Origin of the sequence: Nocardiopsis sp. NPDC006938 (assembly GCF_042869555.1) — a bacterium.
GTDB lineage: Bacteria > Actinomycetota > Actinomycetes > Streptosporangiales > Streptosporangiaceae > Nocardiopsis.
In genome coordinates this window covers 1-115073 of sequence record NZ_JBIAGA010000018.1, presented here as the reverse complement: position 1 = coordinate 115073, position 115073 = coordinate 1, and the positions used below count along the sequence as shown (strand labels likewise).

Sequence of the window (115073 nt, the reverse complement as noted above, 5' to 3'; positions counted from 1 at the left end):
GCGGCTCCCATCAGGGCCGCCCCGGCGAGGGCGCCGATACGGGGTGTTCTCATGTGCGCTCCTTGGGGGGAGGTGCCGCGGGGCCACGCTGCCCCGCCGCATTCTCTTGCAGTTTCCGCAAGAGTTTGCATTGAGGTGACGAAGGTAACAGAACGCCCTTCGCCTGTGAACACCCCATGAACAGCCCGTCACCCCGCAAGGAAGCGGAAACGCGCCTCTGATCTGGACGTCAGCGCCTGCAAGATTTTTCTCGAACATGAAAGCCGGGGACGGCCCGGAACGTGTTCCGGACCGCCCCCGGCGGACCCGCGCGGGCGGGTCGGGCGGAAGGCTCGGGCGGCGCCTACCAGAAGACCGCCAGACCGATGTTGACGATGGCGAGCACACCGGCGATGATCGCCAGGTTCTTCGCGGGCTTGCGCAGATTGAGCACACCGACGACCACGACGGACAGGGCGATGACGAGCTTCACGCCGATCTTGACGTGGTTGAGTTCGGTGATGTCGCCCATCTCGGCCACGCCGACCAGCAACAGGCCCGTGACGAACTGGAGCAGGGCGCTGTGCAGCAGCACCTTGGTCGCCTTGACGTTGTCGGTCATCAGCTGCATGAGGAAACCGGCGATGATCCCGGCCAGGCCGATCATGTGGAGGAACACGAGCGCGGAGTAAAGGAAGTCCATACCCCCAGACTACTACGCGTTGTAGTTCTTCCCTCCGTCTTACTGACGCCCTGACGTAACAAATCGGACACCGGGTGCGGCGTCAGGTTCTGCGGGCGGCTCCCCACTGACGCCACAGCAGCCAGACCAGCAGCATCAGCACTCCCACACCCGCCGCGCGGACCAGGCCATCCCGGTCGACCAGCGCCCCCACCCGGGAGGCCACCGTGTGGTCGCCGACCACCAGGGTGTCACTCGCGCAGGCGACCGGTTCGGCGTCCCGGTCCACCAGCAGGCAGGCCGTGCTCACCACCCGCTCCCCCGGTTCGGCGTCCTCGGGAACCAGGACGCGCACGGTGTACAGGCCCTCTCCGCCCTCGGGCAGGTCCACCAGCCAGTTGGCCACGCCCTCCTCCACGATCCCGCCCTGGCCGACCTCCCCGACCACCAGGGGTTCGGGGACGTGCTGGGCGAGCAGGCCCCTCTCGACCGGGTCCCCTCCCCCGTTGACCACGGTGGCCCGGTAGACCACCTCGTCCCCGGGCAGCGGTGCCGGGTCCGCCCCGGACAACGACAGGCCCACCGTGCCCGTGTCACCGGCCCCGCCGCCGTCCGCGACGGCCGGAGCGGCGCACAGCACGGCGACGACCAACCCCGCCGCGACCCCTGCGACCCTTCGCCCGCACGCGTCCCGCCGATCGGTCCCGCAAGCGACCCGTGTCATCCCACGACCTCCTGAGATCCGCCATCAGTGCTGGCCGGAGCACCTCCGAGAGGAGAGGCCCAGCCTCCACACACTTGCCCGGCCCGAGCCACCGGAGTCAAGGAAGCGCCGGGGCGTTTGGCGAATCGGCGACACCCGGGAGGGCTCTTAGGGCGGTTCTCGCCCCTCTTAGGGCGTCGTCCGACGCTTTGGCGTCCGATCCACTGATTCCTCCCGATGCGCCGACCGGGTTCTCAGCCGGATCGTGGAAGCCGTCGGGCGGGACACGGGTCCCGCCGCAGAGCCCAAGGACAACACCGTGTTCCACCCCGACCCGCTCCTCACGAACGACCGCGCCCGCTCCGAGGCCGCCGCACGCCGCAGTGAACAGCTCACGGCGGCGCGCCAGGCCAGGGCCGAGGCCCGCGCCCGGGCCCGCGAGAAGGCCGCCGAGCGCCGCCGCCGAACCTCCTGACCCCGCCCCGCACCCCCACCATCGACCACCACGGAACGGACACCGACATGCCACTCGACGACCTGCGTACCGCCACCGCCCACGCGCTCAGCCGGGAGCGGCTCCGCCAGGCCGAGCTCCGCCGCCGGGCCCGCCGCCAGCGTGAGGACCGAAGGGCCGGAAGCGACCGGGAACGCCCGCGGCCGGGGCGAGCATAATGGGCGGTATGCCCCTGTTCAGCGACACCAGCCCCGTCTTCGTCGGGCGCCGCAGGCACCTCCGCCTCCTGGCCGACCAGGCCCAGCGCGTACGCACCGGACCGCCGGAGATCCTGTTGGTCGGCGGTGACGCGGGGGTGGGCAAGAGCAGGCTGGTCACCGAGTTCGCCGCCACCCGTCCCGCCGGGACGGTGTTCGTCGGAGCCTGCCTGCAACTCGGTGTGGACGGCCTGTCCTACGCGCCCTTCACCGCCGTGCTCCGCCAGATCCTGCGCGAACGCGGTCCGGCCCCCTTCGCCACGGCCGCGCCGGGAGGGGTGGGCGAGTTCGCCCGGCTCCTCCCCGAACTGGGTGAGCCGTCGTCGGACCGCCAGGAGAACCGGGGCATCCTCTTCGAGCAGCTCCTGCGGCTGCTGGACCAGGTCACCGGGGACGACGGGATCACCGTGGTCCTGGAGGACCTCCACTGGGCCGACGGCGCCACCCGGGACCTCCTCGTGTTCCTGGCCCGCAACCTCAGCCGCCCCGGCACCCAGGTCGTCGCCACCTACCGCAGTGACGACCTGCACCGGTCCCATCCGCTACGACGCCTGCTACCCGAGCTGGAGCGCCTGCCCGGTGTGGGCCGGATCGTACTGGAGCCGTTCACCCGTGAGGAGGTGCGCCTCCAGGCCACCGCCATCCGTGGTGAGGAACTGGGGCGCGACGCCCTGGACACGCTCTTCCGGCGCAGCGAGGGCGTTCCGTTGTTCGTGGAGGCACTGGCCTCCGCCGAGTCCTGTCCCGATGACGACGACCCCGACCTGCCCGACCACTTCCGCGACCTGCTCCTGGAACCGGTCCACCGCTTCGACGAGACCACCCTGAACGTCCTGCGGGTGGCGGCGGTGGGAGCCGTGGCCGACGGCATCGAGCACGAGGTGCTCCACCGCGCGGCCGGGCTGCCCGAGAAGGAGTTGGAGGCCGCGCTGAACGTCCTGGTGGACGCCAACGTGCTGCGCCCCCAGCGCACCGGGTACCGCTTCCGGCACGCGCTGTTGCGCGACGCCGTGCACGAGGAGATCCTGCCCGGACCGCACTCCCGGCTGCACCTGCGGTTCGCCCAGCTCATCGACGAGCGCCCCGACGCCGTACCCGTCGACCGCCGCGCCTCCGAACAGGCGCACCACTACCAGGCGGCGCAGGACCTGCCGCGGGCGATGCAGGCGGCCTGGTGGGCGGCGATCCAGGCGAGGAAGACGCTCGCCTTCGCGGAGCGGCTGACCATGCTGGAGCGCGTTCTGTCCCTGTGGGACCGGGTTCCCGACCCCAGCGACAGGGTGCAGGGGCTCAGCTGGGCCGAGGTGGTGAGCCGGGCCGCGAACGCGGCGCTCTCGGCCCACCGCAACCGGCGCGCGCTGGAGCTGGTCGACGAGGCGCTGGCGACCCTGCCCGAGGAGCCCGAGGACGCCGCGACCCGTGCCACCCGGGCGGTACTTCTGCGCCAGCGCGGTGAGGCCCGCGCCTACGACGTGCGGGGAAGCGGAATCCCCGACCTGGTCCGTGCCCTGGAGCTCCATCCGGCGGACATGCCGGGGTACGGCGAGCTTCTGGCGATCCTGGCCCGGGAGTGCGCCCTGGCCCGCGAGGACCGGACCGACACCCCCAACCGGAGAATCCTGCACGAGCTCGCCGCGTCCGGAAGGAGCCCCCTCGCCCTGGCGGAGATGGCGATCGCGGCCGCCGGAAGCGACTCCCCCACCGATCGGATCGCCACCGCGGACGCTCTGATCACCCTGGGCGGCGCCTTCATGCAGGAGGGCGACGCCGAGCGCGGGCGCCCCCTGCTGGAACGGGGGATCGAAGCCGCCAAGGAGCTGGCCGAGCCCTACCTGGAGGCGCGCGGGGCGGGCAATCTCAGCCATTTCCTCCGCGAGATCGGTCAGCACGAGGACGGGCTACGGGTGCTGGAGGAGTCCCTGGCCCGGCACGAGGCCCTGGGCTGGACCCCGGTACGCAAGGCGTTCAACTACCAGAACCGGGCCGAGATCCTCCTGGAGATGGGTGACCTGCCCGGGACCCGCGCGTTGTTCCGGAACAACCGCGTCCGTGACCAGTGGGACCACAAGAACGTCTACTTCATCCAGGCGGTGGAGGCCAGGGCCGCCGCCGCGATGGGCGACGTCGCGGCGGCGCGGGCCGGGGCGGGCCCCCGGGGCGACCGTTCCATGCTGGAGGCGCACCGTATGAACGTCGTGCAGCTGGGGTGCATGGCGATGTTGGACGCCGCACTGGCCGAGGGGGACCTGGCCGAAGCCCTGTCGCTGTCCCTGGAGGTGGCCGAACGCGTGGCCCTGGAGCGCTCCCCCGGGTATTCGTGGCCGCTGATGGAACAGATGGCCGTGGCCGTGCTCCTGGGCCGGGAACAGGGGCGCGTGGCACCCGACGGAGCGCCGGAGATCGTCGAGCGGGCCCGGACCGTGGCCGGACTGGTCCGGGCAACGGCGGAGAGGCTCCAGGTCAGTGGCGCCGTACGTCCCGCGTACGCGGCGTCGGTACGGGCGCTGCTCGCCGAGGCGGAAGGGGCCGTGCCCGAGGAACTCGCCGCGCTGTGGGCCGAGGCGGTGGCCCGGTGGGAGGCCACGCCCCTGCGGCTGTACCTGGCCCGGGCGCGACTGCGCGAGGCGGAGGCGCTGGTCGGTGTAGGGGACCGCGCCCGCGCCGTGGACCTCGTCCGCCTGGCCCACGCGGTCGCCGCCGAGTGCGGTGCGTCACCCTTGGCCCGCGCCGCCGAGGACCTCGCCCGCAGGCTCGGCGCGGGGCTGGCGGGCGACACGGTGCCGCCTCCGGCGCCCGCCGGGCTGACCGCGCGCGAGACGGAGGTGCTGCGCCTGCTGGCCACGGGCGCGACCAACGCGGCGATCGCGGAGGCGCTGTTCATCAGCCCGAAGACGGCGAGCGTGCACGTGTCCAACATCCTCGGCAAGCTCGGTGCGCCCAACCGCGCCACCGCCGGGGCGCGCGCCCGGGAACTCGGCCTGTCGGGGACCGTCCCGAACCCCCTCTCCCAACGGTCATAATGCCTGTGCGGGGAGGACCGGGCAGGCGTCTTGGCGTGTGCGGAAATACCCCGGAAATATCCGCACGGCAGACTGGCCCCGGGACACCGTCCCGGGTGCCCGCGCGCGTGCGCGGACCGGGCCGGGACCGACCGGCATCGAGGAGGGTTGATCGTGAATCGACAGCAGGAATTCGTGCTCCGCACGTTGGAGGAGCGTGACATCCGGTTCGTGAGGCTGTGGTTCACCGACGTGCTCGGGTACCTCAAGTCCGTGGCGGTGGCGCCCGCCGAACTGGAGGCGGCCTTCTCCGAGGGCATCGGGTTCGACGGCTCGGCGATCGAGGGCTTCGCCCGCGTGTACGAGGCCGACATGCTCGCCCAGCCCGACCCCTCCACCTTCCAGGTCCTGCCCTGGCGCAACGAACCGCACGGCACCGCGCGCATGTACTGCGACATCCTCATGCCCGACGGGTCGCCGTCCCCGGCGGACCCCCGGCACGTGCTCAAGCGCCAGCTGGGCAAGGCCTCCGACCTCGGGTTCACGTTCTACACGCACCCCGAGATCGAGTTCTACCTGTTGAAGAAGTTCCCCGAGCACGGGGAGTTCCCCGAGCCCAACGACTCGGGCGGTTACTTCGACCACACCCCGCACAACAGCGCCCACGACTTCCGCCGCAACGCGATCAACATGCTGGAGGCCATGGGGATCTCGGTGGAGTTCAGCCACCACGAGGGCGGGCCGGGCCAGCAGGAGATCGACCTGCGGTACGCGGACGCGCTGACCACCGCCGACAACATCATGACCTTCCGTCTGGTGATGAAGGAGGTGGCCATGGAGCAGGGCGTGTACGCCACCTTCATGCCCAAGCCCTTCACCCAGTACCCGGGGTCGGGCATGCACACGCACCTGTCGCTGTTCGAGGGCGACCGCAACGCCTTCTACGAGCCCGGTGCCGAGTACCAGCTCTCGAAGGTGGGGCGCGGGTTCATAGCGGGTCTGCTGCGGCACGCCGACGAGATCGCGGCCGTCACCAACCAGTGGGTGAACTCGTACAAGCGGATCTGGGACGACCCGGCCGCCTCGGCGGGGATGGGCGGGGAGGCTCCGGCCTACATCTGCTGGGGGCACAACAACCGTTCGGCGCTGGTCCGCGTACCGATGTACAAGCCGGGCAAGTCGAACTCCAGCCGGATCGAGATCCGTTCACTGGACAGTTCCGCCAACCCGTACCTGGCGTACGCGGTCATCCTGGCGGCCGGGCTGAAGGGGATCGAGGAGGGCTACGAGCTGCCGCCGGGCGCCGAGGACGACGTGTGGGCGCTGACCGACGCGGAGCGCCGCGCCCTGGGGATCAGGCCGCTCCCGCAGAGCCTGGACGAGGCGCTGCGTCTGATGGAGAACAGTGAGCTGGTCGCCGAGACGCTGGGCGAGCACGTCTTCGACTTCTTCCTGCGCAACAAGAAGGCGGAGTGGAACTCCTACCGCCGCCAGGTGACTCCGTACGAGCTCCAGAGGTACCTGCCGACGCTCTGACCCGGATCGGCTCGCACCCGAGCTTCACAGAAGGGGATATTCCCGGAATCGGTGACAAGCGCGTCACGTACCCCGGGGGGTATAATTCCTACCATACCTGTCGACATCCCTTCTCCCCTTCTGGAGTCAGACACCCATGAGCGTTTCCGTCGACGCAGCCACCGTCAGAGCCCGGCTCGACAGCGGGTCCGCCCCGCTCCTGGTGGATGTGCGCACCCCGGCCGAGTTCGAGGGCGCGCACATCCCCGGGGCGGTCAACCTCCCGCTGGGCGAGCTGGACCACCACGCCGGGCGCGTGGCCCGGGACGCCTCGGAGCCGATCGTCCTGGTGTGCCAGTCCGGCCCCCGGGCGGAACGGGCCCGGCTGAGGCTGGCTGCCGCCGGGCTGGACGACGCCGTGGTGCTCACCGGCGGGATGAACGCCTGGGCGGCCGCCGACGGGCCCTCGGTGCACGGGCCCGAGCGCTGGGCCCTGGACCGCCAGGTGCGCCTGGTCGCCGGGACGGTCGTCCTGGTGGCGGCGCTGTTGAGCCTGGTGTGGACCCCCGCCGTGTTCGTGGCGGCGTTCGTGGGCGCCGGGCTGGCCTTCGCCGGGATCACCAACACCTGCGCGATGGTCCACCTGCTCTCGAAGCTCCCCTACAACCGGCCGACCGAGCGGGTCGACGTCGAGGCCTCCCTGGCGCGGATCAGCCGGGCGGGTTCGCGGGCCTGACCCGTCCGTCGTCCCGGAGCGCCACCCTCCCGAGGACTCCGCTGGCCAGACCGGCCGCCGCGAGCGCCGTGAGTGCGACCGGCAGACTCGTGGCGGCCGCGATCGCGCCGACGGCGAGCGGCCCTCCGGCGTCCCCGACCTCCCTGCCGAGTTCGGCGTTGCCCATCGTGCGGCCCAGCCGCTCCTCCGGCGTGTTCTCGGCCAGGTGCGCGAAGGCGAGCGGGGTGACGCTCCCGACCATGAGTCCGATGGCCACGGCCGCCACGGTCAGCGTCACCGGGTTCGGGGCCAGTGCCAGCACGACCAGGGCGGCCGCGGCCGCGCCGAGTCCGGCCGCGCCCCCGTCGCGCGCGGTGATCCGGCCCCGGTCGTGCCCGCGTCCGACGACGGGCTGCGCGACCGTCGACACCAGCGCCAGCAGGGTGACCGCCGCCGCACCGGCCAGGGGGTGCAGGTCGAGCCGCACGGCCAGGAGTGGCAGGAAGCCGACCGCGACGCCGAGGATCGCCGTGGTGGAGGCGAGCAGGAGGGTGGGGACCAGGAACCCCCGCTCCGTGGTCTGCCGGACGAGGTCGGCGACGGTGTAGCGGGGCCGTGGCACCACCGGCAGCACGGGGAGGGCGACCAGCGTCCACACGGCAGCCGCCGCGGCCAGCACGGCCAGGGCCAGGTAGAGGGCCTGGATGCCCCACACGTGGGCCAGCGCCACGCCGCAGAGCGGGCCGAGCACGTAGCCGAGGCTCTTCCAGGCCCCGTAGCGGCCGAAGGAACGCCCCAGCCGCTCCCTGCCCGCCAACCGGGCGACCGCCGCCGACGACGCGGGGGAGAACGCGGAGGCCGCCGCCCCTGCCCGAGCCGGGCCAGGCCGAGGACGAGCGGCGTGGGCGCCGCCAGGGCCAGCAGTGACGCCGCCGAGAAGGCGACCAGGCCGCCGAAGATGACCGGGCGGACCCCGACCCGGTCGCTGAGGGCGCCGAAGAGCGGTTTGAGGATCACCTCCGACACGTCGTACAGGGCCAGCATGAGCCCGAGGCCCAGCAGGGACAGGCCGATGTCGTCGCTCTGGGTTCCCAGGACCCCGGCGACGCCGTGGGCGCCGAAGGCCGTGGTGAACCCGGCGAGGTAGAGCGGTGCGACCGACCACACCGAGGGAGAACGTGTCACGACGCTGACTGTAACACCTGTTACTCGACTCTGGTCGCACGCGGCCCCTGCCAGCACGGGCCGGTGTTACCGTCGGGGCTGTGACAGACGAAGCGGTGCGATGGATACTCGCGGTGGTCCAGGTCCCGGCCAAGCCCTCCCGGCACCGGGTCGCGGTGTGGCGCGAGCTGCGGCGCGCGGGAGCGGTGCCCGTCTCCCAGGGCACCTGGGCGCTGCCCTCGGCGGAGGCCTTCCGCCCCGCCGTGGACCGCGCGGCCGAGCTGGCGGAGGAGGGCGGCGGCCGGGTGGCCGTCTACGACGTCGAACCCCGTGACGCCGACGCCCGCGCCCTCGTCGAGGACGCCTTCCGCGCCGCCCGGGTCGAGGAGTGGGGCGAGTTCGCCACCGACTGCGTCCGGTTCGAGGCCGAGATCGCGAAGGAGATCGCCAAGGAGAAGTTCACCTTCGCCGAACTGGAGGAGGAGGAACAGAGCCTGGAACGCCTGCGCCGCTGGTTCCGCGACCTCCGACGGCGCGACGTCCTCGCCCTGCCCGAGGCCCGGGAGGCAGCCGATCGGCTGCGCGCGTGCGCCGACGCCCTGGAGGGGTACGCCGAGCTCGTGTACGCGGCCATGCACGGCGACACCCAGGGCGCGGTCGAGCCGCCGACCCCCTGACCGGTGCGTCGGGCGGCCGGGCTTCGGGACGACCGGTCGGGCTCGGTCCGGGGTCAGACCAGGCCGAGTTCGCGGCCCCGGGCCACCGCCGCCGTACGGTTGGCCGCTCCCAGCTTGCCCATCGCGTTGCTCAGGTGCACGCTCACCGTCTTCGCGGAGATGAACAGCGCCTCCCCCACCTCGCGGTTGCTCGCGCCCTTGGCCACCTCCACCAGCACCTCCACCTCACGCGGTGTCAGACCCGCGGGCGGGACCGCTGAGGGCCCCGAACCGAGGGCGGCGCGCATCTCCTCCACCAGGACGCGGACGGTGTACACGTCGAACTCGGCCAGCCCGGCCTCCGCCCGGCGCAGCAGGTCACGGGCGCGCGCGCTGTCGCCGCCGTCGTGCGCGGCCCAGAAGGCCCCGAACAGGCAGTGCCCCCGGTTCAGCCCCAGGGCCCGTTCCGCCAGCGGCAGGGCCCGTTCCCAGTGCTCCAGCGCCCGCGCGGAATCCTCCTCCAGGAAGCCCAGGCTGGCGTGGCGGTTCAGGGCGCCCTCCGGCGAGGTCGGCCAGTCGTCCCGTTCCAGTGCGGAGCGGAGCGCCGCCGCCAGCTCCTCGGCCACCTCCCGGTCCCCTTCTCCGGCCCGGCGGCGCAGCCGCCACACCGCCATCGCCATCATGGACAGCCCGCCGGCGCTGAACCGGACCCGCGAGAGCATGCCGATCTCGCGCTCCCCCTCCAGGACCGTCCGGGCCGCCTCCACCCAGTGCTCCCCCGGCCCGAAGAGCAGGAGCAGGACGCGCGTGTAGTAGGGCGGCATGTACTCCACCCAGGTGGCGGTCTCCCGGGGCAGCAGCCTGGCGAACTCCTCCAGGGCGCGTCGGCTGGTCTCCCAGTCGCCCTCCAGGGCGGCGAGTTGGGCGACCACGCTCTGACGCCGCGCACCGGCCAGATCGCGGCCCACCGCGGACGCGTGCAGTCTCTCCCTCGCCTCGTCCAGCCGCCCCAGGTTCATGAGCGCGCTGACCAGACCGTTGACCAGCCAGCTCCCCTGGCTGCGGGCCAACCCCAGCTCGGCACTGCGGGCCAGGGCCTCCTCCGAGCTGGCCCGCCACTCCTCGTACTCGAACCGGCTGCTGTGGTTGCTGCCGAGGTTGTTCAGTCCGCGCATCTCCACCTGCACGTAGCCGCGTTCCCGCGCGATCCGGACCCCCTCGCGCAGGAGCTCCAGGGCCTCCTCCGACCCCGTGTGGTGGAGCAGGCTGCCCAGGGTGACGAGCGCGTCGGCCTCGCTGGCCCGGTCCCCGCTGGCCCGTGCCTGGTCGATGGCGGCGCGGGCGAACCGCTCCGCTCCGGCGTCGCTGCCCCGCAGCATGAGCACCGCCGCCGTCGTCGCGCTCACCACGGCCCGCTCCGGGTGGTCGTCGGGAACCAGGGCGGCGGCGGCCCTCAGGTCGTCCAGCGCCTCGATCCGCCCCAGCTCCTTGTAGGAGAGCCCGCGCGTGACCAGGAGGCGGGCGACCAGCTCGGGTTCGGCCGCGGGGTCCAGGTCGGCCAGGGCCTCACCGGCGTGTTCGACCGCCCGGCGGTGGTCCCCCGCGACCTGCGCGGCACCGCACACCGTGAGCAGGAGTTCCCCGTGGGTGCGGCCGATCAGCCCGGAGGGGTCGGGCAGCAGCTCCCACAGCTCCAGCACGCGTTCGAGCAGCGCCAGCCGCTCGGGGTGGGCGCTGGCGGCCCGCGCGTACCGCGCCGCCTCCCAGGCGGCGGTCAGCGCCCGGGGGTGGTCGTGCGCGGAGTAGGCGTGGTGGGCGAGCTGGACGACGGCCTCGGTCCCGGCCGGTCCCGGCACCCCGGCCTCCAGGGCGGTCGCGTAGCGCCGGTGGGCCCGCACCCTCTGTCCCGGAAGCAGGTCACCCTTGACCGCCTCGGCGAGCAGTGCGTGCCGGAACACGTACCCGGTGTCGGTGGCGCCCAGCACCCGGGCGTCGACCGCCTCGCGCAGCGCCTCGTCGAGGTCGTCCTCACCGACTCCGGAGGCCTCCGCCACCTCGGCGAGCAGTGCGTGGTCGACCCGGTCCCCGGCCACCGAAGCCAGCCCGAGGACCTTACGGGTGGTGGCGGTGAGGGGCTCGACACGGCGCATGAGGAGTTCGCGGGGGCCGTCGGGGACCCCGCCGTCGGGCGCCGCGAGGAAGGACTCCACGAACAGGGGGTTGCCGCCACTGCGCTCCAACAGGAGCTCCAGGGCGTCGGAGTCGGGCACCGACCCGCTGAGCGCGGCGGCCTGCGCGGCGACGGCCTCCCGGTCGAGCGGGGCCAGGTCCAGCCGGGTGACCCGGGGCAGCCGCTCCAGTTCGGGCAGGGCGCGGCGCAGGGGGTGGGCGCGGTGCAGGTCGTCGGAGCGTACCGAGACCACCAGGTGCACCGGGGCGGAGCCGAGGTTGCGCAGGAGAAAGACGAGCAGGTCGCGGGTGGAGGCGTCCGCCCAGTGCAGGTCCTCGACCACCAGGCTGAGGCCGTCCGGTTCCGCGCGCTCCTCCAGGAAGGTCAGCACCGCCTCGAACAACCGGGCCCGGTCGTGGTCGCCGGAGCCCGCACGCCCGGCGGGGTCGGCCACCTGACCGGGCAGGAGGCGGCCGAGCTCGCTCCCGGCGGCCGGGAGCGGGCCGCCCTCCCTGACCAGCTGGCGCAGGAGCGCGGTGAAGGGCGCGAAGGCGATGCCCTCGGCCCCCAGTTCCAGGCAGGCGCCCAGGGCCCGGTGGCGCAGGGGCGTGCGCTCCAGGTACTCCTCCAGGAGCCGTGACTTGCCGATCCCCGCGTCACCGCAGAGCAGGACCGTTCGGGCCCCCTCGGAGCGGGCCCGGGCGGCGTCGGAGAGGAGGTGGTCGACCTGGTGTCGGCGGCCGACGAGCGCTGAGGGGGACATGCGCCCCAGTATGCCCCGGTCAGAGCAGACCGAGTTCCCTGGCCCGCGCCACCGCCGCCGTCCGGTTGGCCACCCCCAGCTTGCCCATCGCGTTGCTCAGGTGCACACTCACCGTCTTCGCCGAGATGAACAACGCCTCCCCCACCTCACGGTTGCTCGCGCCCTTGGCCACCTCCGCCACCACCTCCACCTCACGCCGAGTCAGGCCCGCGGGCGTGGCCGGGGGCGCGGACACGGCCTCCGCCACGGTCCGGCGCAGGTCCTCGACCTCCCGGCGCAGCGCCAGCGCCGTCCCCCGGCCCAGGAGCGACTCCGCGCGCTCCAGCAGCGCCCCGGCCCGGGCGGGGTCGTCCAGGTCGAAGGCCACCTGCACGGCGGTGATCAGCGACCGCAGGCGGAGCCCCCGGTCACCCGCGCGTTCACAGACGCGCGCCGCCTCGGTCAGGTGCGCCAGCGCCTCGGCGGGGTCCTCGGCCAGGTACCCCTCGGTCAGTCGTCGGCCCAGCGCCTCCAGCGGGGAGACCCGGCCGCGATCGTGTTCCAGGGCCGTCCTCAACCGGGCGGAGAGCAGGTCGGCCCACCGCCGCGCCTCGGGGCCGCCCGCGCGGCGCAGCCGGAACACCAGGTTGCCCACGGCCGAGAGCCCGTTGAAGGGGAACCGTCCGGGGTCCAGCATCCCGATGTCGTCGTGCGCGCGTTCCACCACCCGGGCGGCCTCGACCAGCTCCCCCCGGAAGAGCAGCAGGGCGAACCGCGTGTAGTAGTGGTTGAGGTAGTCGACCGGTGAGGCGGTCTCCCGGGGCAGGAACCGGGTGAACTCCTCCAGGGCCTCCTCCGCGCGCTCCCAGCGCCCCTGGATGACGTGGTGCTGGGCGACCAGGCTCAGCCGGTAGGCCTGCTGGCGGGACTCCCCGTGGGGGAGCCGGTCCAGGAGCTCCTCGGCCTCGTCCAGGCGTCCCAGGGCGCAGAGCAGGGCGGCCGCCATCGCGCCGCAGCCCACCCCCTGACTGCGCGACACCCCGAGTTCGGCGCAGCGTTCCCGGCCCCGCTGGGCCGCCCGGAGCGCCTCCTCCAGCCGCAGCTCGTTGTCGAGGTGGGCGGCCAGGTTGCGCCAGGCCCGCACCTCGAGGCGCACCAGGCCCGACCGCTGGGCGAGGTCGATCGCCCGGCGCAGCATGGCCAGGACCGCCTCCCCCTCGACGTCCCCGTCCGCCGTCCCGCGTGAGCGACTCCGGGCGGGCCGCCATCCGATGGGGTCGTCCACCACCCCGCTGACCTCGCCGAGCAGGTTGGCCAGGGTCATCAGGGCGTCCGCCTCGCTGGCCCGGTCACCGGTGCGCCGGGCCGAGACCAGCGCCACCCGCGCCGCTTGTTCGGCCTCGTCGAACCGGCCCAGCCGCATGAGGACGGTCGCGCTGGTGGCGTCCAGGGCGGGGCGCCGGGGGTGGTCGTGGTCCAGGTACCGGGAGGCCGCGCGGAGGTCGTCCAGCGCGTCGGCGCGCCCCTCGTCGTTGCGAATCCTCCCCCGCACCATGAGCAACTCCCCGACCAGATCGGGGTGCGTGTCCGGATCGGTGACGCGCAGCCCGGCGGTGGCGTGCGCGACGGCGCGGCGCAGACTCCCCGAGACGTGCGCGGACTGGCTGGCGCGGCGCAGGAGCTCCCCGTGCGTCAGCCCGAGGATCTCCTCGGCGTCGGGGACCAGCTCCCACAGCTCCAGCACGCGTTCGAGCAGGGCCAGGAGTTCGGGGTGGGCCGCGGTGGCCTCTGCGTGCTCGGCCGCGGCCCGGGCGGCGGTGAGCGCCCGGGGGTGGTCGTGGACGGCGTGGGCGTGCCGCGCGAGTTGGGCCGCGGCCTCGCCGGAGACCACGCCGGACCCGGTCCGGGCGAGGACGTCGACGTAGGCGCGGTGCGCCCGGACGCGTTCCCCGGGCAGCAGGTCCGCGTAGACCGCCTCGGCCAGGAGCGCGTGCCGGAAGGCGTACCCGGTGCCGGTCGCGCGGAGCACCCGGGCGTCGACGGCGGGGCGCAGGGCGCGGTCGAGGTCGGCGCCGCCGATCCCCGTACCGGAGGCGACGGCGGCGAGCAGGTCGTGTTCCACACGCACCCCCGCGGCGGAGGCCAGTCCCAGGACGGTGCGGGTGGCCTCGGGCAGGGCCTCGACCGCACGCAGCAGGAGTTCGCGGGGACCGTCCGGCAGGGCCGTGCCCAGGGGTCCCGGGTCGGCGAGCAGTGATTCCACGAACAGGGGGTTGCCGCCGCTGCGCGCGTGCAGCAGGTCCGAGTCGGTGCCGGAGTCGAGACGGCCCAGCGCGGCGGCCTGGGCGGCGACCTCGTCCCGGGTGAGCGGCGCGAGGTCGAGCCGCCCCACCCCCGGCAGGCGTTCGATCTCGGGGAGCAGGCGCCGCAGCGGGTGTGTGCGGTGCAAATCGTCGGCGCGTACGGACACCACCAGGTGGAGGGGGACGGAGCCGAGGTTGCGCAGGAGGAAGACGAGCAGGTCGCGGGTGGAGGCGTCCGCCCAGTGCAGGTCCTCGACCACCAGGCTGAGGCCGTCCGGTTCCGCGCGCCCCTCCAGGAAGGTCAGCACCGCCTCGAACAACCGGGCCCGGCTGTCCTCGGTGGCCTCGGGGGCCGGGCCCAGGCCCGGGACCAGCCGGGCCAGCTCGCCGCCGGCCGCGCGTCGGGCCCCGGTGTCGCGGACCAGATGGCGCAGCACGGCCGCGAAGGGGGCGAAGGCGACCCCCTCGGTCCCCATCTCCAGGCAGCCCCCGACCGCGCCCAGGCCCAGCGGGGCGCGCTCCAGGTACTCCGCGATGAGCCGGGTCTTGCCGATCCCGGCGTCGCCCACCACCAGGGTGGTGCGCGCGGCGCCTTCCCGAGCCCGGGCCGCCTCGGACAGGAGGCGGTCCAGGTGCGGTCGGCGGCCGACGAAGGCGGAGAGGGAGGGGGAGAGGGAGGGGGACATACGCCCAGTATGCCCCGGCGCAGGGCAGTGGTCCGGGTCAGCACAGACCCAGTTCGCGCCCCCGCGCCACGGCGGCGGTGCGGTTGCGCACCCCGAGTTTGGCCATGAGGTTGGTGACGTGCACGCTCACCGTCTTCGCCGAGATGAACAGCGCCCTCCCCACCTCACCGTTGCTCGACCCCCGGGCCACCTCGGCGAGCACCTCCAGCTCGCGCGGGGTGAGCGGCGACGAGGGCCCGGCGTCCGGGGTCGGGCACCTCTGCGCCCCCACGGGGAGCGCGGCCGGTTCCGTGGCGGGGCCCGCCGCTCCGGGCGCGTCGGGATCGGGCAGGCCGTGCCGGACCCGCAGCGCGCGGGTCCGCCGCTCGAACAGGGTGATGCCGTGCCGGACCGCCAGACGGTGGACGGCGGCCGTGTGTTCGGCGGTGCGGTCGCGGCGACCCGCCCGCAGGGCCGCCTCCGCCGCGCCCAGCCGGTACTCGCCTGCGACGACGACGTGACCGGTGGGCGCGACCGCCTCCACGGCCGCCTCGAACAGGGCCAGGGACTCCTCCGGGTCCTCGGCGCGGCAGGCCTCGGCCGCCCACCGCGCCGGGTTGGTGTCGGTGCCTTCCGGGTCCCCGGGCAGCCTCCGCTGGAGTGCGCCGATCTCCTCGGCCAGCCGCCGCTCCTCCTCGCCCGGTTCCCGGGCCAGCCGGGCGGCGACCGACGCGTGCCCGACCACGGTGGACCGGTACAGGCCGTGGGCGATGGGCGAGGGGGAGCGGTCCGACACGGCCCTGACGAGCAGGTCCCGGGTGAGCCGTCCGGCGTCCAGGAGGCGGCCCTCGTGCACGGCCAGCTGCTGGAGCACCACGTACACCGGCAGGTACTCCACCGGCGAGCTCACGTGCTCGGGCAGTACCCGGCGGAACTCGTCGACGGTGGCTCGGAGCGCCTGCGGGCGCCAGCGGTACAGCTCCAGGTGCATGCGCAGGGTGAGGGCCCGCGCCCACGTCACACCGTCCTCCGTGATCCCGGCCAACAGCTCCTCGCTCTCGGAGAGCCGCCCCTGGTAGAACCGGGTGACCGCCAGCCCGCACGCGAACGCCCCGCCCTGGGTGCGGGTCAGCCCGAACGCCCGGCAGCGCCGCATCCCCTCCTGGGAGACCCGGGCGCTCTCCTCCAGCCGGTCGAGGTTCTTGAGGTGGCCGCTGAGGTTGATCAGCCCGCGGATCTCGGTCGGGACGTCCCCGACCTCCCGGGCCAGGCCGATGCCCTCGGCGAACAGTTCCAGGCCCTCCTCGACGTCGAGCGGTCCGCTGAGGCTGCCCAGGGTGATGAGCGCGTCCGCCTCGCTTCTACGGTCGCCGCGCTCACGCGCGTTGCCCAGGACCCGGCGGGACATCCGGGCCGCCTGGTCGTGGTGCCCGCGCATCATCAGGGTGGCGGCCAGGGTCGAGCCCACCGCCGTCTCTTCGGGGTGGTCGTGGGCGAGCAGCATGAGGGCGTCGGCCAGGTCCTCCATGGCGCCGTCGCGGCCCATCTCCTTGAGCGCACGCCCTCGGGCGTGCCGCAGCCGGGAGACGCGTTCGTGGCTCTCCCTGCGCGCCCCCAGGGGGTCGTGGAACCCCGTGACCCCCAGCTCGTCCAGCCCCTCGGTGGCGTAGCCGACGGCGCGACGCGGTGAACCGGCGACCAGGGACACCCGGGAGGCCCGGACCAGGACCTGGTCCCTGGGGAGTCCCACCCGCTCGGCGGCGTCGGGCACCTGGTCCCACAGTTCCAGCACTCTTTCGAGCAGGGCCAGGTGTTCGGGGTAGGCGTCCACGGCGGCGGCGTGCTCGGCCGCCTCCCAGGCGGCTGCCAGGGCCAGGGGCTGGTCGTGCGCGCAGTGCGCGTGGTGGGCGAGCTGGAGGGCGCGCTCGCTCTCGGGCATGCGCTCCACCCCCTCCTGGAGCGCCTCCGCGTAGCGGCGGTGGGCGCGCACGCGTTCGCCCGGCATGAGATCGGCCAGCAGCGCCTCGGCGAGCAGCGCGTGCCGGAACGCGTAGCCGTCCGCCGTCAGGCGCAGGACCTGGGCGTCGACGGCCGGGCGCAGGGCCGTGTCGAGCTCCTCCTCGCCGGTCCCGGCGCGGTGGGCCACACTGGCCAGGAGCGTGTGCCGGACCCGGGTACCGGCGGCGGCCGCCAGGCCCAGGACGCGGCGGGTGGGTTCGGGCAGGGGGTCGACCGAGGAGAGCAGCAGGTCCCGGGGACCGTCGGGCAGGGGAGCCCCGGCGGGGTCCTGCCCGGCCGCGAGGAACGACTCCACGAAGAGCGGATTGCCGCCGCTGCGCTCGTACAACAGGTCGAGGTCGGCGGAGTCGAGGGGCCGGCCGCGCAGGGCGGCGGCCTGGGCCCCGACCTCGTCGCGGGAGAACGGTTCCAGGTCCAGGCGGCCCACCCCGGGCTGACGTTCGAGTTCGGGGAGCAGGCCACGCAGCGGGTGTGTGCGGTGCAGGTCGTCGGTGCGGACGCTGACGAGCAGGTGGACGGGGGCGGAGCCGAGGTTGCGCAGCAGGAAGACGAGCAGGTCGCGGGTGGAGGCGTCCGCCCAGTGCAGGTCCTCGATCACCAGGGTGAGCCCGGCGGGGGCGGCACGCCCCTCCAGGAAGGTGAGGACCGCCTCGAACAGGCGGGCGCGGCCCTCGCCCGCGACCCCGGCCGCTCCCCCGAGCTCGGGCAGCAGCCGTACGAGGTCGCCGGTGGGGTCGGCGGCGGGCCCGCCCGAGCGGACGAGATCGCGCAGCAGGGCGGTGAAGGGGGCGAAGGGCAGGCCCTCCGCCCCCAGCTCCAGACAGCCGCCCACGGCGGCGGGGGCGTCGGGAACCCGTCGCAGGTGCTCGGTGAGCAGACGGGACTTGCCGACCCCGGCGCCGCCGCAGACCAGGACGGTGCGGGCTCCCTCGGAGACGCTGCGGCGGGCCTCCCGGGCGAGGAGGGACAGGTGGTGGTCGCGACCGACGAAGACGGGAGAGGGCTCGTGGACCTGCATATCGCCCAGTATGGCCGCTGACGCGTCAGCCGTGCCCAAAGGCCTAGGAGGTGCGCGCCTCCCGGTCGTCCTCCTCGTGGCTGGGAGGGTCCCCGGGCATCCATACCCACACCACGACCAGGCCGAGCAGTCCGAAGCACAACGAGACCAGAGCGGCCAGGTGCAGACCCGCCACGAAGGCCTCCTTGGCCGGGGCGACCAGCGCCTCGCCCGCCGGACCCAGTCGCTGGACCAGCGTCATGGTCGCCTCGATGGACTCGGCGGCCGTCTGCACGTCCTTCGGGCTCACGTCGTGGGACCGTTCCGCCACCGCGTTCAGGTCGCCCTCCATGTCCGCCCGGTAGCGGATCGAGATGACCGCTCCCAGGACCGCCACCCCCATGGCGGTGGCGATCTGGCGCGCGGTGTTCTGCACCGCCGAGCCCGCTCCGGCCTTCCCCGGCGGCACGGACGACATGATCGCGTTGGTGGCGGGGGTGAGGACCACGGCCATCGCGGAGGTCTGGAGGAAGAAGAACGTGATGATCATGTACAGCGGAGTGTCCACCCGGATCTGGGTGTAGAAGGCGAAACTGCAGCACACGGTCGCCACCCCCGCCAGGGCGAGGGCCCGGGGCCCCACCAGCCGGACCAGGGTGGGGCTGAGCGGGGCGAAGATCATCTGCCCCAGAGCGGCGGGCAGCACCAGCAGGCCCGCGACGAACGGCGGGAACTCGCGCACGCTCTGCCAGTAGAAGCTGAGGAAGAAGATGATCCCCGCCATGCTGAAGAACAGCACCATGATCGTGGCGACGGACACGCTGAATCGCGGGTCGCGAAAGAACCGCACGTCCAGCGAGGGGTCGGTGGTGCGCGACTCGTGGAAGACGAACAGCGCCAGGATCGCGACGCCCAGCAGAAGCGCGCCGTACACGTCCCAGTCCGTGAGCGAGGCCCGCTGCCCCGCCGTGATGATCCCGTACACGACCAGGACCAGGCCCGGGATGGACAGCAGCACGCCCAGCACGTCCGGCCGACCCGCGTCCTCGTTCCTCGACTCCGGGATGAGCACGAACATCAGCGCCAACCCGAGGAGTACGAAGGGCACGTTGACCAGGAAGATCGAACCCCACCAGAAGTTCTCCAACAGGAGACCGCCCGCCGACGGCCCGATCGCCATCGCCAGACCCACCGCGCCCGCCCAGAGGCCGATCGCGCGCGCCCGCTCCTCCGGCGGGAACACGTTGGTGATCACCGACAGGGTCTGCGGCATGACCATGGCGGCTCCGAACCCCATGGCCGCGCGCGCGGCGACGAGCTGCTCCGGGTTCTGCGAGTAGGCGGTCAGCGCTGACGCGGCACCGAACACCGTCAACCCGGCCACCAGCATCCGGCGCCTCCCCCACCGGTCACCCAGCACACCGGAGGTGAACAGCAGACCGGCGAAGACCAGTGTGTAGGCGTTGATCGCCCACGCCAGCTGGGCCTGGCTGGCGCCCACCCCCCGCTGCGGGTCGGAGAGGGTCTTGAGGGCGACGTTCAGGATCGTGTTGTCGGCCACGATCACCAGCAGGCAGATGATGAGGACCGCCAGCCCGCCCCACCTGCGCCGATACGCTGTCTGCTGGTCCACGAACACCCTCTTCCGCCGCTCCGCCCGGTGACGCGGTCATGCTAACCAGCCGGGGCCGGAGCCGCCGGGCGAACCGCAGCGGACCGGCCGAACGCGTACCGAAAACGGGGGCCGGAAACAGTCCCGTCCCGGGGGAGGACGCCGCGGCCGTCCCGTGCGATGATGCTTGCGTGCGCCCCCGCGCCACCGTTCCCACCGCACCGGCTCCGCCGGGTGGACAGGGACACGGCGGGCGGGGACGGGACGGGGAACATCCCGCCCCGGCACACCGTTCCCTCCGGGGAGCCCCTCCCTTCGGGGAACCGCGCGCGAGCGCACGACACCAGTTTTCGTCCACAGGTCCGGGGACACCCCCAGCGGGTGCTTCGAGACAACGGAGGAAGAACCACCATGAGCACCACAGCCCAGACCCCCTCCGCCGGGAACGCCCTGTACGGCGGGGTCACCAACCGGCGTGTCACCATCCGCGACCTGGCCCTGGCCAAGCGGCGCGGCGAGCGGTGGCCCATGCTGACCGCCTACGACGCCCTCACCTCCCGCATCTTCGACGAGGCGGGCATCCCCGTCCTGCTCGTCGGCGACTCCGCCGCCAACGTCGTCTACGGCTACGACTCGACCGTCCCGGTGACGGTGGACGAGCTGATCCCGCTCACCGCCGCCGTCACCCGCTCCACCAAGCGTGCGCTGGTCGTGGCCGACCTGCCCTTCGGCTCCTACCAGGGCTCCCCCCAGCAGGCGCTGGAGGCGGCCTCCCGGTTCATGAAGGAGGGCAACGCCCAGGCCGTGAAGCTGGAGGGCGGCCACGCCGTCGCACCCCAGGTGGAGCTGCTCACCTCGGCGGGCGTCCCGGTCATGGGGCACGTCGGCCTCACCCCGCAGTCCGTCAACACCCTGGGCGGCTACCGGGTGCAGGGCCGGGGCGAGGCCGCCGCGAGCCTGCTCAAGGACGCCAAGGAGCTGGAGCGCGCGGGCGCGTTCTCGGTGGTGCTGGAGGCCGTACCGGCCGAGCTGGCCGCCGAGGTGACCGAGCAGCTGGAGATCCCGACCATCGGGATCGGCGCCGGACCGTCCACCGACGCCCAGGTGCTCGTGTGGCAGGACATGGCCGGGCTGAGCCCCCGGGTGGCGAAGTTCGTCAAGACCTACGCCAACCTGGCCGAGACGCTGCGCGAGGCCGCCACGGACTACGCGTCCGAGGTCGTCGGCGGGAGCTTCCCCGCCGAGGAGCACACCTACGCCAGCTGATCCGGTGACGGGGCGGTCTCCGGTCGCGCCGGAGGCCGCTCCATCCCCCGCGCCCCCCGCCCGAAGGCGGGCAGGCACACCGCCGCCAGGTAGAGGACCGCACCGCCGACCAGCACCGGGGCCACCCCGTACAGGCCGATCAGCACTCCGATGCCCGGGGCCGCCACCGGGGCACCGACCCGGGTGAGCGCCCCGACCATGGACGTGCCCCGGCCGACCAGGCGCGCGGGCAGGCGCTCGAAGATCACGGCGGACAGGATCGGGTTGATCAGCCCGCCGCCGACCCCGGAGACCGCCCACACCATCACGACCGCCCAGAGCGGGACGTCCAGGGCCAGGACGAGGAAGCGGGGCGGGCCGCCCATCACCATCGCGGCGAGGAAGACGGCGCGGCGGGGCAGGCGGTGGCCGACCGCCACCGCCAGCAGGGACCCCAGGACCGACGCTCCGCCCAGGGCTCCCGCCACCAGCCCCACCGCCTGCGGACCCCAGCCTCCCTCGGACGCCCACACCGGCAGGGCCAGGCTCATGACCGCCACGTCCACGACGTTGGTCACCATGATCATCACGACCAGGGTGCGCAGCGGCAGGTCGCCCCAGACCGCCCGCCAGCCCGCGTGCAACCGGGTCAGGTAGCCGTCGCCCTCCTCGGGGTCCGGTCCGCTCCTCCCCCGCTCCTCCACGTCACGGGGCAGGAGGAGGAGCGTCACGAGGGCGGCCAGCACCATGAGCGCCGCGTTCACGTACAGGGCGGTGAGCGCGCCCAGGGCGGCCACCACCGCGCCGGCGGCGACCGGACCCACCGTCATGGAGAGCCGGTCGACCGTGCCGGTGAGCCCGGTGACGCGTTCCAGCCGCACGCCCGAGGCGGCCGCCACGAACGGTGACAGCGAGACCTTGGCCGCCTCCGAAGGGCCGGTGGCCAGCCCGATCACGGTGACCAGGAGCAGCAGGACCGGGAAGGGCAGCAGCCCGGCGGAGAAGAGAAGGGGCACCACCGCGAGCGCGGCGGCGGCCAGCAGGTCCACCCTGATACTCACCGCCCGCTGCCCCACGCGGTCCAGGAGCGGGCCGACGAACAGCCGGGCCAGGGTGTAGGCGCCCAGCTCGAAGAGGGTGACCAGACCCATGTGGGCGGGGCTTCCGGTGGTCTCCAGCACGAACCACGGCAGGGCGATCATGGCCAGCCTGGTTCCCGTGTAGGCGAACGTCTGGGAGGCGACGAGCGCGGCGACCGGTCTCACGGGGACTCCTGGGGGGAAGGGGAGGCGGGGAGGGGAGGCGGGGAGGGGATGCGGGGATGCGGGGCGCTACGGGGTCGGTGAGGGAAGGGGACCCGGCGCGGGCGGGATCAGGGGGCCGGGGTCACGGACCGCACTCCTGGAGCCGGACCCGTCACAGGGCCCGTGAGGCGCCGGAGGGTGGCGCCTCGTCCGAGGTCGTGGCGACGTCCTCGGGTACGGCCTCGTCCGAGGCCGGGTCCGGGTCGGCTCCGGGAAAGGCGGCCAACTGGACGCGGACGGTGCGCTCCCCCGCCTCACCCGTTCCGCCCTCGGCCGTGTGCCGGTCGAGCACCTCGACCAGCTCCGCGCGCAGGCGTTCCATCTGTCCGAGGGTCAGGCGCAGCGTGCGGTCCGACATGAGCTGGGCCTCGCGCCACCCCTCGGGCTGGGCCGACCACTCGTTGACCGCCGCGCGCAGGCGTTCGGTCCACCCCGCGGCGATGGCGTGCCGCAGCGCGGTGGTGAGTTCGGGGGCCTCCGTGTCCAGGCGCTCCGGGAGGCGGAAGCCGCTGTGGTCCGCGCGCCACCAGCGCTCGCGACTGGTACCCAGCGCCGGGTCCTCGCTGATGAACCCGTAGGCCTCCAGCTGGCGCAGGTGGTAGCTGGCCGAGGCCGAGGAGACGCCCAGCCTCTCGGCGACGGCCTTGCCGGTGGCGGGGGACTTCTGGAGCAGCTGGTAGACGCGCATGCGCAGGGGGTGGGCCAGGCCCCGCAGGGAGCGGGCGTCCAGGACGGCGGCGTTCTCGAAGGGGTCCGGAACGCCCCCGCCGTGGGATCGGGGGGTGTCGTCGTGTTCGTCAGTGGTGGGGTTCATACCCGCACCCTAGACGCCCAACATCTCTTGGGCAAGATGTCTTGGCCAAGAGATGTTGGGCATGAGGTGGCGGACAGGAGACGACCGGCGGGCGGCACTGGGAGGTGTCGGCCGCGACGCGCTGGGCAGGAGTGTGGGGCCGGGCGCCGGGTCGGGACCCCGGGGAGCAGCCAGAAACCGAACGGGGCTCGGTAGTACAGTGTCCGCACACCGAGCACCGACGCGGGCCGGTTCCGGCCCGCCGGGAGGACAGCACATGCGCATCGCGATGCCGCTCCAGTACGCGGGTGAGCCCAAGGACGCCGTCGAGCAGGTGGTCGAACTGGAGAGGGCCGGGCTGGACACGGTGTGGGTCGCCGAGGCCTACGGGTACGACAGCCCCACCCTCATGGGATACCTGGCCGCCCGCACCGAACGGGTCACCATCGGCTCGGCCATCCTGCCGATGTACACCCGCACCCCCGCCCTGGTCGCGATGACCGCCGCCGGGCTCGACTACCTCTCCGACGGGCGCGCCGTCCTCGGCCTGGGCGCCAGCGGTCCACAGGTGATCGAGGGCTTCCACGGAATCCCCTACACCAAGCCGCTCGCCCGCACCCGCGAGACCATCGAGATCTGCCGCAAGGTGTGGGCCCGCGAGGAGCGCCTCACCCACGAAGGAGGGGTCTTCCAGCTTCCGCTGCCCCCCGAGCTGGGCACCGGCCTGGGCAAACCGCTGAAGATCATCAACCACCCGGTGCGGCCGCGCATCCCCATCCACGTCGCCTCACTCGGCGAGAGGAACGTGGAGATGACCGCCGAGATCGCCGACGGGTGGCTGCCGCACCTGTTCATCCCGGAGAAGGCCGAGACCGTGTGGGGCGCGTCCCTGGCCAGGGGAAGGGCGAACCGTGACCCCGGACTGGGCGAACTGGAGATCTCCGCGGGCGGGCTCCTGGCCATCGGCGAGGACGAGGGGACCCGCGCGCTCGCCGACCTCACACGGCCCCTCATCGCCCTGTACGTCGGCGGCATGGGCGCCAAGGGAAAGAACTTCTACAACACGGTGGCCCGCAGGTACGGCTACGAGGAGGCCGCGGAGAGAATCCAGGACCTGTACCTGGCCGGGAAGAAGGACGAGGCCGCCGCCGCGGTCCCGGACGAGTTCGTGGAACTGACCAACCTCGTCGGCCCCGAGTCCCACGTGCGCGAACGCGTGGAGGCCTTCCGCGCCGCCGGAGTCACCCAGCTCAACGTGACCCCGGTCGGCGAGAACCCCGCCCGGCTCATCGAGAAGGTCAAGGAGTGGGCCGCCTGACGGCCCGACGGGTCACAGGCCGGTGATGCGCAGACCGGCGTGCGTCTTGTAGCGCCGGTTGACCGCGATCAGGTTGGCGGTGAGGGCCTCGACCTGGTGGGCGTTGCGCAGACGCCCGCCGAACACGCCCCGCACCCCGGGGATGCGCTCCGCGAGCGCGCGCACGGTGTCCGTGGCCTCGCGGTCCTCACCCAACACCAGCACGTCCAGGTCGATCCTCTCGACCTCCGGGTCCAGGAGGAGCTTCGCGGACACGTGGTGGAACGCGGCGGTGACCCGGCTGCCCGGCAGGACCTCGGCGGCCTGCTGGGCTGCGCTGCCCTCGGGGACGTCCAGGGCGAAGGGGCCCTTCTTGTCGAAACCCAGCGGGTTCACGCAGTCCACCACGATCTTGCCCGCCAGGCGGTCGGCCAGCGACACCAGGAGCTCGCGGTGACCCTCCCACGGCACGGCCACGATCACGACGTCCGCGCGCTCGGCCGCGTCCGTGTTGGCCAGCCCCCGCACGTCGACCCGGGTCGACTCGGCCTCCACGAGGCCCTCCGCCACCCCGGCCGCGCGCTCGGCGCTCCGTGAACCCACGAGGACGGTGAGCCCGGACAGCGCGAAGCGCCGGGCCAGCCCGCGCCCCTGGTCTCCGGTCCCGCCCAGAACCGCGATGGTGGTGTCCGCGCCCTGCCGAGTGTCGGTGTCGTGTTCGCTCATGGGCCGATCCTGTCAGAACGGGCCCCGAGGGGGAACGCGCAGGGCCGGTGTGCCCGGCCCCGCGTCCCGTCAGGTGTCAGGCCCGCACAGTGTCGCGCCCGTCAGCCGCTGCCCTCGTTCTCGTCCTGCTCGTCCCAGGCCTCGTTGCGTTCGGCCGCGATGCGCAGCGCCCGCGCCGCCGTGGCCTCGTCGTCGTAGGGTCCGAGCCGCTCGGAGTTGGGACATCCCGCGCCGTGTTCCACCGCGCGGTGGCGGAGGCAGTACCACCAACCGTCCTGCTGGGCGTCGCTCACGACCAACCACCTCTCGTCGTTCCGGGTACGAGGGGCACCTACCCTCCACCGGGCGCTCCTCACCCCCGCCCACGAACTACAATCAGTGCTCATGACTACTCCGCTGGTTCCTGGGCGCATCTCGCCCCAACGTTCGGTCCCCTCGCACATCGTCCGGCCGGAGTACGTGGGTCAGAAGCGTCCGGTGGAGGGTGTCCTGGGCGACATCCAGACCCCGGAGACCATCGAGCGGATCAGGGTCGCGGGGCGCATCGCCGCCCAGGCCCTGGAAGAGGTCGGCAAGAACGTCCAGCCCGGAGTGACCACGGACGAACTCGACCGGATCGGCCACGAGTTCCTGCTGGACCACGGCGCCTACCCCAGCACCCTGGGGTACAAGGGCTACCCGAAGTCGCTGTGCTCCTCGCTCAACGAGGTCATCTGCCACGGCATCCCCGACGACACGGTGGTCCGCGACGGCGACATCGTGAACATCGACATCACCGCCTACAAGGACGGCGTGCACGGCGACACCAACGCCACGTTCCTCTCCGGTGACGTCTCCGAGGAGAACCGCCTCCTCGTCGAGCGCACCCGTGAGGCCACGACGCGCGCCATCAGGGCCTGCCGCCCCGGGCGCCAGCTCAACGTGATCGGGCGGGTCATCGAGTCGTACGCGAAGCGGTTCGGCTACGGGGTCGTGCGGGACTTCACCGGCCACGGCGTGGGCCCGGAGTTCCACTCCGGTCTGGTGGTGCCGCACTACGACGACCCGCGCGCCACCACGGTGATGGAGCCGGGCATGACCTTCACGATCGAACCCATGATCACCCTGGGCGGTGTGGAGTACGACATGTGGGACGACGGGTGGACCGCGGTCACCGCCGACCGGAAGTGGACCGCGCAGTTCGAGCACACGCTGGTCATCACCGACTCCGGCGCGGAGATCCTCACCCTGCCGTAGACACAGCCCCGGGTCGGTCGACCGTACGCCGGTCGGGCGGCCCGGGTACACGGGGCCCGCACACCGTCAGACAACCGGACTCATCAGGACCCCGGTTCGCGGTCGTGCGCGGTCGTTTTCCCGCTGTGCGGGTTCCCACGCCCGCCTCCCGACGCGAGCTTGGCCAGCTTTCCCCCAAGCCCCGCCTTCCCGTGCGCTGGAGCGCTGTCGTGGGCTTTGGCCTCGGAGTTTCGGCCTACGTCCTGTTCCTCGGAGTTGCGGACGAGGCGGAAGCCGCTCCCCGGTTTCACGAGATCCTGGGGTGACATCCCGTGACGCTTGGCCTCTGCGATCACCACTTTCTCGGCCTTACGCAGGATTCGGTGGGGATCGAGAACCTCTCCGTCCGGGCCGAGCTCGACGAGTCCCACCAGCGCGCTCTGATGGCCCGGACCGTCGGCGGGCGGCAGGAACACGTCACCGGGGAGTTCTTCAGGCATCTGCCACGTGACCACCCCGTAGTTCGATTCGGGTAGACGTCGCAGCGCGAGCATCCCGTCCGGGAAGCGGACCTTCGGGTTCCTACGATCATCGACCAGATACTCGGGAGGATGTTCCGCTTGGTGGTCGCTCCGAGCGTGCAGGAGTGCCGCGAGAAGCGTGCCGAAACGCGCGGGTGACAGGGGTGATTCGTCGCCTCCGCCACGGCGCCCGTACTCCCGGAGCACCGAGTCGGGCTCGCTTCCCATGCCATACAAGGACCCCCTGTGGGGAGCGAATCTCCCCAGACTACTGTGATAGACACTCGGCGAAATGGGCCGAGTCGTCCTGTCCCTCAAGCGCTCTTGGTATGCAGAGATCTCCTCTTGGGGAACACCGACGATCGAGTACTCATCGGGCTTTTTCAACTTCTGTCCAGCAAAACGAGGCAGCGGGGTCACGAGATGATGCACCATCCTCCTCATCTTCTCGTATTCTCCCCGGAACCCTTCCAGCTCCTCCGCTTCTGCTGAACTCAGACCAGGATGTGATGCAAAGGAGCGGTAGATGGAATCCGTTTTCGAGAAGATCCCGGCACCCCCTCCACCGGGACGGGCTCGCCATATAGGGGAATCGCCGCGCGCGGACGCGCGATACGATGCGACACCGCCACCCGGGGAGGAGGGCGGCGTTGTTCGAGCGCTGGTCACCACCGGCTCAGGGCGCGGAGATCCTCACCATGCGGACTCGAGGTTCGTATCGGTCGAGCGTTCGTTGGCCGGGCGGCCCGGGTGCAGGAGGACTGCTGCGGTATCCTCACCCAAGGCCCGGCTCCGAGCCGCGGGAGTCCGGCCTCTTCGCACCCGAACTGTTCGAAGCACTGCTGGCCAATCGGGACAAATGGTCGCCCGTCCGGCTGCTCTTCTGTGCCGTGTCACCGCCTCGGTGCCCGTTTTGACTGGACGCCTGGACCTGTTCCCGTCTCCCGGCCTGAGCGTTCTTGCGGTCTTCCACCTTGGCGGGTTCCACCGCCCCCAGGGGATCGACGTCGCTCTCGCTGACCGGCCAAATCTGGCCCGTCTTCTCATCCACCGAGGGGTGAACGAGGTAGGGAGAGTTTTCCAGGCGGCCAATCTCGGTCGGCGCGACGCCCTGCCTCTCCGCTTCGGCAAGAAGCAGCTTCTCGGCCCTGTGCAGGATACGGTCCGTTCCGAGAGGCTTACGGGTGTTCTCGTCCAACGGCATGGTACCCAGCAGCACGGTTTTGTATCTCGGAACCCCCGTGCCATCGTCGGGAAGCTCGTCCAGAGTCTGCGCGGTCACCAGCGCGAAACCCGCGTTCTCGAAGACCTGCGTTCTGAGCATACCCGTCGGGATACGGACTGATGGGTTCTTTCGCTCATCAACCAGATAGTGGCCGGATATCTGAGGACTGACCTCAGTAATGTGGCATGCCTTTTGAGATTTGAGGAGAGCAGGAACAATGAGCCCCTGGAAGCGGCGGAGTGGGAAGGGAGACTTGAGGTCCTGGAAAGACCGCATCACTGATGCTGAATCAACGCCCATGTCCTCCAGTGAGGATTCCCGCGGGTAGCACTTCGCCACAGCCCGTTCCACATCACTGCTGGACTCCTCACCCCAACCCCGCTCACCCATATTCCAATACCAGTTGTTCTCGTCCAAGGTACGATGACGCGGCCTCCGAGTACGGCCTTTCCCATCCTTCAGCCCTTTTCCCGAAGGAGAGTTGGGCACAACCACCAGATCATCGACTCGGGCCCTGTCCTCCTGGTACCTGCTCCTGGCCTCTGCCACCTCTCCCTCGATGTCACTGTAATCACCATGAAAGCGAGGAAGGGCACCGAAAGCCGCGTCAGCTATTCTGTAGTATTCGCGAACCTTATCCACACCAAGGCGGCGTGCATACTGATGCAGAAGACCACTCATCTCAGTGAGGCTCTTTAGGGAAGCCCTTACTTCTTCATTGCTGTAGCCACCAGCCCAGAAGCGTTCCTCGACAGCCGAGGGGATGTTCTTCAACCCTCCCTCCAACGCGGCCTGCCGCTCGAGGGTGAACTCCCGATAGCGAAACTTATTTTCGCCTCGCCCACTGTCGACCCCGCCCTCCGATTCTCTGGACGGTTCACCCCAGATCTCGTGCGAACTCAGAATTCTTCTACGCATAGTGGAAAGCTTGTCATTCTTAACCCCGAGGATGTCCTTGGCGTCTCCCAGCCCGAAAATGTCGAACTGAGGCTCAGATCCCGGGTCACCGCTCTCCCGAACCGCCGCCACCACATACTCACCAGGCTCCCCTGGAATCGGCTCGAAGAAGACGGCTGAACCGAGCTCGCGAGCGCGCCGCCTCAGGGCCCGCGGCACCCGACTTTCCGGGAAATCGAGGAACCGTATGCCCCTCCCCCTGATCCTGGCATTCTTCAGGGCCTCCGCGACACGATCACGAAGACGAGACGGTGAAGCATCGTATTCGTCCGACGCTTCTCGCCCGATGGAACGCATTCCTTGACCCTGCGCAGGCAATTCGGCAATGACCATAAGATCCTCCCTGGTAGGTCACCGACCACCAGCGTAGCAGCGCAGCGAATCACGAACCATACGCATACCTAACGTCATGACAATGACGACCACCGACAGCAGAGGAAGCGATTCATGGGATCATCACTTCGAAATAAGAGGTGATTTCCTCATGTTGGCAGGGGTGCTCCATTACCCATTATGGAGACGCACCACCCGAGCCTGACAGACCACTCTTCGCAGGGGGCACTTCACGGCGGAGAAGGACGTCCGCTCCACCTGGGCATGGGCTCCGGGAGCGAGGACCGCCCCGAGCGGGCCGCACAGGAGTACGGCGACGCCTTCCGAGGGGCGCCGCCGTCTGGGCGGGCGGGATCACAGGCCCCACCCCGGCTTCTCGGGCAGGGCACACGCCCTCCAGTCGGAGGCCTGGTGGGGCCCGCACGCGGCCGGGGCGGTCAGGTCGGCCGGGGCAGTCCCCGAGTTTCGTGTGTCGGATCGGGAACACACAGTGACGACACGGCATCCTATGCTGTGCGGGATTCGCGCCACCGCGAACTCGGACACCCCGGCATCGGCGACCCCGGGTACACCGCGTTCGCGTCCGGGGCGACCGGTCGACCACCTGACGCCCCCCTCTTCAGGACCCTGGCCGCCGACGGGCGCCGGGGCCCTCACTCGCGCGGCGCCCACGGAGCCGACGGCCCGTAACGGCACCCGGCCCCCACGAGCCGGGCCCCGCCACGTGGGGGCCGCACCGGTGAGCTCCGGACACCGGGCCCCACCACGGATTCGGCACCGAACGGGCGAGGAAAACCCGGAAAACCCCTGCGTCAGGAGCGCTGTTGTGGATTGACTGATCCCCGACACCATCAACCCACCGTCACGTCCCATCTACACACAGGAACCAAGCCATGGCGATGTTCGTCCACCTGACCCCCCGCGCCAACATCTCCCGGGTCCGGAGGTCCGGTCCGGACACCGCCACAGGGCCCGGAGGCACACCCGGGGTGTACTGCTTCCCCGTGCTCCCGTCCTACACCGTGACCCACCAGTGGCTGCGCGAGCTGACCGGCCACCACGGCCCACGCGGCCTGGTCGGTGTGTACCTGACCCTGGCCGACGAGCAACCGGTCACCGTGGGTCACTACGATGACAGCGACGGGCCCCGACGCATGGGGGCGGCGGAGGCCGTTCGCATCGTCGCCGGACTCCCCGAGCCCCGGGGTTGGGAGGTCTTCATACCTCGACGAGTGGGCCGCAGTGAGGTCCACCGCATCCGAGAGGTCCGCCGACTGGCCGAGACCCGCCCCCATCCGCGCGACGCCCCCCTGCCGATCGACCTCGTCGCCGACGCCTGCGAACGCCGGGACACGGCGGCGCTGCGCGAGGCCCTGGCCCTGATCGGGAGGCGGCGGCGCGGGCCCCTCGACCGGATAGCCTCCCTGACCGGCCACCCCGAGCCCCTGGTGCGCGCCACCCTCGCCGAGACCATCGCGGACTGGACCGTCCCCGGGGTGGACGCGCTCCTGTCCCGCATGACCCGGGACCCGGACCACAAGGTGCGCGAGGCGGCCGTGCTGGCGTTGGAGACGCGCGCGACTCCGCGTGTGGGGCGCTGGCCCGCCGACGGGCGGTGGGTGGTTCCGTAGGCGGACACCAGGCGGACCCACACGCGGAGGCGGACCCGTGCACCCGGTCAGGCCCTGACGGAATCCCCGCGGGGACGACACTCGGGCGTTTCATCCGATCATGGGAGGAACTGTCGGGCGCACACGCTGACGTTCGCGGGGTACCGCGGACGCGGGAGCGCCACCCGGACCGGACGGCGCCCCTCCAGCGGGGCCGCACAGGGTCTCCCCTTCTCCGGCGCGGAAGGCTAGGGTCTGCTGGATGAAGATCCTCATCTCCGCGGACATGGAGGGCGCCACCGGCGTCACCTGGCCCGCCGACTGCGAGCCCGGGACCGAGCAGTGGCAGCGCTGCCGTTCCCTGTTCACCAGCGACGTCAACGCCGCGATCGGCGGGTTGTTCGAGGGCGGCGCCACCGAGGTGCTCGTCAACGAGGCCCACTCCACCATGCGCAACCTGCTCCTGGAGCGGTTGGACGACCGGGCCACGATGATCACCGGGCGCCACAAGGAACTCTCCATGGTGGAGGGCGTCCAGTCGGGGGACGTCGACGGGATCGTCTTCCTCGGATACCACTGCGCGGCGGGCGAGGACGGCGTGCTCGCCCACACCTACCTGCCGAACGCGCTCACCGGGGTGTGGCTGGACGGCCACGTGGCGAGCGAGGGCTACCTGAACGCGGCGGTCGTCGCGGAGTACGGCACCCCCGTGATCCTGGTGACCGGAGACGACCTGGCCTGCGCGGACGCGGCCCGGTACGCGCCCTCGGCTCCGACGGTGGCGGTCAAGGACCACGTGAGCCGGTACGCGGCCCGGTGCCGTACGCCCGCGCGGACGGCCGCGGACATCCGTGAGGCGGCGCGGGGCGCGGTGGCCCTGGCGGGGCGGGGCGAGGCGGTGGAGCGCTCGCCGAAGACGCTGGAGGTCGAGGTTGACTCCGCGCAGCTGGCGCAGGCGGCCGCGATCGTGCCCGGGGTGACGCGTACGGCCCCGCGACGCGTCGAGTACACGTCACCCGACGCCTACGAGATGATCCGGACGTTCAAGGCCGTCTGCACCCTGGTCTCGAACGCCATGGAGAAGGACTACGGGTGACTTGCGCTCGCGCGGGATCGCGAGCCGGTAGAACTGACTGAAGTGAACGACCCCCGCACCCTGAGAGAGGCCGAGCCCGTGGGCCACACCAACACCTCCCTGACGGACAGAGAGACCGCGCTGTCCGAGGCGGGAGAGGACGCCGTCCACCTGACCCGGGAACTGATCCGGCGGGACTCCACCAACCACGGACGGGGCGTGGGCGACGAGCGCGCCGCCGCCGAGTTCGCGGCCGAGGCCCTCGGGGAGGCCGGGCTGTCGCCGGTGGTCCTCGAGTCCGCCGACCGGCGCGCGAACGTGGTGGTGCGCGTGCCCGGGACCGATCCGGACGCGCGGGCCCTGCTGGTGCACGGGCACCTGGACGTGGTGCCCGCGGACGGGCACGACTGGACGTTCCCGCCGTTCGCCGGGGAGATCGCGGACTGTCCGGTGACCGGTGTCCCCTCGCTGTGGGGACGAGGCGCGGTGGACATGAAGAACACGGTGGGAATGGTGACCGCCGTGGTCCGGTACTGGGCGCGGACGGGCCTGCGTCCCCGACGCGACATCGTGCTGGCGTTCGTGGCGGACGAGGAGGACAGTGCCGCCTACGGTGCCGACTACCTCGTGCGCGGTCACGCGGACCTGTTCGAGGGCTGCGCGGTGGCGATCGGCGAGGGCGGCGGCCACACCGTGCACGCGCGGACCACCGTGGGCGACCCGGTGCGGCTGTACCCGATCGGCGCGGCCGAGCGGGGCAGCGCCTGGCTGACGCTGCGTGCCCACGGGACGGCCGGGCACGGTTCGCGGCCGCCGCGCGACAACGCGGTGGGCGCGCTGGCGGCGGCGGTGGCCCGTGTCGACCAGCACCGTTGGCCGCTGCACCTGACCCCGGTCACCGAGGAGGCGATCGACGCGATCGCGCGGGCGCTGGAGGTGGAGCGCGTACCGGGCGACACCGCGACCAACGAGGCCGTGGACGCCCTGGTGGCGAAGTTCGGCACGGCGGCGCCGCTGGTGTCGGCGACGGTGCGCAACAGCGCCGCCCCGACGATGCTCTCGGCCGGGTACAAGGTGAACGTGGTGCCGGGTACGGCGACGGCGGGTGTGGACGGCCGCGTCCTTCCCGGGGGCCGGGAGCGGTTCGAGGAGACGATGGACGCGCTGACCGGCGACCGTGTGGAGTGGGAGTACGCGCACGGTTCTCCGCCGGTGGAGGCCCCGGTGGACTCGCCCGCCTTCGACGCGTTGCGCGCGGCGGTCCTGGCGCACGATCCGGAGGGTCTGGTGGTGCCGGTGTGTCTGGGCGGGGGGACGGACGCGAAGGTGTTCGCGCGGCTGGGGATCGACTGCTACGGCTTCTCCCCCATGCGGCTGCCCGGGGGCGTCGACTACCCGGGCCTGCTGCACGGGGTGGACGAGCGGGTGCCGTTGGAGGGGCTCCGGTTCGGAGTGCGCGTGCTGGACAGCTTCCTGCGCGCGTGAGCGGGCACGGACGAGGGGATGGGGACCAACGTGGGTGAGTCGGTGACCGAGGTGCGCGGCGGGGGCCCCGAGCCCCTGGAGGAGTCCCGGAGGGCGCGGGCTCTGACCCGCCCGCCGAGGCTGCGGGTGGGTGACCGGGTGCGCCTGGTCGCTCCGTGCAGCCCGGTTCCGGAGCAGCAGCTGGACGCGGCGGTGGAGGTGCTGCGCGGGTGGGGTCTGGAGGTCGAGCTGGCCCCGCACGTGCGCGACCGCCATCCGGTGCTGCCGTACCTGGCGGGTGAGGACCGGGACCGGGCCGGGGACCTCCAGGCGGCGTGGTGTGATCCCGGTGTACGGGCGGTGTTCTGCGCGCGCGGCGGTGACGGCGCGCACCGGATGCTGGACCACCTGGACTTCGGGGCGATGCGGGGGGCCGCGCCCAAGGCGTTGGTCGGGTTCAGCGACATCACCGCGCTGCACGAGGCGTTCGCCGTGGAACTGGGTGTGGCGACGGTGCACGGCCCGGTGGTGGGGACCCGCTACTTCGTGGGTGACGACGTGGCGCAGCGGGAGCTGCGCACCACGTTGTTCTCCCCGGAGCTGCGCACGCTGCTGACGTCGCCGGACACGCGGGCCCTGGTGCCGGGCCGGGCGTCGGGGGTGACCTTCGGCGGGAACCTGAGCCTGCTCAACGACGGTCTGGCCACGCCGCACAGCCGGTTGTCGGCGGCGGGCGGCATCCTGGTGCTGGAGGACGTCAACGAGGACGCGGCCCGGTTGGACCGGATGCTCACCCACCTGCTGCGGACCGGGTGGATGGACGGTGTGGCCGGGGTGGCCCTGGGTACGTGGACGGACTGTCCGCCCGACCTGAAGGTCGTCGCCGAGCTGATGCGGGACCGTCTGGAGCCGTTGGGGGTCCCGGTGCTGTGGGGTCTGGACTTCGGGCACTGCGCCGCACAGCTCACCGTGCCGTTGGGGGTTCCGGCGGTGTTGGACGCCGACGGCGGGACCCTGGAGCTGAAGCTCCCCGGCCTGGTGTGACCCCGCGCGGGGCGGCCGGTGGGGGTTTCGGGCGAACCCCCACCGGCCCTCAGGGACCCCCACCGGCCCTCAGGGAAGGGTGAGTACCACCGGACCGTCCTCGGTGACGGCCACGGTGTGTTCGCAGTGGGCGGCCCTGGTGCCGTCGTCGCTGAGCACGGTCCATCCGTCGTCGCCGTGCGCGTAGCCGTCGGAGCCGCCGCGGACCAGCATGGGTTCGATCGCCACGACCAGCCCCGGGGTCAGCCGGTACCCACGGCCGGGGCGTCCGTCATTGGCGATGTCGGGCGCCTCGTGCATGGTGCGTCCGATGCCGTGTCCGCCGTGGTCGGCGGTGAGCCCGTACCCGGCGGCGCGGGCCTCGGTCGCGATGGCGTGTCCGATGTCGCCCACGCGGTCGCCGGGCCGCGCGGCGGCGATGCCCCGGGCCAGGGCTGCCTCGGTGGCGGTGATCAGCGCGAGGTCGGCCGGGTCGGCCTCGCCCACCACGAAGCTGACGGCGGCGTCGGCGGACCAGCCGCGCAGCCGCGCCCCGCAGTCCAGGCTGACCAGGTCGCCGTCGCGCAGGACCCGGTCGCCGGGGACCCCGTGGACGATCTCGTCGTTGACGCTCACGCAGGCCACCCCGGGGAAGGGCGTGGGCGCCCACGCCGGTTGGTAGCCCAGGAAGAGCGGCTCGGCGCCCGCTTCGGTGATCACCTCGGCGGCGGCGCGGTCGAGGTCGGCGGTGGTGCGGCCCGGTGCGGCGGCCGCGCGGCCGGCGGCGAGCGCTCGGGCGACGACGCGTCCGGCCTCGCGCATGAGGGCGATCTCCTCGGGGGTCTTGATCTCGACCACGTGTTTCCCTTTCCGGGACGGTGTTTCCGGGACGGTGTGCGAATGACTATACCGGTATTTCTATACGACTCCGAGCGGGCGGGATAGACTCGGCGCATGGTTCGAGAACCGCTGTCCGAAGAGCAGATCGCACGCGGCCGCGCCCTGGGCGCCCTCCTGCGCGAGGCGCGCGGCGACCGCACCATGGTGGACGTGGCCCGCCACGCGGGGATCTCCGTGGAGACCCTGCGCAAGATCGAGGGCGGCCGCATCCCCACCCCGGCCTTCTTCACCGTCGCGGCCGTCGCGGCCACCCTCGGCCTCTCCCTGGACACCCTGCTGAACGGTGTCGACGCCGCGCCGGTCCCCACCGCCGTACCCGCCCCCGCACCGGTCCCCCTGCGCGGCATCGCCGTCTGACCGCCTCCGGTCGACGGATGCCGGGACTCCGGCACGGCGTGCGCACGCGGACCGTTCAACTCCCGCCGAGGACGGTCCCCTCTCCACGGAGAACCTCCACCAGTCGGCCCCCCAGCGGCGAGACCGTGTCCGCCGCCCTGAGTCCGGCTTCGACACGCCCCTCTTCCAGACACCACTCCCACCACCGGTCCAGCGAAGCGGGGTCCGGGCCCCGGACGTGGTCCGCGACCGTCAGCACCGGCCAGTCCCAGGCCCAGCCCTGCGCCGCGACCTTCGCCCCGTGGACGACGGGGTCCACCGCGAGCGCGGGCACACCGTTGCGCAGGGCAAGGGCGAGACCGTGCAGGCGAGTGGTCACCACGAGGTCGGTGCGGCGCACCAGGCCGTCGAACTGACGGGGGTCCGCGCAGTGCCTCCAGTCGGCTCGGTCGAGTCGGGTGTCGAGGGACACACGGGCGCAGTCCTTGGAGACCAACCACGCGCCCAAGGTGTGGTGGACCCGGTCATGAGCCGCGCGGGCACCGTACTCGGGCTGCCCCGGCGCGAGGATCACCCCGACGACCGGAAGCTCCCGCCCCCTCCTCGGAGCGCCGGGCGCCAGATCGCGCTCGGGCCGTGCCCCCGTTCCGTCCCGGGGCAGGACCGTGTCGAAGCCGAGGAAGGCGGGATCGCCCGGGTCCACCACGGAGACGCCCACCGCGACGCGTCGGCACCGCGGGAACCGCCGGTGCAGGTCGCGTACCTGCTCACCGCTGACCGGCCCGCAGACGAAGACCAGCGCGGAGTAGTCACGCCGCTCCGCCTCGTTCAAGGAGAGGCCCCCGGGTCTGAAGACGGGGCTCCACGCGACGTCGTGCCCGATTCCGGCCGACCGCAGCGCGGCGCCCACCGCCTCGGCAGCGCCGACGTCGCCCGCTGTGGCCTCCCCGTGCAGGAAGGAGAACCACCCCGCCACCAGGACGCGCCCGGGGGGCGGCCGCCCCCGGTCGTGACCGTCCACCACACCCGCTTCCCTTTCCCGCACTCCACCACCTCCGTCCTGGTCAGTGAATACCGTTCTCGTTCGACCACAAACAGTCGAAGGAGAAGTTCCGCCTGCCACCCCCTACGTTGGGACCCACACACCCGTGACCCGGGCGTGTACTCGGCAGCCCTCCGGCGCGGAGTGGTAACAGGTGAGGGTCGCGTCAACGACGACCACAGGGGGAGCACATGAGCGAACAGGCTCTGTTGAAACTGGACGAGGCCGAACTGCGCGGCCTGCTCGACGGGCGGTGGGCCCACGTACGCGAGCGCGCCCGCGACGTCATCCGCGGCGAGGAGTTCGCCCCGGTGTACGGCCTGTCGGTGGAGGACCACCGCGCCCGCACCCTCCGCCAGCTCATGGCGCTGGCCGAGACCGGCGTGCCCGCCTACGGCTTCCCCGAGTCCGTGGGGGGCACCGACGACATCGGCGCCTCGGTGGTGGCCTTCGAGATGCTCGTCGCGGACATGTCCCTCATGGTGAAGATGGGTGTGCAGTTCGGCCTGTTCGGCGGCGCCATCCGGGCCCTGGGCACCGAATCCCACCACCGCCGGTACCTGCCCGACGTCATGACGGTGGCGCTGCCCGGCTGCTTCGCGATGACCGAGACCGGACACGGCTCGGACGTGCAGCGGCTGCGCACCACCGCCACCTACGACCCCGAGGCCGGGGAGTTCGTGGTCCACACCCCCGACGAGGCCGCGCGCAAGGACTACATCGGCAACGCCGCGCGCGACGGCCGCATGGCCGTGGTCTTCGCCCAGCTGCGCACCCCCAACTCCGGGGGCGGGCTCGACGAGCACGGCGTGCACGCGCTGATGGTGCCGATCCGGGACGCCGGGGGCGCTCCGATGCCCGGGGTGACCATCGAGGACTGCGGCCCCAAGGCCGGACTCAACGGTGTGGACAACGGCCGCCTGTGGTTCGACGGGGTGCGCGTGCCCCGCACCGACCTGCTCAACCGCTACGGCGACGTGGCCGCGGACGGCACCTACTCCAGTCCCGTCGAGAACCCCAACCGCCGGTTCTTCACCATGCTGGGCACGCTGATCCGGGGCCGCATCAGTGTGGCGGGCGGCGCGGGCACCGCCACGAAGGCGTCGCTGGCGATCGCGATCCGCTACGCCGACACCCGCCGCCAGTTCACCCGTCCGGCCACGGACTCCCAGCCGGAGCGGGAGGTGCGCGTGCTCGACTACCTGGCGCACCAGCGCAAGCTCCTGCCCGCGCTGGCCCGCACCTACGGCCTGCACTTCGCCCAGGAGGAGCTGGTCACCCGCCTGCACGAGCTGTCGCGGTCCGCGGAGCGCGACGAGCACGCCCAGCGCGAGCTGGAGTCGCGGGCCGCCGGGCTCAAGGCCGTCGCCACCTGGCACGCAACCGAGACCATCCAGACCTGCCGCGAGGCGTGTGGCGGCGCCGGCTACCTGTCGGAGAACCGCATTCCGCAGCTCAAGGCGGACTCGGACATCTTCACCACGTTCGAGGGCGACAACACGGTCCTGTTGCAGCAGCTCACCAAGGCGCTGCTGACCAACTTCAAGGACTCCTTCGGCGACCTCGACCAGCTGGGCCTGGCCCGGTTCATGGCGGGGAAGGTGTTCGAGACGGTCATCGAGCGCACCGCCGCGATCCCGCTGATCGACAGGCTGGTCGCCGCGTCACCGGGCCGGGAGGGGAGCCTGTACAACCGGGGTTGGCACCTGGAGCTGCTGGAGGACCGCGAGAAGCACGTCATCGAGGGTCTCGCGGGACGGCTGCGGCGGGCCGGAAAGGACGGCGGCGACGCGTTCGAGGCGTTCAACGCGGCCCAGGACCACGTGCTCGCGGCCGGTCGGGCGCACATGGACCGGATCGTGCTGGAGGCGTTCGTGGCGGGCATCGACCGCTGCGGCGACCAGTCCACGGCCAAGCTGCTCAACCGGCTGTGCGACCTGTACGTGCTGTCGGTGATCGAGGAGGACCGGGCGTGGTTCCTGGAGCACGAGCGGCTCTCCACGGCCCGTACCAAGGCGGTCACCTCCGCCGTGAACGACCTGTGCCGGGGGCTGCGTCCGTACGCGGTTCAGCTCGTCGACGCGTTCGGCCTGCGTGACGAGTGGCTGGGCGCGCCGATCGCGCTGGGCGCCGAGCACCGGCGCCAGGAGGAGCAGCTGGCCGCCGGCCGGGAGGCCTGACCGGCCCACCCCTCCCCTCACCCCGTAGGCTGGTCGGCGTTGACCACACGGGGTGAGGGGTGCGGGAATGTCGGCCATCCGCTTGCTGGTGCTCGGGGCGGTCCGGCTCCACGGGCGGGCCCACGGCTACCAGGTCCGCAACGACCTGGAGGCGTGGGGCGCGCACGAGTGGTCGAACGCCAAGCCCGGATCGGTCTACCACGCGCTCAAGCAAATGGCCCGGCAGGGACTGCTGGTGGCGCACGAGGTCGCGCCGTCCACCGCCGGGGGGCCGCCCCGGGTGGAGTACGAGATCACCGGTCGTGGCGCCGACGCGTACTTCGCCCTGCTCCGTTCCGCGCTGTCGTCGCACGACACCCGGCCGGACGTGCTCGCCGCGGGGCTGGGCTTCGCCGTGGACCTGCCCCGGGAGGAGGTCCTCGTCCTGCTGCGAAGGCGGCTGGCGGGGCTCGAGCGCTGGCGGTCCGAGGTGGTGCGGTACTACGACCCCGACCGGGGCCCGGAACCGCTGGGGCACATCGGCGAGGTCATGGACCTGTGGGTGCACACCTCGGACTCCGAGACCGCGTGGACCCGGGGGCTGGTCGCGCGGATCGAGGGCGGCGCGTACACGTTCTCCGGTGAGGGGGGCACCCCCTTCGCGGGGGTGCTGGCGCCCGACACCGGGGGCTGACCCCCGGTGCCGGGTGCCCCGTCCTCACCCCCGGAGGCCGTCGCCGTCCCGCCACTCCTCCAGGTGCAGCGCGTGGTCCAGTTCCCGTTCGACCCGCTGGCGCTCCTCCTCCGTGAGCTCCACCGCCGCGAGCTCGGCCCGCCAGGTCCGTGCCTGGTCCGGGTCGTCCAGGGCCAGCGACAGTTCGACCAGGGTGGCGTGGGCCAGGGCCCGGTCCACGGCGGTGGCGGTCGCGGCGTGCCTGCGCAGGGCGGACTTCAGGTGGCGGTAGGCGGCGCGGTCGTCGTTCTTGAACTCGCGGTAGATCCGCGCCTGGTCACGTGCCTTGGCGACGCCCTCCAGTTCGGACGAGCCGCCGTAGTCCAGGCCCTCGGGCTCGTCGCGCCGGATGAAGATGAGGCTGTTCCCGGAGGGGTCCATCAGGGTGAAGCGGCTGGCGCCGGGCCGCAGCCGCGTGACACGCGGCAGGCCCCGGGAGAGCACCTTGCCGTGGGCCGCGCGCATGGCCGCGGTGACGGCCTCGTGGTAGGGGGCCACGGCGTCGACCATCACCAGCGCTCCGCCGGTGTTCTCCTCCGCGATGTCGAGGTTCTTGGGCGCGGCGCTGTAGTTGAGCTCGAACCCGCTCCACCGGAACGCCAGGTAGACGTAGGGCTTCAGCTGCTTCCAGGTGACCTCGAAGCCGAGTGACTCGTAGAACTCGAGCGTGGCCTGGGGGTCGTGGGTGTGCAGGCCGGGCACGGTGGTCTCGTTGGGGCGCATGGTCTCCGTCATCCCTCCACAGTACTAGTCAAACTTGACTAGATGCCAGGGGATCGCCCCGCGCCCTTCCCCCGCCGACCCGACCGGACTAACATGAACCAACCTCATGTTAGGTGGGTCACACCGTGCGCACACCCCCGGCGCCGCCCCGCGCCCTCGCCGAACCCACACGCGACGTCCGCGCCCTGTGGGTGGCCGGGATCAGCCTGGCCAACCTCGGCATGTGGATGGCCTTCTTCGGCCCCCTCCAGGTCCTGCTGCCCGAACAGATCAGCCGGGTCAGCCCCACCGACAAGGAGACCGCCCTGGCCTGGGTCACCGGGATCGGCGCGGCCATGGCCATGGTCGCCACCCCGCTGGCCGGAGCGCTGTCGGACCGCACCACCGGCCCCCTGGGCCGCCGACGGCCCTGGGTCCTGGCCGGTGCCCTGCTCGGCGGTGTCGGGCTGGTCGTCCTCGGCGCGCAGGAGAGCGTCGGCGGCGTCCTGCTGGGCTGGGCTTTCGTGCAGACCGCGCTGTCCTGCCTGAACGCCACCCTGCTCGCCGCCGTCCCGGACCACGTGCCCCGAAGCCAGCGCGGGGCGGTCTCCGGATGGATCGGCATCCCCCAGTCGGCGGGGGTGGTCGCGGCCGTCCTCCTGGTCACCGTGGTCGTCACCGAGATCTCGCCCGGGTACGCGCTCCTGGGCGTGCTCACCCTCGTGTGCGCGCTGCCCTTCGCCCTGCTCTCCCCCGACCCCCCGCTGCCGCGTGCGGCCCGACCGCCCTGGCGCGACCTCGTCCGGAGCCTGTGGGTCTCCCCCCGCCGCCACCCGGACTTCGCGTGGGCCTTCCTCACCCGGTTCCTCATCGGCACCGGCAACGCGATGTTCGTCCTCTACCTGCTCTACTTCCTGCGCGACGCCGTGGGCTACGAGGAGCTGTTCCCCGGCTCCTCCGCCACGGACGGGCTGCTCACGCTCATCCTCGTGTACACGACGGCGGTCGTGGCCACCACCGTGGTCGCCGGGATGGTCTCGGACCGGATCGGGCGGCGCCGCGGCCTGGTCGCCCTCGCCGGGGCCGTGATGGGACTGCCCGCGTTCGCGCTGGCCCTGTCCCCCACCTGGGGCACCGTGCTGGTGTGCGCGGTGGTCCTCGGCGTGGGGTTCGGCGTCTTCCTCTCGGTGGACAACGCGCTGGTCACCGAGGTGCTCCCGACCGCCGAGGGACGGGCCAAGGACCTCGGCATCGTCAACATCGCGAGCACCGGCCCGCAGGTGGTGGCCCCCGCGCTCGCCGGTCCGGTGGTCGTCCACTTCGGCGGCTACCCGGTGCTGTACACGATCTGCGGGATCGTCTCCCTGCTGGGAGCGGCCGCCGTCTGGGGCGTTCGGGGCGTGCGCTGAGAAACGAACCCCGCCCGCCTCTGGCGTCACACGGCCTCAGGGGTGACCATGGGGGCATGGACGAGCGCGAGACCTGGAACCTGCTGGTCAGAGAGTTGAGCGAGGGCGCCGAGACCGTGGTCCGGCCCAGCGGCATCGGCGCTCCGGTGACCTACCGGGCCGCCGGACGGGCCGAGGTGCTGCCCGGCGAGCGCGGGGTACGGATCGTCTGCTTCCGGGGCCGGGAACTGGAGGAGTCCCTGGTGCTGCACCTGGACCCGCCCGCCCTGACGGCACTCCTGCGCGACCTGGTCGAGGACGCGGTGACCGCGTTCGGCACCCGGCGCGACGGCGGCCTGGTCGAGGCCTTCGACCTGCTCATGCTGCACCTCCAGGAGACGGTGGACACCGCACGGCCCGGAGAGGTGCACCTGGTCCCGGCCCGGGGCGGGTTCGACTCCCTGAGGGAACCGCCGGTCAGTCCGTGACGGCGTCCAGGGTGCCGCTGTCGGCGCGGGTGTGCGAAGGGGTCTCCTCACCGCGCTGACGGGCCGGTTCCCACCACCACCAGTGCGTCTCGGGCACCCAGGCGGGAACCGCCTCGACGGTGGCCGGACTGGCGTCGGCGGCCACCGCCTCCAGGGCGTCGTCGATCCGGGGCAGCGCCTCCAGATCGATGGGCCGCAGGAAGCGGTCCAGGGGAACGAACGCGTCGCCGAGGATCTGGATCATGGACCGGCGCCAGCAGGCCGGGCGGTAGCCCTCGTGCCGACCGTGCTCGGCGGCGGTCTGGCTGCGCACCACGTACAGGCTGAGCCGGACCGGGTTGTTACCGCTCACGAGGAGCTCGGCCAGGGTCGCGTTGAAGTTCTGCCCGGCCGGTGATCCGCGCTCGGCCTCGGTCGTGGCCTGATAGAGCTCGAACAACCGCGCGAACGCGGTGTCCATCAGCGCGTCGCGGTCCCTGCCGCGCGCGGCGCTCTCCGAGAACGCGTCCACCGCCCGTCTGGCCAGGTCGGGGAGGTCCCTACCCGCATCCGCACCCACCGGTCCACCATCCCGTCCGCAGCACTGTCGTGAGGAGGCGCCGGGGTGGGTTCCCCCGACCACCGGCCTCGATCATAATCGCCCGCCACTCCGGGGTGGTAGGCGCTCACCGTACGAACCTACCGGCTGGTCTCCAGGGCCTGGTCGAGCATCGCGGCCCACTGCCGGACGATCCGTCGACGGCGGGGTCCGTCGTCGGTCAGGAGGTTGGCCAGGCCCAGGCCCCGGGCGAGGTCGAGGGTGGCCTGGACCGCCTCCCGGGTGCCGGGCACGGACTCGTCGGCGCCGAGCAGCTCCACCGCCGCCCGGTGCACCTCGCGTCCCACCTGTTCCTCCAGGGGGATGACGCGCTCCCGCAGCGCGGGGTCGCTGGCGGCCCCGGCCCACAGCTGGAGGGCGGCGTTGAACCCGGAGCCGCTGAACGCGTCCACCACCATCTGCACCACCGCCTCCGTGCGCCCGGGGCCTCCGGCGACGGCCTCGGCCCTGCGCCGCAGTTCGGCGCCCCGGACGTCCACCATGTGCCGCAGCGCGGCGAGCAGCAGGTCCTCGCGGGTGGGGAAGTGGTGCTGGGCGGCGCCCCGGGACACCCCGGCGCGCTCGGCGACCGCTCCCACGGTCGCCCCCGCCACGCCGCGCGCGGCCAGGCACTCCACCGCCGCGTCGAGCAGCCGGGCCCGGGTGGCCCGGCTGCGTTCCTGTCTCGGCTCCCGGTCGGATGCCGTCTCCACCGCGCCCTCTTCTCTCCCGTGTCAGTACGACTTGGGCAGCCCGAGGGACTGCTGGGCCACGTAGTTGAGGACCATCTCCCGGCTCACCGGGGCGATCCGGGCCAGGCGGGCGGCCGCGATCGCCGAACCCAGCCCGTACCCGCTGGCCAGTCCGTTGCCGCCGAGGGTCTGCACCGCCTGGTCGACCGACCGCACGCACGCCTCGGCGGCGGCGTACTTGGCCATGTTGGCCGCCTCACCGGCGCCCGCGTCGTCGCCGGAATCGTAGCGGAGCGCCGCGTGCTGGGTCATCAGCCGGGCCTGCTCCGTCTCGATCTTCACCTGGGCCAGCGGGTGGGCCAGCCCCTGGTGGGAACCGATGGGGCGGTCGCGCCACACGGTCCGCTCCTTGGCGTAGGCCACGGCCTTGTCGAGGGCGTGGCGGGCGCTGCCCGTGGCCAGGGACGCCGCCATGATGCGTTCGGGGTTGAGCCCGGCGAAGAGCTGGAGGAGCCCGGCCTCGGGGTCGCCGACCAGGGCGTCGGCGGGCAACCGTACGTCGTCGAGGAACAGCTGGTACTGGTGGTCGGGGCTGACCAGGTCCATCTCGATGCGCTGGGAGGTGAATCCGGGGGTGCCGACGGGGACGGCGAACAGGGCGGCGGAGAGGCGGCCGGTGTCCTCGTCCTGGACCCGCCCGACGACGAGGACGGCCTCCGCGACGTCCACCCCGGAGATGAAGGTCTTGCGTCCGTTGAGCACCCAGCCGTCGCCGTCGCGGCGCGCGGTGGTGGTGATGCGGTGGGAGTTGGACCCGGCGTCGGGTTCGGTGATGGCGAAGGCCATGATGGTGGTTCCGGCGGCCAGGCCGGGCAACCAGCGCCGACGCTGCTCGGGGGTGCCGAAGCGGGACAGCACGGTGCCGCAGATGGCCGGGGAGACCACCATCATCAGGGTGGGGCAGCCCGCCGCGCTGAACTCCTCCAGGACGGCGGCCAGGTCGCCGATGCCGCCGCCCCCGCCCCCGTACTCCTCGGGGATGTTGACACCGAGGTAGCCCAGGCCGCCCGCCTCCTCCCACAGCTCGGTGAGGTAGGCGCCCTCCTTCGCCCTGGCCCGGTAGTACTCGGAGCCGTACTTCGCGGCCAGGTCCGCGACGGCGGCGCGCAGTTCGACGCGTTCGGGGGGTTCGTTGAAGGTCATGGCACCAGTCACTGATCAGGCCCTTCGTTGTCGGTGTGGTCGAGGACGGCCAGCGGTGCCCCTGCGGGGACCCGGTCCCCGGCGGCGACCGGAAGCTCCCGTACGGTCCCTGCGGCGGGCGCGGTGACGCGGTGCTCCATCTTCATCGCCTCCATGCGCAGCAGGGTCTGGCCGGGCGCGACCCGCTCCCCCACGGCGACCTCCACGGAGGTGACCGTGCCGGGCAGGGGCGCGGGCAGGACACCGGGGTCGACGGCGGCCTCGGGGGCGGGGAGCGGGTCCACGGGGGTGAGGACGACCGCTCCCAAGGACGAGTCCACGTACACGTCGGTGCCGGACCCGTCCCGGCTCCCGGCCCGGTCCACGTCGAAGGCGTGCCGGAGCCCGTCGACCTCCAGGACCACGCGTTGCGGCGCGGCCGAGAGCACCCGCACCCCCTCCCGTTCGGGCAGGTGGGTGCCGCGCACGGACCTGAACGACGTGGTGGTCTCGCGGCCCTCGGGCGTGGTGTGGCGGCGCCGGTGCGGGGCCGAGGGCAGGTTGCGCCACCCGGCCGGGACCCCCGCGGGGAGCACGCCGCTCCCTCGGGCGGCCTCCACGGCGGCGAGGGAGGCGGCGAGCGCGGACAGGTCCTCGGCGGTGTGGTCGGCGAGGGGGCGGGCGAGCCCGGCGAGCCGGTCGCCGGTCAGGAACCCGGTGTGCAGCCCCTCTGGCCTGCGGTCGGCGTGCGCGAGGTCGGGGTGGCGCAGGGCGCGGACGAGCAGGTCCCGGTTGGTGCCCACCCCGTGAAGGCGGGCGCGGGCCAGGGCGGCGGAGAGACGGCGCAGGGCGTCGCGGCGGTCCCTGCCGTAGGCGACGACCTTGGCCAGCATGGGGTCGAAGTCGGTGCCGACGGTGTCGCCCGCCTCCACCCCGTGGTCGAGGCGGACTCCCGGCTCGGCGAGCGGGGCGAAGCGGGAGCGGGCGTCGGGGACCTCGAAGGCGCGCAGCGTGCCGGTGCGGGGCCGCCAGTCGTCAAGGGGGTCCTCGGCGTACAGCCGGGCCTCCACGGCGTGGCCGCGCGGGGCGGGCGGCCCGGTGTCGGGCAGGGGCTCGCCCTCGGCGACGCGCAGCTGCCACTCCACGAGGTCGAGGCCGGTGACGCACTCGGTGACCGGGTGTTCGACCTGGAGTCGGGTGTTCATCTCCAGGAAGACGGGGTCTCCCCAGCCGTGTTCGGTGACGGGGACCAGGAACTCGGCGGTCCCGGCCCCGGTGTAGCCGATGGCGGCGGCGAGGTCGCGTGCGGCCGCGTGCAGTCGGCGGCGGATGGGCTCCGGCAGTCCGGGCGCTGGAGCCTCCTCCAGGACCTTCTGGTGGCGGCGCTGAACGGAGCAGTCGCGTTCGCCCACGGCCCAGACCGTGCCGTGCTGGTCGGCCAGGACCTGAACCTCGACGTGGCGGCCGCGTTCCACGTAGGGCTCGCAGAACACGGCGGGGTCGCCGAAGGCCGAGGCCGCCTCGCTCCGCGCGGACGCGGTCTCGGCCGCGAGGGAGTCGAGGTCGCGGACCACGCGCATGCCGCGTCCTCCGCCTCCCGAGACGGCCTTGACGAGGACGGGGAGGTGGTCGGCGCGGACGTCGGCGGGGTCGAGGGCGTCGGCGACCGGCACCCCGGCGTCGCGGGCGACCTCCTTGGCGAGGGTCTTGGAACCCATCCGCTCGACCGCCTCGGCGGAGGGCCCCACCCAGGTGAGTCCCGCAGCGGTGACGGCGCGGGCGAAGTCGGCGTTCTCGGACAGGAAGCCGTACCCGGGGTGGACGGCGTCGGCACCGGCGGTGCGGGCGGCGGCCACGAGGGCACCGGGGTCGAGGTAGGCGTCCACGGGGCCGCCCCCGTCCGGAACGGGCAGGCGGACGGCGGTGTCGGCCTCGCGCACGTGGGCGGCGTTCTCCTCTCCGGGGGCGTGCACGGCGACGGCGGACACCCCCAGGGCCCGGCAGGTGCGGATGATCCGGCGGGCGATCTCGCCGCGGTTGGCGATCAGCAGTGTGCCGACGGGCCGGATGGGCGCGGTGGAGGGGCCGGGTACCCGGGGGTCGGTGGGCGGGGCGGGCGACGCGGCGGGGGCGGCGGGTTCGGTGGGGGTCATGGTCCTCCCCTTCTCACATTCGGAAGACACCGAAGCGGTCGGTGCCGCGGACCGGTGCGTTGCTGGCGAAGGACAGGCACAGCCCGAGGACGGTGCGGGTGTCACGGGGATCGATGACGCCGTCGTCGTAGACCCGCCCGGACAGGAACATCGGCAGGGACTCGGCCTCGATCTGGTTCTCCACCAGCTCGCGCATGGCGGCGTCCTGGTCGTCGTCGTAGGGCTGGCCCTTCTTGGCGGCCGAGGCGCGGGCGACGATCGAGACGACCTCGGCGAGCTGTCTGGGGCCCATGACGGCCGAGCGGGCGCTCGGCCAGGAGAAGAGGAAGCGGGGGTCGTAGGCGCGACCGCACATGCCGTAGTGCCCGGCCCCGTAGGAGGCGCCGATGAGCACCGAGAAGTGCGGCACGGTGCTGTTGGAGACGGCGTTGATCATCATCGAGCCGTGCTTGATGATCCCGCCCTGCTCGTACTCGGCGCCCACCATGTACCCGGTGGTGTTGTGCAGGAACACGAGCGGGGTGTGGGAGCGGTTGGCGAGCTGGATGAACTGGGCGGCCTTTTGCGCCTCGGCGCTGAACAGCACCCCGTTGTCGTTGGCCAGGACGCCGACCGGGTACCCGTGCAGGGTGGCCCAGCCGGTCACCAGACCGGGTCCGTAGGAGGGTTTGAACTCGTCGAACTCGGAGCCGTCCACCACCCGTGCGATGACCTCGCGGGGGTCCACAGGGACCTTGAGGTCGGGCGGCATGATCCCGAGGAGCTCCTCTGCGGGCAGGAGGGGTTCGCGGACCGCGCGCGCCGGGGCGGGCCCGGCCTTGACGTGGTTGAGGCGGGCCACGACGCGGCGGCCGATCCGGATCGCGTCGCGCTCGTCCTCGGCGAGGTGGTCGGCCAGCCCGGAGACCTCGGCGTGCATGCGGGCACCGCCGAGGGACTCGTCGTCGCTCTCCTCCCCCGTGGCGGCCTTGACCAGCGGAGGTCCCCCGAGGAAGACCTTGGCGCGGTCCCGCACCATGACCACGTGGTCGCTCATGCCGGGGATGTAGGCGCCGCCCGCCGTCGAGTTGCCGAAGACCAGGGCGACGGTGGGGATACCGGCGGCGGAGAGCCGGGTGAGGTGGCGGAACGTGCCGCCGCCGGGGATGAAGATCTCCTTCTGGGTGGGCAGGTCGGCTCCGCCCGACTCCACGAGGCTGATCATGGGCATCCGGTTGCGTTCGGCGATCTCCCCGGCCCGCTGGGACTTGCGCAGGGTCCACGGGTTGCTGGAGCCACCGCGCACGGTGGGGTCGTTGGCGACGATCACGCACTCCACGCCCGAGACCACGCCCACACCGGTGACGACGCTGGCCCCCACGTGGAAGTCGCTGCCCCACGCGGCCAGGGGCGAGAGTTCGAGGAAGGGACTGCCCTCGTCCAGGAGGAGTTCGATCCGTTCCCTGGCCAGGAGACCGCCGCGGGAGCGGTGCCGTTCCACGTAGCGTTCGCCGCCCCCGGCCAGGGCGCGGGCGTGCTCCGTGTCCAGCTCGGCCAGTTTGGCGGTCATGGTGTCCCTGGCCTCGGCGTAGGCCGGGCTCCGGGTGTCGAGTGCGGAGGTCAGGACGCTCATGGGCCCTCCTCGGGCAGCGGGGCGGGCGCGCGGGTCGCGGCCAACAACGACTCGGGGAGTGGTAGTCGACGGGCGCGCAACCACTCGCCGAGCCCCTTGGCCTGGGGGTCGAGCCCCTCACGGCGGGCCGTTCCGGGGGCGAGGAGCCCCTCGATCCAGAAGTTGGCGGCGCGCAGGCCGGGCAGCAGGTGGCGGGTGACGGGCAGGTCGGCGGTCTCGGGGAGAAGCTCGCGCAGGGCGTCGGCGGTGAGGGTGTGGGCCAGCCACCGCCAGCCCTCGTCGGTGGTGGCCCACACGCCGACGTTGGCGTCGGCGCCCTTGTCGCCGCTGCGCGCGCCCACGACCAGGCCGAGCGGTGCCGTGCGTGTGGGGCCCGCGGGCGGGGGTTGCGGAAGCGGGGGCTCGGGGACCTCGGTGAGCGTCCTGGTGCGGACGGGGTGTTCGACGCGTTCGCGCACGCCGTCGGGGGTGATGACGGTGTGTTCGACCTCGGTCGCGGGCACCAGCGCGTGGGTGACCGTGACTCCGTCCGGGCGGGCGTCGCGGGGCGGCGCGCTGATGTGGAACCCGGCGTAGCTTCCCAGGGCGAGTTCGACGGCGGCGGCGCCGAAGCGGCGGCCGATGACGGCCGGGTCGTGGTCGCGTGCGACCGCGCGCAGGCGGGCGGTGGCGTCGTCCTGGGTGTCGCCGTGGGGGTCGCGGGCGGGAACGAACTCGAACCGGAGGTCGGCGGGTCCCCGGTCGTCGAGGGCCGCGCGCAACTGCCGCTCGGCCTGGGCCGCCTTGGCGGGCGCGTCCAGGCCGGTGACGAGGAACTCGACCTCGTTGCGGAAGCCGCTGATCCCGGTCAGGCCGACCTTGAGGTCCGGGGGCGGCGCCTCCCCCTCGACCCCGCTGATCCGCACCCGGTCCTCGGCCTCCTGGTCGAGGCGGACGGTGTCCAGGCGGGTCGTGACGTCGGGCCCGGGGTAGCGGGCGCCCCGGATCTCGTAGACGAGCTGGGCGGTGACGGTGCCCACGGTGACCGCGCCGCCGGTGCGGGCGTGCTTGGTGATGACCGAGGTGCCGTCGGCGAAGACCTCGGCGATCGGGAACCCCGGGTGGTCGGGGTCACGGCCGTGGAGTTCGTGCGCCAGGGCGTAGTTGCCGCCGGTGGCCTGGGTACCGCACTCGATGACGTGCCCGGCGGCGGTGGCCCCGGCGAGGGCGTCGAGGTCGTCCCGGGTCCAGCCGAAGTGGGCGATGGCCGGGCCCACCGTGAGGGAGGCGTCCGTGACACGACCGGTGACCACGATGTCCGCCCCGGCGTCGAGGCAGCGGGCGATACCGAAGGCGCCCAGGTAGGCGTTGGCGGTGAGGGGGGTGCCGAGATTGAGCTCCTCGGCGCGGAACAGGAGGTCGTCGCCGGTGACGCAGGCGATGCGGGGCTCGAAGCCGAGGCTGTCGGCGAGCTCGGTGAGGCGGTCGGCCAGCCCGCGCGGGTTGAGGCCGCCCGCGTTGGTGACCACGCGGACCCGGCGTTCCATGACGGTGGCCAGGCTCGCGCGCATCTGTCGCAGGAAGGTGCGGGCGTAGCCCCGATCGGGGTCGGCGAGCTGGTCCCGGCCGAGGATGGCCATGGTGAGTTCGGCCAGGTAGTCACCGGTGAGGACGTCGACGGGTCCTTCGGTGAGCATCTCGTGGACGGCCGCGAGCCGGTCGCCGTAGAAACCGGAGGCGTTCCCGATCCGCAGAGGAGGGGCTGCTGTAGCGGTCATGGGAACGAGGGTGACACCGGACACACAAAAGAACAAGCACCTCTGATTGTTTTTCCGGCGAACGGCACTCTCGGGCGAAATGGCCGGAACCGGCCGCATTCGACCGGTTACGGAGACCGAAACCGGGACGAACGCGGGGTATTTTGGCGCGCGTGAGTACCTCCTCAGAAGACACCGCGTCCCCCAGCACCCCTGACGTGACCCCCACGTCCCCGGAGACCCCCGAGGCCGCCGCGCCGACCACACCGGACACCTCCCTGCCCCCGGCCCGTGCCGTCGGCTCTGAGGCCTCCGAGGCCTTCCTCGACGGGCGGCCCGCACGCCGCCGGGACTCCCTCTTCGGCCCGGCGACCTTCGGCGTGGCGGGCGTCCTGCTGCTCGCCACCACCCTGCTCTCCACCCAGCTGATCGGGATCTTCAACACCCAGACCCTGATCGGCGCCCAGGGCACGCTCGGACCCGCGGTCCAGGGCGAACTGACCGGTGCCGGACTGTTCTCGGCGCTGGCCGTGCTGTCCGCCGCCACGGCCCTGTTCCGGTCCCGCCCCGACACGCGCCCGTGGATCTTCCACCTGGCCGCCGCGACCGTGCTGGTGGGGGTGCTCCTCGTCGCGCTCACGGTCCTGTCGTACGCGCTGCTGACCCCGCCCGTCGCCGCCGGCTGAACGGAAATTGGCGGTATCCCTGGTCTGAGCTGGTGATTCTTAGGTCCCGCTTATCCGTGTGCGCGGGTACGTTGGCCGCGTGAGTACCGCACCGGAAGACAACGACAGGCCCGAGAACACCACGAGCACCGGGGAGGGCTCGCCGCAGCCGAAGTTCGAGCCGGGGGTCACCGCGGACACCGGCACGGCGGAGACCGCCGACAGCGCGGAGGACGGGTTCACCGGGGCCGAGCACGGCGAGGAGTACGCGTTCGTCGCCGTGGAGCCCGAGCCGCGCCCCGGCGGCGGCTTCTCCACCGAGACGCTGAGCATCGTCGGCGTGGCCCTGCTCGCCGTCACCATCTCCTCAGGCCAGCTCCTGGAGCTCCTCACCAGCATGATCATGCTCGGCGGGCAGCCGATCGACGCCGGGCAGATCCGGTCCATCGAGGCCCAGCTGTGGATGGGCGGGGCGGTGGCGCTGCTGACCGTGCTCGCCTCGGCCCTGGCCCTGACCCTGCTCAACGCGGGGAGCCGATCATGGGCGCGCTGGACCGCCACGGCGACGCTGGTGGTCGGCGTCCTGTTCGTGCTCGTCGCGGCCGCCGCGTTCCTGCTCGTCCCGGACGCCGCGCCGCAGCAGATGCTTCCGCCCATGCCGAACTAGAGCCGAACTAGGGGCCGCGCCCGGGCGCGGCCCCCGGTCCGGACGGGTCAGGAGATCCGGTCGATGACGATCGGCCCCGGCGCGGCACCGGCGTCGGCGCCGATGCCGACCGCGCCCTCCAGGGCCTGGAGGGCGCGGTCGAAGCGCTCCGGCTCGTCCGCGTGCAGGGTGAACAGCGGCTCGCCCTCGGCGACCCGCTCCCCCGGCTTGGCATGCAGGGTGACTCCCGCGCCGAAGGAGACCGCGTCCTCCTTGCGGGCCCGGCCCGCGCCCAGCCGCCACGCCGCCAGTCCCACCTGGTAGGCGTCCAGCCGGGTGACCGTCCCGCCGACCGGGGCCGGCACCACCCGCCGCTCGGCGGCCACCGGCAGCGGCGCGTCCGGGTCACCTCCCTGAGCGCGCACCAGCGCCTTCCAGGACTCCAGCGCACTGCCGTCGCGCAGTGCCTCGGCCGGGTCCTTCACCCCGTTCTCACCGGGCGTCATCCCGGCGGCGGCGAGCATCTCCCGGGCCAACGCCACGGTGAGCTCCACGACGTCGGCGGGCCCTCCGCCCGAGAGCACCTCCACCGACTCCGCGACCTCCAGCGCGTTGCCGACCTGACGGCCCAGGGGTGTGGCCATGTCGGTGAGCAGGGCGACGGTGCGCACACCGTGGTCGTTGCCGATGTCCACCATGGTGCGGGCCAGCTCGCGGGCGGAGTCCGCGTCCTTCATGAACGCGCCCGACCCCACCTTGACGTCGAGCACCAGGGCCGCGGTGCCCTCCGCGAGCTTCTTGCTCATGATGGAGGCGGCGATCAGCGGGATCGACTCCACGGTGCCGGTCACGTCGCGCAGCGCGTACAGCTTGCGGTCGGCGGGCGCCAGCCCGCTCCCGGCCGCGCAGATCACCCCGCCGGTCTCGGTGATGACCGCCCGCATCTCCTCGGTGGACAGCGACGCCCGCCAGCCGGGGATCGACTCCAGCTTGTCGAGGGTGCCGCCCGTGTGGCCGAGCCCCCGACCGGACAGCTGCGGGACGGCCGCGCCGCAGGCCGCCACGGTGGGGGTGAGCGGCAGGGTGATCTTGTCACCCACCCCGCCGGTGGAGTGCTTGTCGGTGGTGGGGCGGGCCAGGTCGGTGAAGTCCAGACGTTCGCCGGAGGCGAGCATCGCCTCGGTCCAGCGGCCGACCTCGCCGCGGTCCATGCCGCGCAGGAAGATCGCCATCGCCAGCGCCGCCATCTGCTCCTCGGCCACCTCGCCGCGCGTGTAGGCCCCGATCACCCAGTCGATCTGCTCCGGGGAGAGCCGCCCCCCGTCGCGCTTGGCGCGGATGATCTCGATGACGTCCATGTCCTGTTCCTTCCGTCGTGAAGAGGTGGTGCGCAACGACGTCTCCCCGGCCGCCGTGGACCGGCGACCGGGGAGACGATCGTGGTTGCTGCGCCCGTCAGGCGAGGTGCTGCGGCCCGAAGGCCTGGGGCAGGACGCGCTCCATGGGCCAGATGCCCTCGGGCGTGTCCACCAGCAGGTCCGGCCCGCCGTGCTCGTACAGGAGCTGACGGCAGCGCCCGCACGGCATCAGGGTCTCACCCCGCCCGTCCACGCAGGCGAAGGCCACCAGGCGGCCGCCCCCGGAGGCGTGCAGGGCGCTGACCAGACCGCACTCGGCGCACAGGCCCACACCGTAGGAGGCGTTCTCCACGTTGCAGCCGCTCACGGTCCGGCCGTCGTCGACCAGCGCCGCCGCGCCCACCGGGTAGTTCGAGTAGGGCGCGTAGGCGTGGCGCATGGCCTCCCGGGCGGCCTCGCGCAGGGCCTCCCAGTCCGTCTCGCGGAGTTCGCTCATGACCGGCTCGCCCTCCACTGCTTGCCGACTCCGGCGGGCGCGCGCAACCGTTGCGACGCCAACGAGAGCACCAGCAGGGTCGCGATGTGCGGGCTGTAGGTGGCCAGCTCACGCGGCAGCGAGTCGGTGCTGAAGTACCAGAACAGCAGGAACGAGGCCACTCCGACTGCCAGAGCGGTAAGGCCCGCGGTCCGCTTCTCGGTCTTCCACATCGCTACGAGCGCGGCAGCGAGACCCGACAACGTCAGCACGACATAGACGGTGGTCAGCGAGACGTCGCCCATGACGAGGTCCGTGAAGGAACTCGTCCAGTAGGCCAGCGCGCCGACCACACTCAGCCCGACGGAGACCAGCGCCAGCGGGGAGTCTCCTCTGTTCCAGGTACTCCACAGAGCCAGAGCCAGACCCACCAGCAGAAGGAGTGCCGAGACCGGATAGCACACGTCGGCCTGGGCGGCCAACGGACCAGCCGCAGCGAGGGCGTACACCAGCGCACCGATCACGACGACCACGGAACCGACCCGGCCGAGGAGGGTCGCGCGCGTGCTCCACAGGGTCCAGGCCAGTAGCGCCGCCACCAGGAGCAGAAGCATCGCGTGGATGGCCGCGCCACCACCGCGGAGCTGGAGGGCGTCGGTGTACCCGAACAGCCCGGCCCCCATGATCAGCCCACCCGGACGCCAGTTACCGAAGATCATCGCGGCGAGTCCGATGTACCCGCGACCACCGGTCTGTCCCTCTTGATAGATGCTCGCGGCGACCAGGGAGAGAAACGCACCGCCCATTCCCGCCAGTCCACCAGAAATGATGACCGCGGTGTACTTGAGACGATAGACCGCCACTCCGAGGGACTCCGCGGCGTCAGGATTCTCCCCGACCGAACGCAGCCGCAGACCAAAGGCGGTCTTCCACAGCACCAGATAGGTCAGCGGAACCATCAGCAGCGCCAGGAGGGTGAACGCCGACATCCTGGTGGTCAACCCGATCGCCATGGCCGCGAGGTCGCTGGCCAAGAACACGCCGCTGGCCGCCAGGGGCTGGAGCAGATCGGGGATGACCGGCATGTTCAGTACCGGGAAGTTGGGAGTGGCTGGCGACTGAGCGGCCCCGGCACCGGCCACGTCCGCGTAGACCAGGATCGACAGATAGCGCATCGCGCCGAGCATGAGGATGTTGATCGCGACACCGGACACGATCTGGTCCACCGCGAAGGTGACCGTGGTGACCGCGTGCAGTAGTCCGCCAGCCATCCCCGCCAAGATGCCCGCGAGAAGGCCGATCCACGGATTCCCGGTGCTCCAGGCGAAGTAGGCGCCGAACCAGGTTCCCAGGATCATCATGCCTTCGAGGCCGATGTTGATGATGCCCGCGCGTTCGGCCCACAGCCCTCCGAGGGCTGCCAGACCGATCGGGACCGCGAAGGTGAGCGTGGTGCGAATGGTACCCGCGTCGGTCAGCATGTCTTGGCCGGTGATGACACGCAGGCCGGCCAGGGAAACGAGCACCGCGGCGAAGAGGGTGAGGACGCGCCAACGAGCCCACCCCCTGGGACGCAACGGCGGTTTCACTGATTCCTTGACGTTCAGTTCCTGGCTCACTTCGCCTCCCCGCTGGACTCGACGGTCCTGCCGAGCTGCTTACCGATCTGCTGTTGCTGGTAGCGACGGCCCCAGCGGTGCACGACCTCGTAGACCACGACGACCGTGAGGACGATGGTGGCCTGCGCGATGACGGCGATCTCCTGCGGGATTCCGTCGAAGGGCAGGATGCCCGCCGCCTGGTCCAAGAAGGCCCAGAGCAAGGCGGCAAAGACGATGCCGACCGGATGGTTTCGGCCCAGGAGCGCGATCGCGATGCCGATGAAGCCGATACCAGCGGGGAAGTCGAGGGCGTAGTAGTGCGAGTGCCCGAGCAGCTGGGGCAGACCCACCAGTCCGGCGAGCATGCCCGAGAAGAGCATGGACAGGAAGACCATCTTCTTCACGTTCACGCCGCTGGCCTCGGCGGCGGACTGCGACTGGCCGGTGGCCCGCAGCTCGAATCCGAACCGGGTGCGGTTGAGCATCAACCAGTAGAGAACGCCGACCGCGGCGGCGAGGACGATCAGGCCATAGATCTCCCTCTCGGAGCCGAGGAAGGTCGCGGGGATTCCCGGTACCCATGCCGACTCCGGCATGGGCGGAGTACCGATGTTGTTGGTGCTGATCTCGACCGCGAGACGGTTGGTGCTCAAGAGGTAGGCGGTGATACCAGTGGCGATGGAGTTGAGCATGATCGTGGAGATCACCTCGGACACACCTCGCGCCACCTTGAGGTATCCGGCGATACCCGCCCACACACCACCGACCACGACGGCGGTGACGATGATGACGATCTGGCTGAGCACAGGGGGGAGCATGACGTAACCCCCCACCGCGGCAGCCAACAGCGCGGCGAGCCGGTACTGGCCGTCCACGCCGATGTTGAAGAGCCCCATCTTGAATCCGAGCGCCACTGCCACCGCGGCCAGGTAGAACGTGATGCTGTTGTTGATGATCTGCACCAGGCTGTCCGGCCGGGTGCCGAACTCCGCCATCCGACCAAAGGTCTGGAACGGTGCGATTCCGCTGAAGTAGAGCACCGCGGCGGTGACGGCGACCGCGATCACGGCCGCGGTCAGCACCGCGGCGAAGGACAACGCCATCATCGCCGCGAGACGGTGGAAGAGCACGAACGCGAGCAGTGCTCCGATCACGGCGCCGAGCGCGGCCGCGACGGGCTCGAGCAACTGGAGGTCGAGCACCCAGGCAGAGACCAAACCGCCCGCGAGCGCCAGGATCAACGACATCGGGACGACGAGGACGTTGTGGAGGGGGGTGCCCTCTTCCTTGGTACCGTCGGCGCCCACACGGGTCCGGTCCGGGGTGTACGGCGCCAACACCGCCACCAGACCGAAGGAGAGGGTCACACCGATGAGGAGTGCCGCCCACCACAGCAGGAACACGTCGAGGACGACGGTGGTCACACCTCCCACGAGGACGGCGAGAAGGACCACGATCGGTGTGGCGACGGTACGGCGTCCGGAGTTACTCACGCGCCGTCCTCGCTCTCGTCTTGAGGGGTGCCTTGAGCACCGCTGCCACCTTCTGTGTGTGCCACCGCCCCGTCCAGGCCGGCGCCGGTCATGGCGGAGCCGAGCTGTTCGGGGGTGACGCTGGTCGGGTCGGCCTCCGCGACCAGGCGGCCGCGCAGGATGACGTGGAGCGTGTCGGACATGCCGATGAGTTCGTCGAGGTCGGCGGAGATGAGCAGGACGGCCAGGCCGGCCGCTCGGGCCTCGCGCAGCTGTTCCCAGATGGCCGACTGGGCGCCGACGTCCACACCCCGGGTGGGGTGGGCGGCGACCAGGAAGCGGGGGTTCCCGCTCATCTCCCGGCCGATGATGAACTTCTGCTGGTTGCCCCCGGACAGCGCGTCGGCGACGACGTCGATGTTGGGGGTGCGCACGTCGTACTCGGCGACGATCCGCTCGGAGTCGGCGCGGGCGCCGGTCCGGTCGATCCAGGCGCCGTTGACGCTGGGTGTGCGGGTCTGGTGGCCCAGGATGCGGTTCTCCCACAGCGGGGAGTCGAGCAGGATGCCGTGCCGGTGGCGGTCCTCGGGGATGTAGCCGACACCCGCCTCCCGGATGCGCAGCGTGGACCACGTGGTGGTGTCGTCCCCGCCGAGGGAGATGCTGCCGGAGGCGACCCGCCGCATCCCCATGATGGCCTCGATGAGCTCGGACTGGCCGTTGCCCTCGACACCGGCGATGCCGACGATCTCGCCCTCGCGGATGTCCAGGGTGACGCCGTCGACGACGGATCGGCCCTCGGGAGAGAGAACGGTGATCCCGTTGAGGGACAGCACGACCCGGTCCGTCACCGTGGACTCGCGCAGCTCGGGGACGGGGAGCTCGCCGCCGACCATGAGTGTGGCCAGCTCTCGGGCGGTGGTGGTGCGCGGGTCGGCGGTGGCCACGGTGGTGCCGCGCCGGATCACGGTGATGTCGTCGGCGACCGACAGGACCTCGTCGAGCTTGTGCGAGATGAAGATGACCGTGAGGCCCTCGCGCTTGAGCACGCGCAGGTTGTCGAAGAGCTCGTCGACCTCCTGCGGCACCAGCACGGCCGTGGGCTCGTCCAGGATGATGGTCTCGGCGCCCCGGTAGAGCACCTTCAGGATCTCCACGCGCTGGCGGTCACCGACGCCCAGGTTCTCCATGAGGCGGTCCGGCTCGACACCGAGACCGTACTGGGCGGAGAGCTCCCGGATGCGGGCGCGGGCCCTGCGGCCGATGCCGTGCCTGCGCTCGGCGCCCAGAACGACGTTCTCCAGCACCGTGAGGTTGTCGGCCAGCATGAAGTGCTGGTGCACCATGCCGATGCCGTGCTTGATGGCGTCGGAGGGCGAGTGGAAGCGCACCTCCTGGCCCCGGATGCGGATGGTGCCCTCGTCCGGCCGGTGCATGCCGTACAGGGTCTTCATCAGCGTGGACTTACCCGCCCCGTTCTCGCCGACGATGGCGTGCACGGTACCGGGAGCCACGGAGATGTCGATGTCGTGGTTGGCCACGACGCCGGGGAAACGCTTCGTGATCCCGCGCAGCTCAACGGCGAGAGGCCCTGAGGCCTCATCGCCCGATGGCGTGCTGCTCATCTTTCTCCTCGTGAAAACAGCAACGTGGTGTACGGGACCTGTGCGGTCGTGTCCGGACACCATCGTCACGGAAAACGGCAACCGGGACGGCACCGGAAGGGGTCTGCTCCGCTTCCGGCACCGTCCTGGGGCACATCGCAGCCTGGGCCGCGATGAGGCGCAACCTTGTCAAACGGCAGCTACGGCTGGGTCGGAACCTCGATGTCGCCGTCGATGATCTCCTGCTTGATCGCTTCGAGCTCCTCCTGGATCGGCTCGATGGCCTCCTCGTTGGAGAGCGTGTAGTCAACGCCGCCCTGGCTGAGGTCGAACCTCTGGACGCCGGTCTGCGGAGAACCGTCGACCACGGACTTGATCATCTCGAAGACAGCGAGGTCGACCTGCTTGATGGCGGAGGTCAGGACATGCGGCTTCTGGTCCTCTTCGGCGTTCAGGTACTGGTCGCTGTCGACACCGATGAAGGTGAAGTCGTTCTCGACCGAGGCCTCGAGGACTCCGATTCCAGCGGAGCCGGCGGCGTGGTAGATCACGTCGGCGCCGCGATCGTACTGGGCCTGGGCCCCCTGGAGCCCCTTGGCCGTGTCGCTGAAGCCGCTCATGTCCGGAGGCTGGCTCAGGTAGTCGACCTCGACGTTGATGTCCTCGTTGATGTGCGCGACGCCCGCGACGTATCCGGCCTCGAACTTGCGAATCAGCGGGGTCTCGACTCCGCCAACGAAACCGACATGGTCCTCCTCCGTGGTCAGGGCGGCAGCAGCGCCGGCCAGGAAGGAGGCCTGCTCCTCAGAGAAGACCAGGCTCGTGACATTCGGGAACTCGTCCTCGTCGATCTCGGAGTCGACGATCGCGAAGTTGGTGTCCGGGAAGTCCCCGGCCACCGCCTCCATGGGCTCCTGGTAGGCGAACCCGACACCGATGATGACGTCGAAGCCCTCACGAGCCATGTTCGCGAGGCGATCCTGCTTGTCGGAGTCGGCCTCGTTCTCCGCGGGCTCGAAGTCGGTGATCTCGACACCGAGTTCCTCAGCCGCCTGCGTCAGACCCCGATAGGCGGAGTCGTTGAACGAGCGGTCACCCTTGCCACCAACGTCGAAGGCCAGACCAACGCTGATCCCGTCGCTGTCGCCGCCTTCGGCAGCGCTGTCATCGGCCGCGTTGTCGCACGCGGTGAGTGCCAGCACGCCCGCGGCGGCGACCGCCGCGAACTTGGCTGCGTTGCTGCGCTTCACTTGAAAGTCTCCCCTTCGCCCTCTCAGCGGACCGCATTCCGCGCGGGACCGACCTGAGTTCTGCAGCCGGACGATATCCGCTGGCCGAATGTACATCTAACGAACAGCCGGAGTTGTTATGAAGGCGAGAGCAGAGCGACACGGGGCCTTACCGGGAAGTTACCAAGAGCACACCCGGCCGGGGCAACCTTCCTCCTTATCGCTGTTTTTGACCTCCGGTTCTCCCGACGAATCCGGCAGTGCGACCGTGTGTGTCGCAACCCTTACCGTCGGTCACGTTCGCCTGTTGGGGCCCAGCCGGTCTAGACCGGACTGGCCCACGGCGCGTGAGCTCGGACTCACCCCTCCAGGAACTCCGCCACAGCCTGCTTGAAGACACGCGAGGAGACGGCGTTGGCGTGGTCGCGTCCGGGCACCTCCACGAAGGCGCCTCCGCAACGCTCGGCGAGCCCTGCGGCACCCTCGGCGACGGTGTCCCTGGCCCCGGCGACCAGGAGCATCGGGCCCCCCGTGGGACGGGGTTCCTCCTGGAAGGGCCGGGACGCCTGGCCCCGGACACAGGCGGCGAGCGCCGCGGCGTCGTTGCCCGGGAGCCCGACCACGGTCCGGTACACGTGATCGAAGGGGGTGTCGCCCGTGCCCGGTTCGGCGGTGTCCAGACCCGCCAGGGCGTTGGCGGGGCCGAAGCCGCCCAGGACCGTCCGGCGCACCCGGTCGGGGGCGGTGAGCGCGAGTTCCCAGGCGATCCGGGAACCCATCGAGTAGCCGACGACGTCGACCCGCTCCACCTCCAGCCGGTCGAGGAGGGCGAGGACGTCGGCGACGAAGTGTTCGGGCAGGTAGAGCCCGCTGTCGGTGGGCTTGTCACTGCCCCCGTGCCCGCGCAGGTCGGGTCCGATCACCCGGCGCCCGGCGGTGTCGAGGGCGCGCGGCCACCCGGCCGCGCTCCAATTCATCTCGAAGTTGGTCCCGAAACCGTGCAGCAGAAGCACCGGTACGGGGTCGCCGGGGGCCTGCGACGGCAAATCCGCATAACGGATTGTCACGTCTCCGACGGGATTCGCGTTCATGAATCCATTCCGTTCTCGTGCCGGGGGTGGGTTTTACCGGAAGCGGGCGAGGACCCATTCAGATGTTCCTATAAACGGAATGACCCGAAGGGTCGCTCCGTTCGTGTCGACATCCGAACGGGCCCTCGCCCCGAGCGTGTCAGTCCGTCGGCGGCCTGAGCCGGACCCGACGCTTGGGCGCGGCGTCCTCGGAGGGGACCCGTCCGACGATTCCGGCCTGCGGTGCCTTCTCCTCGACCTCCACCGCGAAGGTCACCAGGGGTGCGCCCACCGGGACGACCTGGTCCTCCTCGGCGTGCAGTTCGACCACGCGACCGGCCTTGGGCGAGGGGATGACCACGGCGGACTTGGTGGTCTCCACCTCGACCAGCGGGTCGTTGCGGCCGATGGTGTCCCCGACCGCCACCTGCCACTCAAGGACGGTCGCCTCGACCAGGCCCTCACCCAGGTCGGGGAGGGTGAAGGTGATGTTCTCTTCTGCCATGCGGGCTAGTACTCCAGGGTTCGCTGGACCGCGAGCAGGACGCGGTCGATCGTCGGCAGGTACTGGTTCTCCAACGGTCCGGCCGGGTAGGGGACGTCGAACCCCGTGACCCGCTGGACCGGGGCGGCCAGCTCCCGGAAACAGTTCTCGGTGACCAGGGCGGCCACCTCGGCGCCCAGGCCCGCGGTGAGCGGCGCCTCGTGCACGACGACGGCGCGCTTGGTGCGGCCGACCGAGGCGGCCAGTCCGGCGGCGTCGATGGGCTTGAGCCAGCGCAGGTCGAGGACCTCCAGTTCCACACCGTCCTCTGCGGCGAGCTCGGCCACCTGGACGCAGCGGTGCACCATGGCGCCCCAGGCGATGAGGGTGGCGTGGCGGCCGGGGCGCACGATGCGGCTGGTTCCGATGGGGTCGGTGGGCTCGCCCAACCGGACCGGGCGACGGTCCCAGTAGCGCGCCTTGGGCTCCATGTACACGACCGGGTCGTCCGAGCGCACGGACTGGAGCAGCAGGCTGTAGGCCTCGGCCGGGTCGGAGGGCGCGACGACCTTCAGCCCCGGGGTGTGGGCGAAGAGCGCCTCCAGGCTCTCGCCGTGGTGCTCCGGGGCCTGGATACCGCCGAAGGACGGCAGTCGCAGGGTGATCGGCATGGGCGCCGCGCCACGGGTGCGGTAGTTCATGCGCGCCACCTGGTTGACGATCTGGTCGACGGCCGGATACGCGAATCCGTCGAACTGGAGCTCGGGGACCGGCCGCCAGCCGTTCATCGCCAGACCGACCGCCATGCCCATGATGGCCGACTCCGCCAGGGGGGTGTCGAAGACGCGCTGGTCGCCGAACTCCTTCTGGAGCCCGTCAGTGACGCGGAAGACACCGCCGAGGGCGCCCACGTCCTCCCCGAAGACGAGGACGTCGGGGTCCTCCTCCAGCAGGACGCGCAGGGCGCGGTTGATCGCCTGCTGCATGGACAGTTCGACCGCCGGGGACTCCACCGGGGCGTCGGCGCGTTCGATCAGCTCGGTCACAGCTCGACCTCTTCCTGCCAGGTGCGGTGCTGCCGGGCCAGCTCCTCGGTGGTCTCCCGGAAGACGTGGGTGAACAGCTCGGAGCCGTGCGGCTCGGGGGCCTCGGCCACTCCGTCGCGGATCTCCTCGGCACGCTTGGCGGCCTCGGCGTCGACGGCGGCCAGCTCGGTCTCGTCGGCGTGTCCGGCCTCGACGATCGCGGCGCGGAGGAGGTCGAGGGGGTCGCGTCGGCGCCAGGGCTCGGCCTCGGTCTCGTCCCGGTAACGGCCGGGGTCGTCGGAGGTGGAGTGGGGTTCGACGCGGTAGGTGAGGGCCTCGATGACGGTGGGGCCGCCACCGGTGCGGGCGCGCTCGACCGCCTCCGCGGTGGCGGTGTACACGGCACCGACGTCGTTGCCGTCCACGAGGACCCCGGCCATGCCGTATCCCTCGGCCCGCGCGGCGACGGAGCCGCCCGCGACCTGGCGCTCGTTGGGTACCGACAGGGCCCACTGGTTGTTCTGGCAGAGGAAGACGACGGGGGCGGTGAAGACGCCCGCGAAGTTCATGGCCTCGTGCACGTCGCCCTCGGAGCTGGCGCCGTCGCCGAAGTAGGCCATGGCGACGCCGTCGCCGCCGCGGAGCCGCTCTCCGACCGCCCATCCGACCGCGTGGGGGACGGGGCCGCCCACGACCGCGTTGATCGCGCCGAAGCGGGACTCCATGACGTCGTAGAGGCCGCCGTGCCACAGGGCGCGGTGGGTGGACATGTAGCCGACCATCTCGACGCCGTAGGCGAGGGCGGAGGCCATCTCGCGGTAGGTGGGGAAGACGAAGTCGCGGGTGGGGTCGAGCGCGCTGGCGCTGCCCACCTGGGCGGCCTCCTGGCCGCGCACGGAGACGTAGGCGGGGAAGACGCCCTGGCGCTGGAGGGCGATGGCCTCCGTGTCCAGGTCGCGGGCGGTGCGCATGGTGCGGTACAGCTCGCGGGTGAGTTCGGGGCGCAGGTGCTCCACGGTGATGGGGCCCTGTCCCTCGGGCTCTGGGGTCGGCATGTCGAGCGGCTCCCAACGTGGCCCTGCGCGCGTGGTGGCGCGACCCGGGCTCGGGGTGGTCACGGTCTGCCCTTGATTCTCCGCACAACTGGACAGTTCCGCTAGATATGACCGTACAGTCGATACGATCACGAACGTTGAACCCTGTTTGGTTCGCAATCGTCCAGGATCAGACCTCTCGAACGAGCGAAAACGACACGCAGTGCCAAACATCACGAATCACCATCAACACCACCATCCTCCCGCCCCACCGCGAGGCGCCCCGGAGGCCACGCACAGGAGTCGTCGTATGCCCGAACCGTCACGACAAATAGGCCGGAAATGGGTACCAAACCAAGAATTTCTGGCGGAATCTGGCACATCGGGTGTAGTTAGTGCCCAGTCAGGGAAACCCTCGACCTACCGCGTGCGTCAACCATGAGTACAGTCGGAACTTCTCCGCCACTCCCCCGTTTGGCGGTTCGCACAAGAGGTCCGGTCGCACGAATCCCCCCGCCCCCCACACCGACCCGAACACCACGGAACGTGCGTCCGACATCTCCCGACCGGTTTTTCCGAGCTTCCTGTCAATGACGACAGCACGGAGCAGAGCCCTGCGACAAGAGCACACGAGGAGCACGCACATGGCCATGGGCGAACAGCACAGGAACGGCCGGCGGCCGGACACGACCGACCAGACCATTCTGAGCGCGCTCGCCAAGGACGCCCGGACCGGCATCACCGAGATCGCCGCGCTGGCCAACGTCTCCCGAGCCACGGCCTACAACCGCATCAAGCGCCTCACCGACGAGGGGGTCATCCGCGGCTACTCCGTGGTGACGGACCACTCCAAGATGGGGCTGGGCGTCACCGCGCTGGTCCTCATCTCCGGCAGCCAGCCCGACTGGCGGGCCAACCGGGAGATCCTCTCGTCCTACCCCGAGATCGAGTACTGCTGGTACGTGGTGGGGTCGGCCGACATCGTGCTGCTGGTCCGCGTCGCCAACACCAACCAGCTGCGCGACCTGATCCTCAGCCGACTCCAGTCCCTCCCCGGTGTGACGTCCACCCAGACGCTCACCGTCATCGACGAGGTCGTCCACCGGCCGGTCGTGGAACCCGCCGAGGGGAGCGAGTAGCACCGGACCCGCCCCGGTTCAGCCCCCGACCACCCCGGCGACCGCCGCCATCAGCTCGGACAGCAGTTCCAAGCCGCGCGCGCGGCTGGCAGCGACGTCGCCCCCGACCTCCGACACCACCTCGGCGTAGGCCTTCAGTTTGGGCTCGGTCCCGGAGGGGCGCAGCGTGACCCGCCCCCGCGTCCCCCCTCCGAGCTCGAAGCGCACGGCGTCCGTCGGCGGCAGACCCCCGTGGCCGTCGGCGAAGTCCACGACCCCCGTCACCCTCAGGGGGCCGAACGCGGCGGGCGGTTGCGCGCGCAGCCGCCGCATCGCCGCCCCGATCTCCGCGAGGTCGGTCACCCGGACCGACAGCTGGTCGCTCAGGTGCAGACCGTACCTGCGGGCCTGGTCGTCGAGGAGGTCGACCAGCGTGCGCCCCCGGTCCTTCGCCTCGGCGGCCAGCGCCAACGCCACGAGAGCCGCGCTGATGCCGTCCTTGTCCGCCACCGGACGGCTGTCGTCGCCCCCCACGCAGTAGCCCAGGGCCTCCTCATAGGAGAACACCCGGTTCTCGCCCGGCCGCCCCGCCCGGGCCAGCCACTTGAACCCGGTCAGGGTCTCCTCGTAGCGCACCCCCCGGTCGCGGGCGATCGCGCCGAGCAGGCTGGAGGAGACGATCGAGGTGGCCACCACCCGGTCCGCGCCGCCCGTGTGGTCGAGGACGTACTCGGCGAGCAGGCCGCCCACCTCGTTGCCGGTCAGCAGCCCGTACCCGGGCACCGCCAATGCCAGCCGGTCGGCGTCCGGATCGTTGGCCACCACCAGGTCGGCGCCCTGGGCCTCCCCCGCCGCCAGGGCCAGGTCCATCGCCCCCGGCTCCTCCGGGTTGGGGAAGGCGACCGTCGGGAAGTCGGGGTCGGGGTCGAACTGCTCGGCCACCACCCGGGGCGGGGCGAACCCGGCCCGGCCGACCGCCTCCAGCAGCACGCGGCCGCCCACACCGTGCAGGGGCGTGTAGGCCACCGACAGCTCACGTGGGCCGTCCGGGACCAGCGCGGTGACCGCGTCCAGGTAGGCGGCCACCGCCTCCTCGCCCAGGACCTCCCAGTCCTCGCCGAGGGGGAGCGCGCCGACCGGCCCCACCGCGTCGATGGCGACGGAGATCTCGGCGTCCACCGGGGAGACGATCTGACTGCCCGCGTCGTCGCCGGACCCGCCCGTGTACACCTTGTACCCGTTGTCCTGGGGCGGGTTGTGGCTGGCGGTCACCACGATTCCCGCGTCCGCGCCCAGCCGCCGCAGGGTGTGGGCGAGCACCGGGGTGGGCAGCGGGCCGGGCAACAGGGAGACCCGGTGCCCGGCCCCGGTGAGGACGGCGGCGCTGTCCCGCGCGAAGTCGGCGGACCGGTGCCGGGCGTCGTACCCGATCACCACGTGTGCGGGCCCCTCCCCCAGCCACGCCGCGATCCCGGCGGCGGCCCGCATGACCACCACCCGGTTCATCCGGTTGGGTCCGGCCCCCAGCGCTCCGCGCAGCCCCGCCGTCCCGAACTCCAGACGGCCGGAGAAGCGGTCGGCGAGGTCGGCCAGGGCCTGCCCGTCGCCGACCTCGACCCGGGCCAGGAGGTCACCCAGTTCACCGCGCGTCGCGGGGTCGGGGTCCTGGTCGAGCCAGTCCCCGGCCTGGCGGAGGAGGGCGGAGTCGGTCATGGGGATCTCCCGTCCGGAGGTCGGTTGGTGGCGGTGGCGGCCCTGCCGGGCCGGGGGGGTTCACGTCATCTGGCGGCTCAGAAGCGCCGCACGATGTCCGCGAGCAGGCGGCCCACCGTGGCGGCGGAGTCGCGGCCGGTGGCGAGGACGTCCTCGTGGTCGAGGTTGGCACCTTCCAGACCGGCGGCGATGTTGGTGACCAGGGACATCCCCAACACCCGGGCACCGGCCTCGCGGGCGGCGATGGCCTCCAGGACCGTGGACATACCGACCAGGTCGGCGCCCATGGCGCGGAGCATGCGCACCTCGGCCGGGGTCTCGAAGTGCGGTCCGGGCATGGCCGCGTACACGCCCTCGGGCAGGTCCGGGGCGACCTCGCGGGCCAGGGCGCGCAGCTCCGGGGTGTAGGTCCGGGTCAGGTCGACGAAGGTCGCGCCGGTCAGCGGCGAGCGCGCGGTCATGTTGAGGTGGTCGGCGATCAGCACCGGAGAGCCCACCGCGTAGTCGGGGTTGATGCCCCCCGCGGCGTTGGTGAGCACGATGGTCCCGGCGCCCGCCGCGACGGCCGTGCGGACGTTGTGCACGACCGCGTCGGTGCCGTGGCCCTCGTACAGGTGGGTGCGGCCGAGGAAGGCGAGCACGTTCCGGTCGCCGTCCGCGATGCTGCGCAGCGTGCCGCTGTGGCCCTCCACCGCCGGGGGCAGGAAGCCGGGCAGCTCGGACGTGGCGAACTCGTGCTTGGAGTCGCCGAGCAGGTCGGCGGCGGGCGCCCAGCCGGACCCCATCACCAGGGCCACGTCGTAGCTGTCCACACCGGTACGCGCGCGCAGCTCGGCGGCGGCCTCTTCGGCGGCGGCCTGGGGTGTGCGAGTCACTGGGTGTCTCCGTTCATCTGGACCGCTGGCGCGGTTCGGGGTGGGGTGCGGGCTCCAGGGGGCGCGACATCACTTCCTGGGGGCCCGCGTCGCCGGGCACGACCGTGCCGGTGAAGTCGAAGCCGGAGGCCTTGTAGACGCGCTGCGCCGGCAGGTTGCCCCGGTTGACGCAGAGCACGGCCTCCCTGGCGTGCGGGGCGACCTCGCGGACCAGCCCGTCCAGGAGGGGGGCGGAGCACGACGCCCGGCCCACGCCGCGGCCCTGCCATTGTGGCGTGACGTAGTAGGCGCGCAGCAGTACGGCACGCTCCGGCGCGTCGACCAGCTCCGAGCGGATCACGCGGTCGAGCACGCCGAATCCCGCGCAGGCCTCGCGCGCCCGTTCGGGGCCGACCACCGGCCCCTCCAGGGCCACGACCGCGTAGGGGAAGCGCTCGGGGTCGCCGTCGGCGTCGGGCAGGGTCCGTGCGGGCAGCCCGGTGAAGCGCGACTGCTCCGGCGGCAGCCGGTGCGAGAGCGCGGCCTCCCTGAGCAGGTCCGCCTCGGCCGTCCCCGTGTCCAGCCGGACCAGCCGGACCTGGGAGGTGTCCCAGAGTCCGGCGGCCCGTCTGCGCGATCCACGCCACCGGGTCACCGGGGCTCCGGGAGCTGGGGGACAGGGTGGTAACCGGTTTCGACCGGCCGGGTCAACACGAACTGCGTGCCGTGCTCACCCGCGTCGTGGCGGCGGCCGTTCGGGGTGAACCCGGCGGCCCGGTAGGTGCGTTCGCCCATGTCGTTGCCGTCGTTGACGCACAGGGCGATCTCGGTGGCGTCGGGGGCGATCGCCGCCACCAGCAGGTCGAGCAGTGGCGCGGAGCAGGCGGCGCGGCCGATCCCCTTCCCTTGGTGTTCGAGGGCGATGTAGAACGCGCGCAGCTGAACGGCGCGTTCCGGGTCGTCGACGAGGGTACGGAGCTGGCCGACCCGGTCGATGACCCCGAAGCCCACGCAGGCGCGCAGGACGGTGGCTCGGTCGGTCAGGGGACCGTCGTTGAGTACGACGGCGTAGGGATGGCGTGCGGGGTCCTGGTCGGCGCGGGGCAGGGTGTGCACCGCCTCGTCGATGAACCGGCGCTGGTCGGGGGCGACCCGCTGGCGGGGCAGGACCTCGCGCAGCAGGGCCACCTCGGGGGTGGTGCGGTCCAGGCGCACGAGGCGCAGTCCGGGCACGCGCTCGGGGGCGCCTGGCCCGGTGGTTGGGGGCTCGGCCTGTTCGGGGGTGTTCGCTGACACCGTTCCTCCACTCGGCTGTCGGGCCGTTCCCGCCCCCGGAAGGTGGGGGCGGGCCGGACCGTCAGTCTTACACCCCGACCGGATGCCAGACCGTCTTGGTCTCCAGGAAGGGCGACAACCGGGAGGTCCCGGGGTCGGTGTCGAGCCAGGCGTCCTCTCCCCCGGTCGCTTCGGGGCCGGGGCGCAGCACCCGGGTGAGGCTGGTGGCCGCGGTCCGCTCGAACTCCACCGCGTGCCCGCCCGCACCGGTGAGGTCGAGGGCGTTGACGTCGGCGTGCGAGGCCAGGTGCGGACCGATCTCCCCCGCGCTCCCGGTGAGCAGGTTGACGACGCCTCCGGGCAGGTCGGAGGTGGCGAGGACCTCGGCCAGCTCGATCGCCGCCAGGGGCGCGGCCTCGGAGGTGACCACCACGGCCGTGTTGCCGGTGGCGATCACCGGGGCGAGGACCGAGGTGAGCCCGAGCAGCGGGGCGCCCTGGGGCGCGAACACCGCGACCACGCCGGTGGGTTCGGGGGCGGAGTGGTTGTAGTAGGGGCCGGAGACCGGGTTGGCGCCGCCGAGCACCTGGGCGAACTTGTCGGTCCAGCCCGCGTAGTACACCCAGCGGTCGACGGCGGCGGACACGGTGCGGTCGGCCTCGGCGGGGGTCGCGCCCAGGGCCTCGACGAGGCGGGCGGCGAACTGCGCGCGCCGCCCCTCCATGACCTCGGCGACCCGGTACAGGATCTGGCCCCGGTTGTAGGCGGTGCGCCCGGACCAGCCGCCGAAGGCCTTGCGGGCGGCCGTGACGGCGTCGCGCGCGTCCTTGCGTGAGGCCTGGGAGGCGTTGGCCAGGTGGGTGCCGTCGGCTGAGGTCACCGGGTAGCTCCTGCCGGACTCCGATCGGGGGAAGGCCCCGCCGAGGTAGAGCTTGTAGGTCTTGCGGACCGCGATCCGGGCCGGGGCGGGTGCCCCCTCCCCGGAACCGGCGCCCTTCTTCTTGTTGCCGCGCCGCTCAGCCAAGGTAGGCCTCCAAACCGTGGCGGCCGCCCTCGCGGCCGTATCCCGACTCCTTGTAGCCGCCGAAGGGGCTGGTCGGGTCGAACTTGTTGAACGTGTTGGACCAGATGACGCCGGCGCGCAGGCGCTCGGCGGTCCACAGCATGCGGGAGCCCTTCTCGGTCCACACTCCCGCCGAGAGCCCGTAGGGCGTGTTGTTGGCCTTGGCCACCGCCTCCTCGGGGGTGCGGAAGGTCAGGACCGACAGCACGGGGCCGAAGATCTCCTCACGGGCCACCCGGTGCGCCTGGCTGACGCCGGTGAGCACGGTGGGCGCGAACCAGTACCCGCTGGCGGGCAGGTCGCAGGCGGGCGACCAGCGCTCGACGTTCTCCTCGTCGGCGGTGGCGGTGAGCTCGCGGACCCGTTCCAGCTGGGCGGCGGAGTTGATGGCGCCGATGTCGGTGTTCTTGTCGAGCGGGTCGCCCAGCCGGAGCTTGGCGACGCGTTCCTTGAGCCGGGGCAGGAACTCCTCGGCGATCGACTCCTGGAGGAGCAGGCGCGAACCGGCGCAGCACACGTGGCCCTGGTTGAAGAAGATGCCGGTGACGACACCCTCCACGGCCTGGTCGAGGGCGGCGTCGTCGTAGACGATGTTGGCGCCCTTGCCGCCCAGTTCGAGGGTGAGCCGCTTGTCGGTCCCGGCCACGGCGCGGGCGATCTCGCGGCCGACCCCGGTGGAGCCGGTGAAGGCGACCTTGTCGGTGCCCGGGTGCTGGACCAGGGCCCGTCCGGTCTCGCCCGCGCCCGTGAGGATGTTGACCACGCCGGGGGGAAGGTCGGCCTCCTGGCAGATCTCCGCGAAGACCAGCGCGCTGAGCGGGGTGGTCTCGGCGGGCTTGAGCACCACGGTGTTGCCGGTGGCCAGCGCCGGGGCGACCTTCCAGGCGAGCATGAGCAGCGGGAAGTTCCAGGGGATGACCTGGGCGGCCACCCCGAGGGAGGCGGGATTCGGGCCCAGTCCGGCGTGGGCGAGCTTGTCGGCCCATCCGGCGTAGTAGAAGAAGTGCGCGGCGACCAGCGGCAGGTCGACGTCGCGGGTCTCCTTGATGGGCTTGCCGTTGTCCATCGTCTCCAGGACTGCCAGTTCGCGTGAGCGCTCCTGGATGATCCTGGCGATGCGGAACAGGTACTTGCCGCGTTCGGCGCCGCTCATGCGGCCCCACACGGTGTCGTGGGCACGGCGGGCGGCGGCGACGGCGCGGTCGACGTCGGCCTCCCCCGCGACGGCCACCCGGGCCAGCTCCTCCTCGTCGGCCGGATTGAGCGTGGTGAGGTACTCACCGCTCTGGGCCGGGGTGAACTCGCCGTCGACGAACAGGTCGTAGGTCTCGCGCAGGCTGACGACGGAGCGGGACTCCGGTGCGGGCGCGTACTCGAAGATCACGGCTCAGTCCTGCGTGTAGTAGTCGGGGCCCGGGTAGGTGCCTGTGGTCAGCCTGGTGCGCTGCATGAGCAGGTCGTTGAGCAGGCTGGAGGCGCCGATGCGGAACAGGTCGGGGGTCAGCCACTCCGGTCCGGCGGTCTCGTTGACCAGGACCAGGTTGCGGAGGGCGTCCTTGGTGGTGCGGATGCCGCCCGCGGGTTTGACGCCGATCCGGCGGCCGGTGGCGGCGTGGTGGTCGCGCACGGCCTCCAGCATGACCAGGGTGACGGGCAGGGTCGCGGCGGGCGCCACCTTGCCGGTGGAGGTCTTGACGAAGTCCCCGCCGGCGCGCATGGCCAGGTGGGAGGCGCGGCGGACGTTGTCGTAGGTGACCAGTTCGCCGGTCTCCAGGATGACCTTGAGGTGGGCGTCGCCGCAGGCCTCCTTGACCGCGACGATCTCCTCGTGGACCTTGAGGTAGTCGCCGGAGAGGAAGGCGCCCCGGTCGATGACCATGTCGATCTCGCTGGCGCCGTCGGCGACCGCTCGCCGGGTGTCGGCGAGTTTGACCTCCAGGGGTGCGCGACCGGCGGGGAAGGCGGTGGCCACCGAGGCCACACCGATCCCGGTGCCGCGCAGGGCCTCCACGGCGACGGAGACCATGTCGGGGTAGACGCAGACCGCGCCCACGTGCGGCACGGTGCGGTCGGCGGGGTCGGGCAGGGCGGCCTTGGCGCACAGGGCCCTGACCTTGCCGGGTGTGTCGGCGCCCTCCAGGGTGGTGAGGTCGACCATGGAGACGGCCAGGTCGATGGCGCGGGCCTTGGCGGTGGTCTTGATCGACCGGGTGGCCAGGTCCTGGGCCCGGGCGCGGGCGCCGACCTCGTCGACTCCCGGGAGGCCGTGCAGGAACGCCCGGAGCGCGCGGTTGGTCGTCGCCTCGGGCACGGATGCGGTGTGGGGCACGGGCACCTACAGCTCGTCGGTTCAACTGGGGCCGTCCGCTGCTGCCTGCGCGAACGGCGTGTCCTCGCTCGACGCGGGGTGGGTGTCCCCCGCCGTCAGGCAGTCACCATAACCCCGGGCCGGTCCGCCGTCAGGCCCGGGCGGGTGCGCGCCCCGAAGGTTGGAGGAGGCTCCAAGAGGCGAAGGCGGCCGACATGGTTCTTTCCTCCAATCAGGGGCGGGGAAAGCCCGGAAAGCGTGGTTCCGGGCGGGCGGAACGGGACCCGCGAGGGCAGCGCGGTCTAGACCGGATGCCCTCCCGAGGGCGCGCCACCCGTACCGGCCCCGGCCTCCCCGGCGGGGGCGCGCGACTACGCTGGGAGGCATGGCGGAGTTCCGGATCAGCAGTGACGACACGCAGGTCGACCTGCGCAGGATGGCCACGGCGTTGGCCGAGTCCCAAGGGTGGGCGCGCGAGGACGTGAGCATCTGGGACAACCGCCGGGGCGAGGTGATCGTGAACATCGACGACTCCCTGCTGCGCAGGCCCGAGGCCGACCCCGAGCACCGGCCCCGGCACACCCCGCACGCCGTGCACGACGCCTGCGAACTGCTGCGCCGGGAGGACCCCTCCCTGCGCGGGGTGGACTTCGCGGCCCTGCGCGACGAGAGCGCCCGGTTCTTCTCGGCGGGGTGGACCCTGGCCGACCTGCGGCACGCCCTGGCCCACCGCCCGGACGGGATGGCGTGGGAGAGCGGCCCGGACTTTCGGGGCGCCCCCTGGTTCGCGCACCGGCTGTCGGCGTGGAAGACCCCGGACGGCGACATCCGGCCCTCCCAGTCGCAGGAGTCGGCACAACTGCGGGTGATCAGCCGGGCCGGGCTGCCCGTGGACATCGGCCTGCCCGAGGACGCCGAGTTGTCGGCCCGCCCCGTCGCCAGCCCGGAGGCGGCGCGCTCGGCCGCCGACGACGCCCGGCGGCTGATCCGGCAGAACACGCGCACCACCACGGACACGCTGGCGCACCGGGACCGCACGTCCGCGCACATCACCCGGCCCGAGGACCGGACCTGAGCGGTTCTCCCCCGCCCGTACCGGTCGCGCGGACCCCCGGACCGGGGGCCGCACCGGGGCACGGGCGGCGGCCCGGGCCTCAGCCCGTGCCCGTCCCGGGGTCCGGACCTTCGGGGTCGCGACCCGGTCCCCGCTCTCCGCGCTCGCCGTCCGGCCCGGGCCCCGGACGGTCGGAGCGACCGACCCCCGCGTAGTCGACCGCCGCGTCGGCGAAGGCGCCCAGTCCGGTCTCCAACGGTCCCCGGCCCACCGCCCAGGGCCACAGGCTGGCGAAGACCAGCGAGCCGACGACGAAGTACTCCAGGTACCAGGAGCCGCTCGCGGAACCCTCCGGGTGCAGCGCCACGACCACCGCCAGGACCAGGATGTGCCCGGTGTAGACGGTCAGGGGCATCCTCCCCACGGAGGTCAGCGGGTACAGCACGCGCGGAAGGCGTTCGGCCAGCACCACGCACACCACCAGGACCACCAGGGCCTGTCCCACCGCTTCGAGGATCTCGAAGGTCGTACCGGTGTGCGGGGTGTTCACCGCCAGCCACCACCAGGAGTCCGTGGGCACCTGCCCGCTGATGCTGTGGGCGTGGTCCGTGGTGGCGTAACGCAGGTCCTCGGCGTACCCCGGGTCGAGCGAGCTGAGCGGTCGGCCCTCGAGGAACGGGTGCTCCGCCTCGGTCAGTCGGTCCAGGCCGCCCAACGGCTGGAGGAGCACCCACGAACCCAGGTAGCCCGAGGCCGCCGCGACCGCCCCGCCGACCGCCAACCGGACCCGCACCGCGGTGGAGGTCAGGTCCGTGCGGCCCACCGCCATCCCCGCGATCACGAACACCATGAAGGTGATCGCCGGGTAGTAGCCGGTCAGCAGGAACTCGGTGAGCGAGGTGACCGCGCCCGTGCGCACGCCCGCCGGGAAGAACTCCAGCCGCAGCGCGAACGACACGACCGGCCCCAGCAGCGCCAGGGCGCCCGCCGCCGCCCAGAGCGGGGCCGCGCGCGCCCGTAGCAGCGGCAGCGCCAGCACGAAGTACCCGGCGTAGTAGGTGAGGATGATCGCCACCGGCACGGCGAAGGAGTCCAGGACCAGCCCCAACACCCCGATGAGCAGGGCCCGGGCCAGGACGCGGACGACCGCCTCACGCAACCGGACGCCCTCGACCGGGGCGGTGCGCCCGGTCATCAGGGCCAGGGAGAGCCCGGCGAGGAAGGCGAAGAGGGCGGAGGAGTTGCCGCGCACGAGGCTGTGCAGCTCCCACCCCTGTTCCTCGGGCAGCAGACCGAAGGAGACGACCCCGAGGTGGACGGCGAACATCCCGAACACCGCGAGCGCCCGCGCGGCGTCGATGCCGTCGACACGGCGCCGGTCCGGCGCGGGCGGGCTGGCGGACGGGGGGCGGGCGGATCGGTTCTGGGACACGTTGTCAGGCTACGCCCGGCTCTGTCCCGGAGCGAGCGACGGCCGTACCCGGCCACGGGGCCGACCGGGCCCGGAGTGGTGCTCCTCCGGGCCCTGTCGGCGGGCGGCGCCGCCGCCCCGGCTCAGTCGTCGACCAGTTCGCTGAAGTGGTCCAGCGCCTCGGGGTTGGCCAGCGAGTCACGGCTGGCCACCTTCTTGGGGTCCTCGCCCATGAGGATGCGCTTGACCGGCACCTCCAGCACCTTGCCGGACAGGGTGCGCGGCACCGACGCGATCACCCGGACCCGGTCGGGCACGTGCCGGGGCGAGCAGTCGGTGCGGATACGGCGCGCGATCTCCCTGGGCAGGTCGCCCTCCAGGTCGGCGCCCTCCCGCAGCACGGTGAAGAGCTCGATCCTTGAGGAGCCGTCGCTCTGCGGCACGTCCACGACCAGGGCGTCCACCACGTCGTCCAGGGCCAGCACGGCGCGGTAGATCTCGCTGGTGCCCATGCGGACACCGCCCCGGTTGATGGTGGAGTCCGAGCGGCCGTAGATGATCGCGGTGCCGCGGTCGGTGATCTCGATCCAGTCGCCGTGCCGCCACACGCCCGGGTAGACGGAGAAGTAGCTGTCGCGCAGGCGCTCGCCGTCGGTGTCGCCCCACAGGAACACCGGCATGGAGGGGGCGGGCTCGGTGACCACCAGCTCGCCGACCTCGCCGACCAGCTCGTTGCCGTCCGGGTCCCAGGAGGCCACGGCCATGCCCAGCCCGCGCGACTGGATCTCGCCCTCGTACACGGGCAGGGTCGGGGTCCCGCCGACCAGGCAGCTACAGATGTCGGTGCCGCCGCTGGTGGAGAACAGCCACAGGTCGTCGTCGAACTCCTCGTACACCCAGGAGAACGCCTCCGGGCTGAGCGGGGAGCCGGTGGAACCGATCGCCCTGAGCGCGGACAGGTCGCGGCCCCGGGCGGGGTGCACACCCTCCTTCATGCACGAGGACAGGTATCCGGCGCTGGTGCCGAAGACCGTCACCCCGGCCTGCGCGGCCAGGTCCCAGAGCGAGCCCAGGTCAGGGGCCGCGGCCCGGGCCCGGCTGCCGTCCGCGGCGGGGGTCGGGTGGGCGGGGCTGCCGTCGTACAGCACGATGGACGCCCTGGTCAACAACACGCTGACCAGGAAGTTCCACATCATCCAACCCGTGGTGGTGAACCACAGGACCCGGTCGTGCGCCTGGGCGTCCAGGTGCAGGTTCAGGTTCTTGAGCTGTTCGAGGAGGATGCCGCCGTGGCCCTGGACGATCGCCTTGGGCAGGCCGGTGGTCCCCGACGAGTACAGGACCCACAGGGGGTGGTCGAACGGGACCGGGGTGAAGGTCAGCTCCGCGTCCGCGCCGCCCTCGGTGAGCCGCTCCCAGGACAGGGTCCCGTCGAGGGGCTCCCCGGGGGCGAGGTAGTCGAGGAGGACGGTGTGCTCGACGGTGGGGAGCGCCGCGCGCAGTTCCCCCACCACCGGGCGGCGGTCGAAGTCCTTGCCCGCGTAGCGGTAGCCGTCGACGGCGAGCAGCACCTTGGGCTCGATCTGGGCGAAGCGGTCGATGACGCTGCGCACGCCGAAGTCGGGCGAGCAGGAGGACCAGATCGCGCCGAGGGAGGCGACGGCGTAGAACGCCGCGGCGGTCTCGGGCAGGTTGGGCAGGTACGCGGCCACGCGGTCGCCCCGGCCCACACCGAGCTCGCGCAGGCCCGCGGCGATCGCTGCGGTGCGCTCCCGAAGGTCGCCCCAGGTCCAGGAGTCCAGTGCCCTGAGCTCGGTGGCGTGGCGAATGGCCACCGCGTGGGGGTCGCGCCCCTCGAAGACGTGCTCGGCGTAGTTGAGGGTCGCCCCGGGGAACCACCGTGCGCCCGGCATGGAGCGTTCGGCGAGGACGCTCTCGTACGGGGTGGCGGCGCGGACCCCGAAGTAGTCCCAGATGGACGCCCAGAAGCCGTCGACGTCGGTTACCGACCACCGCCACAGTGTGTCGAAGTCGAAGTCCGTGGCGGCGGTGGAGCCCCCGCCGCCGAAGGCCTTGACCCCCCGTTCGCGCTCGGCCCACCGGGCGAACGCGACGATGTTGGAGGACTCGATACGGTCCTCACCGGGCTCCCAGAGCACACGGGGCACGCTGCTCTCCGTCATTGCAGGCCTTCCCAATCGCGTCGCTGTGTGTTGCTGTGAGACACATCTAACAGCACACCGCCGTCGGCGCGAGCGGCCGGTCCGGGCTAACGGGGACACGGGAGGCGGGGCGAAGAGCGCAGGTCACCGCCGTGCCGCGCGAACGTGGCCCGCCCACCCCCGGACCGGGTCCGTTGGGTGGACGGGCCACGTTGACCCGGGTCACGGGGCCGGGTCAGAGGGCGCGGACGGCGGCCACCGCGTCGCTCGGGGTGTCCACGACGAGTGCGCCGGTGGCCTCCAGCCGCTCACGGGCCATGAGGCCGCTGGCGACCAGGACGGGGCGGGCTCCGGCCTCGCGGGCCGCGCGGGCGTCGTCGTCGATGTCGCCGATGAGCACGACGCGTGCCGGGTCCAGGCCCTGCTGCTCCAGGTGGTGCACGAGGTGCTCGGCCTTGGAGTCGTGCTCGGTCTCGAACCGGCGCCCGTCGATCCGGGTGAAGTGCGAGCCCAGGCCGCGCTCGGCGATGAGGGGCACGAGGTGGTCGTGGGTGGCCATCGAGAGCAGGGACTGGGTCCGCCCGGTTCCGGTCCACTGGTGGAGGACGTCGGGGACGCCCGCGGCCAGCTGACAGGTGTGCAGGTGTTCCAGGTAGCTGTCGTCGTAGGTCTTCTCGACGCGCTCCCACTCCTCGGCGGACAGGCTCCGGCCGAGGAGTTCCTCGTAGCAGGGGATGAGGGGGCGCCGGAAGACGGTGCGCCAGTGGTCCAGCTCGACCGGCGCACGGCCGAACTGGGCGCACACCGCGTTGACGGCGGCGAGGTTGGCGTGGTTGTCGTCCAGGAGGGTGCCGTTCCAGTCCCAGACGATGTGGTGGGTGTTCGGATTCGCGGAAGTCATCTCAGCCATTGGCAGCACTGTACGGCCCCGCGCCCCGGTCCCGGTATGCGTTTTCCGCCACCCCGCCGCCGTCCGCGCAGGCCGCAGCGGGTGTCACCGCTGGGGTGGGACGCCGTGTCCGGGCCCCTGCCGGGGACCGGGGTAGGGACCGGGAGGGGAGCTCGGGTAGGGCGGACCGGGCCGGGGGCCGGGGTACGGGCCGGGAGGGGAACTCGGGTAGGGCGGACCCGGCCGGGGGCCGGGGTAGGGACCGGGAGGGGAACTCGGGTAGGGCGGACCGGGGTGGGGGCCAGCGCCCGGCCCGGGGAAGGGGCCCGACCCCGGCCCTCCGTGTGAGGCCTCGCGCTCGGCCTTGCGCTGCGCCCGCACCCTGCGTCCCTTGCGAACGGCCCACACACCGAGCAGCGCCATCAGGGGGAACACCACGAGGACGAGCAGGGGCAGCAGGATCGCCAGCAAGGCCGTGACCACGCTGGCGACGTCCTCCAGGAAGGAGACCACCGGGGCGCCGATACCGAAGGTGAGGGTGTTCACCACCAGCCGGGCCAGCGCCTTGGCCACGTGGAAGAACAGGGCGACGAGCACACCGATGATGACCGCTCCCCAGCTCACGCCGGTCGCGGCGACCGACATGGCCGAGGCCTCACCGGAGATCTCGGTGATCTCGGAGAGCTGCACCGCCGAGGCCCCGGCACCGAACGTGATCCCGCCCGAGGTGGGCCGGACCGCCGTCTGGAGGAGGTCGTTGACGCTGTCGAGGGCGGGCACCTTGTCGGCCACCAACTCGACGACCAGCAGCACGCCGATGATGACCAGGGTGGCGGGGTGCGCCAGCCAGGCCCAGGCGGGCGTGAGCGGGACGAACTCGGTGTATCGGGCCATCAAGCCGAGGATCAGGAGGGGAACGTAGGCGTTCAGACCCGCCGCGGAGGCGAGGCCGAGGCCGGTCAGTGAAGCGAACATGGGGGCGTTCCTTCGAGCGAGCCGGGCAGGGCGGGGGGCCGGGTACGGGGGCCGACCCGGTCATCTGTACTGACGCTCGGAGTGGACCGTTGGTTTTCGCTCAGGCCTGACTACTGTCGGTAGTTCTCGACTTCGGAGACCGGTCGGACCCGGGCCTCCTCCGGGTCCTGTCCGTGCTCGGTACGGGCCCGGCGCTGACGGAGGAGGTCCCAGCACTGGTCGAGCGCCTCCTCGACCTGCCGCATCCGGCGGCGCTCCTGTGGATCGAGCCCTCCCTCGGCGGAGCGGAGCGTGTGCTCCTCGTCCATCAGCCCGCGGATGGTGGTCATGATGTCCTGCTCGGCGGTGTCGCTCATACCGTCATGGTCAGCGCGGACCGGGACCGGGGGCAAGGGCCCCGGTCCCGGGATTGCCCAGGTCAGACCGAACGTTTACGCGAGACCGCGAAGGCCGCGACCGCCGCCGCGACCGCCGCGAGGCCCCCGATGACCAGCGCGGTGACGCTGGCTCCGGTCACCGGCAGCGTCGGCCGCTCGTCCTGCGGCCCGGGGTGCGGGTAGCCGGGGTGGGGGTACCCGGGGTGGGACGGCGACTCGGACGGGCTCGGCGACCCCGTGGGAGACGGCGACGGACCGGATGTCGGACCCGGTGTGGGACTCGGTGACCCGGTCGGAGACGGTGTCGGACTCGGAGATTCCGTAGGCGACGGCGATGGACCGGGAGCCTCCGTCGGGGACGGCGTCGGGCTCGGTGACCCCGTCGGAGGAGGCGTGGGTGACGGCGACGGGCTCGGGGACTCCGTGGGAGACGGTGTGGGACGAGGGCTCGGGCCCGGAGGTTCCGTGGGGCTCGGCGTGGGGCTGGGCGATCCGGTGGGGCTCGGGCTCGGTGATTCCGTGGGGCCGGGCGTCGGAGACGGTGTGGGCGACGGTGTCGGGCCGGGCGACCCCGTGGGGCTCGGAGACGGCGTGGGGCCGGGTGTCGGAGACGGGCTCGGCGACTCCGTGGGACTCGGAGACGGCGTGGGGCTGGGACTCGGGCTGGGACTCGGGCTCGGACTCGGGCTCGGCGACTCCGTGGGGATCGGTGACTCCGTGGGCGTCGACGTGGGGATCGGGATCGGCGACGGAGTCTGGGGAACGAGCTCGTGGCAGTCGGCCCGGACGTCGCCCAGTGTCATGTCGAAGAGCGTCTCAGGTCCCCCCACCGCGTTGCCGTCGGCGTCCTGGCCCTGGACGACCGCGGTGTAGTCGGTGCGGGCGTGTCCGATGAAGGGGTCCTCGATCTCGTACACGTGGGTGATGGTGACGGTGACGCGGGCGTTGGTGATCCCGTCCCCGTAGTCTCCGGGGAAGTCGAGCACGGTCACGGCGGTGCCGGCGGAGTTGGGTGGCGGGGCGTCGACGAGACGCCCCAGGAACATGGGCGCGGTGGTGGAGTCCTGGATGATGACCCCGGCCGGAGGGGCGCACTGCACGCGGTTGTTCCAGGTGGAGACGGTGAAGAGGCGGTGGTTCCCGTTGGGCTGCAACGGCCCCTGGTTGACCACCGCCGCGGCGCCGCCGGTGGCGGGCGAGGGCACGTCGAGATTGGTGAAGGCTCCGTTGGCGTTGGACATCCCCGACTCGGGGGCGCTCTGCACGTTCACCTCGGCCGTGCCGGTGGCGGAGGTCAGGTAGTCGGAGATCTCCGAACCCGGACCGGTGTTGATGTCCCACTGCTGGTTGCCGTTGCCGCTGACCTCCAGCTCGTTGAGGGTGCCGGAGACCGCGCCGCCGCCGTAGACGCCGGGGTCCAGGGTGAGACTTCCCCACGTGGAGGACGCGTAGGGCGTGGCGGGCTGGGCGACCGCGTCACGGGCGCTGAAGGTCGCACCAGCGGCGACGGCTCCGGAGGCGAGCAGCACGGAGGCAACCACGGCCACGCCCCTTCGCCGCAGGGTGGTGGCCCGTGTCGCCGCCATGTGTGCACCCACGGCCGACTCCTCACTTTAAGGATTTACTTGATTACCGAGTGTGATCATAGGGTTCCGAGGGTCCGCCCCCCCGGGACGCTTGCGGGCCACTCGCGGCAAGATCACGTCAACCAGGGCAAAGCCCCCGGTGTCGGCGCGGACGGAGCGACCGGCCCCGGCGGTCTGGGAAACTTCTCGTACGGCCTGGTTGGTGACAAATGGTCCGCCGGTCGACGCCCGGACGGGCGGAATAGACCGCGAAGCTCCCCGCTTGAATACCTTGAGGGGGTATTGTTATGGCAGCTGAGCAGGAACGACACGGAGACGGTGGCATGGCGGCGAACCACGGTTACAGCAGCGACAAGCAGAGCCACATCAACCGGCTCCGCCGCATCGAGGGCCAGATTCGGGGCCTTCAGCGGATGGTCGAGGACGACCAGTACTGCATCGACATCCTCACCCAGACCTCCGCGGTCAACAAGGCGCTGCGTTCCTTCGCCCTGTCCATGCTGGACGAGCACCTCAAGCACTGTGTGGCACACGCCGTGGCCAACGGCGGCGACGAGGCCGACGAGAAGGTGCGCGAGGCCTCCGACGCCATCGCCCGCCTGGTCCGTTCCTGACACGGAGCCACCCGACCGGACCCGGCCTCTCGGCCGCCACCTCCCCGCACCAGGGCTAACGTACGGGTATGTCCCCCGAAGTCCCGCCTGGGCGCACCCTCGACACGGCCCCCGCCACCGACCCCTCCGAGGAGAACGGGCTCGCCCGCGCGCTGGAACGCCGCCTGGCGCTGCCGGTGCTGGTCTGCGCCGCGGCCTCCGTCCCCGCGGTCTTCCTCGACATGTGGGGCCAGGGGCGGTGGGCCGAGTTCGGGCACCGGGTCAACTGGCTGGCCGGGCTCGTGTTGTGGGCGGAGTGGATACTCCTCGTCGCGCTGGCCCGGAACAGGCTCGACTGGCTGCGCACCCACCGGTGGAGCACGTTCGTCGCGGCCCTGACGCTACCCGCCGTGGTCTTCGCGCTCGGCCCGGCGCAGGTCCTGCGGCTGGTCCGTGCAGCCGCGACCCTGCGCCTGCTCCGCGTCACCCGGATCGCCGAGGCCGGCGGGGTGCTGCGCCGCCGCCTGGGGTTGACCGGGACACGCGCGACGGTGGTGGCCGCGGCCACCACCGTCCTGTGCGCGGTGTTCGTCGCGGCGGTGCTGTCCGACCCCGACTCCGCCAGCCGCCGGTACGCGGACGCCCTGCTGTCCGGCCTGGGGCCGTGGCCGGTGGTCACCGCCGCCGCGGTCGTGACCGCGTCACTGGCCTTCGTGCTCGTACGCCGCAGACGGGCCGCCCGGACCGCCGGACCCCGTGGCTCGCGTGGCTCGCGTGGCCGGGACGGGTCGGGTCAGTCCTCCCCGTAGCGCTGCCGCTCGTTGTCGAGCAGCCGGGCGCCCTCGGATCGGGAGGTGTCGGAGTCCAGGTAGTCGACGGCTTCGTTGGCCACGAACGACGACGGGCGGCCGTCGTCCGCGAACCCCATGCGGGACACCTCGCTGCCCAGGAAGGCACGGATTCCCCAGTTGGCGACGATCCGGGCCCGCGCCGTCCCGGACGGCACCGAGGCCACGTGGTAGCCGCGTGTGGCGGCCAGCGCGGGTAGTCCGCTCAGGTCGAACTGCATGATCCTGGCCAGGGCGTCGCGCCCGCTCAGGTCCACGACCAGTCCCATGTCGCGGTGCCGGAACTCCCGCAGAGGCCTCCCGAGCACCGAGTTGACCACGTTCTCGGCGGCGGTGGAGGCCTGTCTGCTGGCGTACTGGGCCGTGGGTGGGCAGTAGGCGCTGTCGCTGTGCGAGAGGTTGGGGACGGCGGCGGCGTCGCCGAGGGCGAACACCTCGGGCAGGCCCGGCACCGACAGGTCGGTGCCGACCTCCAGGCGACCGCCCTGGGTGGGGGTACCGACGGTCTCCATGAGCGGGCTGGGCGTGATGCCCGCCGTCCAGATGAGGGTGCGGCAGGGCAGGGCGCGGCCGTCGGTGAGCACCACCTTGTCGGCGGTCACCTCGCGGACGCTGACCTGCATCTTGACTTCGATGCCGAGGCCGCGGAGCAGGTCGATGGCCTTGCGGCCGAGCCGGTCGCCGAGCTGGGGCAGGACGGTCGGGGCGATGTCGACCAGGTGCCACCGGATGACCGAGCGCAGTTCGGGGTAGCGCTGGGCCGCCTCCTGACAGAGCCGCATGAGCGAGGCCGCGGTCTCGACCCCGGTGTAACCGCCGCCGACGACGACGAAGCGGCAGCGCTCCTCGCGTTCGACCGGGTCGCGCGAGTCGTTGGCCAGTTCCAGCTGGGCGAGGACGTGGTCGCGCAGGAGCACCGCCTCGGCCAGGGTCTTGGCTCCGTAGGCGTGCTCGGTGAGCCCGGGGATGTCGAACTCCCGCGTCATGGAACCGGGGGCGAGCACCAGCCGGTCGTAGCGGCAGGGAGCGAGTTCGCCGGTGGGCCGCCGCACGACCACCGTGCGGTCGCGGGTGTCCACCCCGACGGCGTGGCCGGGGACGAGCCGGGTCTGTCTGGTGAGCCGGTGCACGGACATGACGACCGACTGCGGGGTGAGCAGGCCCGAGGCCACCTGCGGCAGCAGCGGGCTGTAGAGCATGTAGTCGTGGGGAGCCACGAGGGCGATGTCCGCCGCTCCCGTGGGTATGCGCCGTTCCAGGTGACGGATGGTGTGGAAGCCACCGAAACCAGCGCCGACCACCACGATTCGAGGCCGAGACATAGGTACACCGCTCCTTCTTCGGGTCGGGGGCGGGACGCCTGGGCGTCTGTGGGCCGTCGAGTTCGGACCTACCCACGTCACCGCTGCCGAATGTACGGGTCCCGGATCGCGTTCCCCCGGTTCCCACACGAGACGTTTCGGGGTCTTTGTCCGCCATTGGCACTGGGCGCGAAAGGAAGACGGCGACTTCACCGGGACCACACCCGCTCTTGGTGACCCGAACCCGACACTAGGTGACTATGTGTTGTCATGCACTTACCGAACGTGCTGACCCGTGTCGTAGAGAGGGGCAAGGAACGCGTATGCGCGCCTTCACCAGGATCACCACCGCAACGGTACTGGCCGCAGGACTGGCCGTCGTCGGCGTCGGAGCGGCTCAGGCCGACCCGCGCGACGAGGTCAACCAGCCCGTGGAGGGGGCGGCCGAGACCGTCGAGGGGACGACCGGCGCCGCCGGAGACCTCTCGCCCGAGGCGGAGGCCCTGCTCCAGGACCCCCAGGTCCAGGAGCTCCTGGCCAACGAGGACGCCGTCGCACTGCTCAGCGACGCCGACTCCCTGAAGACACTCCAGGCGCTCATGGAGCTGGAGGACCCGGCCGGTGCCCTGGAGGCGCTCGACCTCCCGGTGGCCACGGACGACCTCCCCGTCGGGACGGGTGACCTCCCGGCCGGTACCGACGACGTCACCGGCCAGCTGCCCGCGGACGGTCTCGACACCGGTGGGGCCACCCAGCCCGTGGAGGACGTCGTGGGCGGTGTCGGCCTCCCGTAGCACCACCGCGACGGAACAAAGGGGGGCGGGTGCCCGTGGCCACCCGCCCCCCTTTCCGCGTGCCGCCCCCGGACGGGTCAGCCCCCGCCCACGCCCTCGGCCACGCGGGCGCCGATCCCGGGGTCGATCGCGCTCCAGTACCCCAGGGCCCTCTGACGGATGCCCGCGTCGGTGACCGCGCCGATGTGGCCGACGATGTTCGATACCAACCGGTCCCGCGCCGCGTCGTCCATCACGTCGCGGATCAGCGCGCGCGGCTGCGAGACGTCGTCGTCGTCGGCTCGCTGCCGGTACGCCTCCCGCACCAGCTCGGAGGCCTCCACCTTCCATCCGGCCTCTTCCACGCCCTGCTGGCGGGCGGCCTCGGGTCCGCCGAAGGAGTTGGGGTGGTACGTCTGACCGGTCCCCGGCGGGAAGTGCCGCATCGCCCCGTCCTTGCCGTAGGAGCGCACCGGCACGTGCGGCCGGTTGGGCGGCAGCTCGTCGTAGTTGACCCCGATCCGGTACCGGTGGGTGTCGGGGTAGGAGAACATGCGACCCAGCAGCATCTTGTCCGGGGACGCCCCGGTGCCCGGCACCATGTTGGAGGGTTCGAAGGCGGCCTGCTCGATGTGGATGAAGTGGTTGTCCGCGTTACGGTCCAACGTCATCCGGCCGACCTCGATCAGCGGGTAGTCGCCCTTGGGCCACACCTTGGTGAGGTCGAAGGGGTTGAACCGGTAGTCCGCCGCCTCGTCGATCGGCATGATCTGCATGCTCAGGGTCCACGAGGGGTGCTCGCCCCGCTCGATCGCCTCGAACAGGTCGCGGCGGTGGTGGTCGGCGTCCTCACCGGCGACGCGGTCCGACTCCGCCTGGGTGAGGAACTCGATCCCCTGGTCGGTCCGGAAGTGGTACTTGACCCAGAACCGCTGCCCCTTGGCGTTGATCCACTGGTAGGTGTGCGAGCTGAACCCGTCCATGTGGCGCCAGGTCCGGGGGATGCCACGGTCCCCCATCAGCCAGGTGACCTGGTGCGAGGTCTCCGGCGACCGCGACCAGAAGTCCCACTGCATGGTGTTGTCGCGCAGCCCCGTGCGCGGGTCGCGCTTCTGGGAGCGGATGAAGTCCTGGAACTTCTGCGGGTCCCGGACGAAGAAGACCGGCGTGTTGTTGCCGACCATGTCGAAGTTGCCCTCGCGCGTGTAGAACTTCAGCGCGAAGCCGCGCGGGTCGCGCCAGGTGTCGGGGCTGCCCATCTCCCCCGCGACGGTGGAGAAGCGGGCCAGCATCGGGGTCTCGCGACCGGGCTGGAAGAGGTCCGCGCAGGTGTACTGGCTGACATCGCGGGTCACCCGGAAGGTTCCGTAGGCGCCGCTGCCCTTGGCGTGCACCACGCGTTCGGGTACCCGCTCGCGGTTGAAGTGCGCCATCTTCTCGACGAGGTAGGCGTCGTGCAGGACGATGGGGCCGTCGCTGCCCACGCTCAGCGAGTGTTCGTCGCTGGGCGCGGGGATGCCCGCGTTGGTGGTGGTGCGTTCGGACTCCGGTCGCTTCTCGACCATGGACCATCTCTCCCTGTGGCGGTGGACGCGCGTCCCGGGTGTCGGGCCCGGGCGACTCGTGCGCGGGTCTACCCGTGAGCGGGTCAAGCCACGTACTGCGGGGACTCAACTCGGCCTTGGCGTGGACTCCCCGGACAGCAGGGCGGCGTGACCCATGCGCAGGAGCAGGGCCGACATCGCGGCCCTCGACAACGGCCCCCTGCTGTGCGGCGTGGAGTTGAGCAGCCCGAACGCGGCGTGCACCGACGCGCGCAGGTCGGCGCGGGGAGCGGCGGGACGGAGCGCGGCCAGGACGTTCACCCACTCCTCGACGTAGCCGCGCTGGAGACGGCGGACCCGGCGGCGGTCGTCGTCGGTGAGGTTGCCCAGCTCGCGGTCGTGCACGGTGATGAGGTCGGGTTCTCCCAGGGAGAAGTCGATGTGGCCGCGCAGCAGCGCCTCCAGCGCCTCCTCCGGGCCGTCCGCGTCGGCCACCAGCGCCCGGCCTCGGCGGGCGAGGCGTTCGCTGACGTCCACCAGGACCGCGCCGAGCAGGGCCTCCTTCCCGGGGAAGTGCCGGTAGAGCGCGGGCCCGGTGGTGCCCACGGCACGCCCGAGGTCGTCGATGGTCACCCCCCGATAGCCGTGCGCGGCGAACAGCCGGGCCGCCGCCCCCAGGATCGCCGTTCTCCGCTCGCCCGCGGGCCGCTGGCCCTGGGTTCCCGCCGCCATCCGTCCGCCTCTCGCCGCCCGTCCGCGGGGCCCGTGCCACGCGGGCCCTGGACACCCATGTTAGTAGTTACTAACATCACCCCTGTTAGTGAGCATTAACATCCCTCCACGAGAGGACACCATGAGCAGGGCACCTGTGCTCGGTTCGGCGGTCGACACCGCCGGTCCCGCGTTCGCCGCCAACGACGCCGCGAACCGCGCGCTCGCGCTGGAGCTGCGGGAGCGGATCGCGACCGCGGCCCTCGGCGGCCCCGAGAAGACCCGCGTGCGCCACGTCGAGCGCGGCAAGCTCCTCCCCCGCGACCGCGTCGACCTCCTCCTGGACCCCGGATCGCCGTTCCTGGAGATCGCCCCCCTGGCCGCCGACGGCCTCTACGGGAGGGACGGCCGGGACGCCCCCGGCGCCGGGATGATCGCCGGGATCGGCCGCGTCGCCGGACGACCGGTCGTGGTGGTGGCCAACGACGCCACCGTCAAGGGCGGCAGCTACTACCCGATGACGGTCAAGAAGCACCTGCGCGCCCAGGAGGTGGCGCTGCACAACCGCCTCCCCTGCGTGTACCTGGCCGACTCCGGCGGCGCCTTCCTGCCCATGCAGGACGACGTCTTCCCCGACCGCGAGCACTTCGGCCGCATCTTCTACAACCAGGCCACCATGTCCCGGGCGGGCATCCCGCAGATCGCCGCGGTCCTGGGCTCGTGCACCGCGGGCGGCGCCTACGTCCCGGCGATGAGCGACGAGGCGGTGATCGTCCGCGACCAGGGCACGATCTTCCTCGGCGGCCCTCCCCTGGTGAAGGCCGCCACCGGAGAGGTCGTCACCGCCGAGGAGCTGGGCGGCGGCGACCTGCACTCGCGGGTCTCCGGCGTCACCGACCACCTCGCCGACGACGACGCCGACGCCCTCACCAAGGTGCGGCGGATCGTCGACACCCTCGGCCCGCAGGGCCCCCCGTCCTGGGAGACGCGCACCCCGCGGCCCCCCGCGCTCGATCCCGGGGAGCTCTACGGCGTGGTCCCCGCCGACACCCGCACCCCCTACGACGTGCGCGAGGTCATCGGCCGCGTCGTGGACGGCAGCGAGTTCACCGAGTTCAAGTCCGAGTACGGCACCACCCTGGTCACGGGGTTCGCGCACGTCAACGGGCACCCGGTGGGCATCGTCGCGAACAACGGCATCCTGTTCGCCGAGTCCGCGCTCAAGGGGGCGCACTTCATCGAGCTGTGCGACCGCCGCTCCATCCCGCTGGTCTTCCTCCAGAACATCTCCGGGTTCATGGTCGGCCGCGACTACGAGGCGGGCGGTATCGCCAAGCACGGCGCCAAGATGGTCACCGCCGTGGCCTGCGCCCGCGTCCCCAAGTTCACCGTCGTCATCGGCGGATCGTTCGGGGCGGGCAACTACTCGATGTGCGGCCGCGCCTACTCGCCCCGCTTCCTGTGGATGTGGCCCAACGCCCGCATCTCGGTGATGGGCGGCGAACAGGCCGCGTCCGTGCTGTCCACCGTGCGCCGCGACCAGATGAGCGCGCGCGGCGAGGAGTGGTCCGCCGAGGACGAGGAGGCCTTCAAGGCCCCCATCCGCGACCAGTACGAGGAACAGGGCAGCCCCTACTACTCCACCGCCCGTCTGTGGGACGACGGGGTCATCGACCCCGCCGACACCCGCGACGTGCTCGCCATGGCCCTGTCCGCCGCCCGCCACACGCCCCTGGAGCCGGTCGGCTACGGCGTCTTCCGGATGTGAGGAACCCTTGACCACCACACCACCGACCACCGCGCCGGGGCGGACCCCGGGCGTCTCACGCGTCCTGGTCGCCAACCGGGGCGAGATCGCCCTGCGCGTCATCCGCACCCTGCGCCGCATGGGCCTCAGTCCCGCCGCCGTGTACACCGACGCCGACGCCGGGGCCCCGCACACGCGCGCCGCCGACGTGGCACTGCGGGTGGACCACTACCTCGACGCCGACGGGATCGTCGCCCTGGCCCGGGACTGCGGAGCCACCGGGGTGCACCCCGGGTACGGGTTCCTGTCCGAGAACGCCGGGTTCGCCCGCGCCTGCGCGGACGCCGGGCTCGTCTTCGTGGGCCCGCCCGCCTCCGCGATCGAGGCGATGGGCGACAAGATCCGCGCCAAGGACACCGTGGCCGCGGCCGGGGTGCCCGTCCTGGGCGGCTTCACCGAGAAGCCCGGAGAACCCCTGGACGACGACGCCCTGTTGCGCGCCGCCGAGGAGACCGGTTACCCCCTGCTGATCAAGCCCTCCGCCGGAGGCGGCGGCAAGGGCATGCGGGAGGTGCGCTCCCCCGCCACCCTGGCCGCCGACGCGGCGGCCGCCCGACGCGAGGCGCTGGCGTCCTTCGGCGACGCGACCCTGCTCGTGGAACAGCTGGTCCAGCGGCCGCGCCACATCGAGGTGCAGGTCCTGGCCGATTCCCACGGCAACGTCGTGCACCTGGGAGAACGCGAGTGCAGCCTCCAGCGACGCCACCAGAAGGTGGTGGAGGAGGCGCCCTCCCCCCTGCTCACCGGCGCCCAGCGCTCCGCCATGGGCGAGGCCGCGGTGGCCGCCGCCCGATCCTGCGGGTACGTGGGCGCCGGCACCGTGGAGTTCATCGCCGAGACCGGTCCCGACGGCGCGCTCTCCTACTCCTTCCTGGAGATGAACACGCGCCTGCAGGTGGAGCACCCGATCACCGAGGAGGTCGTGGCCGTCCGCGGGCGGCGCGGCGTCGACCTGGTGGAACTCCAGCTGCGCGTGGCCTACGGGGAGGCACTGCCCTTCGCCCAGGAGGACGTCTCCTGGGTGGGGCACGCGGTGGAGTCCCGTGTGTACGCCGAGGACGCCGACCGCGGCTTCCTGCCCTCGGGCGGGCCGATCCTGCTCCTGGAGGAGCCCGCCGGTCCGCACGTGCGCGTGGACTCGGGGATCGCCCGGGGCGGCGCCGTCACCTCGGACTTCGACCCCATGCTGGCCAAGGTCATCACCTGGGGCGAGGACCGGGCCGAGGCGCTGCGCCGGATGGACGCGGCCCTGGCCTCGTACACACTGCTGGGCTGCGTGACCAACACCGCCTACCTGCGGCGGCTCCTGCGCCACCCGCGCGTGGTCGAGGGCGACCTGAGTACGGACCTCATCGCCACCGACCCGCCCGAGCCCGCGCCGGACCACCGGTCCGCCGTGTACACGGCGGCCGCGCTGGACCACCAGATCGACCTGGAGGGTCCGCCCGACCCCGACCGGTTCGCGGTCCCGGACGGCTGGCGGATGGGTGACCCGGCCTGGACTCAGTGGCGGCTGCGGCTTCCCGGCCACGACGCCACCGTGGTCCGGGTCCGGCGTGACGGCCCGGCCGGGCACTACCTGGTCCGGTTGGAGGACGACGCACCCGTCGCCGTACGGGCCCACCGCTCCGAGGACGGGACCCGGCTCACCGTCTCCGACGCCTCCGGCACCGTCACCTACGCCCGCGCCGACGACCCGCGCACCGACCACCGGTGGCTGGGGGCGGGCGGAGCGGCGTGGAGCCCGCACGAGGAGCCGGTGACCGCCGCCCTGCGCCAGGACGACGCCGCAGCCGACGGCACGGTGCGCAGCCCCATGCCGGGCACCGTGCTCGACGTCCCGGTCAGCGTGGGCCAGGAGGTCACCGCCGGGACCGCGCTGGCCGTCGTCGAGGCCATGAAGATGGAGCACTCCGTGCCCTCACCCGTCGACGGGACCGTCACCGCCGTGGCGGTCCGCCCCGGGGCGTCGGTGCCCATGGACGCCGTCCTGGTCACCGTCGAACCCCACCCCGCGTCCGCCGGGGAACCGGCCGACGCCCCGTCCACCCCCGCCATCCGCGAGGAGCAGCAGCGATGAACCGCCACGAACTCTCGACCGAGCACGCCGACCTCCGCGCCGCCGTGGAGACCTTCGCCCAGACCGAGGTCGCGCCGGTCATCGGCGACTTCTACGAGCGGGGCGCCTTCCCCTACGACATCGTCGCGAAGATGGGCCGGATGGGCCTGTTCGGCCTGCCGTTCCCCGAGGAGCACGGTGGCATGGGCGGCGACTACTTCGCCCTGTGCCTGGCCCTGGAGGAGCTGGCCCGGGTCGACTCGTCGGTGGCCATCACCCTGGAGGCCGGGGTGTCGCTGGGCGCGATGCCGATCCACCGGTTCGGCACCGAGGAGCAGAAGAAGGCCTACCTGCCCCGGCTGACCTCGGGCGAGGCCCTGGGCGCGTTCGGGCTGACCGAACCGGACGGCGGATCGGACGCCGGTGCGACCCGGACCACCGCGCGCCTGGAGGACGGCGAGTGGGTGATCAACGGGACGAAGTCGTTCATCACGAACTCCGGCACGGACATCACCGCCCTGGTCACCGTGACCGCCGTGACCGGACGGCGTGAGGACGGTCGTCCCGAGATCTCCTCGATCCTGGTGCCGAAGGGCACCCCGGGCTTCTCCGTCGGGCAGAAATACTCCAAAGTCGGTTGGAACGCCTCGGACACCAACGAGCTGGTCTTCGAGGACTGCCGGGTGCCGGAGGCCAACCTGGTGGGCGAGCGCGGGCGGGGCTACGCCCAGTTCCTGCGCATCCTGGACGAGGGCCGCATCGCCATCGCGGCGCTGTCCGTGGGCCTGGCCCAGGGCTGCGTCGACGAGAGCGTGCGCTACGCCCACCAGCGGCAGGCCTTCGGGAACAGCATCGGCCGCTACCAGGCGATCCAGTTCAAGATCGCCGAGATGGAGTCCCGCACGTACGCCGCCCGCCTCGCCTACTACGACGCCGCCTCGAGGATGCTCGCCGGGGAGCCGTTCAAGAAGGAGGCGGCGATCGCCAAGCTGGTGGCGTCCAACGCGGCGATGGACAACGCCCGTGACGCCACACAGGTCTTCGGCGGGTACGGGTTCATGAACGACTACGCCGTGGGCCGGTTCTACCGGGACGCCAAGATCCTGGAGATCGGCGAGGGCACCAGCGAAGTGCAGAAGATGCTCATCGCGAGGGAACTGGGCCTGCCCGCGTAGGCGGCGTGGGAGGGCCCCGCGCCGCGCCCTCGGCCGAACTTTTCGGGGCCCCCGCGCGTCCACCGTGCGAGGGCCCCTCCTCCTGTCGGCACGTCACGACGGGGGCGGCCCCACCTCCCGACCCCCGACCCTCGCGAGGTCCCGTCCGTGTCCCCTTCCGATCCGCCTCCCCGCCCCGGCCCGGGCGGACGGCGTCTGCGGCGACGATCCGCCGGAGGCGCGGACGCCTCCCCCCTGGGCGCGCACGACCCCCGCCGACTGGGCCCGCACCGGCTGCTCGGGCGCCTCGGCTCCGGCGGGATGGGCACCGTCTACCTGGGACGGACCCGGTTCGGCGGGCTGGTCGCGGTCAAGGCCGTGCACCCGGAGCTGGCCGACGAACCCGAGTTCCGCGCGAACTTCGCCCGCGAGGTCGAGTCCCTGCGCCGCGTACGCAGCCGCTTCGTGCCACGGTTCGTCGCCGCCTCCCCCCGGTCCGCCATCCCCTGGCTGGCCACCTCCTACGTGGACGGGCCCACCCTCAGGGAACGGGTGAGGGCGGGCGGCCCCCTGCGCGGCGGCGCCCTGACGGAGCTGGCCGCCGGGACGGCCGCCGCGCTGGCCGACATCCACGCCGCCGGGGTCGTCCACCGCGACCTCAAGCCGAGCAACGTGATCCTCTGCCCCGACGGCCCGAGGGTGCTGGACTTCGGGATCGCCCGCCCCCTGGACGGTTCCGTCCGCACCGGCGGCGGGGACACCCTGGGCACCCCCGGATGGATCGCCCCCGAGCGCCTTCACGGGGCGCCCGCCACCACCGCCTCGGACGTGTTCTCCTGGGGTCAGCTCACCGTCTACGCGGCCAGCGGCCGCCACCCCTTCGGACGGGGAGACGCGCGGAGCGTGCTCCACCGGATGCTGCGCGGCCAGGCCGATGTGAGCGGGGTGCCCGCGGCTCTGCTGCCCCTGGTGCTCGCGGCCCTGAGCCCCCGTCCGGACCACCGTCCCGACGCCCGGACCGTCCTGCGCGCGCTCGGCGTCACCGGAGCCGCCGCCGTGACCCGCGCGACGCGCGACGCGCGGTCGTTCACCGCCGCCCCGGTCGGCGGGGCCTCCCGGCACCGCAGGGTCCTGCGCAGGGGCGCCGCCGTGCTGGCGGCCGCCGCCGTCGTCACCGCGGGCGGGGCCGTGGGGGCGCGGCACGGCTCGGACGTGGTCCCGGAGCGGATCTCGATGTACGGCGCGGGCGAGGTCACACCCTCCCTCGGCGACGTCGTGCCCGGGCCCGCTGACTGGCCGCCTCCCGAGGCACGGGAGACGGCGACCGCCGCCGGGCGTTCCAGCGGGGTGAGGGCCGGGGGCGGGGAGCCGGAGGCGGGGTCCCGGGCACGGGAGGACTGGGCCGAGTTCGTCCTGGGCGGGTCGGCCCCCGACGGCGCCACGGTCCGGCTCTCCCCTCCTGAGCGATCCGCCGTCGGCGTCCTGGTCTTCCGTGGCGAGTACGACCCGGGCCCCGCGTCCCCGTACCCGCGGGGGTTCGTCGGAGCGCGGTTCTCCGTGGTCACCGAGGAGCGGGAACGCGACGCCGTCCGTCCCTCCGGTAGGGAGGACGGAGCCGGCCGGATTCACTTCACCGTGGGGTTCGAGGACGCTCCGGACTCCGGTCTGCTGGTCGTGCACGAGCACGGGTACGGCCGTGGCTGGCGCACGGCCCCGGCCGTTGGCGTCTGCTACGGCGGGGCCGACGCGGCGTTCTCCGTCGACTACTCACGGTGCACGTGAGGGTCCGCGTCGCCTTCCGCCGACCTTCGTCACCGACGTCGTCGGGTTGGCCGCTTCCGGACACCCCCGCGCGGTGCTCCCGGCGCTCCCGGGCCGCCGCGGGGGAACGAACGCGCACGCCCGCGCATCGCCTCGGCCGTGCCCGCACCCTCGACACGGGCGGCCTTCGCGCCCCTTCGGGACACCCTCTCGCCGTGGTTCCGACCGCCGCCCGCGCCGGGGCCCGGGCGAGGATCGGGCGGCCGATCACACGGAGTAGGCGAGCCGGGGCGCAGAGCAGCCCCGCTTCCGAGGGGTGACAAGGGCGGACGATGAGCCCAGAATGGACGCACGGCCGGTGCGGGCCCCCTGATCTCCGGGCTCGCGGAGACCCGGCCCGCCACGGCGGGCCGCAACGGTCCCCGGCCCCGTCATTTTCCCCACCGGAGGAGACACCGGATGGAAGGCGCACTGTCCCTGATCGCCCTGGTCGCCGTGGTGGTGTCGGCAGGGACGATCACGGTGGCCGCGCACTTTCGCAAGGAACGGGTCGCCGAGCTCCAGGGCTGGGCACGCGCACACGGCTGGCACTACACCGAGCACCACCCGCGCCCCCTGGAGGAGGCGACCCTCCCGGACGCGCTCCAGGGCCGGAACCCGCGCGTACGGCACGTGCTCACCGGCAGGCGCGGCACACACCTGGTCACCATGTTCGAACTCACCCACGCCGCCCCGAACGCGCGACGCGGCGCGGACGGCCCCCGGCGCACCCACCGTGTCGTGGCCGTCCGCACCCCCGGCCTCGGCGCCGACCTGGAGATCCGCCGACGCGACCTGGCACGCAGCGTGTCCCTGGACGCCAGCGGCGGACCCGAGGAGGTCAGCCGGTCGTTCGACGAGGCCTTCCACACGAACGGTACCGACGCCGGCTTCACCAACGCCGTCCTGGACCACGCCACCGTGTCCTGGCTGCTGTCGGACTGCCGGTCCCGTTCCCTTCCGGTGCGCTTCACCGGCGGCCACGCGATGACCTGGACAGCCCTGCGTCTGGACCCCGACCACGCCCTGGCCGCCGCCGACTACCTGACGGCCCTGGTCGACCGGGTCCCCTCCCGGGCCTGGGCGCACGACACCGCCGGTTCCTGAACCCGACCGCTCCACCGCGACCGGATCGACGGTGCGCGTCGTCCGGGCGTCCCCTCCTGTCGGGACGGGCCGATAAAATCCGGGATACCCCAACGCACACAAGGGAGCTGCACCCCATGAGTGATCCCAACGCCACGCACCGCATCTCGCGCGCGGACCTGTTCCGCGACGACGAGGAGGAGACCGCTCCGGACCCCAACGCCACCGCGAGGATCTCCCGCGAGGACCTGTTCAAGGACGACCGGGCCCCGGAGAACGGCCCGCGTGAGCGCGACTGAACCGAGCTTCCCCGCCACGGCGGAGCGCCCGCCCCCACCGGGGGACGGGCGCTCCTGCCGTCTCGCGGGCACACGGCGCCCCCGTGGGGACGCCCGCCGACCCTAGGGGCGACGCTCGCGGACGGCGGCGACGATCTCCGCCACCGCCTCGTCCACCGGCACACCGTTGTTCTGGGAGCCGTCCCGGTAGCGGAACGACACCGCGTCCTTGCTGATGTCCTCGTCACCGGCCAGCAGCATGAACGGCACCTTCTGCTTCTGGGCGTTGCGGATCTTCTTCTGCATCCGGTCGTCGCTGGCGTCGACCTCGACCCGGATGCCCTCGGCCCGGAGCCTGGCCGCGACCTCCTGGAGGTAGGGCACGTGCTCGTCGGCGATCGGGATGCCCACCGCCTGGACCGGGGCCAGCCACGCCGGGAACGCGCCCGCGTAGTGCTCCAACAGGACCGCGAAGAACCGCTCGATGGAGCCGAAGAGGGCGCGGTGGATCATCACCGGGCGCTGACGGGTGCCGTCCGCCGCGGTGTACTCCAGGTCGAACCGCTCGGGCAGGTTGAAGTCCAGCTGGATGGTGGACATCTGCCAGGTGCGGCCGATGGCGTCCTTGGCCTGCACGGAGATCTTGGGCCCGTAGAAGGCGGCGCCACCCGGGTCCAGGACCAGCTCCAGGCCCTGCTTCTCCGCGGCCCGGCGCAGGGTGTCGGTGGCCTCCTCCCAGCTGGCGTCGTCACCGACGTACTTCTCCGGGTCCTTGGTGGACAGCTCCAGGTAGAAGTCCTCCAGGCCGTAGTCGCGCAGCAGCTCCAGCACGAAGGTGAGCAGCGAGTCGAGCTCGTCGGCCATCTGCTCGCGGGTGCAGTAGATGTGCGCGTCGTCCTGGGTGAAGCCCCGGGCGCGGGTCAGGCCGTGCACCACGCCGGACTTCTCGTACCGGTAGACGGTGCCGAACTCGAACATGCGCAGCGGCAGCTCCCGGTAGGAGCGCCCGCGCGCGTCGAAGATCAGGTTGTGCATCGGGCAGTTCATCGGCTTCAGGTAGTAGTCCTGTCCGCCGTCGAGCTGCATGGGGGGGTACATGCCCTCCGCGTACCAGTCCAGGTGCCCGGACTTCTCGAACAGGGCGCTCTTGGTGGCGTGCGGCGAGTAGACGAACTCGTAGCCGCTCTCCTCGTGGCGCTTGCGCGAGTAGTCCTCCATCACCCGGCGGATGATGCCGCCACGGGGGTGGAAGACGGCCAGGCCGGAACCGATCTCGTCCGGGATGGAGAAGAGGTCGAGCTCGGAGCCCAGCTTGCGGTGGTCGCGCTTCTCGGCCTCCTCCAGGAAGGCCAGGTACTCCTTGAGCCGGTCCTTGGTCTCCCAGGCGGTGCCGTAGACGCGCTGGAGCTGCGGGTTGGTCTCCTTGCCGCGCCAGTAGGCGGCGGCGGTGCGCATGAGCTTGAAGGCCGGGATCACCTTGGTGGTCGGGATGTGCGGTCCGCGGCACAGGTCCTTCCAGCACAGCTCGCCGGTGCGCGGGTGGACGTTGTCGTAGATGGTGAGCTCGCCCGCGCCGACCTCGGCGGAGGCGCCCTCGGCGGCCTCGGCCGCACCGCCCTTGAGGCCGATCAGTTCCAGCTTGTAGGGCTCGGTGGCCAGCTCGGCGCGGGCGTCGTCGTCGGAGACGGCCCTGCGGTCGAAGCGCTGCCCCTGCTTGATGATCTGCTGCATCTTCTTCTCGATGCTCTTGAGATCGGCGGGGGTGAAGGGCTCGGCAACGTCGAAGTCGTAGTAGAAGCCGTTCTCGACGGGCGGTCCGATGCCCAGCTTGGCCTCGGGGAAGAGCTCCTGGACGGCCTGGGCGAGGACGTGCGCGGTGGAGTGGCGCAGGATCGCCCGCCCCTCCTCGGAGTCGATGGCGACCGGCTCGACGGTGTCGCCGTCGGCGAGCACCCAGGCCAGGTCGCGGGGCTCACCGTTGACCAGGGCGGCGATCACGATCCTGCCGTCCGCCTCCAGCGCCTGGCCCGCGGTGGTCGTGGCCGCCACCGCACGCGGGGTTCCGGCGAGGGTGATGTGCAGCTCAGACGCGGCGGACACGGTGACTCCTAGGGATTACGTCGATGTCGTGGATGCGATCCGCCCCCGCGGTGCACCGGGGCTGGGTCTCGCTCCCCCGATGCTATCGGCTCCGGGATGGGGGTGCCCCTGGTTGTCCACAGGCGCGGCACCGGCCGGGGAACGGAGCGCGGGAAAGGACGGATCAGGGAGGAACCCCCGTGATTCGGTCGTGGAATTCGGCCGCTCCGATCGGCGTCGACCCACAGACCAGCGTGGCCGCTCGAACCCCTCTGACGAGCCCGAATCCGCTCGGCACAGGAGGATCTGTCATGGATCATCACTTTTTCAGGGTTTCTCCAGCGCCTCCGCAGGAACCATTGATCCCTTCCTTGAGATCAGTGACAATCAGCAGACATCCGATCATGGCGACCAACCCCGACCCGAAAGCACCAGTCTCATCGACCGAATACTGTGAGCGCATGTCACCGAGCCCACCGAGCGGGCCACCGGCCCCGGAGACATCCCCCACTCGCCATGCCCGAGTACGGCGGTGGAGGCGCCTGCGCGCACGGCTCCGCCTGTTCCGTAGACGCATGCACACCCATCCGGCCCTGCACCTGCCCTGGCGCGTCCTGGTCGGGACCGTCGGCACCGTCGTGGCCCTGGCCGGGGTGGTCATGCTGGTCGTCCCCGGACCGGGGGTGGCCTCGATCTTCCTCGGGCTCCTCATCCTCAGCACCGAGTTCCGCTGGGCGCACCGCCTGCTCCGGCCCGCGCGCGTGTGGACCCGGCGCGGGGAGAGGTGGGCCCTGCGGACCAGGGACCAGTTCCTCGAACGCCGCCGCGAGCGCGCGGCCGCACGCGCCGCACGCCGAGGACGCCCCGCTCCCCCGGACTGACCACGGCGGGCCCGCTCCGGCGGCCTCCGCAGACCCCGGGCGGACGCGCGCGTTGCCCGAACTTGACCCGACGCGACACGAAGAAGAGGAGCCCGGTTCGTGCGATACGAACCGGGCTCCTCCACGAGGTGGGCGATACTGGACTCGAACCAGTGACCTCATCGGTGTGAACGATGCGCTCTAGCCAACTGAGCTAATCGCCCCTCTGGGCTGGTGCCCCGTCCGGCCTCGTCGGCCTGACAAGAAAAACTCTAGCGCACGTTCGGGGGTGCTCGACGCACACAAACCCGCCCAGCGAACGCAAAGGTACGTGATCGAGGTCACATATGCTGGTCAACGGGTTCCCATGGGGCTCCCCCGTCAGCGATGATCCCCGCAGTGAGTAGGAGTTCCAGTCCCCGTGAACCCTCCCGCAGCGACCGCGGAACGACCTCCGCGTGACGCGGGCCACTCAACATGGGGAAATCTTTGGTTTCCCCTGGTCATTACAGTGACGAAGGATCGTGGTGCCGCCAGGCGGCGCGCTGACCCCGCTGGGCGGGCAGCGAGATCTCCGGTCCCACCGACCAAGAAAGTTTCCGTACTCACGTCATAGTCCGCGGGCGTCCGCGTTGGAGCGAGTGAGGCGGCAACCGGCCCGCGCCCCAGGACTCTGGGCCGGACGAGAAAAGGTTTGGCGAACATGAACAGTAGCGACACCACTGCCACCGCCGAGCTGGGCCTGCGACTCGTGGTCCCGGAGCGCACCGCGGTTCCCCTGGTCGCGCGACTCGACTACAGCGCTGACGACCCGTACGCGATCCGCGTCGCGTTCCACACCGGCGAGGACAACCCCGTCGAGTGGATCTTCGCTCGCGAACTCCTCACCGTGGGCATCGTCCGCCCCGTCGGCGAGGGCGACGTCCGCGTGTGGCCCTCCAAGGACGAGAGCGGCGACCGCTCGGTCAGCATCGCGCTGTCCTCGCCCTTCGGCCAGGCCGAGTTCGACACCCAGGTGTCCCCGCTGGCGGAGTTCCTCCACCGCACCTACGAGATCGTCCCCGCCGGCCAGGAGGGCCAGTTCGTGGACCTCGACGACGAGATCCAGCAGCACCTCCACTCCTAGGCCGCCGCACCGCGAGGACGACAGAGGGAGGGGACGGCGCTCCGGCGCCGTCCCCTCCCTCTGTCGCACCCCCTCCGCCGCCCCGGAGGCGCGGACCGAGGACCCGGTCAGGGGTCGATGTCGGCGGCGGAGCGCTCGGCGAAGACCGCCATCGCCTCACGGGTGACCGGCCCCGGTTCCGTCGACACCTTCTGGTCGTCGATGGTCAGGATCGCCTGGACGTCGCGCCCGGTGGAGGTCAGGAAGGCCTCGCTGATCTCGGGGAGCCGCTCCATGGGAACGTCCTCCTCCTCGCCGCCGTACCACTCCAGCACCAGCTCCCTGGTGACGCCCGCCAGCGGACCGGCCGACAGCGGAGGCGTGACCAGCCTGCCGTCGAGCACCACGAAGACGTTGCTGCCGGTGCCCTCGCACAGGTTGCCCGAGACGTTGCGGAAGACCGCCTCGCTGGCGCCCCGCTCACTCGCGTAGGCGAGCGCGCGCACGTTGTCCGCGTAGGACGTGGTCTTCAGCCCGGCCAGGGCCCCGAACTCGTTGCGCGGCCACGGCGCGAGGGCCACGTCCGTGGTGGTGGGGATGGGCGGGAAGGGGCCCATCGCCACGATGGCGGTCTGCTCTCCCTGCCCGCGGGCCGAGCCCAGCGGCCCGTTCCCGTCCGTGACGGTGATGCGTACCCGGGCGTCGGTCAGCTCGGGGTTCGCGGCGATCGCCCGGGCGACGCCGTCGGCGACCAGGTCGAGGTCGGGCTCGTCCATCCCCAGCCCCCGGGCGGAGCGGGCCAGCCGCCTCAGGTGCCGGGTGAGCGCGAAGGGTTCGCCGTGCTGGGCCCGCACCGTCTCGAAGACGCCGTCGCCCACGGTGATCCCGTGGTCGGCCACGGGAATCCTCGCGTCCTTCTCCTCCAGTACGGCGCCGCGCCCGTACCCGGCGCCCGCGATCCACACCCTCATGTCCAACCCCCGCGTTCTCTCGGCCCCTGGTCGGGGCGGTGACACCCCGAATCCTGCCACCTCCGCACCGGGTCCCGCCTGGTGAACCCCGGTGCCGCCCTACCGGCCGGGGCCGCGCCCTGGCAAGTCCCCTGTCCGGCACCGGCCGCCGGTCCGGTACGCCGACGGGTTTTTCCAGCACGTCCTCGCAGGTCAGAATGGATGTCACGACAGGGTGGACCACCCGGAACCGGCGGCGCGCACGGGACAGATAAGTTACGAATGACTATCATCTGGGCAACGCTTATGCGGGACCGGTAGCCGCCTCCCCCAGCCGCCTCCCCTGCCGGTACACGCGGAGCCCTCGCGGGACGCGCGTGCCCCTCGCCCACGACCGCACCAGACACAGCGAAGAGAGACATGACCCCACCGAGCACCGCCCGCGGCGAACTCAGCTGGCTGCTGGACGACCTCCTCACCCGCGCCTCGGGCACCCAACACGCCATCGTCCTGTCCACGGACGGGCTCCTCATGGCCACCTCCAGCGGGCTGGACCGGCCCGCCGCCGAACACCTGTCGGCGATCGCCTCGGGGCTGCACAGCCTCGCCGGGGGCGCCAGCAAGCAGTTCTCCGCCGGGGGCATCCGCCAGAGCATCATCGAGATGGACCGGGCCTTCCTCTTCGTGGCCGCCGCGGGCGAGGGCGCGTGCATGGCGCTGATGTCGGACGCCGACAGCGACGTGGGCCTGATCGCCTACGAGATGAACAAGGTGATCGAACGGGTCGGGCAGTACCTGTCCGCGCCTCCGCGCCCCGACATGCCCTCCACCCCCGCGCACGTGGAGAAGTAGTTCCTGCCGCCGCGGCGGGCCGCACCGGCCTGCCTCGGCAGGGGCGGGAACCCCCGCACGGAACCGATTTCGCACTTCCCCGCAACTTCCGCTAGAGTTCTTAACGCAGCGAGGGACGCGGCACCGGGAAGCCCCGGAGGCCACGGACACACTCGCCGCGCGGACGTGGCTCAGCTGGTAGAGCATCACCTTGCCAAGGTGAGGGTCGCGGGTTCGAATCCCGTCGTCCGCTCGAACGATTCGCCTTGCGCCTCCTCGGATGGCACAATCGGATCGGCTTCGGGGCACCACCCCGGGCACACGCGGACGTGGCTCAGCTGGTAGAGCATCACCTTGCCAAGGTGAGGGTCGCGGGTTCGAATCCCGTCGTCCGCTCGGAGAAAGGCACGCATGGGTGCCACGCGGCTCCCCCGTGCTTTGCAGGCCGGAGTGGCCGAGTGGTTGAGGCAAGGGACTGCAAATCCCTGCACACGGGTTCGATTCCCGTCTCCGGCTCCACGCGCAGCACATTTCCATAGGGGCGATTAGCTCAGTTGGCTAGAGCACTACCTCGACACGGTAGGGGTCACAGGTTCGAGTCCTGTATCGCCCACAAGCAGCACCGCAGGTCAGAGAGTTATCTGGCTGTAGCGGCGAAGATGATCATCCCGCCTTGGGAGATATCTGGGAGATCAACTTCGAAGCGGGTTCCTTCGGGAGCCCGCTTTCGCTGTTTCCACGGTAGTGCTCTTCGAGGATCGGCGCCATACCGAACAACCGGTCCCGCTCCCCGTAGGTGAGAGCGTCCACACTCCGCATCCACCGGGTCTCGGTCACCGTGAGTACGCTCTTCTTCATCTCGTCGGTCACCATCTCGTAGACGCGCTTCATCCCCGGGATGGTGTGCCCCAACCTCGCGGCCCTGGCCACTTCGGGGATCCCCTCCTCGGCCAGCCCGGTCCGATGCGAGCGCCGTCCCGCGTCAGTGAACGTGACCCCCGGAACCAGAGCGGGACGCAGCCACTGCGACTCGCTGGTGTGGTCGCCGTCCCACGCGGGCCGCCAGAACCGCTGCCGGAAGTTCCCGCGCCGCAACAGCCCACCTTGGGGACCGGTGAACAGGTAGGGGTGTTCGCTGGCCCCGATCAGATCGGTGTACAGCAGGTCCAGGAACGGGGGCAGCTGAATCCACCGCCGGCTGGAAGGGGTCTTGGGCTTCTTGGCCACCTCCAACGTCCCGTTGGCCTCGCGAAGAGGCGTACGCACCGGGATGGCGTGGTTGACCTCGTCGTAGTCGTGCGGCTGGAGAACGACCAGTTCGGACCAGCGTGCGCCGGTGTAGTGGGCCATCAGCGTCAACACGAACCCGGCGTGGCCGAAGGTGTGGCCCAGCCGCATCGCGGCCCGCAGAGCCTGGCTGGGGGACGCGACCTGACGCTCGGCCATGTACTCCCCCGAGATCACCCGCACACCGCGTGCGGGGTTGGCCGGGATCTTACGGTCCTGGACGGCCACTTCCAGGATCGTCGAGAAGTAGGCGAAGACCGAGGCCACCGACGGTTCGGCGAGGTCCTCGTGCAGATCCGCCACCCATCCCTTGAGCTCCTGGGAATCGGTCAGGATCGCTCCCAAGGGCCAGTCCTGCCACTGGGGCAGGATGTGCCGGTCCAGGTAGCAGCGGTACTTGGCCGCGGTGTTGATCGCCAGCTTCGCTTTGGAGAACACCTGCTCCGCGAGCGTGCCGAACTTCTCCTTGGCGTGCTTGGAGTCGATGTAGGTGCCCCGGCGGATGTCCGACTCCTGGTCATGCCCCCAGCCCAGGGCCGCCTTCTTGGTCTCGAACCCGGACTCAGAAGCCCAATCGCCGTTGGGCTTCTTGTACTTGACCCGCCACTTCTTTCCTCGCTGTTCTGCGTACGCCATGCGTACGAACTCCTTGCCTCTTGGGGTTACTCGGTTCGCCTCCGGGGGCGGGAAGACGGTCCGGTCAAGGGCTCTCGGCGACCGTCATGGATGATCTGCGCCAGATCCTGGGCACTGAACCGCAGGTGCTTGCCGATGAAGGTGAAGGGCACCTGGCGTGCGGTGGCCTTCTTGCGGAGCCAGGACTCGGGAACCTTGAGCTTCTCCGCGGCCTGGGCCGGAGTGAACAGCTCCAGCGGTGCGGATTCCCCGGAGGAACTCGCATCGTAGGTAGAGCTCAGCCGCTCAGGAACCTGTTCGCGGTAGCTGTTGGTAGGTCGCTGCCGTTCACTCATCCGGCACTCCCCCAGTTGCCGCAAGTGCCACGGCAACACCGCAGGATGCCGCTGGGATGACGGACCGTGCAACAGCGACCGTGCCGCTGGAAAACACCGTGAGCCTCGTCGTCCAGCAGGTGCCGCACGGCAACGGTCGCCTGCTGTGGCACCACCCCGTTGCCGAGAGCCTGAAGCTGAGCTCGACGCGGCATGCCGAGTTCCGGGTCGGTGACCCAGCCTTCGGGGAGTCCCATCATCCACTCGACCAGTTCGGCACTCAGTCGGGGTTGTCCCCGGGTGCCGACTTCGGTCGGCGCCGGTGCCGGTCGTCCGAGCACCCTCTCCCACTGCCGGATCGCGGGTTCGTAGTCTCCCCACGCGTACGCGAACGGCGCCGGGGTGTGCTGTCGTTGCCGGTGTGGGTACCGATGGCCGCGGAGGGCAGCGTGGGGTGCCCGCTTGAACTTCTCTGCCGCGGGCTGCCTTTGGTGGCATCGCTGGCCAGGGGTGTGGGCAGCAACCTTCCGGGGGTGCGTTTGCGGGCTCTGGTGTGCGCAGTGCGGGTGCGTGCGGACGCGGGCGTGTGGGGCGGATGGCACAGAACATCGCCCACCCGCACCTGTCGCTTCTGCCGCGTACGCAGATGCGGATCTGACGAGCCCCGTGCCCCGTCGCTGGCGCACGGGGTGGGCAACAACGAAGATGCGCTCGCGCTGGTGGGGCGCGCCAATGTCGGAGGCGCGTACGCAACGCCAGTGTGCGTCATACCCCGTGCGGGCCAGGTCTGCGAGTACGCGGTCGAAGCCTCGCCCGCGCCATCGGAGGGCGGCCACGTTCTCCAGCACGAGGAGTGATGGTCGTAGATAGCGAACGGCGTCCATGACCCGGAACCAGACACCAGAACGTTCTCCTTTCTCGATTCCAGCGCCTACCCCAGCCGCACTGACGTCCTGGCAGGGAAAACCGGCGGTGATCACGTCGACTTGTTCCACCTGCGACCAGCGCACGGCGGACAGGTCTCCGAGGTTGGGGACGTTGGGGAAGCGGTGGGTGAGTAGCTTGCGGATGTGGGGGTCGTGGTCGGCGACCCAGGCCAGGCGTGCGGTACCGCCTAGTGCTGCGGCAACGCCCATGTCCAGGCCCGCGTAGCCCGTGCACAGCGATCCGATCACCGTGTGCAGCTCCGTGGTCGGGGTGGTGTTCTGCGGCAGCGTTGTAGCAGTCACTGCCCCTCACCGCCAAGTGCCGGATCGGGGGCGGCATCGCCGCGGCAGGACCAGGGTGAGCACCCTTCCGGTTCGGAGCCGTTGTCGATGCCGAGGTCGGCTTCGGCCAGGGGTTGTCGGGAGGAGTGGAGGTAGTAGGTGCCGCGCAGCGGCATGCCGCGCTTTGCCGCTGCGGGGTGGCCGTGCCGGATCGCGGCATCGAAGTCGGCGGCGTCCTCGAACTCCGCCGGTTCTGTTGCTCGCAGTTCAGCCCAGGAGGTGTTGGAGCGGTAGGGGCATCCGATGCACGCTGAGCGCAGGGTGTGGCCCCATCCGTGGGCGCTCAGGTAGGCGCGACAGTCCCTGCGGGTCCACCCCAGGTCCAGCAGCGGGAAGACGTTGCGCAGGTAGCGGACGTCGGCGTCCTTGGCGCGGTGGACCTCGTCCACGCTGATGCCGATGGCCTGGGTGGCGTAGACACCCGAGGGGACGCGGGTGGGGTGGGGGAAGCCCAGCAGACGCCGGGCTTCGCGCTTGAGAGGGCGAACCTTGTACTCGGAAGTGCATTGCCTTCTGGCCATACCTCGCTGCCCCTGGGGGCCTCGCACGAACAGCGGCATCGAGGCGAACCGATGCCGTTCATCCAGGGCGTCGTCGCGTATGTTGCCCGCGCTGACACGGAGCATGGGGATGCCTGCTTCGGCTGCGGTGCGCTCCAGACACTCCAGGTGTCGGTAGACGCTGCGGGGTTCCCATCCGGTGTCGGCGAACAGGGCGTAGTCGAAGGGTTCGATGGCGCCTTGGGCTGCGAGTAGGAACAGGGTGGTGGACTGGACCCCCGCCCCGAGGGAGAGCAGGCGCAAGGTCGGCGCAGTGGTCGTTGTGGTGGTGCTCATCGGTTGCTGCCCCTCTGCTCCGAGTTGCCGTGACCGTTGCCGCGGCGCGTCCACGGCGTGCAGCCACTGGGCTCCGCCTCGCCGGGCTCGGTCAGGTCGACCTGGTCCAGGGGGACGCGATCGGGGTGGAGGAAGAACTGCGTGCCGGGCGGCATGCCGCGCCGTGCCGGGCTGGGGTGGCCATGCCTCAGGGTGGTGTCCACGGCAACCGCTTCGGCGAACGCTGCCGGTGCGTCCTCGCGCAACTGCCGCCAGGCTCTGTTGGAGCGCAGCGGGCAGGCGATGCATGCCAGGTCGAGTTCTGCGGGGAGTTCGTGGTGGGCCAGGAATGCCGCACAGTCGCTGCGGGTCCACCCGATCTCGATTAGCGGGTGCCGGACGCGGACGTAGCGCGGACCGGTCGACGGCGGCGCCTGCGGCTGGCCGAGGGCGGTGCCGGTGGCGCACTCGGCCACAATCCCGTCGGGGACCGGCCTAGGGCGCGGATACCCGAGCAGCTGACGCACGACGCCGGTCAGGGCGAAGCTTTGGCGGCGAGCGCACCCGTGTGGCAACCGCCCTCGAACTCCGTCAGGGGTGAGGGTGAACAGCGGCAACGGCAACACTGTGCCGTCGAGGGCGGCCTGGACCGTGTCGCCGGTCTGGGCCAGGTTCCAGTCCATACCTGCCGCGATGGCCATCTGTCGCAACGCGACCAGGGGCTGGGACCGGACCAGGTTCCGGCCGATGTCGAGCGCTACGACGGCATCGAACGCGGGGATCGCCCCGTGGGCGGCCAGCACGAGCAGGGTCGTCGCCCCAGGGCTGCCATCGATCAGCAGCAGCCGTGTGCGTAGTGGTGGGTGGTGAGTCATCGGTGGGTGGTCGGCTGGGTGTCGAACGCCTCACTATCAAAAGGAACGAGATGGCGTTTTTCGCTCATTGCCCTGGTGAGCGGCGTACGCACCACGTACGCACCGGATCGAACCGTTGGTCCGCTCCTTGCACTTGATGACGGTCAAAGCGTGTGCACATAACGCACCTGAGCCGTTTGCGTGAGCAGATATAACGCAGCTTATGAGCAGAACACTACGCGGATCAACTGCTCATTTTCTGCGAATCCAGTCGTGCTTCATGGGACTCCCCGAACGAGATGGGAGTTCGACATGGAGTCCACCGATCAGCCATTCGATATATTGCGGCGCACGCTCACTCTGCTCACCACCGGGCCCGGCCAACCCACTCTGCCCACCGCTTCAGTGAAGGGTGTTGACGCTGCTGAGCTGACCGCCTCTCAGGTCCTGGAGCGGCTGCGCAAGGGGCCGCAGAATCAGACCGATGAGCTCTGGCACCGGGTGTTCGCCCACGCACGTGCTGGCGAGTCCACGTGGACGGTCATCGCTGCCGGGGCGATGCTTGGCCCCATGGTGACCGCGTGCGCACGGTATGCGCGTGTGCCCGCGCACCAGATCCCGGATGTGGAGGGTGAGCTGCTCACCGCACTGTTGGAGCAGGTGCGGTCCATCCCGGCTGGTGTGATCGATGTGCAGCATCGGCTGTGGTCGGCGGTGACCAACACGGCCAACCGGTACTGCTACCGCCAGGTGCGCGAAGCGAGCGCGTTGGCGGCCGGGGATCAGAGCATGGTCGCCGTGGCCCGTAGGAGCGGGCGGGGTCCGGTCACGGTGTTGGCCGAGGCTGTCTCCGCGAGGGCGGTGACCCCGGTGGAGGCGGACTTGGTAGCGCGGACTCGCTTGGAGGGCGCGCCGTTGAGGCAGGTCGCCCAGGATCTGCGCCTGTCCTACATCACCGCGCGTCGGTGGCGTAAGGCTGCCGAGGAGCGGCTGGCGTCGTTGCTGGTCACGGACGAATCTGAAGTGGCGATGAGCGATATCGGCACCTGAATTCCTTTTGATGGGTGAGGAGAGTTTCTCCTCCCCCGCCACAAGGGGACACTCCAGCCGGGGCGAAGAAGGTGCCGAACGCCCACCACTGAAAGCGCCATTGAGGGAAAGGAGGAGTCGGCGTCTTCGCCCCGGCCCTGGATTCGTGTGTCCCGCTGAATGTCGCGGGGTTTCACCGAATCGAGGTGACCGTGATGGAGGCAGTCAAAACCAATGTGCTCCCCGCTCTGGCTCTGGGGGCGACCGTGGGCTTGATCGTGGTGTTGGGTGAGGTCTCGCCGGCCTGGGCGCTGGCAGCCGAGGACCCCGGAGTCAGCGACCTGGACACGGTTATCACCAACATCCGCAACTGGCTCGTGGGCTTGTTGGTCGTGTTGGCCACGCTGCTGCTGACCATCGGTGGCTTGCGTTACCTGCTGGCTGGCGGTGACCCAGGCGAGGTCAACAAGGCCAAGGACACGCTGAAGTACAGCGCGATGGGGTATCTGGTCGCGATCCTCGCGCCGATCCTGGTGCAGATCCTCCGGGGTTTCGTGGGGCTCTCATGAGACCACGTCTTCGGATTGTGGTGGTGGTCCTCGGCGTCAGCGGCGGGCTCCTGTGGGCAGCCCCCGCTGAAGTCGGGGCAGCTGTCCTGCCCGCGGATCTGCCCGAAGACTCATCGGCGCCCACCCCCACCGATCCGAGGAATGCGGCCCCGTCGAATTCGGGTGCCGGGTCACTGTGGGGTTCTACCTCTGGGTGGTCAATCTCATCGCCGACGCGATCGAGTTCACGGTCACCCTGGCCGCTCTCCCAGCGCTGTCCACCCCACCGCCCACCGAGGGAGTCCGGACCATCTGGGGTGAACACCTCACCGTCGCCAACTCCTTGTACGTGCTGGTGGTCATCGTGGCCGGGGTCCTGCTGATGAGTTACCAGACCGTGCAGACCTCCGCCGGGGTCAAGGACCTGCTCCCCCGGGTAGTGCTGGGGTTCATCGCTGCGAACTCCTCGTTCTTGCTCACCGAGATGATGCGGGAGCTGGCCAACGGGATTGCGATCAACCTCCTTGACGGCGCCGCGACCATCGAGAACCTCACCGAAACCCTGGTGCGCGTCTTCGACAACCCGGCCGGGGAAGCGCTGGTCCTGTTGCTGCTGATGCTGGTGGGCTCGCTGCTCGCCTTCTTCTTCATGCTGGCGGCGATCCTGCGCATCGTGCTGTGGATCCTGCTCACCGCCGTCTCCCCCCTGGCACTGGCCTGCCACGCCCTTCCCCAAACCGAAGGGCTCGCCCGGTTGTGGTGGCGGGCCATGGGCGCGCTCATGATCATCCAGATCGGCCAGGCGGTCGTTCTGCGGCTGATGCTCGTGCTGTTCCTCTCCCGCAACGCGGCCCCGACCTTCATCGAGGCCGCCGAGAACGTGATCGACGTCCTGCTGATCATCTGCTGCATGTACGTGCTGGTGAGGATCCCGTTTTGGGCGTTCCGGCAGGTGGTCAACTACCAGAGATCGCCCCTGGTCAAGGGGACCAAACTGGTCGCCAGCTTGTTGATCTTCCGTGGTCTGGGCAAGGCCTTCGCGGCGAGGAGGGGCGCGGCCTCGGCATCGCGCGCGGCGGCCTCGCAGCACGCTCCACTCCGTTCCTCACCCCCGCCCTCGGCACCCGCAGGATCTTCCACGGGCCCAGCGCAGCGGTGGCAACAGAGCGAACTGCCCGATTTCAGCGCCCGGTTGCCGTACCGGCAGGACGCGTTGCCTGGCATCGACCGACAGATCGACCGGCGTGCACAGGCGCGTCTGCGCGAGCGGCGCCGCTACTACCAACCCGAGCTCACCCGGCCCTCGCCGCCACGCCAGGAGACGCTCCCGGGCTGGCGCGATCCGCAGCCTCGACAGGACCCGTTGCCCGGTGCACGCGACCTACCACCCCGGATCCCACTCCCCCGCCAGGACGCTCTGTTCGATCCACCCACCCCTCGTCCTCGAAGGAGGCGCTGAATGTCCCGTGTGCGTATGCCGGCCGACGTCGAACGCGAGGACAAGATCCTCGCTGGGCTCACCGCCCGCCAGCTCGCGATCATCGGGGCTCCCGGCGTGGGGCTGTGGGTCGCCTACAGCAGCCTCAATCATCTGGTGCCGCCGATCGTGTTCGTGGTCGCCGCGGTGCCGGTGATGGGCGCGGCGGTGGCCGCCGCTCTGGTCAGGCGCGACGGGCTCAGTCTGGATCGCCTTCTTCTGGCAGCTTTGAGATTCCTGCGGTCTCCCAAACGGCGCGCCACCGGAGCACCCACCGCCGACCCGCTTCCCTCATGGGTGGATGCCGCCACTCCACCGCTGCCCAGCCCGCTGGATCTGCCAGTGAAGTCGATTGCCGATGACGGAGTCGTCGATCTGGCTGAACACGGCTGCGCTGTGCTGGTGTCCTGCTCCACGGTGAGTTTCGCGCTGCGCACCCCCGCTGAACAGGCGGGGTTGGTGAACGGGTTCGCCTCCTACCTGAACTCGCTCCGCACTCCTGTGCAGCTGCTGGTGCGGGCCGAGTCCATCAAGTTGGACCCCTTGGTGGACGCCCTGGACCGAGCGGCACCGTCGATGCCGCACCCGGCACTGGAGCGCGCCGCCCGCGGCCACGCCGACTTCCTCGCCGACCTGGCCCAAACACGGGATCTGCTGCGGCGCCAGATCATCCTGGTGCTGCGCGAGAGAGGCGGCGATGCCGCCCATGCCGCGAGCACGGTACGGCGCAGGGCCGAGGACGCCGTGCGTGGACTGTGCGCCGCCGGTTCCCGGGCTCAGGTGCTCAGCGGCGGGCAGGTCGCCGCGATCCTGGCCTCCGCGGCCGATCCCTCCAGTCGCCATGTGCCTCCCGAAGGGCTCTCCAGCCCCACTTCGGGCATCACCGGTCCCGCCGCAACCGAGGAGGCCTGAGGTGTTCACCCGCACCAAGAAGAACCGCACCACGCCCGCTGATGGCGCGGGGCCGGTGGCCGCCGAGGTCGAGGTCGCGCCCCGACACCTGCGTGTAGGGGGCGGGGTGAGCGCTTCCTGGGCGGTGGCCGGCTACCCCGCCGAGGTGGGTCACGGCTGGACCGAACCGCTGCTTACCTACCCCGGCCGCCTGGACGTGTCGCTGCACATCGACCCGATCCCGCCCCAAACCGCGGCCGACCGGCTCCGGCGACAGATGTCCAAGCTAGAAGCCTCCAGCCGCACCACCGCAGAGAAGGGCAAACTCGAAGACTTCGAGGCCGAAGTCGCCGCCGAGGACGCCCGCGAGATGGCCGCTTCCCTGGCCAGGGGCGAAGGCAAGTTGTTCAGAGTCGGCCTGTACCTGACGGTGCACGCCTCCACGGAGGAATCCCTGGCCGAGGAAGTCGACCACGTCCGGTCGCTGTGTTCGTCGATGTTGTTGGACGTGCGGCCCGCTTCCTACCGCCAGCTCCAAGGGTGGATCGCCGGCCTGCCCCTGGGCGTGGATCCGCTGGACCAGCGGCGCAGTATGGACACCGCCGCGCTCTCCGCGAGCTTTCCCTTCGCCTCCCCGGACCTGGCCGTGCAGACCACCGACCGGGCGGTGCTGTACGGGCTCAACGCCAGCAGCTCGGGGGTGGTGGTGTGGGACCGGTGGTCCGGCGACAACTACAACTCTGTGACGCTGGCCCGCAGCGGCGCCGGAAAGTCGTACCAATGCAAGCTCGACCTGCTCCGGAATCTGTACGCGGGCGTGACCGCCGCCGTCATCGACCCCGAGGACGAATACACCCGCCTCGCCCACGCCGTGGGCGGCACCGTCCTTCAACTCGGGGCACCCGGAGTCCACGTGAACCCCCTCGATCTGGCAGCGGACTCCACATCGCGGCGCGACGCCGTCAGCCGACGCGCCCTGTTCCTGCACACCCTGATGGCGGTGATGCTGGGCGGTTCCTTGTCCGCCCGTCAGCGCGCCGCGCTCGATCGGGCGCTGGTGACCACCTACCGGGAAGCGGGGATCACCGGTGAGGCCTCGACCTGGTCCCGCCCGGCTCCGCTGTTGGCGGACCTGGTGGCCACCCTGGCGGCCGATGCCGACGAGCACTCCCAAGACCTCGCGGTCCAGCTCCAGCCCTACGTGTCCGGTTCCTACAACGAGCTGTTCCGGGCGCCCACGAGCCAGAGGCCAGCTGGGCACCTGGTGTCCTGGTCGCTGCGCCGGCTTCCTGACGAACTCAAGGCCGTGGGGACGCTGCTGGCGCTGGATTCGATCTGGCGCACCGTTGCGGACGCTCCCTCCCCTGACCACCCGCGCATGGTGTTGGTGGACGAGGGCTGGATCCTCATGCAGGAGCCCGAAGGGGCGAAGTTCCTGTTCCGGTTGGCGAAGGCGGCGCGGAAGCGTTGGACGGCGTTCGGTCTGGCCACGCAGGATGCGGCGGACGTGCTTGGTAGCGATCTGGGCAAGGCCATTGTGGCCAATGCGAGCACGCAGATCCTCATGCGCCAGGCCCCGCAGGCCATCGACGAGGTCGCAGCGGCCTTCAATCTCTCCGAGGGAGAGCAGCAGTATCTGCTCACCGCCGCACCGGGGGACGCGTTGCTGTGCAGCGGATCGGATCTTCGCATCGCCTACCGGGTGGTGGCCAGCGAAGCTGAGCACCAGCTGGTCACGACGAACCCCGCGGAGCTGGCCAGCGCCCGCCTCTCCGATGCCTCCCCCGAGTTCGAGGACCTGGACTCCGAGGACGGGGAGGACCTGCTGTGAGCGACTGGATCGTTGACCTGGGTGAACTGCCCTCCGCGATCGGAACCTTTGTCGTTGCCCTGGTGGCTTCCCACGGCATCGTGCTCGCCGCCGCCGCCCCGATCACCGTGCTCGGCCTGATCCTGGTCCGCCATGCTCTGGGCTGGGTGCGCCAGAGAAGGTGGCGACGCGAGGCCCGTTTGGTGGAGATCCTGCCCCCGCCCAAGAGCGACCTGTCTGGCGCTGAGGACCTGTGGCGGCAGATGCTGGGCACCCTGCGCCCCTGGTGGAAGCGCCTGATATTCGGGCAGCCGCATCTGGTGTGGGAGTACGCGATGAGCGTGCACGGGCTGCGAATCCGGATGTGGGTGCCCGGCCCCCTACCGCCCGGCATGGTGGAGCGGGCCATCACCTCCGCCTGGCCCGGTGCGTCGGCCACCACCCGCACCGTCTCCCCCGCGCCCGGCCAGCTTTTCGTGCACGGGGGCCAGGTGCGCCTGGCCCGTCCAGACCACTACCCCATCCAGCACCAGTTCGAGGAAGACCCGCTGCGGGCGCTGATCGGAGCGGCCGGGGACCTGACCGGGCAGGACCAGGTGTTAGTGCAGGTGGGGGTGCGTCCGGTCACCGGAAGGCGGTTGCGTCGCGCGAACAAGGCCGCTTCCTCCCTGCGTTATAACTACTCCCCCAACGGTGGGGTGTTCGACGCCCTCACCCCGGGCGGGCACCGCTCAGCGAACCTGCTGGCGCTGCGCCCGGAGGTGGGCCGGGAGATCCAGGCGATCCTGAACAAATCCACCCAACCCCGCCTAGAGACCCAGGTCCGGTACCTGGTGTTCTCCCCTGGCCGTGACGGTGATGCTCGCCAACGCCGTCGGGGTCGTGCGCACGCGGTAGCCGCCGCCTGGAGCGTGTTCAGCGGCCACAACTACTACCAGCGGCACCGGTTCTGGTGGCGGGCCTGGGCTCGATCCCAGCACCGCACTATGGGGTCCGGGGATCTGCTCACCGCCCGAGAGCTGGCGGCCATCGCGCATCTGCCGCTAGATGAGACCGTCCCCGGCCTTCAACGTGCTCCGGCCCGCCCGGTGCCGCCCCCACCACAGGTGGCCGTCGACCTGCCCGAGGCCCGGGTGGTGGGCACTGCCGAACACAGCGAGCGGCGCACCATCGCCCAGCGCACCGCAGACGCGCGCCAGCACACCCACATCATCGGCGGCACCGGCGTCGGCAAGACCACCCTGCTCATGGGCATGGCCCTGGACGACATCACCAAAGGCCGCGGGATCGTGTTCATCGAACCCAAAGGCGAGTCTGACCTTCTGCTGTCCCGCATGCCCGAATCAGCACTGGAGCGGGTCATCCTCATCGACCCCGATGATGACTCCCCACCCCCGAGCCTGAACGTTCTGGGCGGCACCGATCCGGTGCGCACCGCCGACATGGTCACCGGGGTGTTCTCCCGCATCTACCGCGACAACTGGGGGCCGCGCACCGACGACATCCTGCGCTCGTGCTGTCTGACCCTGGCGGCCTCCCCACAGGCCTCCCTGTCCAACGTCCCCAAGCTGCTGGAGAACGCGAGTTTCCGCAAGCGCACCACCGCCCACCTGGACGAGGACTCGGTGCTGGCCGGGTTCTGGCGCTGGTACGACAACCTCTCCGACCAGGCCCGCAGCCACGCCACAGCACCCCTGCTCAACAAACTGCGCGCAGTGTTGTTGCGCGACTTCGCCCGGGACCTACTGGCCGCCCGCCCGCGCGAGTCCCTGGACATGTCCACCCTGCTCGATGACCGGGCGGTGATCATCGCCCGCCTGCCCAAAGGCGTGGTCGGCGAGGACACCTCATCCCTGCTCGGCTCTCTGATCCTGGCCCAGACCTGGAACGGAATCCTGTCCCGGGCCCGTCAGCGCGAAGCCGACCGGGTGGACACCGGCATCTACCTGGACGAGGCCCAGAATTTCCTGACGCTCCCCTTCGGGCTGGGCGACATGCTCGCCGAAGCCCGCGCCTACCGGGCGGGCTTGACCATCGCCCATCAGGACCTGGCCCAGCTCCCTCGGGATCTGCGTGAGGCCACCAGCGCCAACGCCCGTTCGAAGGTGTTCTTCGATCTGAGTCCGGAGGACGCCCATCACCTGGGCCGGCACGTCCACCCCGAGATCACCGAACACGACCTGTCCCACCTGGACAGGTATCAGGCCGCCGCCCGACTGGTCACCAACGGCGCCCTTTCCCCCGCGTTCACCCTGCGCACCCGGCCCCTGCCACCCCTGATCCGCGGCCGGGCCACCGCCGTGCGCAAAGCCGCCCGCACCAACCGCACCCGCTAACCCCTGGAGGTTTCGTCGTGTCCGTGGAGTTCCGTCCCGACCACCGCGCCCCCATCCGCCCCCGCAGCTCCCCCGAGACCATCAAGGCCCTGGCCCGCCGACTGACCGACCGCGACCGCCGCCTCATGCGCCTCATCTGGCGCCACCGAGTCTTCACCACCGACCAGCTCGCCGCCCTGGGCTGGAACTCCTACAACACCGCCAAACAGAGGCTGGCCCTGCTCTACCAGCTGCGCGCCCTGGACCGGCTTCGGCCCTGGCAGCCGCGCGGGGGCTCGCCCTGGCACTACGTCTTGGACCAGCCCGGCGCCGAGATCCTGGCCGCCGAACAGGGACAGAGTCTGCGCGAATTCGGGTACCGGCGCGAGCGGGCGCTGGCCAACGTCACCAACACCCGGCTCACCCACACCATCGGCATCAACCAGGTCTTCACCGACCTATACGCACACGCCCGCGAGGAGAGCCATGACGCGCACCTGAGGTGGTGGACCGAGGAGGAGTGCGCCGACCTGTGGGGCGACATCGTACGCCCCGACGGCGCGGGCACCTGGACCGTGGGCGATGCATCGGTACCCTTCTTCCTGGAGTACGACAACGGCACCGAACGCCTGCGCCGGCTGTCCGCCAAGCTCGACGCTTACCACGAGCTAGCCACATCCGCGGACGTGCGCGGGATCGTGCTGTTCGTGCTTCCCACTCGGCGCCGCGAGGCCCACGTGCGCCGGGCCCTGGGCGCCTCCACCCCCGTACCGGTGGCCACCGCGCTGCGCGGCGAACACCCCGCCCAGCGAGTGTGGACGCGGCTGGACGACCACCAGCTGCGCCCCCGGGCGCTGGCGGGGCTCGTTGAGGAGGGAGCACACCAGCCGCCCCTGTTCGACTGGAGGCAGAGCGGTGGCTAGCTTCGGCTGCGCAATCGCCCTCGGGGCCGGGGTCCTGCTGGCTTCGGGCCTGGTCATCTCCCTGGCGGGCGCCGTGATGGACACCCCCGAAGCCACGGCACCGGATGAGGTCGAGGGGATCGACCCGACCTTGTTGCAGGCCTACGTGCAAGGACCCCAGTTCCTGGAGGCCCCCGAGTTCGAGCAGTGCACCGGGCTGCGCTGGCAGGTCCTGGCCGGGATCGGGTCGGTGGAGTCCGACCACGGCGCCACCAGCACGATCCACCCGGACGGCACCACCGACCCGCCGTCCGTAGGCCCCACCCTGGACGGCAGTGGTGTTGGAGACAACCTGACTCCGCACTACGACACCGACGGCGGGAAGTGGGACGGAGATGACGTCTACGACGCAGCGGTGGGAGTCACCCAGCACCTTCCGGCGAACTGGGACCGGTACGGGGTCAACGCCCGCGGTGGCACCGAAGCCGACCCGCACAACGTGTTCGACAGTGTCGCCAGCACCGCGGTCGAGCTGTGTCAGAGCGCTCAAGGCGCACCGGTCGACTTCACCGACCGTGGAGACCTGGAGAACGCCCTGTACCGCTACAACCCGGCCTGGTGGTACGTCGAGGACGTGCTAGCCGAGGTCGATCGCTACGACACCCTGCACCCCGGAACCGGCACCAGCGTGGCAGGGCCAGTCAGTCCGGAAGGGATCACCGCGGCCGAGTGGGCCCTGCAACAGGTGGGCAAACCGTACGTGTGGGGCGGCACCGGCCCCGACGGGTTCGACTGCTCCGGACTCACCCAGCAGGCCTGGGCGGCGGCTGGAGTGAGCATTCCTCGGGTCACCACAGATCAGTACACCGCAGGGGATCGCGTGAGTCTCGACGAACTCGCCCCCGGTGACCTACTGTTCTACGACACCCGCCCCTACGCCCCCGGAGACCCACCCACTCACGTGACCATGTACGTCGGCGACGGCCAGATGATCAACGCGCCTTCTACCGGGCAGGATGTGCGGGTGGAGGCTGTGGACGGTACGTTCTACGCCCCCAGGTTCATGGGAGCAGTACGCCCCTCCCCCTGACTCGGAGACACGATGTCCCCCCCAGAAACGGCGTCTCATCCCGCCCAACCCCTGGATCGACGGCTCTGACCTGCTCGGTGTTCCCGTCGTCTACGCAGGCATTTTGGGCAGCCTGTGGCTGCTGACCGACTTCCCTCTCACCGTGTACTCGGTGTTGTGGCTGGCCGGGCTGGTCGTGTGCGGGTGCGCCGTAATCGTGGGAGTGCGGTACCTGTGGCGCGTTCGTCACCGTTCACCTCGGCAGCGGTAGACCACCAGCCGCACCTCCTCACGCCGAAGTTCGCCCCCAGAACCGGGAACGGCTCTGGGGGCGAATCTGGGATCTTTCCTGCAATGCCCGCTAGGGTAGCGCGCGGGTCCGTTGGCTTGATTGTTTCGGGCCCGCTGGGGCCGGTCTTGGGTTCTAGTGGTCGTCGCAACACCCCAGTTCAAGGGGTGCTATGCACTTTCGAATCCGCGAGGACCGAACACCGCAGGGACGAACGAAGCT

General features: G+C 71.6%; 96 protein-coding genes, 5 tRNA genes and 3 pseudogenes (1 of these 104 running past the window's edge). 46 read left to right on the top strand and 58 right to left on the bottom strand.

Annotated elements, in window-relative coordinates:
• The 3 genes from ACFYL4_RS23375 to ACFYL4_RS23365 all read right to left on the bottom strand — a co-directional run.
• Positions 1 to 53: the 5' portion of a carbohydrate-binding module family 20 domain-containing protein gene (locus ACFYL4_RS23375; protein ID WP_387520985.1), read on the bottom strand. It extends 1765 nt beyond the left edge of the window; the window shows 53 of its 1818 coding nt (coding positions 1-53); the start codon lies at positions 51 to 53; the stop codon falls past the left edge of the window.
• 290 nt (positions 54 to 343) lie between these two features.
• Complete coding sequence (locus ACFYL4_RS23370) at positions 344 to 682, bottom strand: hypothetical protein (RefSeq protein WP_357759490.1); 339 nt, start codon at positions 680 to 682, stop codon at positions 344 to 346.
• 82 nt (positions 683 to 764) lie between these two features.
• Positions 765 to 1385: a hypothetical protein gene (locus ACFYL4_RS23365; protein ID WP_387520983.1), complete on the bottom strand. Its 621-nt coding sequence runs from the start codon at positions 1383 to 1385 to the stop codon at positions 765 to 767.
• 298 nt (positions 1386 to 1683) lie between these two features.
• Between ACFYL4_RS23365 and ACFYL4_RS23360 the strand changes: the two genes are divergently transcribed.
• The 5 genes from ACFYL4_RS23360 (at position 1684) to ACFYL4_RS23340 (ending at position 7325) form a co-directional block, all read left to right on the top strand.
• Positions 1684 to 1839, top strand: coding sequence for a hypothetical protein (locus ACFYL4_RS23360; protein WP_387520981.1), 156 nt, complete (start codon positions 1684 to 1686; stop codon positions 1837 to 1839).
• 47 nt (positions 1840 to 1886) lie between these two features.
• The gene (locus tag ACFYL4_RS23355; RefSeq protein WP_357759481.1) at positions 1887 to 2036 is read left to right on the top strand and encodes a hypothetical protein; all 150 of its coding nucleotides are present in this window, start codon (positions 1887 to 1889) and stop codon (positions 2034 to 2036) included.
• Entirely contained in the window at positions 2036 to 5095 is a 3060-nt protein-coding gene (locus ACFYL4_RS23350; RefSeq protein ID WP_387520978.1) for an AAA family ATPase, read from the top strand. The genes ACFYL4_RS23355 and ACFYL4_RS23350 overlap by 1 nt, the downstream gene beginning before the upstream one ends.
• A gap of 153 nt (positions 5096 to 5248) precedes the next feature.
• On the top strand, positions 5249 to 6610 hold the full coding sequence (locus ACFYL4_RS23345) for a glutamine synthetase family protein (RefSeq protein WP_357759476.1): 1362 nt from the start codon (positions 5249 to 5251) through the stop codon (positions 6608 to 6610).
• Between the two features lie 136 nt (positions 6611 to 6746).
• Positions 6747 to 7325 (top strand): rhodanese-like domain-containing protein, encoded by a 579-nt coding sequence (locus tag ACFYL4_RS23340; protein WP_387520975.1) that lies wholly within the window; start codon positions 6747 to 6749, stop codon positions 7323 to 7325.
• Here the strand turns inward: ACFYL4_RS23340 and ACFYL4_RS23335 are convergent.
• Positions 7300 to 7602 carry an MFS transporter gene (locus ACFYL4_RS23335; RefSeq protein WP_387521017.1) on the bottom strand — a complete coding sequence of 101 codons (303 nt, stop codon included), beginning with the start codon at positions 7600 to 7602 and terminating at the stop codon, positions 7300 to 7302. The genes ACFYL4_RS23340 and ACFYL4_RS23335 overlap by 26 nt on opposite strands.
• A gap of 81 nt (positions 7603 to 7683) precedes the next feature.
• Positions 7684 to 8471 (bottom strand): annotated as a pseudogene (locus ACFYL4_RS23330) (MFS transporter); the annotation flags it as partial.
• A 98-nt stretch (positions 8472 to 8569) separates the two neighbouring features.
• Between ACFYL4_RS23330 and ACFYL4_RS23325 the strand changes: the two are divergent.
• A complete protein-coding gene (locus tag ACFYL4_RS23325; protein ID WP_387520972.1) occupies positions 8570 to 9145 on the top strand; it encodes a Chromate resistance protein ChrB in 576 nt (191 codons plus the stop codon).
• 53 nt (positions 9146 to 9198) lie between these two features.
• Here the strand turns inward: ACFYL4_RS23325 and ACFYL4_RS23320 are convergent, their stop codons facing one another.
• The 4 genes from ACFYL4_RS23320 to ACFYL4_RS23305 are packed head-to-tail and all read right to left on the bottom strand — an operon-like array spanning position 9199 to position 19653.
• Positions 9199 to 12057 (bottom strand): AAA family ATPase, encoded by a 2859-nt coding sequence (locus tag ACFYL4_RS23320; protein ID WP_387520970.1) that lies wholly within the window; start codon positions 12055 to 12057, stop codon positions 9199 to 9201.
• A gap of 19 nt (positions 12058 to 12076) precedes the next feature.
• A complete protein-coding gene (locus tag ACFYL4_RS23315) occupies positions 12077 to 15025 on the bottom strand; it encodes an AAA family ATPase (protein WP_387520967.1) in 2949 nt (982 codons plus the stop codon).
• Between the two features lie 37 nt (positions 15026 to 15062).
• Positions 15063 to 18041, bottom strand: a complete 2979-nt coding sequence (locus tag ACFYL4_RS23310; RefSeq protein WP_387520965.1) for an AAA family ATPase — start codon at positions 18039 to 18041, stop codon at positions 15063 to 15065.
• 43 nt (positions 18042 to 18084) lie between these two features.
• Positions 18085 to 19653 (bottom strand): MFS transporter, encoded by a 1569-nt coding sequence (locus ACFYL4_RS23305; protein WP_387520963.1) that lies wholly within the window; start codon positions 19651 to 19653, stop codon positions 18085 to 18087.
• A 390-nt stretch (positions 19654 to 20043) separates the two neighbouring features.
• Here ACFYL4_RS23305 and panB point away from each other — a divergent pair, with 390 nt between their 5' ends.
• Positions 20044 to 20898, top strand: a complete 855-nt coding sequence (panB, locus tag ACFYL4_RS23300; RefSeq protein WP_387520961.1) for a 3-methyl-2-oxobutanoate hydroxymethyltransferase — start codon at positions 20044 to 20046, stop codon at positions 20896 to 20898.
• On the opposite strand, the gene ACFYL4_RS23295 is transcribed toward panB, so the two are convergent.
• Both ACFYL4_RS23295 and ACFYL4_RS23290 read right to left on the bottom strand, forming a co-directional pair.
• Complete coding sequence (locus ACFYL4_RS23295) at positions 20886 to 22142, bottom strand: MFS transporter (RefSeq protein ID WP_387520959.1); 1257 nt, start codon at positions 22140 to 22142, stop codon at positions 20886 to 20888. The genes panB and ACFYL4_RS23295 overlap by 13 nt on opposite strands.
• Before the next feature lie 151 nt (positions 22143 to 22293).
• A complete protein-coding gene (locus tag ACFYL4_RS23290; protein WP_387520956.1) occupies positions 22294 to 22995 on the bottom strand; it encodes a helix-turn-helix domain-containing protein in 702 nt (233 codons plus the stop codon).
• 256 nt (positions 22996 to 23251) lie between these two features.
• Between ACFYL4_RS23290 and ACFYL4_RS23285 the strand changes: the two genes are divergently transcribed.
• Positions 23252 to 24292, top strand: coding sequence for an LLM class F420-dependent oxidoreductase (locus ACFYL4_RS23285; protein ID WP_387520953.1), 1041 nt, complete (start codon positions 23252 to 23254; stop codon positions 24290 to 24292).
• A gap of 12 nt (positions 24293 to 24304) precedes the next feature.
• Here ACFYL4_RS23285 and npdG read toward each other — a convergent pair whose 3' ends face one another.
• Together npdG and ACFYL4_RS23275 are read right to left on the bottom strand one after the other, a co-directional pair.
• Complete coding sequence (gene npdG, locus ACFYL4_RS23280; RefSeq protein ID WP_387520951.1) at positions 24305 to 24997, bottom strand: NADPH-dependent F420 reductase; 693 nt, start codon at positions 24995 to 24997, stop codon at positions 24305 to 24307.
• 101 nt (positions 24998 to 25098) lie between these two features.
• A complete protein-coding gene (locus ACFYL4_RS23275; RefSeq protein WP_387520949.1) occupies positions 25099 to 25290 on the bottom strand; it encodes a hypothetical protein in 192 nt (63 codons plus the stop codon).
• Between the two features lie 91 nt (positions 25291 to 25381).
• On the opposite strand from ACFYL4_RS23275, the gene map (ACFYL4_RS23270) reads away from it, so the two are divergent.
• Complete coding sequence (gene map / locus ACFYL4_RS23270) at positions 25382 to 26233, top strand: type I methionyl aminopeptidase (protein WP_357759438.1); 852 nt, start codon at positions 25382 to 25384, stop codon at positions 26231 to 26233.
• Between the two features lie 83 nt (positions 26234 to 26316).
• Here the strand turns inward: map (ACFYL4_RS23270) and ACFYL4_RS23265 are convergent, their stop codons facing one another.
• Both ACFYL4_RS23265 and ACFYL4_RS23260 read right to left on the bottom strand, forming a co-directional pair.
• Positions 26317 to 27177: a hypothetical protein gene (locus tag ACFYL4_RS23265; RefSeq protein WP_387520946.1), complete on the bottom strand. Its 861-nt coding sequence runs from the start codon at positions 27175 to 27177 to the stop codon at positions 26317 to 26319.
• Between the two features lie 331 nt (positions 27178 to 27508).
• Complete coding sequence (locus ACFYL4_RS23260; RefSeq protein ID WP_387520943.1) at positions 27509 to 29212, bottom strand: hypothetical protein; 1704 nt, start codon at positions 29210 to 29212, stop codon at positions 27509 to 27511.
• Positions 29213 to 30141: 929 nt separating this feature from the next.
• Between ACFYL4_RS23260 and ACFYL4_RS23255 the strand changes: the two genes are divergently transcribed.
• The 4 genes from ACFYL4_RS23255 to ACFYL4_RS23240 all read left to right on the top strand — a co-directional run bounded on the left by ACFYL4_RS23255 (position 30142) and on the right by ACFYL4_RS23240 (position 34441).
• A complete protein-coding gene (locus tag ACFYL4_RS23255) occupies positions 30142 to 30879 on the top strand; it encodes a HEAT repeat domain-containing protein (RefSeq protein WP_387520940.1) in 738 nt (245 codons plus the stop codon).
• A gap of 241 nt (positions 30880 to 31120) precedes the next feature.
• On the top strand, positions 31121 to 31954 hold the full coding sequence (locus ACFYL4_RS23250; RefSeq protein WP_387520938.1) for a M55 family metallopeptidase: 834 nt from the start codon (positions 31121 to 31123) through the stop codon (positions 31952 to 31954).
• Positions 31955 to 32032: 78 nt separating this feature from the next.
• Complete coding sequence (locus ACFYL4_RS23245) at positions 32033 to 33418, top strand: M20/M25/M40 family metallo-hydrolase (RefSeq protein ID WP_387521015.1); 1386 nt, start codon at positions 32033 to 32035, stop codon at positions 33416 to 33418.
• Between the two features lie 18 nt (positions 33419 to 33436).
• Positions 33437 to 34441, top strand: coding sequence for an LD-carboxypeptidase (locus ACFYL4_RS23240; protein ID WP_387520936.1), 1005 nt, complete (start codon positions 33437 to 33439; stop codon positions 34439 to 34441).
• A gap of 69 nt (positions 34442 to 34510) precedes the next feature.
• Here ACFYL4_RS23240 and map (ACFYL4_RS23235) read toward each other — a convergent pair whose 3' ends face one another.
• Positions 34511 to 35278 carry a type I methionyl aminopeptidase gene (gene map, locus ACFYL4_RS23235; protein ID WP_357759422.1) on the bottom strand — a complete coding sequence of 256 codons (768 nt, stop codon included), beginning with the start codon at positions 35276 to 35278 and terminating at the stop codon, positions 34511 to 34513.
• 96 nt (positions 35279 to 35374) lie between these two features.
• On the opposite strand from map (ACFYL4_RS23235), the gene ACFYL4_RS23230 reads away from it, so the two are divergent.
• Positions 35375 to 35677 carry a helix-turn-helix domain-containing protein gene (locus ACFYL4_RS23230; RefSeq protein ID WP_387520934.1) on the top strand — a complete coding sequence of 101 codons (303 nt, stop codon included), beginning with the start codon at positions 35375 to 35377 and terminating at the stop codon, positions 35675 to 35677.
• Positions 35678 to 35732: 55 nt separating this feature from the next.
• On the opposite strand, the gene ACFYL4_RS23225 is transcribed toward ACFYL4_RS23230, so the two are convergent.
• Positions 35733 to 36632 carry a polysaccharide pyruvyl transferase family protein gene (locus ACFYL4_RS23225; protein ID WP_387521013.1) on the bottom strand — a complete coding sequence of 300 codons (900 nt, stop codon included), beginning with the start codon at positions 36630 to 36632 and terminating at the stop codon, positions 35733 to 35735.
• 257 nt (positions 36633 to 36889) lie between these two features.
• Between ACFYL4_RS23225 and ACFYL4_RS23220 the strand changes: the two genes are divergently transcribed.
• Entirely contained in the window at positions 36890 to 38878 is a 1989-nt protein-coding gene (locus tag ACFYL4_RS23220; RefSeq protein ID WP_387520932.1) for an acyl-CoA dehydrogenase, read from the top strand.
• Between the two features lie 67 nt (positions 38879 to 38945).
• Positions 38946 to 39551 carry a PadR family transcriptional regulator gene (locus ACFYL4_RS23215; RefSeq protein ID WP_387520930.1) on the top strand — a complete coding sequence of 202 codons (606 nt, stop codon included), beginning with the start codon at positions 38946 to 38948 and terminating at the stop codon, positions 39549 to 39551.
• Between the two features lie 24 nt (positions 39552 to 39575).
• Here the strand turns inward: ACFYL4_RS23215 and ACFYL4_RS23210 are convergent, their stop codons facing one another.
• Positions 39576 to 40325, bottom strand: a complete 750-nt coding sequence (locus tag ACFYL4_RS23210) for a glyoxalase (RefSeq protein ID WP_387520927.1) — start codon at positions 40323 to 40325, stop codon at positions 39576 to 39578.
• A 113-nt stretch (positions 40326 to 40438) separates the two neighbouring features.
• On the opposite strand from ACFYL4_RS23210, the gene ACFYL4_RS23205 reads away from it, so the two are divergent.
• Positions 40439 to 41701 (top strand): MFS transporter, encoded by a 1263-nt coding sequence (locus tag ACFYL4_RS23205; RefSeq protein ID WP_387520924.1) that lies wholly within the window; start codon positions 40439 to 40441, stop codon positions 41699 to 41701.
• A 56-nt stretch (positions 41702 to 41757) separates the two neighbouring features.
• Positions 41758 to 42168, top strand: coding sequence for a hypothetical protein (locus ACFYL4_RS23200; protein ID WP_357759404.1), 411 nt, complete (start codon positions 41758 to 41760; stop codon positions 42166 to 42168).
• Here the strand turns inward: ACFYL4_RS23200 and ACFYL4_RS23195 are convergent.
• From ACFYL4_RS23195 to ACFYL4_RS23170, 6 genes are all read right to left on the bottom strand, one after another.
• The gene (locus ACFYL4_RS23195) at positions 42158 to 42679 is read right to left on the bottom strand and encodes a hypothetical protein (RefSeq protein ID WP_387521011.1); all 522 of its coding nucleotides are present in this window, start codon (positions 42677 to 42679) and stop codon (positions 42158 to 42160) included. The genes ACFYL4_RS23200 and ACFYL4_RS23195 overlap by 11 nt on opposite strands.
• 167 nt (positions 42680 to 42846) lie before the next feature.
• Positions 42847 to 43458 carry a TetR family transcriptional regulator gene (locus ACFYL4_RS23190; protein WP_357759401.1) on the bottom strand — a complete coding sequence of 204 codons (612 nt, stop codon included), beginning with the start codon at positions 43456 to 43458 and terminating at the stop codon, positions 42847 to 42849.
• Between the two features lie 21 nt (positions 43459 to 43479).
• Positions 43480 to 44640, bottom strand: a complete 1161-nt coding sequence (locus tag ACFYL4_RS23185; protein ID WP_387520920.1) for an acyl-CoA dehydrogenase family protein — start codon at positions 44638 to 44640, stop codon at positions 43480 to 43482.
• An 8-nt stretch (positions 44641 to 44648) separates the two neighbouring features.
• On the bottom strand, positions 44649 to 46772 hold the full coding sequence (locus tag ACFYL4_RS23180) for a biotin carboxylase N-terminal domain-containing protein (protein WP_387520917.1): 2124 nt from the start codon (positions 46770 to 46772) through the stop codon (positions 44649 to 44651).
• Between the two features lie 13 nt (positions 46773 to 46785).
• On the bottom strand, positions 46786 to 48384 hold the full coding sequence (locus tag ACFYL4_RS23175) for an acyl-CoA carboxylase subunit beta (protein WP_387520914.1): 1599 nt from the start codon (positions 48382 to 48384) through the stop codon (positions 46786 to 46788).
• Entirely contained in the window at positions 48381 to 50141 is a 1761-nt protein-coding gene (locus ACFYL4_RS23170) for an acyclic terpene utilization AtuA family protein (protein ID WP_387520912.1), read from the bottom strand. Before ACFYL4_RS23170 ends, ACFYL4_RS23175 begins: the two co-directional genes overlap by 4 nt.
• A gap of 152 nt (positions 50142 to 50293) precedes the next feature.
• Here ACFYL4_RS23170 and ACFYL4_RS23165 point away from each other — a divergent pair, with 152 nt between their 5' ends.
• The gene (locus ACFYL4_RS23165) at positions 50294 to 50806 is read left to right on the top strand and encodes a hypothetical protein (protein ID WP_387520909.1); all 513 of its coding nucleotides are present in this window, start codon (positions 50294 to 50296) and stop codon (positions 50804 to 50806) included.
• A 79-nt stretch (positions 50807 to 50885) separates the two neighbouring features.
• Entirely contained in the window at positions 50886 to 51452 is a 567-nt protein-coding gene (locus tag ACFYL4_RS23160; protein WP_387520906.1) for a hypothetical protein, read from the top strand.
• 47 nt (positions 51453 to 51499) lie between these two features.
• On the opposite strand, the gene ACFYL4_RS23155 is transcribed toward ACFYL4_RS23160, so the two are convergent.
• The 10 genes and pseudogenes from ACFYL4_RS23155 to ACFYL4_RS23110 form a co-directional block, all read right to left on the bottom strand.
• Positions 51500 to 52789, bottom strand: a complete 1290-nt coding sequence (locus ACFYL4_RS23155; protein WP_357759383.1) for a thymidine phosphorylase — start codon at positions 52787 to 52789, stop codon at positions 51500 to 51502.
• 97 nt (positions 52790 to 52886) lie between these two features.
• Positions 52887 to 53303, bottom strand: coding sequence for a cytidine deaminase (locus tag ACFYL4_RS23150; RefSeq protein ID WP_387520903.1), 417 nt, complete (start codon positions 53301 to 53303; stop codon positions 52887 to 52889).
• A gap of 544 nt (positions 53304 to 53847) precedes the next feature.
• A pseudogene (locus ACFYL4_RS23145) lies at positions 53848 to 54883 on the bottom strand (ABC transporter permease); the annotation flags it as partial.
• Complete coding sequence (locus ACFYL4_RS23140; protein ID WP_387521009.1) at positions 54880 to 56322, bottom strand: ABC transporter permease; 1443 nt, start codon at positions 56320 to 56322, stop codon at positions 54880 to 54882. The pseudogene ACFYL4_RS23145 and the gene ACFYL4_RS23140, both read right to left, overlap by 4 nt.
• A 32-nt stretch (positions 56323 to 56354) precedes the next feature.
• Positions 56355 to 57962 (bottom strand): ABC transporter ATP-binding protein, encoded by a 1608-nt coding sequence (locus ACFYL4_RS23135; protein WP_387520901.1) that lies wholly within the window; start codon positions 57960 to 57962, stop codon positions 56355 to 56357.
• A gap of 179 nt (positions 57963 to 58141) precedes the next feature.
• Positions 58142 to 59191, bottom strand: a complete 1050-nt coding sequence (locus ACFYL4_RS23130; RefSeq protein WP_357759372.1) for a BMP family ABC transporter substrate-binding protein — start codon at positions 59189 to 59191, stop codon at positions 58142 to 58144.
• Positions 59192 to 59529: 338 nt separating this feature from the next.
• A complete protein-coding gene (locus ACFYL4_RS23125; protein ID WP_387520899.1) occupies positions 59530 to 60261 on the bottom strand; it encodes an alpha/beta fold hydrolase in 732 nt (243 codons plus the stop codon).
• Positions 60262 to 60400: 139 nt separating this feature from the next.
• Positions 60401 to 60745, bottom strand: a complete 345-nt coding sequence (locus tag ACFYL4_RS23120) for a biotin/lipoyl-containing protein (RefSeq protein ID WP_357759366.1) — start codon at positions 60743 to 60745, stop codon at positions 60401 to 60403.
• 5 nt (positions 60746 to 60750) lie between these two features.
• Positions 60751 to 61770, bottom strand: a complete 1020-nt coding sequence (locus ACFYL4_RS23115) for an alpha-ketoacid dehydrogenase subunit beta (RefSeq protein ID WP_357759363.1) — start codon at positions 61768 to 61770, stop codon at positions 60751 to 60753.
• On the bottom strand, positions 61767 to 62804 hold the full coding sequence (locus ACFYL4_RS23110) for a thiamine pyrophosphate-dependent dehydrogenase E1 component subunit alpha (protein WP_387520895.1): 1038 nt from the start codon (positions 62802 to 62804) through the stop codon (positions 61767 to 61769). Before ACFYL4_RS23110 ends, ACFYL4_RS23115 begins: the two co-directional genes overlap by 4 nt.
• A gap of 623 nt (positions 62805 to 63427) precedes the next feature.
• Between ACFYL4_RS23110 and ACFYL4_RS23105 the strand changes: the two genes are divergently transcribed.
• Positions 63428 to 63922 carry an Lrp/AsnC family transcriptional regulator gene (locus ACFYL4_RS23105; protein ID WP_017546759.1) on the top strand — a complete coding sequence of 165 codons (495 nt, stop codon included), beginning with the start codon at positions 63428 to 63430 and terminating at the stop codon, positions 63920 to 63922.
• A gap of 18 nt (positions 63923 to 63940) precedes the next feature.
• Here ACFYL4_RS23105 and ACFYL4_RS23100 read toward each other — a convergent pair whose 3' ends face one another.
• From ACFYL4_RS23100 to deoC, 7 genes are all read right to left on the bottom strand, one after another.
• The gene (locus ACFYL4_RS23100; protein ID WP_387520891.1) at positions 63941 to 65614 is read right to left on the bottom strand and encodes a phospho-sugar mutase; all 1674 of its coding nucleotides are present in this window, start codon (positions 65612 to 65614) and stop codon (positions 63941 to 63943) included.
• Between the two features lie 77 nt (positions 65615 to 65691).
• Positions 65692 to 66489 carry a purine-nucleoside phosphorylase gene (locus ACFYL4_RS23095; RefSeq protein ID WP_387520888.1) on the bottom strand — a complete coding sequence of 266 codons (798 nt, stop codon included), beginning with the start codon at positions 66487 to 66489 and terminating at the stop codon, positions 65692 to 65694.
• A 13-nt stretch (positions 66490 to 66502) separates the two neighbouring features.
• Positions 66503 to 67123, bottom strand: a complete 621-nt coding sequence (locus tag ACFYL4_RS23090) for a GNAT family N-acetyltransferase (protein ID WP_387520886.1) — start codon at positions 67121 to 67123, stop codon at positions 66503 to 66505.
• A complete protein-coding gene (locus ACFYL4_RS23085; RefSeq protein ID WP_387520883.1) occupies positions 67120 to 67764 on the bottom strand; it encodes a GNAT family N-acetyltransferase in 645 nt (214 codons plus the stop codon). The genes ACFYL4_RS23090 and ACFYL4_RS23085 overlap by 4 nt, the downstream gene beginning before the upstream one ends.
• 67 nt (positions 67765 to 67831) lie before the next feature.
• A complete protein-coding gene (locus ACFYL4_RS23080) occupies positions 67832 to 68767 on the bottom strand; it encodes an aldehyde dehydrogenase family protein (RefSeq protein WP_387520880.1) in 936 nt (311 codons plus the stop codon).
• Entirely contained in the window at positions 68760 to 70190 is a 1431-nt protein-coding gene (locus ACFYL4_RS23075) for an aldehyde dehydrogenase family protein (RefSeq protein ID WP_387520877.1), read from the bottom strand. The genes ACFYL4_RS23080 and ACFYL4_RS23075 overlap by 8 nt, the downstream gene beginning before the upstream one ends.
• Before the next feature lie 3 nt (positions 70191 to 70193).
• Positions 70194 to 71141 carry a deoxyribose-phosphate aldolase gene (deoC, locus tag ACFYL4_RS23070; protein WP_357759338.1) on the bottom strand — a complete coding sequence of 316 codons (948 nt, stop codon included), beginning with the start codon at positions 71139 to 71141 and terminating at the stop codon, positions 70194 to 70196.
• A 358-nt stretch (positions 71142 to 71499) separates the two neighbouring features.
• On the opposite strand from deoC, the gene ACFYL4_RS23065 reads away from it, so the two are divergent.
• Positions 71500 to 72189, top strand: a complete 690-nt coding sequence (locus ACFYL4_RS23065; protein ID WP_357759336.1) for a hypothetical protein — start codon at positions 71500 to 71502, stop codon at positions 72187 to 72189.
• Between the two features lie 79 nt (positions 72190 to 72268).
• Here the strand turns inward: ACFYL4_RS23065 and ACFYL4_RS23060 are convergent, their stop codons facing one another.
• The 6 genes and pseudogenes from ACFYL4_RS23060 to ACFYL4_RS23035 form a co-directional block, all read right to left on the bottom strand.
• Positions 72269 to 73600 (bottom strand): heparan-alpha-glucosaminide N-acetyltransferase domain-containing protein, encoded by a 1332-nt coding sequence (locus ACFYL4_RS23060; RefSeq protein WP_387520873.1) that lies wholly within the window; start codon positions 73598 to 73600, stop codon positions 72269 to 72271.
• A 122-nt stretch (positions 73601 to 73722) separates the two neighbouring features.
• Entirely contained in the window at positions 73723 to 75762 is a 2040-nt protein-coding gene (locus ACFYL4_RS23055) for an acetoacetate--CoA ligase (RefSeq protein ID WP_387520870.1), read from the bottom strand.
• Positions 75763 to 75976: 214 nt separating this feature from the next.
• Positions 75977 to 76651, bottom strand: a complete 675-nt coding sequence (locus ACFYL4_RS23050; RefSeq protein WP_357759327.1) for an HAD hydrolase-like protein — start codon at positions 76649 to 76651, stop codon at positions 75977 to 75979.
• A 291-nt stretch (positions 76652 to 76942) separates the two neighbouring features.
• Positions 76943 to 77605, bottom strand: a pseudogene (locus ACFYL4_RS23045) (DUF4126 domain-containing protein); the annotation flags it as partial.
• Between the two features lie 110 nt (positions 77606 to 77715).
• On the bottom strand, positions 77716 to 77961 hold the full coding sequence (locus ACFYL4_RS23040; protein WP_357759324.1) for a DUF2630 family protein: 246 nt from the start codon (positions 77959 to 77961) through the stop codon (positions 77716 to 77718).
• A gap of 62 nt (positions 77962 to 78023) precedes the next feature.
• Complete coding sequence (locus tag ACFYL4_RS23035) at positions 78024 to 79580, bottom strand: LPXTG cell wall anchor domain-containing protein (protein ID WP_387520866.1); 1557 nt, start codon at positions 79578 to 79580, stop codon at positions 78024 to 78026.
• Between the two features lie 311 nt (positions 79581 to 79891).
• On the opposite strand from ACFYL4_RS23035, the gene ACFYL4_RS23030 reads away from it, so the two are divergent.
• Positions 79892 to 80182: a metal-sensitive transcriptional regulator gene (locus ACFYL4_RS23030; protein ID WP_357759319.1), complete on the top strand. Its 291-nt coding sequence runs from the start codon at positions 79892 to 79894 to the stop codon at positions 80180 to 80182.
• A gap of 68 nt (positions 80183 to 80250) precedes the next feature.
• Entirely contained in the window at positions 80251 to 80970 is a 720-nt protein-coding gene (locus ACFYL4_RS23025) for a metal-sensitive transcriptional repressor family protein (protein ID WP_387520863.1), read from the top strand.
• Here the strand turns inward: ACFYL4_RS23025 and ACFYL4_RS23020 are convergent.
• Positions 80955 to 82331, bottom strand: coding sequence for an NAD(P)/FAD-dependent oxidoreductase (locus tag ACFYL4_RS23020; RefSeq protein ID WP_387520860.1), 1377 nt, complete (start codon positions 82329 to 82331; stop codon positions 80955 to 80957). The genes ACFYL4_RS23025 and ACFYL4_RS23020 overlap by 16 nt on opposite strands.
• Before the next feature lie 302 nt (positions 82332 to 82633).
• Between ACFYL4_RS23020 and ACFYL4_RS23015 the strand changes: the two genes are divergently transcribed.
• Complete coding sequence (locus ACFYL4_RS23015; protein ID WP_387520858.1) at positions 82634 to 83104, top strand: hypothetical protein; 471 nt, start codon at positions 82634 to 82636, stop codon at positions 83102 to 83104.
• 77 nt (positions 83105 to 83181) lie between these two features.
• On the opposite strand, the gene ACFYL4_RS23010 is transcribed toward ACFYL4_RS23015, so the two are convergent.
• Both ACFYL4_RS23010 and ACFYL4_RS23005 read right to left on the bottom strand, forming a co-directional pair.
• Positions 83182 to 84648: a catalase gene (locus ACFYL4_RS23010; protein ID WP_387520855.1), complete on the bottom strand. Its 1467-nt coding sequence runs from the start codon at positions 84646 to 84648 to the stop codon at positions 83182 to 83184.
• 105 nt (positions 84649 to 84753) lie between these two features.
• The gene (locus ACFYL4_RS23005; RefSeq protein ID WP_357759305.1) at positions 84754 to 85359 is read right to left on the bottom strand and encodes a TetR/AcrR family transcriptional regulator; all 606 of its coding nucleotides are present in this window, start codon (positions 85357 to 85359) and stop codon (positions 84754 to 84756) included.
• A 121-nt stretch (positions 85360 to 85480) separates the two neighbouring features.
• Between ACFYL4_RS23005 and ACFYL4_RS23000 the strand changes: the two genes are divergently transcribed.
• From ACFYL4_RS23000 to ACFYL4_RS22975, 6 genes are all read left to right on the top strand, one after another.
• Positions 85481 to 87106: a carboxyl transferase domain-containing protein gene (locus tag ACFYL4_RS23000; RefSeq protein ID WP_387520851.1), complete on the top strand. Its 1626-nt coding sequence runs from the start codon at positions 85481 to 85483 to the stop codon at positions 87104 to 87106.
• A gap of 7 nt (positions 87107 to 87113) precedes the next feature.
• Positions 87114 to 89225 (top strand): acetyl/propionyl/methylcrotonyl-CoA carboxylase subunit alpha, encoded by a 2112-nt coding sequence (locus ACFYL4_RS22995; RefSeq protein WP_387520848.1) that lies wholly within the window; start codon positions 87114 to 87116, stop codon positions 89223 to 89225.
• Complete coding sequence (locus ACFYL4_RS22990; RefSeq protein WP_387520845.1) at positions 89222 to 90379, top strand: acyl-CoA dehydrogenase family protein; 1158 nt, start codon at positions 89222 to 89224, stop codon at positions 90377 to 90379. The genes ACFYL4_RS22995 and ACFYL4_RS22990 overlap by 4 nt, the downstream gene beginning before the upstream one ends.
• A 147-nt stretch (positions 90380 to 90526) precedes the next feature.
• Positions 90527 to 92140, top strand: a complete 1614-nt coding sequence (locus ACFYL4_RS22985; protein ID WP_387520842.1) for a serine/threonine protein kinase — start codon at positions 90527 to 90529, stop codon at positions 92138 to 92140.
• Between the two features lie 438 nt (positions 92141 to 92578).
• Positions 92579 to 93265: a hypothetical protein gene (locus ACFYL4_RS22980; RefSeq protein WP_387520840.1), complete on the top strand. Its 687-nt coding sequence runs from the start codon at positions 92579 to 92581 to the stop codon at positions 93263 to 93265.
• 116 nt (positions 93266 to 93381) lie between these two features.
• Complete coding sequence (locus ACFYL4_RS22975) at positions 93382 to 93543, top strand: hypothetical protein (RefSeq protein WP_357759290.1); 162 nt, start codon at positions 93382 to 93384, stop codon at positions 93541 to 93543.
• Between the two features lie 102 nt (positions 93544 to 93645).
• On the opposite strand, the gene thrS is transcribed toward ACFYL4_RS22975, so the two are convergent.
• Positions 93646 to 95622, bottom strand: coding sequence for a threonine--tRNA ligase (gene thrS / locus ACFYL4_RS22970; protein ID WP_387520837.1), 1977 nt, complete (start codon positions 95620 to 95622; stop codon positions 93646 to 93648).
• A gap of 554 nt (positions 95623 to 96176) precedes the next feature.
• On the opposite strand from thrS, the gene ACFYL4_RS22965 reads away from it, so the two are divergent.
• Complete coding sequence (locus ACFYL4_RS22965; RefSeq protein WP_387520835.1) at positions 96177 to 96482, top strand: PGPGW domain-containing protein; 306 nt, start codon at positions 96177 to 96179, stop codon at positions 96480 to 96482.
• 129 nt (positions 96483 to 96611) lie between these two features.
• On the opposite strand, the gene ACFYL4_RS22960 is transcribed toward ACFYL4_RS22965, so the two are convergent.
• A tRNA-Val gene (locus tag ACFYL4_RS22960) sits at positions 96612 to 96685 on the bottom strand.
• A 479-nt stretch (positions 96686 to 97164) separates the two neighbouring features.
• Here ACFYL4_RS22960 and ACFYL4_RS22955 point away from each other — a divergent pair.
• The gene (locus ACFYL4_RS22955; protein WP_357759281.1) at positions 97165 to 97587 is read left to right on the top strand and encodes an SsgA family sporulation/cell division regulator; all 423 of its coding nucleotides are present in this window, start codon (positions 97165 to 97167) and stop codon (positions 97585 to 97587) included.
• A gap of 107 nt (positions 97588 to 97694) precedes the next feature.
• Here the strand turns inward: ACFYL4_RS22955 and ACFYL4_RS22950 are convergent, their stop codons facing one another.
• Positions 97695 to 98537 (bottom strand): aminotransferase class IV, encoded by an 843-nt coding sequence (locus ACFYL4_RS22950; RefSeq protein WP_387520831.1) that lies wholly within the window; start codon positions 98535 to 98537, stop codon positions 97695 to 97697.
• 399 nt (positions 98538 to 98936) lie between these two features.
• Between ACFYL4_RS22950 and ACFYL4_RS22945 the strand changes: the two genes are divergently transcribed.
• From ACFYL4_RS22945 to ACFYL4_RS22925, 5 genes are all read left to right on the top strand, one after another.
• Complete coding sequence (locus tag ACFYL4_RS22945; RefSeq protein ID WP_357759277.1) at positions 98937 to 99368, top strand: roadblock/LC7 domain-containing protein; 432 nt, start codon at positions 98937 to 98939, stop codon at positions 99366 to 99368.
• A gap of 159 nt (positions 99369 to 99527) precedes the next feature.
• Positions 99528 to 99600 (top strand) — tRNA-Gly (locus ACFYL4_RS22940).
• Positions 99601 to 99670: 70 nt separating this feature from the next.
• Positions 99671 to 99743 (top strand) — tRNA-Gly (locus ACFYL4_RS22935).
• Between the two features lie 48 nt (positions 99744 to 99791).
• Positions 99792 to 99866, top strand: a tRNA-Cys gene (locus tag ACFYL4_RS22930).
• Positions 99867 to 99886: 20 nt separating this feature from the next.
• A tRNA-Val gene (locus ACFYL4_RS22925) sits at positions 99887 to 99960 on the top strand.
• 50 nt (positions 99961 to 100010) lie between these two features.
• Here the strand turns inward: ACFYL4_RS22925 and ACFYL4_RS22920 are convergent.
• Genes ACFYL4_RS22920 through ACFYL4_RS22900 form a run of 5 tightly spaced genes read right to left on the bottom strand, consistent with a single transcriptional unit; the run spans position 100011 to position 104542 of the window.
• Positions 100011 to 101270 carry a tyrosine-type recombinase/integrase gene (locus tag ACFYL4_RS22920; protein WP_387520829.1) on the bottom strand — a complete coding sequence of 420 codons (1260 nt, stop codon included), beginning with the start codon at positions 101268 to 101270 and terminating at the stop codon, positions 100011 to 100013.
• Between the two features lie 26 nt (positions 101271 to 101296).
• Entirely contained in the window at positions 101297 to 101605 is a 309-nt protein-coding gene (locus ACFYL4_RS22915; RefSeq protein WP_387520826.1) for a helix-turn-helix domain-containing protein, read from the bottom strand.
• Positions 101602 to 102759, bottom strand: coding sequence for a DNA cytosine methyltransferase (locus tag ACFYL4_RS22910; protein WP_387521006.1), 1158 nt, complete (start codon positions 102757 to 102759; stop codon positions 101602 to 101604). The genes ACFYL4_RS22915 and ACFYL4_RS22910 overlap by 4 nt, the downstream gene beginning before the upstream one ends.
• A 50-nt stretch (positions 102760 to 102809) precedes the next feature.
• Positions 102810 to 103688, bottom strand: a complete 879-nt coding sequence (locus ACFYL4_RS22905; protein ID WP_387520824.1) for a hypothetical protein — start codon at positions 103686 to 103688, stop codon at positions 102810 to 102812.
• Positions 103685 to 104542: a hypothetical protein gene (locus ACFYL4_RS22900; protein WP_387520821.1), complete on the bottom strand. Its 858-nt coding sequence runs from the start codon at positions 104540 to 104542 to the stop codon at positions 103685 to 103687. Before ACFYL4_RS22900 ends, ACFYL4_RS22905 begins: the two co-directional genes overlap by 4 nt.
• A 291-nt stretch (positions 104543 to 104833) precedes the next feature.
• Here ACFYL4_RS22900 and ACFYL4_RS22895 point away from each other — a divergent pair, with 291 nt between their 5' ends.
• The 8 genes from ACFYL4_RS22895 (at position 104834) to ACFYL4_RS22860 (ending at position 114583) form a co-directional block, all read left to right on the top strand.
• Complete coding sequence (locus ACFYL4_RS22895) at positions 104834 to 105571, top strand: hypothetical protein (protein ID WP_387520819.1); 738 nt, start codon at positions 104834 to 104836, stop codon at positions 105569 to 105571.
• Between the two features lie 194 nt (positions 105572 to 105765).
• Positions 105766 to 106119, top strand: a complete 354-nt coding sequence (locus tag ACFYL4_RS22890; protein WP_387521003.1) for a pilin — start codon at positions 105766 to 105768, stop codon at positions 106117 to 106119.
• A gap of 175 nt (positions 106120 to 106294) precedes the next feature.
• Positions 106295 to 107557 carry a hypothetical protein gene (locus ACFYL4_RS22885; protein WP_387520816.1) on the top strand — a complete coding sequence of 421 codons (1263 nt, stop codon included), beginning with the start codon at positions 106295 to 106297 and terminating at the stop codon, positions 107555 to 107557.
• Positions 107558 to 108487 carry a PrgI family protein gene (locus ACFYL4_RS22880; protein ID WP_387520813.1) on the top strand — a complete coding sequence of 310 codons (930 nt, stop codon included), beginning with the start codon at positions 107558 to 107560 and terminating at the stop codon, positions 108485 to 108487. It abuts the gene before it with no gap.
• Between the two features lies 1 nt (position 108488).
• On the top strand, positions 108489 to 110297 hold the full coding sequence (locus ACFYL4_RS22875; protein ID WP_387520810.1) for a VirB4 family type IV secretion system protein: 1809 nt from the start codon (positions 108489 to 108491) through the stop codon (positions 110295 to 110297).
• Complete coding sequence (locus tag ACFYL4_RS22870) at positions 110294 to 112612, top strand: type IV secretory system conjugative DNA transfer family protein (RefSeq protein ID WP_387520807.1); 2319 nt, start codon at positions 110294 to 110296, stop codon at positions 112610 to 112612. Before ACFYL4_RS22875 ends, ACFYL4_RS22870 begins: the two co-directional genes overlap by 4 nt.
• A 17-nt stretch (positions 112613 to 112629) precedes the next feature.
• Entirely contained in the window at positions 112630 to 113514 is an 885-nt protein-coding gene (locus tag ACFYL4_RS22865) for a replication-relaxation family protein (protein ID WP_387520805.1), read from the top strand.
• Positions 113507 to 114583, top strand: coding sequence for a C40 family peptidase (locus ACFYL4_RS22860; protein WP_387520802.1), 1077 nt, complete (start codon positions 113507 to 113509; stop codon positions 114581 to 114583). Before ACFYL4_RS22865 ends, ACFYL4_RS22860 begins: the two co-directional genes overlap by 8 nt.
• Positions 114584 to 115073: the final 490 nt, after the last annotated feature.

Excerpts from the sequence above, each read along its gene's own strand:
- ACFYL4_RS23135 (WP_387520901.1), bottom strand. The coding sequence starts at position 57,962 with ATGAGCAGCACGCCATCGGGCGATGAGGCCTCAGGGCCTCTCGCCGTT.
- ACFYL4_RS22920 (WP_387520829.1), bottom strand. The coding sequence starts at position 101,270 with ATGGCGTACGCAGAACAGCGAGGAAAGAAGTGGCGGGTCAAGTACAAG.
- ACFYL4_RS23110 (WP_387520895.1), bottom strand. The coding sequence starts at position 62,804 with ATGCCGACCCCAGAGCCCGAGGGACAGGGCCCCATCACCGTGGAGCAC.
- ACFYL4_RS23370 (WP_357759490.1), bottom strand. The coding sequence starts at position 682 with ATGGACTTCCTTTACTCCGCGCTCGTGTTCCTCCACATGATCGGCCTG.
- ACFYL4_RS23155 (WP_357759383.1), bottom strand. The coding sequence starts at position 52,789 with ATGGACGTCATCGAGATCATCCGCGCCAAGCGCGACGGGGGGCGGCTC.
- ACFYL4_RS22905 (WP_387520824.1), bottom strand. The coding sequence starts at position 103,688 with ATGAGCACCACCACAACGACCACTGCGCCGACCTTGCGCCTGCTCTCC.
- ACFYL4_RS23125 (WP_387520899.1), bottom strand. The coding sequence starts at position 60,261 with ATGAACGCGAATCCCGTCGGAGACGTGACAATCCGTTATGCGGATTTG.
- ACFYL4_RS23315 (WP_387520967.1), bottom strand. The coding sequence starts at position 15,025 with ATGTCCCCCTCCCTCTCCCCCTCCCTCTCCGCCTTCGTCGGCCGCCGA.
- ACFYL4_RS23185 (WP_387520920.1), bottom strand. The coding sequence starts at position 44,640 with ATGACCTTCAACGAACCCCCCGAACGCGTCGAACTGCGCGCCGCCGTC.
- ACFYL4_RS23215 (WP_387520930.1), top strand. The coding sequence starts at position 38,946 with ATGTCGGCCATCCGCTTGCTGGTGCTCGGGGCGGTCCGGCTCCACGGG.
- ACFYL4_RS23040 (WP_357759324.1), bottom strand. The coding sequence starts at position 77,961 with ATGAGCGACACCGCCGAGCAGGACATCATGACCACCATCCGCGGGCTG.
- ACFYL4_RS23260 (WP_387520943.1), bottom strand. The coding sequence starts at position 29,212 with ATGCGTTCCATCGGGCGAGAAGCGTCGGACGAATACGATGCTTCACCG.
- ACFYL4_RS23170 (WP_387520912.1), bottom strand. The coding sequence starts at position 50,141 with ATGACCGCTACAGCAGCCCCTCCTCTGCGGATCGGGAACGCCTCCGGT.
- ACFYL4_RS23340 (WP_387520975.1), top strand. The coding sequence starts at position 6,747 with ATGAGCGTTTCCGTCGACGCAGCCACCGTCAGAGCCCGGCTCGACAGC.
- ACFYL4_RS23030 (WP_357759319.1), top strand. The coding sequence starts at position 79,892 with ATGGCGGCGAACCACGGTTACAGCAGCGACAAGCAGAGCCACATCAAC.
- ACFYL4_RS23025 (WP_387520863.1), top strand. The coding sequence starts at position 80,251 with ATGTCCCCCGAAGTCCCGCCTGGGCGCACCCTCGACACGGCCCCCGCC.
- ACFYL4_RS23285 (WP_387520953.1), top strand. The coding sequence starts at position 23,252 with ATGCGCATCGCGATGCCGCTCCAGTACGCGGGTGAGCCCAAGGACGCC.
- map (WP_357759438.1), top strand. The coding sequence starts at position 25,382 with ATGACTACTCCGCTGGTTCCTGGGCGCATCTCGCCCCAACGTTCGGTC.
- ACFYL4_RS23055 (WP_387520870.1), bottom strand. The coding sequence starts at position 75,762 with ATGACGGAGAGCAGCGTGCCCCGTGTGCTCTGGGAGCCCGGTGAGGAC.
- ACFYL4_RS22950 (WP_387520831.1), bottom strand. The coding sequence starts at position 98,537 with ATGAGGGTGTGGATCGCGGGCGCCGGGTACGGGCGCGGCGCCGTACTG.
- ACFYL4_RS23320 (WP_387520970.1), bottom strand. The coding sequence starts at position 12,057 with ATGTCCCCCTCAGCGCTCGTCGGCCGCCGACACCAGGTCGACCACCTC.
- ACFYL4_RS22980 (WP_387520840.1), top strand. The coding sequence starts at position 92,579 with ATGGAAGGCGCACTGTCCCTGATCGCCCTGGTCGCCGTGGTGGTGTCG.
- ACFYL4_RS23310 (WP_387520965.1), bottom strand. The coding sequence starts at position 18,041 with ATGCAGGTCCACGAGCCCTCTCCCGTCTTCGTCGGTCGCGACCACCAC.
- ACFYL4_RS22880 (WP_387520813.1), top strand. The coding sequence starts at position 107,558 with ATGTCCCGTGTGCGTATGCCGGCCGACGTCGAACGCGAGGACAAGATC.
- ACFYL4_RS23210 (WP_387520927.1), bottom strand. The coding sequence starts at position 40,325 with ATGACGGAGACCATGCGCCCCAACGAGACCACCGTGCCCGGCCTGCAC.
- ACFYL4_RS22915 (WP_387520826.1), bottom strand. The coding sequence starts at position 101,605 with ATGAGTGAACGGCAGCGACCTACCAACAGCTACCGCGAACAGGTTCCT.
- ACFYL4_RS23240 (WP_387520936.1), top strand. The coding sequence starts at position 33,437 with ATGGGGACCAACGTGGGTGAGTCGGTGACCGAGGTGCGCGGCGGGGGC.
- ACFYL4_RS22900 (WP_387520821.1), bottom strand. The coding sequence starts at position 104,542 with ATGACTCACCACCCACCACTACGCACACGGCTGCTGCTGATCGATGGC.
- ACFYL4_RS23105 (WP_017546759.1), top strand. The coding sequence starts at position 63,428 with ATGGCCATGGGCGAACAGCACAGGAACGGCCGGCGGCCGGACACGACC.
- ACFYL4_RS22955 (WP_357759281.1), top strand. The coding sequence starts at position 97,165 with ATGAACAGTAGCGACACCACTGCCACCGCCGAGCTGGGCCTGCGACTC.
- ACFYL4_RS23015 (WP_387520858.1), top strand. The coding sequence starts at position 82,634 with ATGCGCGCCTTCACCAGGATCACCACCGCAACGGTACTGGCCGCAGGA.
- ACFYL4_RS23200 (WP_357759404.1), top strand. The coding sequence starts at position 41,758 with ATGGACGAGCGCGAGACCTGGAACCTGCTGGTCAGAGAGTTGAGCGAG.
- ACFYL4_RS23180 (WP_387520917.1), bottom strand. The coding sequence starts at position 46,772 with ATGACCCCCACCGAACCCGCCGCCCCCGCCGCGTCGCCCGCCCCGCCC.
- ACFYL4_RS23050 (WP_357759327.1), bottom strand. The coding sequence starts at position 76,651 with ATGGCTGAGATGACTTCCGCGAATCCGAACACCCACCACATCGTCTGG.
- ACFYL4_RS23065 (WP_357759336.1), top strand. The coding sequence starts at position 71,500 with ATGGCGGAGTTCCGGATCAGCAGTGACGACACGCAGGTCGACCTGCGC.
- ACFYL4_RS23350 (WP_387520978.1), top strand. The coding sequence starts at position 2,036 with ATGGGCGGTATGCCCCTGTTCAGCGACACCAGCCCCGTCTTCGTCGGG.
- ACFYL4_RS23250 (WP_387520938.1), top strand. The coding sequence starts at position 31,121 with ATGAAGATCCTCATCTCCGCGGACATGGAGGGCGCCACCGGCGTCACC.
- ACFYL4_RS23265 (WP_387520946.1), bottom strand. The coding sequence starts at position 27,177 with ATGAGGAGGATGGTGCATCATCTCGTGACCCCGCTGCCTCGTTTTGCT.
- ACFYL4_RS23355 (WP_357759481.1), top strand. The coding sequence starts at position 1,887 with ATGCCACTCGACGACCTGCGTACCGCCACCGCCCACGCGCTCAGCCGG.
- ACFYL4_RS23005 (WP_357759305.1), bottom strand. The coding sequence starts at position 85,359 with ATGGCGGCGGGAACCCAGGGCCAGCGGCCCGCGGGCGAGCGGAGAACG.
- npdG (WP_387520951.1), bottom strand. The coding sequence starts at position 24,997 with ATGAGCGAACACGACACCGACACTCGGCAGGGCGCGGACACCACCATC.
- ACFYL4_RS22895 (WP_387520819.1), top strand. The coding sequence starts at position 104,834 with ATGGAGTCCACCGATCAGCCATTCGATATATTGCGGCGCACGCTCACT.
- ACFYL4_RS22975 (WP_357759290.1), top strand. The coding sequence starts at position 93,382 with ATGAGTGATCCCAACGCCACGCACCGCATCTCGCGCGCGGACCTGTTC.
- ACFYL4_RS23365 (WP_387520983.1), bottom strand. The coding sequence starts at position 1,385 with ATGACACGGGTCGCTTGCGGGACCGATCGGCGGGACGCGTGCGGGCGA.
- ACFYL4_RS23120 (WP_357759366.1), bottom strand. The coding sequence starts at position 60,745 with ATGGCAGAAGAGAACATCACCTTCACCCTCCCCGACCTGGGTGAGGGC.
- ACFYL4_RS23175 (WP_387520914.1), bottom strand. The coding sequence starts at position 48,384 with ATGAGCGTCCTGACCTCCGCACTCGACACCCGGAGCCCGGCCTACGCC.
- ACFYL4_RS22990 (WP_387520845.1), top strand. The coding sequence starts at position 89,222 with ATGAACCGCCACGAACTCTCGACCGAGCACGCCGACCTCCGCGCCGCC.
- ACFYL4_RS23290 (WP_387520956.1), bottom strand. The coding sequence starts at position 22,995 with ATGAACCCCACCACTGACGAACACGACGACACCCCCCGATCCCACGGC.
- ACFYL4_RS23010 (WP_387520855.1), bottom strand. The coding sequence starts at position 84,648 with ATGGTCGAGAAGCGACCGGAGTCCGAACGCACCACCACCAACGCGGGC.
- ACFYL4_RS23020 (WP_387520860.1), bottom strand. The coding sequence starts at position 82,331 with ATGTCTCGGCCTCGAATCGTGGTGGTCGGCGCTGGTTTCGGTGGCTTC.
- ACFYL4_RS23000 (WP_387520851.1), top strand. The coding sequence starts at position 85,481 with ATGAGCAGGGCACCTGTGCTCGGTTCGGCGGTCGACACCGCCGGTCCC.
- ACFYL4_RS23230 (WP_387520934.1), top strand. The coding sequence starts at position 35,375 with ATGGTTCGAGAACCGCTGTCCGAAGAGCAGATCGCACGCGGCCGCGCC.
- ACFYL4_RS22965 (WP_387520835.1), top strand. The coding sequence starts at position 96,177 with ATGCACACCCATCCGGCCCTGCACCTGCCCTGGCGCGTCCTGGTCGGG.
- ACFYL4_RS22890 (WP_387521003.1), top strand. The coding sequence starts at position 105,766 with ATGGAGGCAGTCAAAACCAATGTGCTCCCCGCTCTGGCTCTGGGGGCG.
- ACFYL4_RS22945 (WP_357759277.1), top strand. The coding sequence starts at position 98,937 with ATGACCCCACCGAGCACCGCCCGCGGCGAACTCAGCTGGCTGCTGGAC.
- ACFYL4_RS23100 (WP_387520891.1), bottom strand. The coding sequence starts at position 65,614 with ATGACCGACTCCGCCCTCCTCCGCCAGGCCGGGGACTGGCTCGACCAG.
- ACFYL4_RS23255 (WP_387520940.1), top strand. The coding sequence starts at position 30,142 with ATGGCGATGTTCGTCCACCTGACCCCCCGCGCCAACATCTCCCGGGTC.
- ACFYL4_RS23220 (WP_387520932.1), top strand. The coding sequence starts at position 36,890 with ATGAGCGAACAGGCTCTGTTGAAACTGGACGAGGCCGAACTGCGCGGC.
- panB (WP_387520961.1), top strand. The coding sequence starts at position 20,044 with ATGAGCACCACAGCCCAGACCCCCTCCGCCGGGAACGCCCTGTACGGC.